Origin of the sequence: Kitasatospora sp. NPDC051853 (genome assembly GCF_044452665.1) — a bacterium.
Lineage (GTDB): Bacteria > Actinomycetota > Actinomycetes > Streptomycetales > Streptomycetaceae > Kitasatospora.
Genome location: NZ_JBITBY010000005.1, coordinates 407,263 through 510,898, shown reverse-complemented (window position 1 = coordinate 510,898; position 103,636 = coordinate 407,263). Strand labels below are relative to the sequence as shown.

Below are 103,636 nucleotides of genomic sequence, written 5' to 3'. Positions count from 1 at the left end.
TGGCTATAACCGGGCCAACCGGGCACCCCGCGGGGCCGGGGGGGGGCGGCGGCCACGGCTCCGGGACCCCCGGCCCGCCTCCCCCCCCCGCCCGGGGGGGGGGGGGCGGGGCCGGCCCGGCCCCCCACCCCACCCCTCCCGACCCCTCCCGAACCTTCCGGCGCCCCAGCTCCGAAGGCCCAGCTCCGACGCCCCAGTTCCGACGGCCCAGCGAGGACCACCATGGCACCCACTCCCGCCGCCCCCGACAGCCCGGCCGAAACCTCCGTCCCGGCAGACCCCGCCGCCACCGCGGACCCCACCGCGGACCCGGCCCGGCCCGCCGCGTTCACCCGCGCCCGGCACTCGCTGCGCCGCTGGCGCCGCACCCGCCCGTTCTGGGCCGCGGTGTGGACCGCGCTCGGCGGCTTCGTGATCCTCTACCTGCCGCTCGCGCCGATCAGCCAGATCCTGCACGTCGGCGTCGGCGGCATCACCGGCATGGCGGGCGGCGCCATCCTGATGGCGCTCGCCGGGCTGATGCTGCTGATCCCGAGCCAGCGGCACACCGCGGGCGTGGTGGCGGTGATCGTCGGCGTCGCCTCCTTCCCGCTGAGCAACCTGGGCGGGTTCTTCGTCGGCATGTTCCTCTCCGTGCTGGGCGGTTCGATGGCGGTCGGCTGGCTCCCGGAGAAGCCGGCCCGCCGCCCCGGCCGCCTCGGCTTCGGCCGCCGCTCCCGCCAAGGGCTCGCCCCGGCCGGGCCCGAGACCGCGGAGGCCTGAGATGAAGCTCCACCTCTCCCACCTGAACCCGCGTCAGTACACCCGCCGCCTGCGCGCGTCGGCCGCCGACTGGAACCGGACGATGCGCGCCGAGGCCGCCGACGGCACCGCGCGCGGCACCCGCTGGGCCCGCTCCACCGCCGTCCTGCTGCCGGCCACCCTGACCGTCGGCGCCCTCGGCGCCGCACTCGCCCACGGTGCGCTGGCGGCGGGCTTCAACGTCACCAACACCCCGTTCACCCTCACCTCCAACGGCGTGTCCGGCACCGGCTTCGGCGCGATCCTCAACACCCCGACCATCGAGAACGCCAACGGCTCCACCTCCACCAACACCGCGATGGCCCGGGTCGGCTTCGCCAGCGCCGGGCTGGCCGGGCTCTGCGGTATCGTCCACCAGTCGATCGCCGGCGTGCCGTACTCGCTGCTGCTGACGGCCGGTCAGACGGTGACCGCGACGCCGCCGGCCACCGTCACCACCGACATCAACGCCTCCAACCTCTACATCGAGGCGCCGACCCTCACCGCCTCCGGCAACACCACGCTGCAGAACGCGGTGCTCGGCATGTCCGCCGACCAGGTGATGGTCGCCGGGCAGCCGCTGACGGGGGCCCAGCCCGGCGGCTTCGGCCTGGGCTCGGCCGGGTCCGGGCCGAACGGCTCGACCGTCAACCTGGCCGGGCTCAACGCCAACGCCTACACCGCCGAGATCGCCGGCTCGCTCACCCTCCCCGCCCTGAACATCCGGGTCGTCGCCGGATCGGCGAACACGTGCTGACCCGGACGCGCTCCGCCGCCGGGGCCGGGTGGCGCTGGTTCACCGCCTTCCGCCGGACCAGACCGTTCTGGGGCGGGCTCTGGCTGGTCGTCGGCGGCTGGACGGTGCTCAAGTTCTCGCTCGGCGCGATCCAACTGGTCACCGCGGTCGGCTTCAACGCGGTGGCCGGGTACCTGGTCGGCGGCGGGATGATGCTGTGCGGGCTGATCCCGATCGCCGCGCCGCGCCAGCGGGTCACCTTCGGGCTGATCGGCACCGTGCTGGCGGTGGTGTCGCTGGTGGTCTCCAACCTCGGCGGGTTCCTGCTCGGCATGGTGTTCGGGGTGCTCGGCGGGGCGATGACGGCGGGCTGGGGGCCGAGGCGCAGCCGGGCAGCGGCGGTCAGCGGGAGCGCCGAGTGACCCGTGTGCGGCGGGCCGCCGCCGTCACCGCCGCCTTCGCGGCCCTGGTCGGCGTGGCCCTCGTCCCCGACCGGTCGGCCGGCGCCGCCGCCGCTCCGCCCCGGCTCGTGGCGCCCGCCGCCGTGCTGCCGGGCGAGCCGGAGCCGCTCGGGATGCCGTTCCTGCCCACGCCCACGCCGATGCGCGTCACCATCGACAGCATGGTCGCGGTCGGCCTGACGGTGAAGAACAACGTCACCATCCGGCTCTCCGACGGCACCACCCGGGTCACCACCCAGTACACCTTCACCAAGCTCCAGATCCGCGACAACATGCAGGTCCGGCACACCGCGCCCGACGGCACCGCGATCTCCATCTCGGTGCCCGACACCGGCTCGCTCGGCGGCATCGACAAGGCCGGACAGCCGGAGACCACCGTCATGTGGGGCGACATCAAGCAGATCTGCGTCCCGATCCTGCTGATCCCGATCTGCGGCATCCAGGGCCTGCTGAACTTCTTCGGCTCCTTCATCCAACTCACCGCCGGGGCAACCAACTTCGACGCCGACGTGTACGGCATCCGGACCATCGACGACCACTCCGACCTGAGCAACACCAACAACCCGGTGCACCTGCCCGGCACGATCTCGGTGACCAGCCCGTGAACGGCGAGACGGGGCACACCCGTTGGCGGCGCAGCGCGCTCATCGCACTCCCGGCCCTGGTGGCGGCGGGCTCGCTCGGCGGCGCGATGGCGGACGGCGCGCTGGCCGGCGGGCTCCGGATCCAGTCCGGCACCGTCCAGTTGACCACCAGCAGCCTCTACGGCACCCGGTACGCGGCGGCCGTCGTCGACCAGACCACGGTCAAGCCGGACGGCAGCACCACGACCGTCCACCCACTGCGGATGGGCTTCGCCAAGGGCGTGATCAACGGTCTCTGCCTGGCCCAGCAGCAGCAGATCATGGGCGCCACCTACACGTTGATGTTCTCGCTCGGCGACAACAACCCCGCGACCTGGGAGATCGTCACCGAGAACACCGTCCTGGACCTGCGCAGCGCGACCGGCGAACTCGACATGGACGGCCTGGTGGACCTCAACATCAACGGCCCCGACACCGTGATCGCCCCGGAGGGCAGCCCACCGGTCCCCAACCCGCTCGGCAGCCCCGAGCACCGCTTCGGCATCCAGGCCGGCTACGCCAAGTTCGACCGCGTCACCGCCACCGTCCACGACCTCCAGCTCCCTGGCCTGCTCTCCACCCCGGGCCTGCGCATCACCGTCCGCCCCGGCACGGTCAACTGCCCCGCCCCCGCCGCCCCGACGGGCACCCCGGGCACCCGCTGACGGGGATCCGGTGCTACGCCCGGGGCACCGGGTGGAGCACCGGATCGAGGTCGGTCAGCAGTTCGTGGAGTGCACGGGCTCCCCGGACGAGCCGGTCGTCGTCCTTCCTCGACAGTTCCTCGCACCGCCGCAGAGCGGCGTCACGCTCCACGGCGAAGATGCCGAAGACATCGTGGACGGCGGTGCCGATCCAGTCGCCGTGGCCGTCGTCCGCGACCGCCAGCGCGGACGCGACGACCGCGAGGCCGGCCCGGTCGTGCCGGCGGAGCAGCGCCTCCGTGGTGGTCCGGGTGACGAAGGTGTCCTCCGCGTCGAGCACGAGGTCCAGCAACACCGCGCCGGCCCGGGGCAGTTCGGCGAAGGCCGCCAGGGCCTGGCCGGCCGCCGCCCGGTCACGGCTGTCCGGGCTCCGCCCCAGCCCGACGAGCGCCACGACGGCCGCCCGCCGCAGGTCACCGTCCATCGGTCCGTCCCTCCCTCGAAGTCGGGCCACCGTAGCACCGGAAATCCCGGGTGGGCGCGGACATTCGACGGGAGAAGGCCCCTGGCCCACGGGGCCGGGGGCCGTCACCGGGTCAGCTGCAGAGGGCCCCGTTCAGGCGGAACTGTGCCGGGGGCTGGTTGGGGCCGGAGGTGGTCGCCTGGAAGCCGAAGGAGACCGAATTGCCTGGTGCCACGGTGGAGTTCCAGCCCAGGTCCTTGGCGGTGACGGTGGTGCCGGACTGGGTGGCGGCGGCGTTCCAGGCGTTGGTGAGGCGCTGGGTGCCGGGGAAGGACCAGGTGAGGGTCCAGCCGTTGATCGGGGTGGTGCCGGTGTTCTTCAGGGTGACGTCGGCGGTGAAGCCGGTGCCCCAGTCGCCGGCCACCCGGTAGGCGACGGCGCAGGAGGCGGTGGGCGGCGGGGTGGTGGTGTCCGCCTCGGTGGCGGTGAGGGCGGCGGACTCCAGGCCCGGGCCGGAGAGGGCGAAGACGGCGCTGCCGTTGGTGGTGTCGGCGTCCGGGGCGGCGGTGAAGGTGAGGTTCTGCGCGATGGACCAGTTGGCGGGCGTGAAGAGCAACGAGCCTGCCGCGCCCAGGTCCTGGTCACCGGAGGTGCGGGTGGTGGTCACCGTGACGTTCTGCGCGGGGGCGGCCGAGAGCCGTACGCCGACCGTGGCCGAACCGCCCTCGGGCACGGTCACGGTGGGGGAGACGAGGACCTTCGGGGCGGTGGGCGTGCCGGTCGGGCGGTCGGCGGCGAAGGAGACCAGCCAGGCCAGCGCGGCGTTCCAGTTGATCGCCACCTCGTTGGTGGAGTACGAGCCGATGTCGTCGACGTAGCACTTGGCCGGCGCGCACCCGGCCAGCTTCTCCTGCGCCACCGGGTCCTGGAGCCCGGAGTTCGGGCCGCCCGCGAAGGAGCCGGCCGGCGGGTGCGGCAGCGAGGCGTCGTACTGGTGGGCCCAGAAGCGGTGGTGCTGGTTCTCCACCGCCCGCTCGCCGTAGCCGGTGACGTACGAGAGGTCGAGTGCGTTGCGGCCCAGCAGGTAGTCGAGCGACTCCAACGCGCCCGCGCGGTAGCGCTGTTGACCGGTCAGCTCGTACGCGACGGCCATCAGGGCGCCGTTTCCCGCCACCGCGCTGTTGGAGCCCCAGACGTAACCGTCCGGCGCGAGCGGCACCGCGTAGCCCTGGCCGTTCTGGGTGGTCAGCTGGGCGTCGGCCACGGTGATCAACGAGGCCCGCACCTTGGCCAGTTCGGCGGCGGGCAGGGAGACCCCGGGCACCGTGGCCAGGGTGATGCGGCCGAGCGTCCCGGTGTCGCCCCACCAGAACGGGGTGGCCGGGGCCGCCTGGACGGGCGAGGTGACCACCGCGTCGCGGTACTGGGACTCCCCGGTGGTGGCGAGGAGTTCGGCGGCGGCCCAGTAGAACTCGTCGGACAGCGAGGTGTCGTCGTAGGCGCCGCCGCCGGTGGAGTCGGTGGCCGGGGCATGGACCGCCGGGTTGGCCCGGGCGGCCGACCAGGCCCGCTCGGCGGCGGTCAGGGCGCGGGCCGCGAAGGCGGCGTCGTACGGGGCGTAGACCCGGGCGGCCTGCGCGGCGGTGGCGGCCAGGTTGAGCGTGGCGGCGGTCGAGGGGCGGTGCAACTCGCGCTGCTCGGAGTCGAGTTCGGGCCGGGTGGGCAGGGCGGTCCACTGTGCGTCGTGCACCTTGTGGAAGGCCATCCCGGCCTGTGGCCGGCCCTCCGGCACCTGCATCCGGAGCAGGAAGTCCAGCTCCCAGCGCGCCTCGTCGAGCACGTCCGGCACGCCGTTGCCCCGCTCGGGGACCTTCAGGGTGGAGTCGCCGAGGGCGGCCTCGGTGCCCGAACGGCGGGCTCGTTCGAAGGAGTTGACCAGCTGCCAGGTGGCGATGCCGCCGTTGACCACGTACTTGCCCTGGTCGCCGGCGTCGTACCAGCCGCCGCGTACGTCCTGCCGGTAGTCGCAGACCCCGGCCTGGCAGGGCACCGAGACGTCGCCCTTGTTCGGCGCCACCCCGAGGTGCCCGGCCGGGCGGGCGTACGCGGAGCCGACCAGGGCGGCGTCGATGGCGATGCCGCTGCGCTGGTGGTGGAAGAAGGCCAGGCTGTCCGAACGCAGGCCGTCGTAGAGGGCGGGGGAGAGGTCGAAGGGGTGGCCGGACCGGCCGTCCACCACCAGGGTGTAACCGGTGCCCGTACCGGTGTAGGCGGAGAAGTCGGCCGTGTGCAGCGACTCGCCGGAGGCGCGGTCGGCGCCGCGCACGGTGGTGGTGCCGGTGGCCACGGTGCGGCCGGCCGCGTCGCGCAGCTGCCAGGGGAGCGGGGCGGTGGCGGCGCTGACCACGGTGGCGCGCTTGGGGCCGTCGGGCAGGTAACCGAGCTGGTTGACGCGGACGGCGGCGGCGGGTTCGGCGGCGTGCGCCGCGAGCGTCGCGGTGCCGGGGGCGAGCAGCGCGAGGCCGGCCAGCAGGGCGGCGGCGCGCAGTGGGGGACGGGAGGAAGACATGGGGGTGGGGCCCTTCTGTCCGGGTGGGGGAGGACGGGGCATGGGAGCGCTCCCAGAGGATATGAAGCCAGCCCTCCGCCCACCGGTCAAGAGCGTCTCACGGACGAGGTCGGATTCCCGCCCCTGACGTCAGGTCGCGACGCCTGAGGCCGCGATGCCTGAGGCCGCGGCACCTGAGGCTGCGTCAACTCCCGTGCCGCACCGGGTAGACGAAGCCGCCCTCCGGTGCCGCGTAGTCCGCCAGCCAGCGGCCGAGCACCATCGCGGAGGGCAGGAACATCGGCTCCGGCAGTTCCCCGACCGGCACCCGCTCCCAGCCCGCGCAGGAGTGCGGCTCCAGCACCACGGCGGGCGCGTCGCTCGGCGGGGCCAGCACGGCGGCGGTCAGCCGGGGGCGGCCCAGGTCGTGGTCGAGCAGCACCGCGAGCACCCGCATCGCCCCGGCGGGCAGCACGATGCCGGTCTCCTCCGCCAGCTCCCGGGCGGCGGTCTGCTCGAAGGACTCGCCCGGGTCGACCTTGCCGCCGGGCAGGCTCCAGGTCGGCGGCTCGCCGGCCGTGGTGCGGCGGCCGATCAGCACCGTGCCGTCCGGGCCCGGCACGATCACACCGGCGCCCAGCATCGGAGCGTGCGTCGTCGGAGCGTGCGTCAAGGTCAACTCCCCTTCAGCGGAGGCGGATCACCACGGGGACGGGGCGTAGTCCTTGAGGAAGCAGCCGTACAGGTCCTCGCCGGCCTCGCCGCGGACGATCGGGTCGTAGACCCGGGCCGCGCCGTCCACCAGGTCGAGCGGGGCGTGGAAGCCCTCCTCGGCCAGGCGCATCTTGTCCGGGTGCGGGCGCTCGTCGGTGATCCAGCCGGTGTCCACCGCGGTCATCAGGATGCCGTCCGTCTCCAGCATCTCCTTGGCGCTGGTGCGGGTGAGCATGTTGAGCGCGGCCTTGGCCATGTTGGTGTGCGGGTGGCCGGCACCCTTGTAGCCGCGGCTGAACTGGCCCTCCATCGCGGAGACGTTGACCACGTACTTGCGCCGTGCCGTGGAGGCGGCCATCGCCGGGCGGAGCTTGCTGACCAGGATGAACGGCGCGGTGGAGTTGCAGAGCTGGACCTCCAGCAGCTCGATCGGGTCCACCTCGCTCACCGTCTGCACCCAGCTGTTGGTGTGGTGCAGGTCCGGCACCAGGCCGCCCGCGTCGATCGCGGTCCCGGCCGCGATCCGGTCCGGGGTGGCCGAACCGGAGACCAGGGCCAGCGCGGTGACGTCCTCGGCGCTGATCAGCTCGCGGGTCTGGCCGGGCAGTGCCGGGCGGTCCACGCTGCCGCTGCCGAAGGTGCCGATCACGGTGGCGGCGGGCAGTTCGCCGGCGGGCAGCGGCGCGTTCTCCGCCAGCACCAGCTCGCGGTAGGCGGCGGGGGAGCGGCGCACGGTCTGCGCGGCGTTGTTGATCAGGATGTCCAGCGGGCCCTCGGCCGCGACCTCCTCGGCCAGCGCGACGACCTGGCCCGGGTCGCGCAGGTCGATGCCGACGATCTTCAGGCGGTGGATCCACTCGTCGCTGTCCGGCATCGCCTTGAAGCGGCGGATCGCGTCGTTCGGGAAGCGGGTGGTGATGGTGGTGTGCGCGCCGTCGCGCAGCAGGCGCAGCGCGATGTACATCCCGATCTTCGCCCGGCCGCCGGTGAGCAGCGCCCGACGGCCCGTCAGGTCGGTGCGGGCGTCCCGGCGGGAGTGGCTGTCCTTGGCGCAGGACTGGCAGAGCTGGTGGTAGAACGCGTCCACCTCGACGTAGCGCTGCTTGCAGATGTAGCAGGAGCGCGGGCGCTCCAGTATCCCGGCGATCTCGGTGGTGGTGGTCGTGGTGAGCCCGAACGCCCCGGCCGTCTCGTCGTCGATCCGGGTCGGCGCACCGGTCGCGGTGGCGGCCGTCACGGCGCGGTCGTTGGCGGTCTTGCGGGCCCGGGTCTCCTGGCGGCGGCGCTGCTTGAGCGTGCGGAAGATCCCGCCGACGGCCTGCCGGACGGTGATCGCGTCCGGGTGGTCCACGTGGATCTTGTCCAGCTCGGCCAGGACGTCGAGGCAGAGCGCGAGGCGCTCGGGGTCGATGCCCGGGCCGAAGTCGATCTCGTCGTCCTGGATGGTGTCCGGGCCGATGCCCTGGGTGGTGTCGCCCGCCATTGCCCGCACTGCTTCCTTCGCTGCCCTACCTGGATACCCCGTGAACTTTACGGAGTGGCGGGCGGAGGGCCAAACCTCCGATCGGGTGTAAGTGGCGGTTTGCTCTTGCGTCCATTACCGCCGGCGCTCTAGGGTTCGTAACGGTCGAACGCCGTATGTGGGCATTACCGAGGGAGCGGACATGAACACCTGGAACGACTGGCAGCGCAGCTGGGACCGCCAGCAGGAGTGGTACCTGCCCGACCGCGAGGAGCGGTTCCGGGTGATGCTCGACCTGGTCGAGGCCGTGGCCGGCCCGGCCCCCCGCGTCCTCGACCTGGCCTGCGGCACCGGCAGCATCAGCGAGCGGCTGCTCGCCCGCCTCCCGCAGGCCACCAGCGTCGGCGTCGACCTCGATCCGGCCCTGCTCGCCATCGCCGGCGGCCACTTCGCCGACGAGCCCCGCCTCACCCTGGTCACCGCCGACCTGCGTGACCCGGACTGGGCCTCCCGCCTGCCCGCCGGGCCCTTCGACGCCGTGGTGACCGCCACCGCCCTGCACTGGCTGGCCACCGAGGACCTGCTCCGCCTCTACGGCGACCTGGCCAAGCTGCTGCGCCCCGGCGGCGTCTTCCTCAACGCCGACCACACCCCCGAGGAGGACATCCCGCTGCTGCGCGCCGCCGACGCCGCCTTCCAGCAGGGCCGCCAGGCCCGGGAGAAGGCCGAGGGCGTGCTCGACTGGAAGGAGTGGTGGGCCGCCGCCGGCGCCGACCCGCTGCTCGCCGAGCACGTGCTCGCCCGCTCCGAGCTCTACCGCGACCACAAGGACGGCGAGGTCCACCCGGCCGCCTGGCACACCGCGCAGCTGGCCGCCGCCGGCTTCCGCGAGGCCGGCGTCCCCTGGCGCTCCGTCGACGACTCCCTGGTCGCCGCCGTCCTCTGACGGCCCGTCGGACCCCCGGGCGGGCGCCGGACCGGGCCGGTGGGAGACTCGGCGGGCGCGACGCGCGGAGGAGGCGAAGACGTGGCGGAGGCCGTGGAGGCGGAGGACCTGCGGTGGAGTTGGGGGCGGGCGCTCCCGCTGAAGTACCTGCTGGTCCATGAAGAGTGGGACGGCGAGCTGACCGTCTGGGCGCGGTGCGCCGAGGCGGACGGTCTGTTCGTCGACCCCGCCCGGCGCCGGAAGCGGGTCACCGTGGTGGGCTGCGCTCCGACCGGCCGCCTGCTCAAGGCGGTCCGGCGCGCGCTCGACCGGCCCGGCGAGGAGATCGACCTCGGCGAGCTCGGCGTGGTCTCCGACTTCCCGGTGCCCGGGGTCGATCCGGAGACCGATCCGTACGGGGCCTTCCAGGACGACCAGTGGTACTTCGAGCGCCCCGTGCTGGTCGGGTGCCGGCCCTCGGCGCTCGGTGAGTCGCTGGTCGACCTGGTCGTCGAGGCCGAGATCGACGGCCCCGCGTGGCGGGCAGAGCCGGCGGACACCGAGTGGGGCCTCTACAACGGGTGCGGCGGCGGCTGGCTGGGCGAGTGCCACCGGGTGGAGGGCCTGTACGGCGACCCGCGCTCCCAGGTGCCGCCGCCGATGGTGCTGCGCGGGTGCGAGCCGGGTGAGCCGCTGCTCCGCCGTCTGGTGCGCCCGCGGGCCGACGGGGACCGGGTCCGGCTGCTGGCCGTGGACCGGTCCGGCCGGGTCATGCGTCACTACGAACCCATGCCGCTGGAGGTACGGGCCTCGCGGCCGTCGGCGCTCGGCGGGACGCTGGTCGACCTGTGGCTGGCCGAAGGGCCCGCCCTCCGGCCGGTGCCGCAGGCCCGCCCCGTATGGGACGCCTGGTTCGAGGGCCCGCCGGCCGAGCCAGGCGGGTGGGCCGCGTACGACAGCGAGGGCCGGGCCGAGTGGGCCGCCTTCGCGGCCGCCCGCTGGAGGCCAGGTCACTCCTCCGGCCCGGACCCGGTGCGCCGGCTCGACGGCCGGTACGTCACCGACGCTCCGGGGCTGCGGTGCGCGCTCGGCGAGGCGGTCGCGGGCCCCGGTGGCCACTTCGCCCAGTGCTGGCACGTGCTGCGCGGCTGCCCCTGCGGCGGGGACCCGGTGCCCGAGCCGTTCACCCTGGTCTGGCACGACTCGGCCGTGGCCCGGGACGCACTTGCCGGGCACACCGTGGACACGGCGGGCGAGACCCCCTACGTCGACGCCGTCCTCGGCATGCTCACCAGGGCCGGCATCACGGTCGACCTCCGCTGACCACGTCCCTCGGCCGGCTCCGCCGGGCCGGCCGAGGGGGCACGGGGTGAGCCGGTGTCAGGAGCGGCTCTCGCACAGGGCGGTGTCGATCAGGGTGAACAGCTGCTGCTGCGGCGTGTTGGTGGTGAAGTGGGCGTTGGTCATCGCGGAGGCGTGCCGGCCGTCCTCGGTGACCATGGTCTGGCTGTAGTAGCCGGGGACGGCGCCGTTGTGGCCCCAGGCCAGGCCGCCGCAGGAGAGGGGCATCGAGAAGAGCCCGAAGCCGTAGCCGAGGCTGCCGAGCGGCGTGGTCCGCTCCATCTCCGCCGTCATCGCCGGGGAGACCACCCGGCCGCCGATCAGGGCCCGGTAGAAGGTGGTGAGGTCCGCCTCGGTCGAGATGACCGCCCCGGCGGCGCCGAAGATCGAGGGGTCGTAGTCGATGACCGGGCTCCAGAAGAAGAACGGTCCGAACCGCGCGCCGTGGTAGCCGGGCACGGCCGGGGCGGGCAGGGCGCGGTTGCCGGGGGCGGGGAAGACGGTGCGGGTCAGGCCGAGGGGCTGGATGATCCGGCGGGTGACGGCCTCGTGGACGGGCAGGCCCGTCACCCTCTCGACCAGCATGCCGAGGATGAGGTAGTTGGTGTTCGAGTACGTGAAGGTGGCGCCGGGGGCGCCGACCGGCGCCTGCTTCAGGCCCTCCCGGACCAGGGTCGCCGCCTTGTAGGTGCCGTCCGGCTCGACCAGGGCGATGGCGGTCAGCGGCTCGTACGCCGGTATCCCGCTGGTCTGCTGGAGCAGGTGCCGGACGGTGATCCGGGTCCCGTCGTAGCCGTTGCCGGTGACCACGCCCGGCAGGTAGGCCTCCACGCCGGTGTCCAGGGCGACCCTGCCCTCGTCGACCAGGGTCAGGACGGTCGCCGCGGTGAAGGTCTTGGTCTGGCTGCCGGCCCGGAAGTGCTCGTCGGGCTGGACCGGCTTGGTGGTGTTGATCGTGCCGGTCCCGGCCGAGAGCGCCCAGGAGCCGGCGGCGCCGCCGGCGTACACCCCGGCACCGGGGCCGGCGGCGGCCTGGAAGGTCCTCAGCGCCGCGAGCGTGGCGGGGTGCCCGTCGGCCGCGGCGGCAGCCGTGGTGGCGTGGGCCGTGGTGGTGGTCAGCAGGGCGATCGCCGCGGCTGCCGCGCCGACGGTGGCCGCGAGCCGCTTGCGGGTCTGCTTCATGTTCGTGCTCCTCGGTACGGGGTCGGGGTCCTGACGGGCGGTCAGTTCGCCGCGGCGAAGGCGGCTTCGAGGCGCGGGACGTAGTCGGCGAAGGCCGGGGCCCAGCAGCCGTAGTTGTGGCCGCCGTTGCAGCTCGGGGCGAGCGCCGCGCCGTTGCCGTAGTCGACGAAGCGGCTGGGGATGCCCAGCTGGTCCAGCCGGGCCTTGACGGTCATGGACGCCGCCTCGGTGTTGACGTCGATGACGTCGTTGTTGCCGGTGTAGAGCGTGATGCCGGTGCCGGAGAGCCGGGCGAGGTTGACCGGGGCGGCCGGGTCGACCGCCTTCCACACCCGGTCGGCGCCGAAGACCGGGTACGGGGAGCCGAAGATCGCGTCGCTGTCCACGGAGAGGCCGTAGCCGGTGCAGTCCTTGGAGCCGGACGAGCCGGAGGAGCTGCTCGCCGCGCACCAGGCGCCCGTGACGTTGAGCTCGGTGGCCAGGACGGCCGCCCGGACCTGCCACCGGCCGAAGTCGATGCCGCCCGAGAGCACGGCCACGTGGCCGAACAGGTCGGGCCGGGCCTCGGCGTAGTGGAGGGCGCCGAAGCCGCCCATGGACAGCCCGGTCACCGCCCGGTGCGCCCGGTCGGGGCGGGTGCGGAGGTTGGCGTCGATGAACGGGACGACCTGGGTGAGGTGGAAGGTCTCCCAGTTCGCGGCCCCCTCGGCGGTGTTCTGCATCAGCCAGTCGGTGTACCAGCCCTTCAGCCCGCCGTCCGGTACCACGGTGATCATCGAGTCCGAGTGCAGCGCGGGTGCCGCCGCCACGTCGTCCACCCCGCCGCCACCGCCGTGCAGGAAGTAGGTGACCGGCCAGCGCCGGCCGGGGTCGGCGTCGTACCCGGAAGGCAGGAGGACGCGGATCCGGTGCTTCCCGGAGAGCCGGCCGGTGGTGACGGTGAGGGTGAAGTCGGTGGGGCCGTGCACCTCCGTGGCGTCGGGGAGCACGGTCAGGCCCTGGCCGTCCCGGAAGACGGGGACGGCCTGGACGGCCGGGGCGGCCGCGGTGGTGGACGCCGTGGTGGCAGCCGCTCCGGCGTGGGCCGGGGCGGTACCCGCCAGGGCGGCGAACGCGATCGCGGCGCCGAGGGCGGCGAGGCGTGGGGAGGTCATCGGGAACCCTTCGTCGGGGAGGCCCGCGGCACGGTGGGGTGCCGCGGGCCGGACGCCCCGATGCTGCCGTCGCGTTCCCGCCGGTGAACAGGCCTTGCCACCGGCCATCGGTGACCGGTCGTCAGGCGGCGCGGCCGTCGGGGGCGGTGGCCGGTGCGGGGTGCCGGTGCCGCCGGCGGTGGGCGCCGCCCAGGTGGTGCTGCAGCCGGACGTGGCGGAACTGGTGCACGGCGCCGGCCCGGCGCAGCACGCCCCGGTGGTAGGCGTCGTCCAGGAACGCCACCGGGTCCCGGGGGAGCCGGCCGGTCAGCGGGAGCCAGACCCGGGCGAGCAGCAGCCACTGGCCCCACGCGGTGAAGGCGAGCAGGTAGGAGGCCGCGCCGCCCAGGCCGCCGACCGCGCCGATCAACAGGCCGTCCTGCAGCGCCCAGTTGAGTCGGCCCAGGGTGCCCTGGAACAGCCCGACCACCAGGTGGCCGCCGCCGGCGATGGCCAGGGCGAGGGCCGGGGCCAGGACCAGGAACTGGCGGGTCACCGTCGTGCGGTTCGAGGCCAGCAGACCGGCCGGGGTGGCGGCGGCCGTGACGTCCACGGGGGCCTCCAGCGCCGCCGCCAGTCCGAAGACCAGACCCACGGCCAGGCCGAGGACGAGGGCGAGGACCAGCATGTCGATCAGGGTGCCCTCGACCACGCGCCGGTCGGTGAACGGCCTCCCGGTGGCCAGCGTGCGTTCGAGGGCGAAGGCCGTGGCACAGCCGACACCCATCACCGCCCCGCCGTACAGGCCCTGGACGAAGCGGACGGCGAAGGTGCGCAGCGGGTGGCGGCCGAGGCGGGGATGGCGGGCGCGCAGCGTCAGCCGGACACCGGCCGGTTCGACGGCCGCCCCGCCCCGGGAGCGGTCCGCCATCGCGTAGACCGAGCCGAAGGCGGGCCCGGCGGTGAGGCCCAGCAGGCTTCCCTGGAGCAGGAGTTCGGCGAGGCCGAGCGGGGTGAGCAGCAGGCAGACCAGCCAGTCGGCCAGGGCGACGCAGAGGCCGGTGGCCAGCACGACGGCCAGGGTGCGGGTCGAGCGCGGCAGCGAGTCGCCGAGCTGCCACCACGCCAGGTCGTGGCGCTCGCGGTCGCGTCGGGCCAGGTGGTGGGCGAGGTGGCCGAGCCAGCGCCCGGCCCGCGCCGGGTCCGCGTACGGTGCCCTCGGCTGCCGGCCGGCGGCGTCCCGCTCCGGGGCGCGGCGCCGGTAGACGGCGGGCACGAAACCCGCCAGCAGGTGCTCCTCCAGGCTGCGCACCGTGGGGAACCGCGCGGTGTCGAGGAGTTCGGCGGGATCGCGGCCGGGGGTCTCGCTGTAGAGGGTGCGGGCGAGGACGACCATGAGGGGGGTGGCCAGCACGGTGGCGAGGTGGGCGGTGGCGAGGCGGGCGGTGGCGAGGTGGGCGTGCTCCTCGTGGTCGCGCAGCCGTGCGAGCACCGCGTCCCAGGCGGCCCCGGGAGCCCCGCCCGCGGTGTCCGCTCCGGCGGCCCGGGCGGTGCGGGGGAGGTAGTCGGCGAGGTCGTCCGGGGTGAGGTCGGCGAGTTCGACGGCCACGGCCCAGACCAGCGGTGTGTGCGCGGCCCGGACGGCCTCCGCGTACTCCTCCCGCCGGCTGGTGAGCACGAGCGGGGAGGAGGTCGCGTTGAGGGCGTCCAGGGCCTCGTGGCGCAGCCCTTCGGCGATCTCGTCGAACCCGTCCAGGACGGGCAGGACGAGGTCCGCGTCGACCAGCGCGGCGGCCAGGGTGGTCCCCCGGGGGCCGCGGCGGGCCAGGTGGGGGTGGTCGCGCAGCAGTCGGCCGATCAGCCAGTCCCGCAGCGCGGTGGTCGAGGGGTCCCAGGAGCCGATGCCGAAGATGACCGGCACCCGGCCGTGCGTGGCCGGTGCCGCCAGCAGGTCCAGGGTGAACCTGATGGCCAGGACGGACTTGCCCGAGCCGGCCCGGCCGAGGACCGCCAGCCGCCCGGAGGGGATCCGGCGGTAGACCTCCGCCACGCCGCGCAGGTCGCCGTCGAGGTCCACCTCGGCCGGGGACTCGCCCGGCCCCAGGCGCTGCACGTTCTCCGCCCGGTCGGTCAGCGCGGCCGGGGCCGCCCGCCACCGGACGGGGAGCGGGAAGGGGTCGTGCACCCGGCGCTGCGCCTCCTCGCGGCGCCAGCGGCGCCGGACCTCGGTCGCCAACTCGCGGGCGGCGTCGGCCAGTGCGTCCTCGACCGGCGGCGGCGCGGGAGGCGTGGCACCGGGTGCGGCCACCGGCCCGGAGCGGTGGTCCGGGGCAGCGGGCGATCCGGCCAGGGTCGCGGCCAGCCGCCGCCGGTCCTCGTCGCCGAGGTCGAGCGCGTCCGCGAGCAGGTGCAGCGTCCCCACCCGGTGGTTGGTGGACCCGCCGCTCTCCAGCCGGCGGATGGTGCGCACGCTGACCCCGGACCGTTCGGCGACCTGTTCCTGCGTCAGATCCGCCTCACCGCGCAGCCTACGTAACAACGTGCCGAGGTCGTCTGTCACCGAACGTCTCCCTACCCGCCAGTACGAACGGCGGTGAGCCTACCCCTGACGACCGGTCACGGACGGCCGGTTCGGTGGCCTGTGCGGCGAACATGACAGAGGTCACCACCGAGGGCGCTCCCGGGTGCTCCGGTGCCCGGCCCGCAGCGCCTACCGGCGGCGTGAGTGCCGTGCGGCGACGCCGGCCACCGCGCCCAGCAGGAGCAGCCCGACGCTGGTGGCGACGGTCGCCAGCAGGCCGGTCCTCAGCGGGTCGTCGTCGTTCAGGAGCGAGCCCTTCACCGCGGACAGGGGGATGGTGCCGCCCTCCGAGTCCGCGGACCGGTAGCGGGAGTCGGCGGAGTCGAACCGGTGGTCGCCCAGGACGAACAGGCGGCCCTCGGGCACGTCGACGCTGAACGCGCCGGGCGACCCCGCCACCGGGTCGCCGTCCAGGACGTACGGCTCCTCCAGCGGCTTCCCGTTCAGGGTCAGGGTCCGGTCCCCGGGGGAGTAGGCGATGCGGTCGCCGCCGACCGCGACCACGCGCTCCACGATCAGGCGCTGTTCGCCCCAGGCCGCGCCGTCGAAGAGCACCACGTCGCCGCGGTCCGCCTCGGTGGCCAGCAGGTTGAAGGTCATCGAGCTGCCGACCGGAAGGGACGGCTCCATGTGACCGGACGACATGCTCTTGGTCGACGTGAGGGCGTAGCCGCCGACGACCCCGGCACAGCTCAGGACACCGCCCGCCGTCAGCAGTGCCACTGCCACCACCTTGAGACGATGTCCCGACCTCCGGCCCTGCGTTCCCACGGTCACGTCCTGCTCTCCTCGCTCCGATGTGCGCCCGAACTCTACGGGCCGGCCCGGCGGGGAACGCGGCCGGGTGCGGGAAGCGGGCCGGACCGGCGGGCGCACGCGGTGCGACGGGCCGTCAGCTCCTGTGCACGCGGCCGACGCCGGAGCCCTCGTGAGCCCGGCGGCCGTCCGGATCCCGGTGCTGCGTAGCATCGGCCCGTGACGAGGACACCGAGGACCGGAGTGCACTGCCCCGTGTGCGGGCTCGATCAGGGCTTCGAGCCCTGGGGCGCCGACGGGCTGACGCCGTCGTTCGTGATCTGCGACTGCTGCTCCGTCGAGTTCGGCTACGAGGACTCCTCCGACGCGGGGGTGGCGGCCGTGCGGGTGGCGTGGGTCGGGGACGGCTGCCCCTGGCGGGGGCCGGTGGACCGGCGGCCGGAGGGATGGGACCCCGGGGAGCAGCTGGCGAACGGCCTGAAGTCGCGCTGAGGGAAGGGCGGTTCAGCGCGGCGGGCGTGGGACGAAGGCGCTGGTGCGGGCGGCGTAGGCGGTCCATTCGGGGCTGCGGGAGGTGGTGCCGCGTTCGGCCATGGGGCGGCCGCTGCCGAAGGCGAGCAGGTAGGTCATCAGGAGGGGGCTGAGCAGGGTGGCCCAGCCGGCGGGGTGGTCGGCGGCCAGGAGGAAGAGGCCCCACCAGACGCAGGCGTCGCCGAAGTAGTTGGGGTGGCGGGTCCAGGACCAGAGGCCGGTGGTGAGGACGCGGCCGCGGTTGGCGGGGTCGGCGCGGAAGCGGGCGAGCTGGTGGTCGCCGACGGTCTCGAAGGTGAGGCCGAGGAGCCAGAGGGCCAGGGCGAGGACGGTGAGGAGGCCGGGCGGGTCAGGGAGGCGCTGGGCGATCTGGACGGGGAGGGAGACGAACCAGAGGATCGCGGCCTGGAGGAGGTAGACCTTGCGCAGGGCGAGCCGGGTGCGGGCGGGCCCGGCCGGGGCGCGGGAGAGCATGGCGGCGTAGCGCGGGTCCTCGTCCTTGCCCCGGGCGTGCCACCAGAGGTGGACGGACAGGCGCAGGCCCCAGACGCCGGTCAGGACGGTGGCCAGCACCCGCCGCCCGAGGTCGCCCTGACCGTCCGACAGCAGGAAACCGGTGAGGGCGACGGCGGTGAAGCCGAGGCCCCAGGCCGTGTCGACGCCGCGGTGGCGTCCGGTGCGGACGCCGACCGCGAAGGCGGCCAGCATGACGGCCAGCGCCGCGCCGAGGGTGGCGAGGAGGGACAGCGGGAGGGACAGGGGGAGGCTCATCGGCCGCCGTCCCGGCCGAGCACGATGTGGCGGACGTCCAGGTAGCCGGTGCGGAACCCGGCCTCGGAGTAGGCGAGGTAGAGCTCCCACATCCGGCGGAAGACCGCGTCGAAGCCGAGCGCCGCGACCTCCTCGGCGCGGTCGGTGAACCGCTCCCGCCACAGCCGCAGGGTCTCGGCGTAGTGCGGGCCGAAGCCCTCGTCGGCGGTGACCCGGAGGGAGGTGTGGCGGGCGGCGGCCTCGGCGAGGCCCTCGCGGGAGGGGATCTGGCCGCCGGGGAAGACGTACTTGAGGATCCAGGTGTACGTCTCCCGGGTGGTGAGCATCCGCCGGTGCGGCATGGTGATGGCCTGGACGGCGACCCGGCCGCCCGGGGCCAGGACCCGGTCGATGGTGGAGAAGTAGGCGGGCCAGTACCGGTGGCCGACCGCCTCGACCATCTCCACGCTGACCACGGCGTCGTAACTGCCCTGCGCGGCACGGTAGTCGAGGAGGCGGGCGGTCACCCGGTCGGCGAGGCCGGCGGCGGCGATCCGCTTTCGGGCGAGGTCGAGCTGCTCGGTGGAGAGGGTGAGGGTCTCGACCCGGGCGCCCCGGGCCGCCGCCCGGAGGGCCAACTCGCCCCAGCCGGTGCCGATTTCGAGGACGGAGCGGCCGGGGCCGACCCCGGCCAGGTCCAACAGGCGGTCGATCTTGCGGTGTTGGGCGGCGGGGAGGGCGGGCCAGGAGGCGTCCGGGGTGCCGTCGGCGGCGGTGGGGAACAGGGCGGCGGAGTAGCTCATGGTCGGGTCGAGGAAGAGGGCGAAGAGCTCGTTGGAGAGGTCGTAGTGGCGCCGGATGTTCTCCCGGCTGTGCTGCTCGCTGGGCCGCTCGGCGGCGGGTGGCCGGGTGGCCCAGAACGGGCGCAGCCAGGAGGTGCCGCGCGGGACCAGCGCGGCCGGGTCGGCGGCCAGGGCGGGGAGCAGGGCGGCCAGGTCGGGGGAGCTCCACTCGCCGGCCTGGTAGGACTCGCCGAAGCCGATCAGCCCGTCGGCGCCGATCCGGTGGAGGAACGGGCCTGGCCGGTGCAGGCGCAGGACGGGGGCGTCCGGCGGTACCGCCAGGCCGGGCAACAGCGGCCGCCCGTCCGGCAGTTCGACCCGCAGGCCGCGTCGGCGGGCCACCCGGCGCAGCACCTGCCCCGCCACGGCGGCGCGCAGCGGTGCGCGCGGCACCCGGGCCACGTCGGGCCAGCGGAGCGGGTCGACCGCGTCGTCGGCGGGAGGGGCGAGGGGGAGGTCGGCCAGGGATGTCACGGTGTCGGTGCCTCTCGTCGACGGGGGCGGCGGGTACGGCGGTCGCGGCGGTCGCGGGGTTGGACGGGCAGGCCGCGCAGCAGCAGCCGGATGCCCTGGTAGCGGATGTGCAGGCTGACGGCGAGGGTGGCGAACGGGTGCCGGAGCGTGGCGAGGAGCAGCTCCCGGGGGCCGGCCGGGCGCCGCAGCCCGCGGACGGTGGCGGTGAACGCCGGTCCGCCTGGCCGGTCCAGACGGATGCTCAGGTCCAGCCGCTCGCCGGGGAGCGGCAGCCGCATCCGGTAGGCGCCGTCGACCGGGAAGAACGGTGAGACGTAGAACTCCTTGGGCACCGTCGCCGGGGTGGCCGGGAGGAGGTAACGGTGGTGCTGCCCGTAGGTGTTGTGCACCTCGGCCACCGTGCAGACCAGCGTGCCCCCGGCGTCGTGGCACCAGTAGAGGGTGAGCGGGTTGAAGACGTGGCCGAACGCCCGGGCCTGGGTGAGCATCAGCACCCGGCCGCCGTCGAGCACGACGCCCCGGTCGGCCAGGTAGGCGTCCAGGTTCTGACGCAGGGTCAGGCCCGGGACGCCCGGGTGGTCGGCGGCCCGGAAGGCGGCCAGCGGCCGCAACGGGCGTGGGACGGGCGGGAGCCGGTCGAGGTCGACCAGCCAGAGGTGGGTCCGGTGGGCGAAGGCGTGCCGGAGCGGGGCGGTGCGGACGTGGGTGATCCGGCACTCGTAGAGGGCGGCGCCCCAGGGGCCGGGCAGGACCGGCCCCGTCACCCGCCCCGTCACCCGCCCCGTCGCCGGACCCGGCGCGGGCTCCGGCACGGGCCGGCGCCCGGTCACGACCGCACCCCCGCCGCCAGCAGCCGCCGGGCGGCGATCACCCCGGAGCGGCAGCCGTCCTCGTGGAAGCCCCAGCCGTGGTACGCCCCGGCGTAGGCGGTGCGGCCCCGGGTCAGCGCGGGCAGCCGGCCCTGGGCGGCGACGGTGGCGGCGGTGTAGACGGGGTGCTCGTAGACGGTGCGGGAGATCACCAGGGCCTCGGGGACGGGGCGGTGGCGGTCGTCGTTGAGGGTGACCAGGAAGTCCTCGGCGGTGTCCAGGCCGAGCAGCCGGTTGAGGTGGTAGCTGACCTGGACCCGGTCCGCGCCGTCCCGGCAGTCGGCCATCGCGTAGTTCCAGGAGCCCCGGGCCCAGGTGGAGCGGGGCAGCCGGGAGACGTCGCGGTGCAGCACGGTGGGGTTGCGGGAGTAGCGGAACGCGCCGAGCACCTCGCGCTCCTCGGGGCTCGGGTCGGCCAGCAGGCGCAGCGCCTGGTCGGCGTGGGTGGCGATCACCACCGCGTCGGCCCGGTGCTGCCGCCCGTCGGCGGTGGTCACGGTGACGCCGTCGGGGTGGCGGTGCACGGCCCGGACCGGGGCGGAGCGGTGCACGGCGGGGATGCGTTCGGCGATCTTCTCGACGTAGGTGCGGGAGCCGCCGACGACGGTCCGCCAGGTCGGCGAGCCGGAGACGGAGAGCAGGCCGTGGTTGTCGAGGAAGGTGAAGAGGTAGCGGGCCGGGTAGTCGCCGGCCAGGTCCGGGGCGCAGGACCAGACGGCGGAGACCAGCGGGGTCATGAAGTGGTGGACGAAGTACGGCGAGAAGCCCGCCCGCTCCAGCCAGCGGCGCAGCGGCGGATCGCCCGCCCGGTCGTCGGCCAGCAGCCGCCTGGCCAGCCGGTGGAAGCGCGGCACCTCGGCCAGCATCCGCAGGTAGTGGCCGCGCAGCGCGAGCCCGGGGCGGGCCAGCAACCCGGCCGGGCCGCGCGCTCCCGCGTACTCCAGGCCGCAGCCCGCGCAGCTGACGGACATGCTCATCTCGCTCTCCCGGGTGCGGACGCCGAGCTCCTCGAAGAGGCGGGTGAGCTCCGGGTAGGTGCGCCGGTTGTGCACCAGGAAGCCGGTGTCCAGCGGGAGCCGCTGCCCGTTGGCGGTGGTGCCGGTCTGGGTGTGGGCGTGGCCGCCGAGCCGGGGCGCGGCCTCGAACAGCTCGACCCGGGCGCCGGCCCGGCCCAGTTCGTGCGCGGCGGTCAGCCCGGCCACCCCGGCGCCGACCACGGCCACCCGGTGGCCGGGCGGCCGGTGGCGGGTGTCGTCGGGAGTGGGGAGGGTGTCGGTCACGGGTGCTCTCCGGTGGGTCCGGCCGCGCTGCGCGGAGCGGCGCGGGGGCGTGCGTTCACCGGTGGTTCGGAGCCGTCCCCCGGCCGGATTGCTCCGATCGGGGGACGGTCCGGTCCGCTCGTCGGACGGACCGGGGGACGAGCCCCCGCGAGGCCAACCGCACGCGGGGGTGGGGGACTTCGGCAGCGGGGGCAGGCTGGGAGCCTGTCCGACGATTCCCGCCGCGGGCGGTCCTCCCCCGGCCTTCGGCGGGGAGGTTCCCCCTGGGCACGCACGCTCGCCGCACGGCCGGGGCGGCACGGCCGGAGCGGCACGTGCGGCTTCGCCGCGGGGCGCGAGTGGCTCCGCGGCGAGGGTGCCCCGGCCGTGCGGCGGAGCCGCCCGCGTCACGGTCGACGCGGATGGTCGGGCGAGTGGCCGGACAGGCTCCGCGACGGGGCAGGCCCCGGCCGAAGGCGTGCGTCAGACGAAGGCCAGCACCATCACCGGGGCGCCGCTCGGGTGGGCCGACCCCCCGGCCGGTTCGACGGTGACGCCGACGCCGCTCGCGCCCTGGATCGCGCCGCTCAGCAGCAGCGCGCCGGAGCCCGAGCCGGGCAGCAGTCCGGCGGGCCGCATGGTGCCCGCGTCGTCGTACCAGAGCTCGTACGTCCGGTCCGGCGGCAGGACCGGCATCCCGGAGGCGATGAACCCGGCCTGCCCCCGGCTGCGGGACCAGACCACGGTGCCGGTCGCCCCGCCGCTGGAGGCGCTGGTGACCTTGGCGTCGGGGGCGGTGAGCAGGGCGGAGAAGGAGGCCTGACGCTCCGCCAGCCGGGCCGTCTCGGTCCGGGCCCGTTCGGCCTGCTGGTGCTGCTGGACGGCGATGCCGCCGAAGAGCGCGGCCAGCGCGACGGAGGCGGCCAGCGCGAGGCGGGGCAGGCGGCGGGGGACGGCGGAGGCGCGGCCGTCGGGTTCGGTGGTGCGGGGCGGCAGCTGACGGACCGTGGGGAGCTGCGCCAGCACCCGGGCCCGGAGTTCGGGCGGCGGGGCGGCGGCCTCGGCGGCGCCCAGGCGGGCCAGGGTGGCGAGGAACTCGTCCACCTCGCGCGCGCAGGCGTGGCAGTCCGTCAGGTGGCGCTCGAAGGCCTCCCGTTCGGGCTCGGCCAGGGCGTGCGCGGCGTACGCGCCGGAGAGCGTGTGCAGCTCGGGTGCGCTGGTCATGCTCCCACCCCCAGGCAGTCGCGCAGGCGGATCAGGCCGTCCCGCATCCGGGTCTTCACGGTGCCGAGCGGCACCGCCAGCAGTTCGGCCACCTGCGGGTAGCTGTACCCCCGGTAGTAGGCCAGGGTGACGGACTCGCGCTGGAGGGCGGTGAGCGCCTGGAGGCAGCGGCGGACCTGCTCGCGCTCCAGCCGCCCCTCCACCTGCTCGGCCACCTCGTCGTAGCCGGTCGCGTGTTCGCGGGCGGCCACCGCCTGCTCCCGCTCGGCCGCGGCCTGCGCGGAGCGCACCCGGTCGACGGCGCGGCGGTGCGCGATGGTCAGCACCCACGGCAGCACCTCGCCGCGCTCCGGCTGGTACCGGGCGGCGAACCGCCACAGCTCCAGCATCACCTCCTGGGTGACCTCCTCCGACTGCGCCGGATCCCGCAGCACCCGGCGGACCAGGCCGAACACCGGTCCGGCGACCGCGTCGTAGAGCCGGCCGAAGGCGTCCTGGTCGCCGAACGCGACCTTGGCGACCAGCTCGCGCAGGTCGGGGCCGCGCCGTTGCGGGCCGCTGAGGTGGACGACGGTGCTCATCCGGTCGCCTCCGTGGCGTGGCGCCGGAACGGGCACCGGATGTGGCACCGGGCGTGGCGCCGGACGTGGCACCGGGCGGGGTGGTGCATGCGGACTGACCTCCTGGGCGGTCGGCGGGTCGGCCCGCCGGCCGGGCGCGGACCTGCTCGACACCCTTCCTTCGGCACGGACGGCGTGCCGGATTGGCCCGGCGGGGGTCCGGTGCGGAAAGTCCGCCGGCGGGGCGAACCGGACGGCCCGCGGCTCCGAACCTGCGGTGTACGTCCCCGCCGTCCGGAGGTCCCCCCGTGTCAGCCGTCGTCCCGCGCCAGCCCCGGTCGTTCCACCCGCTGGACATCCGCCGCATCCACGCCGAACCGGAGGCGCTGGCCTCCGAACGCGGCCGCCAGGTGCTGGCCCGCTTCCCGTCGGCGGAGGTGATCCACGTGCCCTCGCACTGGAACATCCCGCACCTGCACGGCAATGCGGGCAACGTCGAGCGGTGGGCCCGGACCAAACGGGAGGACCTGGTGCTCGGGGTCCGGAAAGCGCTTTCCGCCCGCCCCAACGGCCGCTCCGCCGACTGGATCGCGCCCAGCTCCGCCAACGGCTGCGCGCTCGCCTGCGCCTACTGCTACGTGCCGCGCCGCAAGGGCTACGCCAACCCCGTCACGGTCTTCACCAACATCGACAAGATCATCGGCTACCTCGGCCGCCACGTGACCCGGCAGGGCCCGAAGCCCCATGCCAACCAGTGCGACGCGGCCGCCTGGGTCTACGACATCGGCGAGAACAACGACTGTTCGGTGGACGCCCTGGTCTGCGACAACACCGCCGACCTGATCCGGGCCTTCCGCGACTGGCCCACCGCCAAGGCGAGCTTCGCCACCAAGTGGGTCAACCGCCAACTGCTGGAGCTCGACCCGCGCGGGCGGACCCGGGTGCGGTTCTCCCTGATGCCGCCGGCCGACTCCCGCCTCCTCGACGTCAGCACCACCCCGGTGCCCGAGCGGATCGCGGCGGCCGGGGACTTCCTGGCGGCCGGCTACGAGGTGCACTTCAACCTCTCACCGGTGGTGCTGCGCCCGGGCTGGCAGGCCGACTGGGCCGAACTCCTCCACCGGATGGACGACTTGCTCCCGGCCGCGGTGAAGCGCCAGGCCGCCGCCGAGATCATCATGCTCACCCACAACGAGGCCCTGCACCGGGTCAACCTGGGCTGGCACCCCAAGGCCGAGCAACTGCTCTGGCGCCCCGGCCTCCAGGAGCCCAAGCTCTCGCAGAACGGCAGCTGGAACGTCCGCTACCGGGTGGAGACCAAGACGCTCGCCCTGGCCGAACTGCGCGGTCTGATCGAGCGTCATGCCCCGTGGCTGCGCATCCGGTACGCGTTCTGACCTGCGGGGACGCGGGGTCCGTCACCCGGGAGAGCGAATCGGCCCGGTCGTGACCCATCCGGGGCGCAGGCGGCCCCGAATGCCGGATGTGAGCAGAGAAACGGCAGGACACGACGGCTCCCTCCCGGGGCGGACGGCGGGCGCGGTGCGCCGCGCCGTCCCCGCCGGGGCGGTGGGGCTGGCCGCGGCCTGCGCGGCGGTGGGCGCGGGCGAGCTGGTCGCGGCCTTCACCGGACCCGCCGGTGCCCCGGTGCTGGCGGTCGGCTCGGCGGCGATCGACCTGACGCCGACTCCGCTCAAGGAGTACGCCGTGCGGACCTTCGGCACCAACGACAAGCCGGTGCTGATCGGCGGGATCCTGCTGACGGTGGCCGCCCTGGCGGTCCTGGCGGGCCTGCTCGCCGCGCGCCGCCCGGCCGTGGGCGCCGCGGTCTTCGCGGCCTTCGGCGCGGTCGGCGCCTGGGCGGCGCTGTCCCGGCCGGAGAGCGCCGGGGCGGACGCCCTGCCCGCCCTCGCGGCGGGCGCCGTGGGCGCGGCGGCCGTGTACTGGTTGGGCACACTGCTGCGCGCCCGGCGGGCGGCGGCCGCGGACGGCCGGGCCGCGGAGGCCTTGGTGGTCCCGGTGGCCCGCGAGGTTCCCGAGGTTCCCGAAGGGACTGCGCACGCGGGACTCCTGGGCGCCGGGCCCGGCGAGACCGCCTCGACCACCGAGGTCGTCGAGCTTCCGGAGCCCCCGGAGCTCGGCGAGGTCCCGGGGGAGGTGCGGCCCGGGCGGTCGGCTGCGGATGCCGGCGGCCGGGCCGGGGCGGAGCGGGACGGGGGACCGGCGGCGGACGCCGACGGGCGGACCGTCGGGGAGGGTGTCGATGCGGCTTCTGCCACGGTTGCCGCATCGGCTCCCGCTCCGTCGGCCTCCGGCGGGGCCGGCGGAGCGGGAGGGACGGGCGATCCGTCCCGGGCCGACGGTCCGTCCGGGGTCGGTGCGCCCGCTGACGGTCCGTCCGGGGCCGGTCCGTCCGGGTCCGGCCCGTCCGCTGACGGTCCGTCCGGGGTCGGGGTGGCTCCCCGGCCCGGCGGTCCGTCGCGGCGGGCGGTGCTGCTGGCCACCGCCGGGACGGCACTGCTCGGGCTCGGCGCCGGGTACGGCGGGCGGGTGATCGGCGAGCGGCGCGGCGACGTGTCCGCGCTGAGGGACGCCGTCCGGCTGCCCGCCCCCGCCGTCCGGGCCCGGCCGCTGCCCGCCGGCGTCCACCCCGACGTCCCCGGCCTCTCCCCGTTCCTGACGTCCAACCAGGACTTCTACCGGGTGGACACCGCCCTCACCGTCCCCCGGATCGACCCGCGCCGGTGGAGCCTGCGGCTGCACGGACTGGTCGACCGCCCGCTGGAACTGAGCTACGAGGAGCTGCTCCGGCTGCCCCTGGAGGAGCTCGACCACACCCTCTCCTGCGTCTCCAACGAGGTCGGCGGCCCGTACGTCTCCACCACCCGCTGGCTCGGCGCCTCGCTGCCCGCCCTGCTGCGCCGCGCCGGGGTGCGGCCGGGCGCGGACCAGCTGGTCGGCCGCTCGCGGGAGGGCATGACCATCGGCACCCCGCTCGCCTCGGTGCTCGACGGCCGGCCCGCCCTGCTCGCGGTGGCGATGGACGGCGAGCCCCTGCCGCTCGCGCACGGGTTCCCGTGCCGGACGGTGGTGCCCGGTTTCTACGGCTACACCTCCGCCACCAAGTGGCTGGTGGACCTGGAGGTCACCACCTTCGCCGCCCGCGACCCGTACTGGGTCAGGCGCGGCTGGGACCGCACCGGCGAGGTCCGCACCGCCTCCCGGATCGAGGTCCCGGCCCCGTTCGCCAAGGTCCCGGCCGGGGACGTCACGGTGGCGGGCACCGCCTGGGCCACCCACCGGGGCGTCGCCGCCGTCGAGTTGAGGGTGGACGGCGGGCCGTGGGCCGAGGCCGAGCTCGCGGCCGACGCCGGGCCCGACCTCTGGCGGCAGTGGTCCCACACCTGGCGCGACGCCCGTCCGGGCACCCACCGGCTGGAGGTCCGGGCCACCGACGGCACCGGCACCACTCAGCCGGAGGCCCGCGCCACCCCCTATCCGTCCGGCGCCACCGGCTGGCACAGCACGGTGGTCCGGGTCACCTGAAAACCCTTGCCACACCGGCCACTCGAGCGCCGCTCGGGCCGGCCGGACGGCACCCCCTTGCCGCAACACCCCTTGTCGCACGACACCCCGTCACGATGATCCGAGGAGTCCGATCATGTCGTTCCACCGCACCTCCCGCCGCACCTCCCTCGCCGCCCTGCTGGCCGCCGGCACCCTGGTGTTCGGTCTGACCGCCTGCGGCAGCGACTCCGACTCGGCGGTCAAGTCCTCGACCACGCCGTCCAGTTCGGCCCCCTCCTCCAGCTCCTCCAGCGGCAGCGCGATGGCGGCCGACGCCCCGTTCGGCACCGCCTGCGCGGCCGTCCCGAAGGACGGCGCGGGCAGCTTCACCGGCATGGCCAAGGACCCGGTGGCCACCGCCGCCTCCAACAACCCGCTGCTCTCCACCCTGGTGACGGCGGTCAAGCAGGCCGGGCTGGTGGACACCCTCAACTCGGCGAGCAACATCACCGTGTTCGCGCCCACCAACGACGCCTTCGCCAAGATCCCGAAGGAGACCCTGGACGCGGTGCTGGCCGACAAGGCCAAGCTCACCTCGATCCTGACCTACCACGTCACCCCGGACCGGCTGGCCCCGACCGCGCTGGCCGGGATGCACAAGACCCTCCAGGGCAGCGACCTCACGGTCACCGGCGGCGGCCAGGACTTCACCGTCAACGGCAACGCCAAGGTGCTCTGCGGCAACGTGCAGACCGCCAACGCCACCGTCTACATCATCGACACCGTGCTGATGCCCGCCTCCTGACGGGACCCCCGGCCCCGGCGCGCTCCCGCCGCCCGCTCAGGGCGTGCCAGGAGCGCGCCGTTCGGTCCGCAGCTCCTCCAGCTCCTCGGTGATCCGGGCCAGGAAGCGGGAGACCACGGCCTGCTCCTCGGGCCCGAACTCGGACCGGACCAGCTCGGTGCGCTCCGCCACCGGCCGGAACCAGCTGCCCGCCAGCCTGGCGGCGCCCGGCCGGTGACGGACCCTCACCTGGCGGCCGTCCGCCTCGTCCCGGGTCCGCTCGACGTGCCCGGCACGCTCCAGGCGGTCCAGGCAGGCGCTCACCGCGCCGGAGGTCAGTGCCAGTTCGGTCCGCAGCCGCCCGGGCGTCATCCCGGCGTCCCCCTCGGCGGTGGCGGCCCGGACGACCGCGAGCAGGGCCTGCACATCGGTGGTGTGCAGGCCCTGCTCGGCGGCGAAGTCGTGGCTGAGCAGGTTCATCTCGGCCGCCAGGGCCTGGAGTTGCAGGGCGAAGGCCCGGCTGTCGGGTGCGGGGGCGTGCTCGGACAAGGCGGCCTTCCGTGATCGGGGCTCCCACCTTAGGGCCTGTCCGTCCTGGGGCCGGTCCGCCGGACCGCCGGTGATATCTCTCAATGATTGAGATATCCTCCCGCTGTGCGCTACCGACGACTCCTGGTCCCCGTCCTGCTCCTGGTCTGCTGGCTCGGCCTCGGCGGAGCCTTCGGCTCCTACGCCGGCCGCCTCTCCGAGGTCTCCACCAACGACGGCGCGGCCTTCCTGCCGCGCTCCGCCGAGTCCACCGAGGTGGCCCGGCTGGCCGCCCGCTTCCAGACCGGCACCACGCTCCCCGTGGTGCTGGTCTGGGAGACCCGCTCCGCCGGCCCGGTCGAGGGCTCCGTCCGGGACGCCGCCGCGTCCGCGCTCGCCGCGGCGGCGGCCGTCCCCGGCGCCACCGGCCAGGCCTCGCCCCTGCTGGACTCGGCCGACGGCCGGGCCGTGCAGGGCGTGGTGCAGCTGCGCTCCGACCTCGGCAAGCAGACCAAGGAGAGCGTCGCCCGGATCCGCGCACTCGCCGACGCCGTGCCCGGCACCACGGCGGGCGTGGCCGGTCCTGCCGCGGTGCTGGCCGACCTCTCCGGAGCGTTCGCCGGGATCGACGGGCTGCTGCTCGCGGTGGCCCTCGGCGTGGTGCTGGTGATCCTGCTCGCGGTCTACCGCAGCGTGGTGCTGCCGCTGCTGGTGATCGTCTCGGCGGTGTTCGCCCTGGCGGTGGCCTGCGCCCTGGTCTACCTGCTGGCCGACCACGGCGTGGTCCGGGTGGACGGCCAGGTGCAGGGCCTGCTGTCGATCCTGGTGATCGGCGCCGCCACCGACTACGCGCTGCTGATCGCGGCCCGCTACCGTGAGGAACTCCCGCTCCACGCCGACCGGTTCGCCGCGATGCGGACCGCCTGGCGGCGCTCGCTGGAGCCCGTGCTGGCCTCCGGCGCGACGGTCGCGCTCGGCCTGCTGGTGCTGCTGCTCTCGGACCTGACGAACAACCAGGCGCTCGGCCCCGTCGGCGCGATCGGCATCGTCTGCGCCGTGTTCGCCGCCCTCACCTTCCTGCCCGCCGCCCTGGTGCTGCTCGGCCGTGCCGCCTACTGGCCCGCCCGGCCCACCCGCACCGGCGACGGCGCCCATCCCGTCTGGCACCGGGTGGCCGCCCTGGTCGGCCGCCGCCCCCGGCCGGTCTGGGCCGCCTCGCTGGTGGCGCTCGCGGCCTGCGCCGCGTTCGCCCCGCTGCTGGACGCCGGCGGCGTCCCGCAGACCGAGCTCTTCGTCAAGGAGCAGCCCTCGGTCGCCGCGCAGCGGCTGCTCTCCGCCCACTTCCCCGGCGGCACCGGCAACCCGGCCCAGATCACCACCCGCGCCGACCGGGCGGAGCAGGTCACCGCCGCCGCCCGCACCGTCCCCGGCGTCGCCGCCGTCCGCCCGTACACCGGCGGCGCCCCCGGCGGCCCGGCCCGCGAGGTCGACGGCCTGGTCCGGCTGGACGCCACCCTCGCCGACCCGGCCGACAGCGACGCCGCCGTGCGCACCGTCCGGCAGCTGCGCGAGGCGGTGCACGCCGTGCCGGAAGCCGCGGCGAAGGTCGGCGGCTACACCGCCCAGCAGTACGACACCCGCACCACCGCCGCCCACGACCGCACCGTGATCGTCCCGGCCGTGCTGCTCTGCATCCTGGCCGTCCTGGTCCTGTTGCTGCGCTCGCTGCTCGCGCCGGTGCTGCTGGCCGCCACCGTGCTCCTCTCCTACCTGGCCACGCTCGGCGTCAGCGCCCTGGTCTTCCCGCACGTCTTCGGCTTCCAGGCCACCGACCCCTCCGTCCCCCTCTACGGCTACGTCTTCCTGGTCGCGCTCGGGGTGGACTACAACATCTTCCTGATGACCCGGGTACGGGAGGAGTCGCTGCGGCACGGCACCCGGGAGGGCGTCCTGCGCGGCCTGACCGCGACCGGCGGGGTGATCACCTCGGCCGGGGTGGTGCTGGCCGCCACCTTCGCCGCGCTCGGCGTGATCCCGCTGGCCTTCCTGGCCCAGATCGCCTTCATCGTGGCCTTCGGTGTGCTGCTCGACACCCTGCTGGTCCGCTCGCTGCTGGTGCCGGCGCTGGTCCGCGACCTGGGGGACGCGGTGTGGTGGCCGCTTCACCGCAGGGTGACGAAGTAGGGCCGGGAGAGGCGAAGGTCACGGGGGAAGGGGCCCCTCGGCGCGGGTGACGTCCTTCACAGCCCCCCGCGCCGGGGTGCTGACGGGGCGTCATGCGTGGCCCCTGGGTGGTGAGTTGGCTCCTGCTGTGCCCTGGGTCACGCGGGACGGCGGGGCTTGCCCGGGCGGGTGGGGCTCGCGCAGTCTCGAAGAGCGCCCCGAGGTGCGGCGCCAACTCACCGTCCCCTTCCCGGAGGTACTCCGCCATGTCCGCCAACACCCGGAACCGCCACCGCCGGACCCGAATACGCTACGACCGGCTGCCCAACAAGGTGCTCGGCCTCGGGATCGCCGGCGCGGTCGTCCTGAGCGTCGCGGCCCCGGTGGCCCAGGCGGTGGCCACGCCCGCCGGTGCCACGCAGCTGGTCGCCGCCCCCGCCCCCGCCGCAGGCCCGGCCGAGCAGGCCGCCCCGGCGCAGGACCAGAACCAGCAGGCCCAGAACCAGCAGGGCCAGTCGCAGGAGCAGGCCCAGCAGCAGGCCCCGGCCGAGGCGCAGCAGCAGGCCGCGCCCGCCGCCCCCGCCGCGCCGACCTACGCGAACAACCTGGACGGCTGGATCAAGGAGGCCCGCGACGTGCTGGCCGCCGCCGGCAAGCCGGTGCCCTCGTACCGCGCGATGTACGCCACCGCGATGGCCGAGTCCACCGGCAACCCCAAGGCCGTGAACGGCTGGGACTCCAACGCCGCCGCCGGCACCCCGTCCATCGGCCTGACCCAGATGATCAAGCCGACCTTCCGGGCCTACGCGCTGCCCGGCCACACCGACATCTACAACCCGGTGGACAACCTGATCGCCAGCTCGCGCTACTGCGATGCGGTCTACGGAGGTATGGACCACATGGCCTCCGCCCGCGGCTACGGCAGCAAGTGGCGAGGCTACTGAGCTGCGCGTCTGTAGGTTCCTCCAAGGCGGTGACTACGCTGCCCGGGCGAGCTTGTAAGGATCTTCAACGATTCCGCGTGAACTGGCTTTCGACCTGGGTATCGGTCAGCATTGACGGTTGGGTGCGGGGCGCCCGAGGGCGCCCGGCGGTCTGACCGCAACCGCACCCGAGGTGTACCTCCCCCCAGCCAGAGAGCCCCTTTCATGCGCTTCCTGAACGACCAGTCGCCCGCTTACGACCTCACGTACGACGACGTCTTCATGGTCCCCAGCCGCTCCGCAGTGGGCTCCCGGCAGGGCGTCGACCTCTCCTCCAACGACGGCAGCGGCACCACCATCCCCCTGGTGGTCGCCAACATGACCGCCATCGCCGGCCGCCGGATGGCCGAGACCGTCGCCCGCCGCGGCGGCCTGGTCGCCATCCCGCAGGACATCCCGACCGAGGTCATCTCCGAGGTGATCGGCTGGGTGAAGCAGCGTCACCTGGTGCACGACACCGCGCTGACCCTGAGCCCCGGCGACACCGTCGCCGACGCGCTCTCCCTGCTCCCCAAGCGCGCGCACAACGCGCTCGTGGTGGTCGAGCACGGCAAGCCGGTCGGCGTGGTCACCGACTCCGACTGCCAGGGCGTGGACCGGTTCACCAGCCTCTCCGAGGTGATGAGCCGTGACCTGCTCCTGCTGGAGGAGGGCATCGACCCGCGCGCCGCGTTCGAGAAGCTCAACGAGGCCCACCGCAAGCTGGCCCCCGTGGTCGCCGCCGACGGCACCCTGGTCGGCATCCTGACCCGCAAGAACGCGCTGCGCGCCACCCTCTACACCCCCGCCACCGACGCGGCCGGCAAGCTGCGGATCGCCGCCACCGTCGGCATCAACGGCGACGTGGCCGGCAAGGCCAAGGCCCTGATCGAGGCCGGCGCCGACGTGCTGGTGGTCGACACCGCGCACGGCCACCAGGAGTCGATGATCAGCGCGCTGCGCGCGGTCCGCGGCCTCGACCCGCAGATCCCGATCGTGGCGGGCAACGTGGTCTCCGCCGCCGGTGTCCGCGACCTGGTCGAGGCCGGCGCGGACATCCTCAAGGTCGGTGTCGGCCCGGGCGCCATGTGCACCACCCGGATGATGACCGGCGTGGGCCGCCCGCAGTTCTCCGCCGTGCTGGAGTGCGCCGCCGAGGCGCGCAAGCTCGGCAAGCACGTCTGGGCCGACGGCGGCGTCCGCCACCCGCGCGACGTCGCGATGGCGCTGGCCGCCGGTGCCTCCAACGTCATGATCGGCTCCTGGTTCGCCGGGACCTACGAGTCCCCGGGCGACCTGCACACCGCCGCCGACGGCCGCCAGTACAAGGAGAGCTTCGGCATGGCCTCGGCCCGCGCCGTGCGCAACCGCACCTCCGAGGAGTCGGCCTACGACCGCGCCCGCAAGGCGCTGTTCGAGGAGGGCATCTCCACCTCCCGGATGTTCGTCGACCCGGCCCGCCCCGGCGTCGAGGACCTGATCGACTCGATCGTGGCCGGCGTCCGCAGCTCCTGCACCTACGCGGGCGCGCGCAGCCTGGAGGAGTTCCACGAGAAGGCGATCGTCGGCGTTCAGAGCGCCGCCGGCTACGCCGAGGGCAAGCCGCTGCACTCCAGCTGGGCCTGATCCGCTCGATCCTGACGGCCGGTCACCTCCCCGCCCGGGGACGGTGACCGGCCGTTCCGCACTCCGCCTAGCGGCCGTTGAGCGGGGTCAGCAGGGCGCGGCTGACCATGCCGACCGAGCCGGAGAGGGTGTCGGCGAAGGCGCCGCGGACGAAGGGGATGCCGCGCAGCTCCCAGAGGGCCAGGGTGCTGGCCCAGGCGGCGTCCCGGGCGCGGTCGATGCTCCAGACGCCGATGACGTGCATCAGCGGGTCGGCCAGGTCCAACTCGTCCGGGCCGCCCAGGAGTTCGTCCCGGACCTGGTCCTCAACCTGGGCCAGCAGGGTGTTGACCCGCAGGTAGTCCCGCTCGATCCGCTCCGGCCCGCGGCCGAGTGCCCGGCAGGTGTCCACCACGGAGAGCGGCAGGTCGTTCTCGATGTGCGCGTTCATCCCGGCGAGGGCGAACTGCAGCGGGTGGACCCCACGGTGCCCGCGCAGCTCGAACAGCGGCCGCCAGCACGCCGCCGGCCGCCCCCCGGCCGCCGCCGTCTCCACCGCCGCCAGGTACCGCCCCGCGAACCGGGCGTCCAGCTCCGCCATGAACACCGGGTCGTCGAAGAACCCGGCCGTCAGTCGCTGCCCGATCAGCTCGGTGACGGTCAGGTACATCGCGTTGAACACCGCGACGCCGTCGTCCTCGGGCAGCGCCGCCCGCAACTGCCGCATCCGCTCGATGACCTGGTCGACCGTCAGGGTCGGTTGGCTCGCCATGCCCACCAGCATGCCCGCTCCCGGCCCCGCCGGGGAGGAATTCGGGCCGATGGGGGAGGGCACGGTTCACCCGCCCGCACTCGCAAGATCCTGTTACGAATCCTTGGGGGCGTAGCGCAGCAGAACCACGTCACCCACCGTTTCGGTCCCCAACAGCCTCATCCGGCGTGTGCTGCCACCGGGGAACTCGGCCGGGTGGACGAAGCGCGGTGCGTCGGCCTCGCCCACCAGCAACGGCGCCACGGCCAAGTGGATCTCGTCAGCGAGGCCGAGACTCAGGAACTGGGTGTGGATCTGGCCACCGCCCTCGACCATGAGCCGCTGCACGCCGCGGGCCGCCAGGTCGTCGAGCATCAGACTGAAGTCGACGGTGTCGCCGAGGCTGACCACGTCGGCCAGACCGTCCAGGGTGTCGCGCAGCCTCAGCGCGCCGCTGTCGGTCGTGTAGACGACCTTCTTGTCACCGAAGTGCCAGAACTTGAGGTCGCGGTCCAGGTCGCCGCTGGCCGTGACGGTGACCTTGAGCGGATACTCGGGCTTGCCGGCTGCGACGCGGGCGGCCCGGCGCTCGTCGCTGTTCACCAGGAGCCGCGGGTTGTCGCTCCGCAGGGTGTTGCCTCCGATGAGGATGGCGTCCGACCCGGCCCGCACCTGGTCCACCCGGTCGAAGTCGTCCGAGTTCGACAGCAGCAGCCGCTGCGGCGAGGTGTCGTCGATGTACCCGTCCACCGAGGTGGCGACGCTCAACAGGACGAAGGGGCGCCCGGCCATCATGGCTCCGTTCTCGCAAGGGGCGACCTGTGTGCCGCCAGGATGATCACACTTCATGGAGCATCACGCTGTCGAGGGTTTCGCGGAACTCGGCTACCTCGGACACCGTGGACCACGGCTTCAACTTCCAGTCAAGCGAAGCCAGTTCAGCGAAAATGCGGGCAGATCCGGTGGTGGTGGCGATTGACAGGGCTTCAGAAGCGGTAGTTGCTGCCCGCTCCGGGCCGAGGGCGTGGAGCTGAGCTCCAGCGGACCGGGCCAGGTAGACGCCACGGTCGCGGCGGAAGGAGGCCGGCAGCGCTCGGATCGCCTGGTCGAAGCCGATGACGGCGGCTTCGTACCGGCCCAGCACGGCCAACGACCGGGCGCGCTGGGCTTCGACGTAGGCCGCATCGAGCCAGTGCCCCCGGTTCACTCCGCTCTCGGTCGGTACGCTGACCAGTTCCAGGGCCTCGTCGTACGCCTGCCGACACGCGAGCTCGTCGCCGAGCAGGGCATGGCCGTGTCCCCCGTAGACCGCACCGAGCGCTGTCAGCCGGCTCCTCGGCGGAGCAATCCGCTGGGCGGCTTCGGCCAGGTCAACGGCGTCGACCGATTCCCTCATGTCGCCGGCCAACTGCGCCTTGCGGGCCGTGATGTAGACGGTGAGGTGGTGGTCGCCGGCTGCGTTCGACCAGTCGACGGCCCGATCGGCCCAGTACTGTGCGGCCCGGTGGTCGCCGCTGTCCTGGAACAGCCAGCTGCAGAATTCGGCGTACTCGGCCTGGACCTGCATCAGGTCGAGACGATCGCGGCCGGATGCTTCACGCCGCAACTGCTGGATCAACCGGATGTGCTCCTGAGCACCCACCACGACCTGGCGCGGCCCGAGCACGTTGTCGCATTCGACCAGCGACCTGCGCAGCTGCCGGAGGTTCTCGACCGGGTGCAGGTCGGGCGACAACAGTGACTTGGAGCTGGGCGCAGGTGCGGCCGTTGCTCCTGGGATCAGCGCCCCGCCAGCCAGGCCGGCAGCCGAGCGGAGTATGGCGCGACGCGGCATCGTCACGAAGATGATCTTCCCGTCCGAGGTTCGGCAACCAACCCGGACCTCGCCGTCAGCGAGCGTCATCGCCGAGCCGACGCCAGTGAGATCCGGGACAGCCTTCGGTTGCTTCGGCCCTGGTTCGTCCGAGCCGGCCGGCTCCTGCTTCGGCGCGGCCGACAGCCCAGTTGTCCCTGGAGCCAGGAGATCGCTGAGTCCCGCTGCGGTGATACGGAGCAGCGCGGCCAGACGCGGCATGTGGAACGGCTGAGGATCACCCCGGCCGCGCTCCCAGCGGATCACGGTGGACCGGTCAACGCCGAGGGCGCCGGCAAGACCCTCCTGGGTGAAGCCCATGGCGCGGCGACGCTGGACGAACCCATCCCGTTTCGCCGCCACTCAGGTCCCCCTGTTCATCGCATGCCGACTCACCCTCCCAGCATCCGCCCAGGTCATGTCCACCGATGCCACACGGATGCCACGTTGGTGCGCCAATTCTCCACTGTGCAGGGCCTTCTGACGGCGGTTTCGTAGAGCCCTGCCGGACAGCGCCGCTGATCTGGCGTCCGCTTCCGGTTCGGGAGTGACACCACCAACGAGAGGGGTACAGCTCATGCCCGAGAACCTCACGGCCTCCACCGAACTCGAGGAGGACGGTCTGCTGGTCGCCCGCCGTCAGGTCACCGCGGTGCGGTCCCGCTTCGAGGTGCCGTCCGACGGCGGTTCGACCGGCGTCTCCGACACCAACGACTGACGGCTGACACCATCGTGACCACCGAGACTCTTTCGGTGGCCCAGCGTCTGGGCGGGGACCAGTTCCTCGCCCGGACGTTCGGCCGCAGCTACCACGTTGCGCGCGGCGATGCCGCGTCGGTTGCCGGTCTGGTGAGCTGGGATGACCTCAACGCCATCCTCACGCAGCACCGGCTCGAAGCCCCGCGGTTCCGGCTTGCCCTGGATGGCGAACAGGTGCCGGCCTTCCGCTACTCCCGACCGGTGGTGACCCGCCGCAGCACCACCTGGCAGCGACTCCAGACAGCCTCCCTGCACGAGCAACTGGCCAACGGTGCCACGCTGGTGCTGGACGCGGTGGACGAACTGCACACCGGCGTCGGTCGCCTGGCCAAGCACCTGGAGAACTGGCTCCGTACCGCGGTGCAGGTCAACTTGTACGGCTCTTGGACCGGCACCGAAGGCTTCGGCACCCACTGGGACGACCACGACGTGATCGTTGTCCAGCTCGACGGTGCGAAGCGGTGGAGGCTGTACGGCCCGACCCGTACCGCCCCGATGAACCGAGACGTCGCCACGCCCGAGGAACCGCCGGAGCAGCCGGTTGCCGACCTGGTGCTGGGTCCCGGCGATGTGCTCTACCTGCCCCGTGGCTGGTGGCACGCGGTCGCCGCGTCAGAAGGCCAGCACTCGCTGCACCTGACCTGCGGGCTCCAGACGACCACCGGAGCCGACCTGATCACCTGGCTGTCCGAGACGCTGCGCGGCCACGAGATCGTCCGGACCGACATTCCTCGGTTCGGCACCGAGAGCGAGCAGCGCGAGTTCCTGGACCAGATCGCCAAGCTACTGGTGGACGAGTTGACCAGCTCCGACCTGATAGCCCGGTTCGGGCTGGCCAGTGACGCCACGGAGCCGGGCCGGCTCGCACCCTCGCTGCCTTACGTCCACGGCATCCCGCCGGAGCAGCAGCTGCGGGTCCACCTGGTCGTCGCCCGGCCCCACCTGGCGACCATGCCGGACGGCACCGCCCAGCTGATCGCCGGCGGCGAGGAGTGGACCTTCGCCCCGAAGGCACTCCCGCTGCTCCAATTGCTGCTGAACGGCTCGTCGCACAGCTTGGGCGAACTGGCCGCCGCAGCCGGCCTCTCCGTGGAGCAGGTGGCTGCTCTGGTCAACGAACTCGTCAGTGGCCAGGTCGCTGCGATCGGAGCCGCACCATGACGGCGCAGCTCGGTCTGGGCACGTACCGCTGTACCGATGTCGAACGGGCCGCGGCCATGGCGGCGGCCCACGCGGGTGACTGGATCGACACGGCGCCCAACTACCATCGTGGCCTGGCCGAAGACGCCCTGTGCCAGGTGCTGGGCCACAACCCACAGGTCAAGGTCTCCACCAAGGTCGGATTCGTGCCGCGCCTGCTGTGCGGCTCGGCGGTGAAGGACGGCGTGCTCACCGAGGCCGAGGCCGAGAGCGGCTACAGTTTGGCTCCGGAGTACGTCGCCTGGCAGGTTGAGTGCAGTCGGCGCGGCTTGGGTCGTACACCCGACCTGGTGTTCCTGCACAACCCCGAGCACCACTGCGAGCCCCACCAGATCCGGGAACGTCTCTACACGGCCTTCGCAGCCTTGGAAGAGGCCTGCGCGGGCGGGCACATTCACGGGTACGGCGTGGCCACCTGGAACGGGTTCTCCAGCGGTGCGTTCAACGTGCCACTGCTGCTGGACCTGGCGACCAAGGCCGGCGGTCCGCACCACCACCTGCGCGCCATCCAACTCCCGTTGTCGCTCGTCAAGTTGGGCGCCATTGCGGAAGCTCTCGACGGTGGCGGCGTGCTGGCCGAGGCCCAGGTGGCCGGCTTGGACGTGTTCGCCTCGGCGCCCTTGCACGGTGGTGAAGTGCCGAAACTGGTCACGCCAGAGCTGGCCGAGCTGATCCGCCCCGGCAGTTCACCGGCGCAGGCCGGACTGGCGGTCGTGGCGTCGGCTCCGGGGAGTGCGGTGTGTACTGCTGTCGACCGATCACGCGGGACACTGGACCGACGCTGCCGCCACCGTGGCCCAGCAGCCGCTGTCGGATACCGTGATGCGAAGGGTCGTCGATGTACTCGGTACCTGAACCGGAAGTCGCCGATCGGATGCGCCGGGCTCATGCCCAGGCGGCCAGCCAGCTTCAGGCCCAGCCAGTTGGCGCCGGCGAGTCCTGGGGCTGGCACGGCCGAACCCTGGGACGTTTGGTGGCAACGCCGGTCGGCGACGGCTGGCTCCGGCTGGCCTGCGCGCCGCTCGAGAAGGCCGAGGGCAAGCTCTGGGAAGGCCCGATGGCCGCCGAGCTGTCGATGCTCCCGGACGTGCCGCGGCCCCGCCTGCGCCGTCGGCTGACCTGGGCCGACGGCGACCACGGCTACCTGGCCGAGCTCTACGAGCCGGTGCTGAACCGGACGGTCACGGTGGACGGCCCCGTGCTCCGCAACGAGCCCGCCCTCGATGAGGCCTGGTGGCAGGCACTGGTAGGGGCGCTCGACAGCGTGGCCAGCGTCTGGACCAGCCGGGTGGCCGTCCGGCAGGAGTACCTGGACCGAGCGATGCCCGAATTCCTCGGCGTACCCGTCGACACGAAGGTGCCGGCCTGGAGCACCGCCCACGGCGACCTGCACTGGGCCAACCTGACGGCCCCCATCTTGTCGGTCCTCGACTGGGAAGGCTGGGGCGTCGCACCGGCCGGCTTCGACGCCGCGATGCTGCACACCTACTCGCTGCTGGTGCCCAAGGTCGCTGCCCAGGTGCGCCGACACCTCGGTCACGTGCTGGACACTCCAGTCGGCCGCTTCTCCGAACTGGCCGTCATCACCATGCTGCTCCAGACCGTCCAGCGCGGGGACAACCTCGACCTGGAGAAGCCGCTGCGTGAACGGGCCTCCTACTTGCTCGACGCCGCGGTCTGACGCGCGCTGCCGCCGTTCTAGTCGGCGCGCCCGTCGCCGACGCGGTTGCACTCGGCGAGGGTGTCGTGCTTGCGCGGGGACACCGGTGCGACCAGGGTCCGCTGGGGGCGGAGCTTGCACCGGTGGTCACCCTCGTGGGTGACTATGGGCATCGTGACCCACTCGACGAGCGCGTGCGGCAGGCCCAGTGCGGCAGGACAGGTGACCAACGAGGCTCCCTGGCTAGCTGCTTGAGACGTGAGACATCTCGCTCAGCCGCCCAGGAGCCTCGTTCGTTCTGCCCTCATGCCGGCCGCTTGGCGATCACCCGATCGGTGCTCGCCCTGAAAGGTTCACTGGCATTCAGCCGACGAGGCCCAACTGCCCTTGCAAACCACCATCCGAACGTTTGCCCGCGCGGTTCGGGCGGAGCCGTCATGATGATCGGCATGACGATGATCGATGGGGCCGAGCCAAGGGCGCACCACTACGGGTACGCGCACCGGGTGCTGGCGGGGCTGGCACGAGACCTCGGAGTGAAGATGCTGGACCGCGAGCCGGCACCCGGATTCACAGGCGGACTCACGGCGATCTGGCAAGGGTACGGCGAGCAGCTCCCGGAATCGGAACGACTGTCCGCCGACGGGTTGTCGGCCGACCTCGTCCAGCGCGATGGTTACCGGGCCCTGCTCGTCATCCTGCCACCCGCGGTGGCACCGTCCGAAGCGCACCTTGTCGCAGTGGTGCAATCCGCCGAAGCCGAGCAGTGCCGGTATCTGACGCTCGAACACGGCGTCAGCCCGATCGACCGCCAGACGTACACGGTCCTCGGCGAATGGACCGCCGACGGTCAGCACATCAACCTTGGCCCGGGGCCTGCTGCAGAACCCGACGCTTTCCTCGCAGCTGTCGAGCGGGTCCTGGAACAGTCCGTCCCAGCCCACGCGGCCGCCCGGACCGGCACGCCGGAGATCGGGAAGCCCAGAGCGCGGGGATTGCGTGGGCTGTTCGGGCGGTGAACCACAGGCGGATGAGCCTGGTGATCCACACGACAAGCGCATGTGGCGGGTCCAGTGCGGCAGGACAGGCAGCCAACGAGACTTTCCGGCAGAAGAGTTGAGACACTAGACATCTCCCTCAACTACCTGGGGCCTTGTCCGTTCTCCGCCAACTCGCAACCGTCCGACCGTCACCCGATCGGTGGCCACTCTGAAAAGGCTCAGTGACAACACCGGGTCGGGTTCGAGCATGGGCAGCGCGGTCCGAGGTCTGCCGGAAGGAGCGCGGGTCAGGATCAGGGTCAGACATCAGCCGGGGAGAGGACCGTCGTGAACACTGCCGAGAAGCTCATCTCCCGAGCCCGTGGTGGGCGATTCGATGAGTTCCTGCCGGACTTGATGAGGCTGGCGACGCAGCTGGGCGGTGACCGCTCGGAGGTGTGGGAAGCGACTGCTGCCGCGGTCCAGGTGCTCTTCTGGCACGACCGCTTCGCCGAGGCGGCGGACCTGGCCGAACAGATCATCGCCAAGGACGGCCCGCTCGGTGGCGAGCTGTGCGACCAGGACGTTCCTTTCACCACGGTCTTCCTGGCCGCCGAGCTGCACGCGGGGCAGCCGGCCGGGCCCCGGCTCCTGGCAGCGGTCGACCACCTTCCCGAGGGCTCCGTCCTCGCGGACGAGCTGTCGTGGCTGGCGGGCGAGTTGACGGAGCGTCCGGTGGAGGAACTGCTGCCGAGCCACTTCGCATGGGGCGGTCCGTCCACCCCGCTGGACGAGGCCGCCGAGCAGTTGGCCGCGCGCGACCACGGCTCGCTGGACGACCGTGGCACGTACGCCCTCTGGCAGGCGCTGACCAAGGCCAATGACTTCGAGCGGGCCCACCGGATCATCGAGGCCACCGGTGAGGCGCCGGATCGCTATGCGCCGTGCCTGTGGATGGCGGGCTGGTACGCCACCAAAGGCGATCTCGTCAGCGGTGAGGGGATGCTCCTGGCGGCCCGTGACCGTTGGTGGCCCTACATGAAGTGGGACGCCATCCCCGACGATCCGGTCCTCCAGCCGGTCCTCCGACTGGCCGTCACGGACCGGGTACGAGAGCAGTACCTGACCAGGCCGATCGGTCCCGAAGCAGTGGAGAAGAAGGCATGACGCGGAGCTCGCTCGAACAGTTGGCGGGCCGGGCACGGGGTCGATGGGGCTGGGTGAGCGACTGATCCCGCGTCAGTTCTTCGTCATGGGCGGCACGTACGCGTTCGACAACCTGTCGGTCGAGGACGCCGCCCTCGCGATGCGGATCCGCGGCCCGGTCGCGCAGCAGGTCCACGGCGCTCCGGACGGCACGACGGTCCGCCTCGGCGGGGAGTGACCCGCGGCACCGGCGGACGGGCCGGTGCCCCGGGGCCGGGGTGTGGGGGCGTCAGCCGTGCATGACGCCGAGGTCGCGGGCCAGGCTCTCCAGGCCGTAGCGGCTGACGTGGTCGGCGTTGGCGAGGTCGATGGTGCGGACGCCCTCGGAGGCGAGGCGTTCGTTGACCTCTTCGAGGTGCTGCTGGACGACCTGCTTCTCGGCGTCGGTGGTGCGGCCCTTGTGGGGGCGGCCGGCGTGTTCGAGGCTGGCGTAGTTGACCCGTTCCTTGGCGGAGAGGGCCGTGGCGGTGGTGGTCTGGCCGGGGACGGTCCGGGTGGGGACGCGCTTGGCGCCGCGCAGCACCTCGGCCATCGGGGTGGCGACGGCCAGCCGGTCGAAGATCCCGGCCTCCATGACGACGGTCTCGGGCTCGTCGTGGCCCGGCCGGTACAGCTCGACCGTCACCAGGTCCAGCGCCAGCTCCTCCACCGAGGTCAGCTCTTCCGCCAGCGCCTCGATCTCGACCGGGCCGTCCGCCAGGTCGGGGTGCTCGCGCACCACGATCCGCACCAGGGCGCCGTCGTCCTCGGCGTGCTTGCCGGTCAGGTCCGAGAACCTGATGATCTTCTGGCCCATGTCTGCTGTCTGCCCCTCGTATGACGGATGATCAGCCGAGAGCCTACGCCGGTCCGGGACCGCCCCGTCACCGCTCCTGGGCGGGCCAGGCCGCCGCCAGTTCGTGGTGGTCGGCGAAGCGGGGCCCGGGGACCTCCTCGTGCACCGGCTCGCCGTTCAGCCAGCAGATCTGCTGGGTGGCCCGCTCGGTGTCGAGCAGGCAGCACGCCCCGCCGGCGGCGGCGGTCAGGCCGGTGAAGACCTCTCGGATGACCGCGGACCGTTCGAAGGCCAGGCTCATTTCGGTCGCGGCCGCGGTGAAGTCCAGCAACGCGTAGCCGGGGTGCCACCTCGGCTCGAACCAGACGGTCAGGTAGATGTACCCGATCGCCAGCCGCCCTTGCTCGTCGCGTTCCCAGTCGTGGGTCCCGGCGAGCTCGCGCATCGCGTCGTCGTCGACGCCGAACATGATCGTGGTGTCCAGGTTCAGCCGGCCCCCGGCCGAGCAGTCGACCGGATCGCTCTTGAAGTTCGAGGTGAACGGGAGGACCACCTGATCGCCCCCGGGGAGGGTGACCGTGGTCGGCGGCAGCCGACGCGTCCTCGGCGCCAGCTCGGCGAGTTCGGTCAGTGCGAGGGCCACGTTCCTGGCCGGAACGAAGACCTCGTAGCTGTAGTCGATCCCCATGCACTCCACCCTCCGTCGACCGAGTCGGAATCCTGTCACGGTGCCCTCTCCGGGGCTCAGGGTTTTGGCGGCGGGAACGACGCCGGGCAGGAGCACGGGTCCGCCTTCCCGATGACCTAGGGTCGGGACGGGCCGGGAAACGGATTCCGGGCCCGTCGAAGAACGGAGCCGGTGATGGCCGTCCGCCCCCATGTCCTGCTGAGTGTCGCCACCTCGATCGACGGGTGCATCGACGACACCTCGCCGCAGCGGTTGATGCTGTCGAACGCGGCGGACTTCGACCGGGTGGACCAGGTCAGGGCGGAGTCGGACGCGATCCTGATCGGGGGGAACACGATCCGCACCGACAATCCCCGACTGCTCGTCAACAGTGCGGAGCGGCGGGCCGCGCGGGTGGCGGCGGGGAAGCCGGAGTACCCGTTGAAGGTGACGGTCACGGCGAGCGGGGAGCTGGACCGGGAGCTGAAGTTCTGGCACTTCGGGGGCGGGAAGGTCGTCTACACGACCGATGCCGGGGCTGCGCGGCTGCGGGGCACGCTGGACGGGCTGGCGGAGGTGGTCGGGCTCGGGGGGACGGTGGACTTCGGGCGGATGCTCGACGACCTGGGGGCCCGTGGGGTGCGGCGGCTGATGGTGGAGGGCGGGGGGCGGATCCACACGCAGTTCCTGGCGGAGGGGCTGGCCGACGAGGTGCAGTGGGCGGTGGCGCCGTTGCTGGTGGGGGAGGCGGAGGCGCCGCGGTTCGTGTACCCGGCGCGGTTCCCCGGCGGGAGCACCCGGCGGATGCGGCTGCTCGGCGCGAGCACGGTCGGGGACGTGGTGCTGCTGCGGTACGCGCCGAAGGAGTCGGAGGGGCTGGAGGGACCGGAGGAGGGGTGACGGGGAAGGGCGGTGGGGGCGTGGGCCAGAATCGGGGTGCGGCGGGCAGCGCGGCCCGCGGCTCACGATCGGAACGTTAGGACGCCGCAGATGACTCCGCTTCCCCTGCCCGGACCGCTGGTCGACGTGCACTGGCTGGCCCGGCACCTGGACCACCCCGACCTGGTGGTGCTGGACGTGCCGGTCGGCGAGCGGGCGGACGGGGTCGAGCCGGTCCGCGGGGCCGGGGTGTTCGACCTGGAGGGGGCGTTCTCGGACCACAGGAGCGCGCTGCCGCACACCATGCCCTCGGTGGAGCGGTTCACGGCGGCGGTACGGGAGTTGGGGGTCGGCGACCGCTCCACGGTGGTGGTCTACGACGGTGTCGGGATCTACTCCAGCGCCCGGGCCTGGTGGATGTTCCGGGCGATGGGATTCGACCGGGTGGCGGTGCTGGACGGCGGCCTGCCGGCCTGGGAGGCGGCCGGGCTGCCCCGCGGCGGGAGGGCCGGGGACGTCGTGCCCGGGAACTTCACCGCCGTGCCCCGCCCCGGGCTGATCGTGGACCGCGAGGTGGTCCGGACGGCCCTGGCCGATCCGGCGCGGGCGGTGCTGGACGCCCGGACGGCCGGGCGGTTCGCCGGGACGGCGCCGGAGCCGAGGGAGGGGCTGCGGGGCGGTCACATGCCCGGTGCCTTCAACCTGCCGTTCGGGAGCCTCCAGCAGGACGGCCGGATGCTTCCGGTCGCCGAACTGCGGGAGCGCTTCGGTGAGTTGGTGGGGGAGCGGGAGGACCTGGTGTTCAGCTGCGGCTCCGGGGTGACGGCGTGCGTGCTGGCGCTGGGCGCCGACCTGGCCGGGTACGACCGGCTGGCGGTGTACGACGGCTCGTGGAGCGAGTGGGGGCTGCGGCCCGAACTCCCGGTGGTGACGGGGGAGTGAGGGCGGCCGACGGGTGTGCGGCCGGGGTCCTGCTCCCGAGGCCCTGCTCCCGGGGGAGTAGGCCCAAGGACCGGCAGGGCTGAGTCCGGTGGCCGATCCGGGGGAGGGGCGGTCGGGGTCACAGTGGGGGCATGGACAACACCACTGCTCGCACCACCTCCGCCGCCCCGTCCCCCTCCCGCGTCGCCGTCGTCACCGGAGCCTCCAGGGGCTTCGGCCTGGAGCTCGCCAGGGCGCTCGCCGCGGACGGCTGGCAGCTGGTCATCACCGCCCGGGGTGAGGCGGAACTGGCAGCGGCCGAGCGGGAGTTGGCGAGAAGCACCGAGGTCGTGGCGCTGGCCGGCTCGGTGGTGGACGACGGTCACCGGGAGCGGCTCGCAGAGGCCGCCGCCGCGCTCGGCGGCGCCGAGCTGCTGGTCAACAACGCCTCCACACTGGCCGGTTACCCGCTGGACGGGGAGCCGCTGCCGAAGCTCGCCGAGTTCCCGCTGCCCGGGCTGCTGGAGACCTTCGAGGTCAACGTGCTCGGGCCGATCGCCCTCACCCAGCTGCTGCTGCCCCAACTCCGCTCCCACCACGGCTCGGTGCTCAACCTCTCCTCCGACGCCGCGGTCGAGGCCTACGCCGGCTGGGGCGGCTACGGCGCCAGCAAGGCCGCGCTCGACCACGCCTCCGCCGTGCTCGCGGAGGAGGAGCCCGAGCTCCGGGTCTGGGCGGTGGACCCCGGCGACATGCGCACCGTGATGCACCAGGAGGCCTTCCCCGGCGAGGACATCTCCGACCGACCGCTGCCGGTCACCGTGGTCCCCGCCTTCCTCGCCCTGCTGGCCGGGCGTCCCGACTCCGGCCGTTACCGTGCCGCCGACTTCCGGCCCGTGCTCGGGGGCGCACTCGGCGAACCGCCGGTCGGCGTCGGCGCCGTGGCCGACGCCGAGGCCGGTGGCGTGGCCGTCGAATCCGTACCGACGACGGGAGGACACTGATGGCCACCGCCCTGGAACCCGGACTCGACTTCACCGTCCCGGCCGAACTCTCCGCCCGCGCACCGGCGGAGGCCCGCGGCCTGAGCCGCGACGGCGTCCGGATGCTGGTCGGCCGCCGGGCCGGACCCACCACCGAGCACCGGGTGTTCGGCGATCTGCCCGAGGTGCTGGAGCCCGGCGACCTGCTGGTGGTCAACAACTCCGCCACGCTGCCCGCCGCCCTGCCCGGCCGCCTCCCCGACGGGACGCCCGTCACCCTCCACCTCTCCTCGGCCCGGCCGGACGCCCGCGGTGCCCACCTGGTCGAACTGCGACGACCGACCGCCGGCGCGGCGGAGTACTTCCCGCCGGAACTCTCGCCCGCCCGACCGGGGTTGACCGTCACCCTGCCCGGCGGCGGCAGCGCCGAACTGACCGCCCCGCACACACCGAGGCTCTGGTACGCCCGGCTCGCCCTGCCCGCGCCGCTCACCGGCTACCTGGCGACCCACGGCCGGGCCGTCCGGTACGGCTACGTGGACCGGGACTGGCCGCTGAGCGCCTACCAGACGGTCTTCGCCAGCGAGCCCGGCAGCAGTGAAATGCCGAGCGCGGCACGGCCGTTCACCGCCGAGACGGTCGCCCGGCTGGCCGCGCGGGGCGTGCTGACGGCGCCGGTCACCCTGCACACCGGGGTGGCCTCGCCCGAGGCCCACGAGCGGCCGTACCCCGAGTGGTACCGCGTCCCGGCCGTGACCGCCCGGCTGGTCGGCCACGTCCGGGAGCACGGCGGCCGGGTGATCGCGGTCGGCACCACCGCCGTCCGGGCACTGGAGACCGCCGCGGCCGAGGACGGCACCGTCCGGGCGGCGGAGGGCTGGACCGAGGTGGTGGTCACGCCCGAGCGGGGCGTCCGGGCGGTGGACGGCCTGCTCACCGGCTGGCACGAGCCGCGCGCCTCGCACCTCGACCTGCTGGCCGCGGTGGCCGGTCGGCCGCTGCTCGAACGGTGCTACGCCGAGGCGCTCGAAGGCCGGTACCTGTGGCACGAGTTCGGGGACGTCAACCTGTTGCTGCCGTGAGCGGCGGTGGTCCGGTGGCCGAACGGGGCGGGCACGGGCCGGGCCCGGGGCGGTGGCGGTGAGCACGCCGTTCCGGGCCCGGCGGTCGTCTGCTGTCGGTAGGGTGGTGGTATGACGCCGGGTCAACAGGCCCAGCCACCCGACGAGGACCGGGCCCGTGACCCACCCGTACACTCTGCGCATCGCCAAGACCGTCGCCGCCGTGGTCGGCGACCTCCCCGGGCCGGCCCGCCAGGAGCTGCACCAGGCCCTGCTGCGCGCCCAGGCCCACCCCTACGGCTGGCCCCCGGCCGACCGGTACGACCTCGACGACACCGTCCGGGTCGTCACCACGCCGCACGCCATCGTGCACTACGCGGTCGTCCCCGCCTCGCCGCACCTGTGGGTCTTCGCGGTCACCGTGCTGTAGACCGCCGCGAGCACCAAGGGGACGAGGAGAGGGTGGCTAGGGTATCGGCGTGGAGACGAGCGAGCTGGTGATCGACGTGCGGGGCTTCCGGATCGAGTCCGCGGCGGAGTTCGCGGACGCGCTCAGGGCGGTGGAGCCCGAAGCGCTGCCCGGGTGGCGGGGGCGGTCGCTGGACGCCCTCTGGGACTACATCGAGCACCGGGGCTGGTCGGAGCGGATCGACCGCTACCAGGTCCTGGTGGTCCGCGCCGTCCGTGCAGGGCTGTTCGCGGACGGGAACCGGGCGGGCCACGACATCGCCGAGGTCTTCGGCGAGGCCACCCGGGCCCGGCTGGAGCTCTCCGACTGAGCGCCAGGGACACGCGGGAACCGTCTTGCAGTCAGCTGCCTTGCTCATTAAGGTCGTTCGTGTGACTACCGGGTCGGCCTTGGGCCATTCACGAGTGGGTTACCCGGCCTCGGCGTGAGCCCGAGGCGGGTGAGAGCCCCGCCGCTGTTCCGTTCTCCTTGCTTCCGGCGCCCTCGATCGGCGCACCTTCCAACGGATCCCGAGAGCGGAGACCACACCACTGATGACGCACGTCCAGCTCAACCACACGGCCGTCTACGCGAGCGACCGGCAGCGGTCGGCCGAATTCCTCGCCGGAGTCCTGGGGTTGGAGGTCGGCAACCCGTTCGGGCCCTTCCTCCCCGTGGACCTCGGCAACGGCGTGACCCTCGACTACTACGAGAAGCGCGACGAACCTGTGCAGGGCCAGCACTACGCCTTCCTCGTCCCCGACGAGGAGTTCGACGGCATGGTCGACCGCCTGCGGGCGGCCGGGGTCACCTACTACGCCAACCCGGACCACACCGACCCCGGTCGGGAGAACGACTGGTTCGGCGGCCGCGGCGTCTACTTCGCCGACCCCGACGGGCACAACATGGAGCTCATGACCCGGCCCTACGTCCGCCCGTAGGCCGGTAGGTCCGTAGGAGCCCACGTCCGTAGGAGCCCACGAGGGGCGGGCCGCCGGTCCTCCGGTGGCCCGCCCCCTCCGTGTCCTGACGGTGGGTCAGGAGCTGATCACCTCCAGGACGGGGTGGAAGGCGGCGTGGCCGCGGGCGTCGAGGTTGACCGCGAGGCCGACGGCGGCGAGGGGCTGCCAGACGGCCAGGGTGAGGGCGGACCGGCCCGCGGTGACGGCGGCGGTCACGTCCAGTGGGACCCAGTCGGGGGTGGTGGACATCCGTCCGGTGCCCAGGGCCTGGGCGAGGGCGGGGGCGTTGGCCCAGGTGACGGCGGTCTCGGTCCAGGGGGTGGTGGCGGTGGCGAAGGCCTGGAGGGTGGTGAGGGTGCCGCCGGAGTCGGCGACCGCTCCGTGGACCCAGAGGACGGCGCGCCGGACGGTGCCGGGGACGGCGGTGGTGTCGAAGCCGAACAGGGCGCGGCGGCCGTAGCCGCTGTCGGTGGTGTTGGTGTTCTTGACCGTCAGGGTGGTCGCGGTGCCGTAGTTGGTGGTGGCGTAGGAGCCGTCGCGGACGTAGCTGTCCTGGGTGGGGGTCAGCAGGGTCGCGGTGGCGGTGGCCGGGGTGCCGCCGGTGGTGGCGAGGGTGACGGTGCGTCCGGCGCCCTGGGTGCCGCCGAGCTCCACCAGGAGGGTGACGGTGCCTTCGGTGGAGAGCACGGTGACGCCGGGGTCGGTGGTGGTGGGGCGGCCGGTGCCGGGCAGGGTGACCGTGACGGTGGCGGACTGGCGGGACGGGTCGGCCACGGTGACGGTGCGGGTGGCGCCCGCGCCGGTGCCGGTGTCGCGGACCAGGACCGAGCAGGGGGCGGAGGCGGTGATCGGCCCGGCCGTCCCGGCGGCGAAGAAGTTGGCGGCGGTGACGCCCGAGGCGGAGTCCGATATCGCCTGCACGGTACGGGAGTTGGCGAGGGTGGTGACGGTCGGGGCGGCCGCCCTGGCGGCGGTGGCGGAGGGGGTGGCACCGGGGAGCAGTTGGTACTCGTACGAGGCGTCGGTGGGGTCGGTGCCGTGGTCGAACCAGAGGGTGAGGTAGCGGCGGGTGAGCTGCTCGGTGGTGCCGTTGGTGTTGATGTCGTGCCAACTGCCGTTACGGGCCTCGCGCTTGACCTGGAGGGAGGTGCCGGCCGGGAGCACGTACCCGCCGAAGCCGGAGACGGTGACGGCGCGGGCGCCGTCGAAGCGCTGGGACCAGCCGAGGGTGGTGGGCTGGGCGGTGCCGTCCACGGTGAGGGCGTGGGTGCCGGTGGGGCCGAGGTTGCGGTTGTCGACGACGGTCTCCACCGGGGTGCCGTCGGCGCAGCCGATGCCCGCGCCCAGGCAGACGACCGAATCGTCCAGCAGGAACCAGGACTTGCGGCCGGTGAGGGTGGAGGAGAGGCCGCGCAGGTCCTGGCCGACGGCGGCGTAGGTGCCGTCGGTGGCGCCGCCGGCCCAGGTGGAGTCCGGGCGGGGCGCGCCCCAGGCGCCGCCCGCGGCGTCGGCGAGCGGCTTGGCGGAGACGGTGGTGCCGGGCAGGCGGTAGGGGTCGACGGTGGGCCAGAAGGCGTCCGAGTACTGGCCGTTGCCGAAGCCGGCGCCCCACCAGGAGAGCATGCCGTTGTTGCTGTGCCAGCCGCGCAGGTGCTCGCCGTTGCCGGTCTCGTAGAAGGTGGTGCGGGCGGAGCAGAGGCTGAGCGAGGCGGCCCAGCCGGAGCGGCGGACCACGGCGCGGTCCATCGCGAACACGCGGGCGCCGAGCGGTTCGGGGGCGGTGGGGGTGGCGGACTCGGTGGTGGCCAGCAGGGCCTGGGCGCGGGCGAGTTCGGGGACGTCCAGGTAGCCGTTGGAGAGGTAGGGGAGGTAGTACTCGCGGGTGAGCCAGCCCTTCACGGCGGAGCGCCAGGTGGCGGACAGGTCGGCCGGGGCGGCGCCGGAGTCGGCGAGCCGGAGGATGTGGCCGATCAGGGTGTGGCCCCGGGTGTGGTCGTCCTGCTGGAGCTGGAACTGGTCGGTGCTCTGGCGGCCGCGGCTGACGGCCCGTCCGCTGACGGAGTCCATCACCAGGCCGTTGTAGAGGAAGGGCGCGTAGGCGTTGGTGACGGAGTCGAAGACGGTCTGGCGGGAGGGGTCGGAGACCTGCCAGGCGGAACCGGCCAGCAGGGCGAACAGCTTGCTGAGCCCGCCGAGCATCACCTCGCCGTAGGAGCCGGTGTACGGGACCCAGGTGTGCTGGACGAAGGAGCCGTCGGCGTAGAGGCCGTCGCCGGCCAGCACGTACGGGAAGACGGGGGAGAGGGCGGTGGTGGCGGTGGTGAGCTTGGCGGAGGAACGGCCGAGGACGCCGCGCAGGGACAGGACGCGGCAGAGGTCCACCCGGTTGGCTCCGGTGCTGGTGCCGGTGTAGCTCGCCACCCGGGAGTCGGGGACCTGGCGGTCCACGGCGGAGAGCAGGGCGGTGAGCTGGGTGGGCGTCAGACGGTCGCGGACCAGGACGCAGACGTCGAGCAGGGCCTGCGGGGTGCCGATCTGCCAGTCCCACCAGTTGCCGTAGGCGGTGGCGGTGGGGGTGTAGCCGCCGGGGGTGGTGTTGAGGTGGTCCAGGCCGGTGGTGATCGCGGTGGCCAGGGCCTGGTCGCCGGTGAGGCCGGTGCCGGGCTGGGACCAGGCCAGGGCCATGGTGCGCAGGCGGGTGTGCGAGACGGTGACGTTCGCCGAGTTGCTGCCGAGCGGGAGGTCCGGCCAGAGGGCGGTCGCGGTGGGGGCCATGCTCTGGAACTGGGCGCGGGCCCGGTCGCCGAGGGCGGCGAGGGTGGCGGCGTAGGGGGTGGCGGCGGGGTCGAAGCCGGTGCCGGTGAGCAGGTCGCGCCAGCGGAGGCGGAGGGTGTCGTAGGCGTCGGCCGCCGCGGAGGCGGGGGTGGGGGCGGCGGTGAGGAGGAGGGTGGAGGAGGCGCCGAGGGCGGCGAGTTGGAGCAGGCGGCGGCGGGAGAGCAGGGCGGGGCGGGGGGTGGTGGGCTCTGCGGGCATGGGGGGACGTCCTCCGGGGCGGTGGGGGCCGGGGCGGGACGAAGGTAAGCGCTTTCCTGAACGGCCGTCAATGGTGTGGACGGGATGGGGTGAGGCCCTGGTGGGTGGGGTGGTAAGCGCTTTCCCGGTGTGGCCGGGGCGCTCCGTGCCCGTACCTCGGGCCGGAGTGCTCGGAGTGGGGCGGCGCGGGACCTGGCGTGGCGCGGCCGGCTCGGGTCAGCGGCGGGGCGCGCCCGTGGTGGAGCGCAGCACCACCTGTACGGGCGCGTCGAAGCTGCCGACCGTGTCCGCCGGGGAGCGGAGCGCCAGCCGGACCGCCTCGGCGCCCATCAGCGTGAGCGGTATCCGGACGGTGCTCAGGGGAAGGCTCAGGTCCTCCGCGAGCGGTATGTCGTCGAACCCGGCCAGCGAGATGTCCTCGGGCACCCGGACCCCGCGTTCCCGGAGGGCGGCCAGCGCGCCCACCGCGCAGACGTCCGCGAGCGCCAGGACCGCGGTGGGGACCGTGCCGCGCTCGTCACCCCGGAGGAGGTCGGCCATCGCGCGCCGGCCACCCTCGCGGGTGAACTCGGACCGCAGGACCGCGGATTCGGGCAGCGCCACCCCGGCCTCGGACAGCGCGTCCCTGACCCCGGCCAGCCGCTCGCCCGGCACCCGGAGCCGGCTCGGTCCGGTGATCACGGCGAAGTCCCGGTGTCCGAGGGCGAGCAGAGCCCGCGTCAGCTCGGCGGCACCGGTCCGGTTGGCCGGGCGGACGGTGTGGTACTCCGGCCCGTGGTCCGTGACGGCGGCCACCGAACCGCCGCCGGCCCGGTACTCCGCGAGCGCCGCGTCCAGCCGTGCGGCGGCCTCGGGGTCGGTGTAGCCGGACCCGGCCAGGACGATCGCCTGCACCCGTTGGGCGTGCAGCATCCGGATTCCGCGCAGTTCGGCGGCGGGGTCGCCGTCGGTGTTGACCACCAGGGGCATCAGGCCCGCCGCGACCACGGCGTCGCAGGCGCCGCGGGCCAGGGCGGCGAAGTAGGGGTCGGAGACGTCGTGCAGCAGGATGCCCACGGTGGCGGTGCTCGCGCGGGCCAGGGCCTGGGCGGGGGCGTTGGGCAGGTAGCCGAGCGCGGCGGCGGTGTCCCGCACCCGTCCGGCCAGACCGGTGCTGACCTTGCGGGTGGACCCGTTGAGCACCCGGGAGGCGGTGGCCAGGGAGACCCCGGCCTCCCGTGCCACATCGCCCAGCGTCACACCCATGTCCACGGCTCCCGTTCGGCAGGTTTCGGGCAGTCAGGGTACCGGTTGGGCGGGCGGGGCCGGAGGGGGTACGGGTGGTGGCGGGTGGTCGGCCCGTCGGGCGGCGATGCGGTGGGGCGATGCGGTGCGGGGGAGGCCCACGCGAGCCGCCCACCCCCGTGGTCGCTCGCGTGGGCCGTCCGGGACGCGGGAGGCGGTGGCCGACCCGCTTGAGGACCGGGGCGGTGCGGCCTCCCTGGTCCCGGCCGCACCACCCATCCAAGCGCTCGCGCCACCGTGGGGAGCACTGGACGTCCGCACGGGACGACGAGCCGTCGGCCGGGTGATCCCACAGCGGCCCGGCACGTGCGGGGTGGGTCAACCGGCGGTGCCCAGGCGGACGGTGACCAGTCCGGCGGTGACCAGGGCCAGTCCGGCGACCTGGGTGACGGTGAGCTGTTCGCCTCCGAGCAGGGCCCCCGTCAGGACGGCGCCGACGGTGCCGATCCCGGTGAAGACGGCATAGGCGGGCCCGGCCGGGAGGTCGCGGACGGCGAGCCCGAGCAGGTAGACGGCGGCGAGCATGAGGGCGAGGCAGAGCACGGTCTGCGGGAGGCGGGTGAAGCCCTCGGTCGGTTTGATGCTGCGGGACCAGGCGACCTCGACGGCCCCGGCCAGCAGCAGCCAGATCCACGGCACGGTCAACCCTCCTTCGGGGGCGTGTGCCCGGCGAGCTCCGCGCCGAGTTCGGCGGCCCGGGCCAGGGCGGTGGCGGTGGAGTCGAGGTGCTGCGGGAGGCGGTCGGCGAGGGCGGGGTCGCTGAGGGAGTTGACCAGTTCGGCGCTGATCACCTCGGCGTCCTCGATCCCGTAGTGGCCCCGGAAGAAGTCGAGCAGGTAGCGGCCCTGGTGGTCGTAGGGCTCGCGCGGGGTGCCCGGCCCGTACGCGCCGCCGCGCGCGGAGAGGACCACGAAGCGGCGGGGGGCGAGGTCCATCTTCGGGAAGGTCACCTGGTCGATCCAGGCCTTGAGGGCCGCCGGGACGCCGAAGTTGTACATCGGAGCGCCGATCAACACCACGTCGGCGGCGAGCAGTTCGGCGAGCAGGGGCTCGGTGACGGCCCAGGCGCGACGTTCGGCCCCGGTCCGGACGGCCTCGGCGTAGCGGTCGGTCGCGGTGATGCCCTCGCGCAGGAGGGTTTCGCAGATGCCGGTCCAGCCCTCGGTGATCGGCGGGGGCGGGGCGAGGGTCAGGTCGCGGTGCACCACCTGGCCGCCGCCGTTCTGCCCCCAGGCCCGGGTGAAGGCGGCGCCGAGGCGGCGGGTGAAGGAGTCGGTGCGGGCGCTGCTGTCGAGGTGCAGGAGTCGAGGCACGGCGGAGGAACCCCCCAAGGCTCACGGGAAGTGGACGCTCTGTCCGCTTCCGGGTCGGTCTCACCGTACGAGCAAGTGGACGCTCTGTCCACTTGCTCGTTAGGCTGCTCCCGTGACCGAACTGCCGCCGCTGCCGCTCGCCGCCGACCCGCCGCCGAGGGAACGGGCCGACGCCGCCCGCAACCGCGCCCTGGTGCTCGCCGCCGCCGAACGGCTCTTCGCGGACGGCGACCCGTCGGCCGTCACCATGGACGACATCGCCAAGGCCGCCGGCATCGGCCGCGGCACGCTCTACCGGCGCTACCCCGACCGGGCCGCCATCGCCCGGGCGCTCCTCGATGAACACGAACGAGCGCTCCAGGAACGGATGTTGACCGGCCCGGCGCCGCTCGGCCCGGGCGCCTTCGGTGAGCCCGCCCCCACTCCGGCGGCCCGGCTCACGGCCTTCTACGCCGCGATGACGGAGCTGTTGGAGGCCCACGTCCACCTCGCCCTCGGCGCGGAGACCGGCCCGGCCCGCTACACCACCGGCGTCTACGGCTTCTGGCGGCTGCACGTCGCCCACCTCGCCCGCGAGGCCGGACTCGACGACCCCGAGACCGCCGCCGACCACCTCCTCGCCCCGCTGGCCCCCGAACTCTTCCGCCACCAACGCGACCGCGGCATCCCCCTCGACCGCATCACCGCCACCCTGGCCGACCTCGCGCACCGCATCCTGGGACGGGGCTGACGGGGCGTGGGGAACGACGAGCGCGGGAAGGCGCACCGGACGGCACGGGACCAGCGCGTGGCGGAGGCTCCGGTGGTTTCGCCGCCGGAGCCGTGGCGGCGGGTCCTGTTGGCGGCGGTCGGCGGGCTGGTGGCGGTCGGGTTCGCGTCCACGCCGGACGACGGTCGGGACTTGGTGATGGTGGTCTCCCACAACGGACTCGGCCTCTACGACGCCGTGTCCGGCGAGCGGTTGGCCCGGGAGTACGAGCCGGACGACGAGCAGCCGGGGGACGACCTCCGCTGTGACGGGATCGGGCCGTTGGAGGGTGTGCGGGTGCCGACCGCCGGGCTGTTCGGGGGAGGCCTGGACCTCGTGGCCCACGGCGGTTGGAGCCTGACGGTCGATCGGTCCGGGGCGGAGGGCGGGCAGGTGGTGCTCTCGGCCGACGGGGCGGGGCGCCGCGGAGCCCAGGGGACTGCCCGGTGGCGCCTGTTCGACGACCGGGCGGTGGAGCTGCGGGCGGCCGGGTTCTCGCCCTCGGGGCGCACGCTCGCCGTCGCCACCACGGCGGACCTGACGCTGTGGAGCCGGGCCTGAACGGGGCGGTGTGACGATCCGTCAGGGGTGACCCTGAGGCTCCTCGGCGCGTCCACCGCCCTCGTCCTCCGGGGGTCGCCCGCCGACAGGGCCGAGCGCCGCCGTGGTCGGTGTCCCGGTGCCGTGCGGACGGCGGGAGCACGGAGACGGTGGGTCAGAAGCCGCCGATGGTGGCCGCGGCGTGGCTGACGGGGACGGTGTGGGTGGTCCAGGCGGGGCGGTCGCCGGTGCGCAGGTGGAGGAGGAAGGAGGTCGGTTCGGGGAGGTAGTGGGGGACCTCGCCGCGTAGGGCGAGGCCGCTCTGGAGGTGGGTGCTGGGGGCGGTGGCGAGGAGGGTGCCGGCGAAGGTGGTGGTGGCGGGGCGGTGGACGTGGCCGGCGAGGACGCGGGCGACGTGGGGGTGGCGGGAGAGGAGGGCGGCGAGGGCGTCGCCGTCGGTCAGTCGCATGGCGTCGAGGAAGGGGATGCCGAGGTCGGCGGGCGGGTGGTGCAGGCAGACGACGGCGGGGAGCCGGGAACGGCGGGCGAGTTCGGTGTCCAGCCAGGCGGACTGCTCGGGGCCCAGGAGGCCGGCGGGGGAGCCGGGGAGGGAGGAGTCCAGGGCGAGGAGGGTGAAGGAGGCGTGGTCCACCGCGTAGTGCGTCCGGTCCGAGCCGCCGAGGAAGCGGGTGCCGCCGAACTCGGCGAGCAGCGCCTCGGGGTCGTCGTGGTTGCCGGCCAGCAGGTGGAGCGGTAGCGGGTAGCGGTCGACGAGTTCGCGCAGGACGCGGTAGGCCCGCCGGTCGCCGCGGTCGACCAGGTCACCGGTGATGACCACGCAGTCCGGCAGGGGGTCGAGGGTGAGGACGCGGGCCAGGGCCCGGTGCAGGCTCTCGGCGGGGGCGGCGGCGAGGGGGCCGCTGGTGAGGTGCGGGTCGCTGAGGTGGGCGACGGCGGCGGTGATGGTGGTCGTGGATGTGGTCACGTCCGAAGACTCCGGCGGGAGGAGCGGACAGGGCAACCGGTCATGCTCAGGGCGGAAGGGGCGGGTGGTCCTGGCGGGTCCGGGCGGGTCCGGCGGGGGTCGGTTGTGGGGATTTCGTGTCGGAAGTCCGGTGGGCGGACCTAGAGTTGGTGGTCCGGAATTCCGCTCGGTGGTGGGCGGTGCGGGGCGGCGTGGTGCGGCGTGGTGCGGTGCGGTTGGGGGTCGGGACGGGGTGCGGCATCGGATGAAGTCCGGGGCGGAGCGGGGCAACGAGGTCACGGCGAGCGGTTCGGAGGCCGTGGCCGTCGGGGGAGACGCCGAGAACGTGGTGATCGGTGACCACTCGACGTTGATCGTGCACCAGGCCCGCCCGAGGGTGCGGCGGAGCGCGGTGCTGGCGGGGGTGGCCGCGCTGGTGGTGGTCGGGGCCGGGGTGGGGTGGCTGGTGCTCGGGGACCGGAAGCCGGCCGAGGTGCCGATCGCCGCGGTGTGGCCGGCCCGGTTGACGGCGTGTGACCAGACGAGCAGGGCGGCGATGCCCCGAGGCGGGGCGGACATCGGCGCGTTGGACCTGGGGTTCGACAACGATCCGCGGAACTCGGCCGCTTCGCTCGGCGCGGCTTCGTGGAAGGCGGGGCTGCTGACGGTGTCGGTGAGTGCGGTGGACGAGCCGGTGACCGTCACCCGGCTGCGCCCCGTGATCCGGAGGGTCGACACGCCCCCGTACGCCTGGACCCTGTCGCACCCCAGCGGTTGCGGCGGGAACAACCCGCCGGTCTTCCCGGAGCTGGACCTGGACACGGGAAAGCTCAAGGTGAAGAAGCCGGACGGCAGTTGGGTGGAGGTCGGGACGGCGGTGGACGGCATCACCGGAACGTTGGTGGAGAAGGGCGGGACGCAGCTCGTGTTCCTCAAGGTGCTCTCCTGCGAGGCGAGTTACGAGTGGAGCCTGGAGGTCGGCTACGTGGTCGGCGGGGTCGACCGCACCACCAGCCTGGGGCCGTTCCGCTCCGCGGGGAAGCTCGACGGGGTGCCCGCCTACCAGCTCGGACCGCGGAGCGACGGGCCCGGACGCGTGCTCGTCCCCCTGGACCCGGGCAAGGACAGCGTGGACCCGTGCGCGGTGACCGCATGAGGGGGCGCGCTCGGTGGATCGTGCTGGTGGCCGGGGTGTTGGCGCTGGCGGCGGGCGGACTGCTGCTGGCGCGGCTGCCGGGGAGCGAGGGGCGGTCCGGTGGCCGGTTGCCGGAGGCGTGGACGCTCTGGCCGGTGGCCGCGCTCGGTCCGGAGCTCGCGGGCGGCCGGTTCAGCGCGGACCACCTCGCGGCGGGGCCCGAGGTGGTGGTGGCGGTGGGGCGGGGCGAGGGAGGAAGGCCGGGCGCCTGGTACTCGACGGACGGAGTCACCTGGCGGCCGGGCGATCTGGCGGGCCTGGCGGGTGGTCCCCGCTGGGGCGCAGAGATCAGCGGGCTGGTCCGGTACGGGGGCGGGTTCCTGGCGGCCGGGGTGACCACGGTCGGCGAGATGACCCCGGTGTTCGGTGAGACCATCGCCTGGCGGTCGGCGGACGGACGCAGCTGGACCCGGGTGGACGGCCCGCCCGTCCCCGATGGGTCCGGGGCCGGACGCCCGTGGCTGCACATCGACGGGGACCGGGCGGCGGTGGTGGTCTCGGAGCGGGAGATCGCCGTGCTCGGGCCGCAGGACACCACCTGGCAGCGGGTCGAACTCGAGCTCGGCGACTGCCGGTTGAACCGACGCGTGGACCTGGGCGGGACGCCGTCGTTGGCCGGTGCGGACTGCCCGGGTGGTGGTGCGGACAAGGGACGGGCGATGGTGCGGCTCGACGGTTCGTCAGGGAGCAGGCCGGTGCTGCGCGTTCCGGCCGGCGAGACCGGGGCCACGGTGGCCGTCGGTGACGGGAGTGCCGTCGCACTGGTGCGGTACGTGGTGTCGGAACCCGGGGCCGGCAGGACCGAGGGAACCGGTGGGGCCAGTACGGCGAGCGGTACGGCGAGCGGGGCGGCGACGCTTGAGCCGATGGACGGTGGCGGTGGCGACGACGGCGGTGAAGGCGGGGGCGAAGGCGGTGAAGGGGCGGCCGGGGGCCGGACGGAGGTGCGGATCTCGCGCAGCGGCGACGGCGGTGCGCACTGGACGGACGCCGCCCCGCCGCCGTTGCCGGAGGGAGCCGAGACGGGCAGTGGTGCGCCGGTGTACGTGCAGTGGACCGGCCACGGCTACGTCGCCACCGGCTGGGCGCAGGACCGATTGGGGAGCGTGCCGCTGGTCTGGGCCTCCGCCGACGGCGTGAAGTGGAGCGTGCAACGGATCGCCCGGTTCGCCGACGAGGGGAGTCTGGGTGCGCCGGTGGCGTTCCGGGGGATGCACCTGGTGCCCGCCGTCTACACGGGCGGGACGGCGGGGCTGCTGATCTCCGGCGGTCCGCCCCTGCGGGCGGAGGTGACGGGGAGTCAGACGGCTGTGGGCCCGACGGCCGCGGGCCCGTCGACCGGAGCTCCGGTGGCCGGGACTCCTGCGACCGGGACTCCGGCGACCAGGACGCCGACGGCTGGACCGCCGACGATCCAGCGGCCGTCGGTCGGTCCCCCGGAGACCGGGAGCCCGGCGCCGGACAGTACGGGGCCGAGCCTCACCCAGCGGATGGCCGGCACCTGGGGAGGGACGGTGGCCGGCGGGTCCTCGGCCACCGGCGGGACGGTCCGGCTGGGGATGCGGGCGGTGGAGACCGCGAGCGGGCCGCGCCTGTTGGTCGGCAAGCTGACCATGGACAACTGCTCGGCCGACGTCGTGCAGCAGCAGCGCCCGGCAGACGGGACGGTGCCGCTCACCGTCGAGAACGCGAAGGCGGAGGTGGCCGGGACGGTCTTCGGCTCGGCGTCCTGCCCGAGCCGGATCGAGCTGCGCCTCACCGCCGACGGCCGGCTCTCCTGGGTGGACGACCTCACCCGGCAGGGCGTGCTGGAGTCGATGCCGCCCGACTGACCGTCAGCCTGCCGTTCACCCCGCGGGCCAGGTGGGACGGGCCCTGCTCGTCACCGGGATCGGCGTTGCCGCAGCCTGCGGTGTCACGCCGGTGTCCGGGTGCCCACGGCCTGGATGAACCAGTCGAACGCCGGCGCCCGACTCTCCGGCGCCGACCAGCCGTTGATGACTGCGAGCAGCTGGAGGTACCGCTCCCTGCGCGGGTCGTTGGCGGTCTCCAGCCGGGTCAACAACCGCCGCCGAAGGTCGACGTCGTCGGGGCGGCCCAAGACGTCCGCGTACTGGGCCATGACCGCCGCGACGACCCGGTCGGCCCGGGGTGAGCTCGGGTCGATGCCGGCCGCCAGGGCCGGACCGACCTGGTCGAGGACCGCGGCGGTGGGGTCGCGGCGCAGGTGTGTGGCGCCGCCCCGGGCGCGATCGGCCACGTAGTGCTCGGCCATCCGCCGCGTGCAGGCGCGGAAGTCCGGGTCCTGGGACAGCTCGGCGAGCTCGATCCAGGCCTCGACCTGCTCGGCCTCGGGGTTGTCGGGAAGTTCGGGAGTCATCGAGCGCGTGATCCCCGCGAATTCGGGGGTGGCGTCCAGGAGGCCGCCGAAGGCGGTGTCGAGGAAGTCGTCGATCAGCCGTCGGCGTTCGTCCTCGGAGAGCTTGGCCAGCTTGTGCATGAGATCCATCTCCTCGGGGGTGGACCCGCGCTCGGCCACCGCCGTGAGCACCGCGCGCCGCAGGCGCAGCGTCCGGATCTGCACCGCCAGTGCTTCGGCGTGTGCCGCGGCGACCTCGGGAAGGGAGACCTCGCGGTCCACGACCTTCCGGACCGTGGGGAGGTCCAGTCCCAGGTCGCGCAGCGTCCGTACGAGATCCAGACGTGCGACGGCGTCGATGTCGTACAGGCGGTAGCCGGCCGGGCTACGGTCAGTCGGCGGCACGATCCCGCAGTCGGAGTAGAACCGAATGGCCTTGACCGTCAGACCCGTCCGCCGGGCCAGGTCACCGATCGAGTAGAGCGCGCCGTCCATGCCCGTACCCTCGCACCTCCCCCTACCGGAGACTCAAGCCCGTCCGCCTGCCGACGGCGAACCGTCCCTCGTCCACGAGTCCTGACCGTTCCTCCCGGCCGGGCCGGCGTCAGGGCCTGCGGGTGCCGGCGGTCTCGGCGCGGCCCGCCCGGGCGACCGGGAGGAGCAGCAGTCCGCACGCGGCCACCAGCAGCCACCCGGGCCGGGCTGCCGACGCCAGGTCGGCCGGGGCGGCGCCCGTGACCAGCACGCCCGCCAGTGCGATGCCCAGCGCGGAGCCGAACTGCCGTGCCGTGGAGGTGATCGCGCCCGCCACGCCGGCGCGGGCCGGGGGCAGGCCGCTCACGGCCGTGTTGGTGATCGGGGCGTTGGCGAAGCCGAAGCCGATCCCGACGAGCAGGTAGCCGAGCAGCAGCACCGGCAGGGGCGGGCTGCCGCCCCCGTCCAGGGAGAAGAGCCCGAACAGGCAGCCGCCGCCCGCCGTCAGGAAGCCACCGGCCAGCAGGAGCGGCCGGCGCGGGCCGACCCGTGCCGTGAGGCGGCCGGACCAGGGGGCGCAGACGGTCGCGCCGAGGGCCATCGGCAGGGTGGCCGTCCCGGCGGCCAGGGCGGTCCAGCCCCGGGCCTGCTGGAGGTAGAGCGTGGAGAGCAGCAGGGTCAGGCCGAGCGCGACGAAGACCGCCACCGCCCCGAGCACCGCACCGGTGAAGGCCGGGCGGCGGAACAGCCGCAGGTCCATCAGCGGCTCCGCACGCCGGCGTTCCACCAGGACGAAGGCGACGGTCGCGGCCGCGGCCACCGCGTAGGCGGCCAGCGCGGCGGGGGAGGCCCAGCCGATCCGCGGGCCCTCGATCAGCACCCCGATCGACACCCCGACCAGCCCGGCCAGCAGCACCTGTCCGGGCAGGTCGAGCCGCCGGGCCTGCGGTGCGCGCGACTCCGGTACGTAACGGACCGTCAGGACCAGGGCCACCAGCACCACCGGGACGTTGACCCAGAACAGCGAGCGCCACCCGAGGCCGTCCACCAGCGCGCCGCCGGTCACCGGCCCGGCCGCCATGCTCAGACCGAAGACCGCCGCCCAGATCCCGATCGCCCGGGCCCGTTCCCTGGGGTCGGGCATCGCGTTGACCACGATGGCCAGCGCCACCGGGCTGAGCATCGAGGCCCCGATCCCCTGCACGGTGCGGGCCGCCACCAGCCAGCCCAGGGAGGGCGCGAGCGCGCAGAGCAGCGAGGCGGCGCCGAACACCACCAGCCCGAGGCGGAAGACCCGGCGCCGGCCGAAGCGGTCGGCCAGGGCGCCGGAGGTGATCAGGAGCGCGGTGAGCACCACGGTGTAGGCGTCGACGGTCCACGCCAGGGCGTGCACCGAGACGTCCAGGCCGGTGCCGATGGCGGGCAGGCCGATGTTGACGATGGTGGTGTCCAGGCCGACCAGGAACAGGCTGAGGCAGCAGACCGCCAGCACCGTCCAGCGGCGGCGGGCGTCGAGCTCGGGCGGTGGCGGCGGTGCGGACGAGGTAGCGGCGGGGGCACTGGTCGTCATGGTGGCCTCTCACGGTGTGTCAGGACGTTGCCGGCGCCCAGCCTGGGGCCGCGGGCCCCGTCGTGCCCAGGTGCTTTGCCGTTCCTGCAAGGATGACCCCGTGGACGCGGAACTCGAAGAGGTACTGGACGCCATCGGCCCCCGGCTGCGCACCCTGCGCCGCGACCGGGGCCTCACCCTGGAGGCGCTCGCCGAGACCACCGGCATCTCGGTCAGCACACTCTCCCGCCTGGAGTCCGGCAAGCGACGCCCCTCCCTCGAACTCCTCATCCCGCTGGCCCGGGCCCACCGGGTGGCCCTGGACCAGCTGGTCGCCGCCCCCGCCAGCGGCGATCCGCGGGTCCACCTCCAACCGGTCCACCGCCACGACGGCAGCGTGGTCGTCCCGCTCACCCAGTACCCGGGCCGGGTGCGGGTGTTCAAGCAGGTGCTGGCCCCGCGCGAGCCCAAGCTGGTCACCCACGGCGGCTACGAGTGGCTCTACGTCCTGGCCGGCACCGTCCGCCTCATCCTGGGCGAGGGCGAACTGACGCTCCGTCCGGGCGAGGTGGCCGAGTTCGACACCAGCGAGCCGCACTGGTTCGGCCCGGCCGACGACCACCCCGTCGAGGTCCTCCACCTCTTCGGCCCCCAGGGCGACCAGGCCGTGCTGCGCACCTGACCGGCCCGGCCGCCCGCTGCTGCGCTCACTCCGTCCAGGCGGCGGTGGCGGCGACCCGGTCGCGCCACTGCCGCGAGGCGGGGCCGCCGGGGGCCCAGCGTTCGCAGAAGCGCTCCAGCTCGGCGCAGCGCGTGAGCATGGCGGCGCGCCGCTCCGCCCAGGCCGGGACTGGCACCGGTCCGTCGTAGGCGGCGAAGAAGTCCCGGAGGGCGGGGCGGTGTCCGGGATGGTGCATCCGCACGATCCACTCGCACCAGGCCAGGTCCTCGACGGGCGCGCCCGGGTGGGCGAACTCCCAGTCGAGGACGGCGGTGACCTGACGGGTCGCCGGGTCCAGCAGGACGTTGTTGGGCCCGAAGTCGCCGTGCACCAGCACCTGGCCGGGGCCGAGGGCGGGAGTGGCGGGCCGCAGCCGGTGGATCCGTCCCAGCAGGGTGCCGCAGGCGGCCAGTACTTCGGCGGCGTGGCCCTCGTCCAGCAGGTCCTGGCCGGGGCGGCCGGGGAGCAGGGCGAGGGTGAGGGAGCCCTCGTCCGCCGCGAGGACGGGCGGGACGGGCAGCTCCCCGGCCAGGCAGGCCAGCAGCTCGCGTTCCCGGGCCAGTCGTGGCCCGGCGTCCGGCCCTTCGTAGGTCTTGCGGACGTGCGAGCCGTCGCCGACGGTGTGGTTGGTGTAGCCGTGTCTCATCCGTTGCACCGGCCGATGATGGGGCGTCAGCCACCGCCGGTGCCAACGAGTTCCGGTCCCGGAGCTGCCCCGGGGGTCAATTATCGTCAGAATGACGTTAATGGGGTAGGCTCCCCGTCACCGACGACCGAAGGGGCCGGACATGGACGTGCGCATGATCCTTGACCGCGACAGCGTGCACGCGGGTGACGACGTGTCATCGCACGAGCTGGACCACCGGGTGCCGGGTGACCGGACCCTTCGCGAGTTCGCCGGGCGGCTCCCGCAGCCGGGGTTCGTCCCGACCCGCGGCACCTGGGCGGTGTACCAGGTACTCGGTGCCGAGCATCCGTTCGAGGGGTTTCCGCCCCGCAGCGATGCGATAACGACCGTGCCCCTCGCGGTCATCGCCCGGAAGTCGGGTGCGCTGCGCTACCACCTGGACCCGGAGACCCCGCTGTCGGCCCTGGCCGGTGAGGGCGGCCGGGTGTCGGTCTTCTGCCGCTCGTGCCGGAACCAGGACGCCGACGAGGCGTTCGCGGTGATGGCGGAGGGCGGGGCGCCGGGCCCCGTCCACGGCGAGCTCCACCAGGCCATGGCCACGCTTTTCTGGGCCGCGGACGACGCTGCCCGGCTTCCGGGGCGTCAGGACCGGGACCAGGCGAAGGTCTTGGGGAAGCGGGTCGACGCCATGTTCAAGGGCGGGCCACGGGCCCGGGCCGGGTTCCGGGCCTACCTGCGGCGCGAGGTGCGGGGGGCGGTGGTGCTGCCGGGGGTCTACCTCGACCGGCCGGTGAGCAGGGAAGGCCTGGACGGGATCCTGCGCGACCTGATCGCCTGGGAGGAGGACGGCCGTGTGGACGTCTTCTCGGTGGCCTACCACGCGGCCTTGACCCTGCGTGAACAGGGCCGCTACCAGGTGGCGTTCAGGCTGGAGGGCCTCACCGCGGCGGCGCTCCGGGGCGGCAGCCAGGAGTGGACGGCGTTCGCGGAGCACCTGGACGCGCTGCGCAGCCGGGAGGCGGGCCCGGCCCTGTCGGTGCTCCTCGCCGAGCTCGCCGTCCTGGCCGCGCGCACCACCCCGCCCGGGCCGCCGTCCTCCTGAGGGCCGCCCCGGTCGGGCTCGGGTGTGCCCGACCGACGGGCAGCCGGGGCGCGCTGCCCCGGCGGTCCGGGAGGTGGGGGCCTGCCCTACGCTGCATGCCGTGATCGCGAACCCTGCCCCCACCTGCTCGTGCTGCGGTACCCCGGTGCCCGACCAGGAGCAGATCGATGTCCGCTTCGGGCTGCCCGACGCCGCGCTGGAGGTCCCGGAGGAGGCCCGGCACAAGGCCGGGGTCGCCGCCCTGCTGCGGGTCGACGGCGTGGGGAGCTTCATCCGCTGTCTGCTGCCGGTCCGGCTCACCGGCGGGACCGAGCTGGTGGTCGGCACCTGGCTGCGGATCGGTGACGAGGACCTGGACCACGCCCGCCGGAGCTGGGGAAGGCCGGCCTACCGGGAACTCGCCCTCCGGGGCACCATGGCCAACGCGATCGAGCCCTGGGGCGCGGACCTCCACGGAGCCCCGGCCACCGTCGTGGTGCGCGACCCCGACGAGATCCCGTACGTCGACGCCAGCGACGACGCGGTGCTGCACCGCGTCCTCACCACCACCTGGGACCGCGACGACGTCCTCTCCCGGGTGGGCGATCCCCTGCCGGTGCCCGTCCGCACCCCGTTGAACGAGCGCTGGTCCGTCGAACGCACCGGTGGTCTCTCCGCCGCTGTCGTGGACAACACGCACCGCTTCACCGGACCCGGCCGCACCGTGCACGCCGACGTGTTCGCCGACCGGCTGCGCCGCGGCCCCGAGGAGTTCCTCGCCGCGTTGCTGAACGGCGCACCCGCCGTACCGCCGGAGCAGCGGATCACCGAGGACGTCCCGGACGGGATCCGGCACGCCTTCTGGACCGCCGCCACGCACAACGGCCGTACCCAGTACGAGCTGTACGGCTTCACGGTGCACCGCAGCGGCACCGCGGTCGGGGTCGTCTGCCTGTGGGACGAGCCGGACGACCTCGCCTGGGCGCAGCACGTCTGGCGGTCGGTCCGCAGCGAGGATGCGGCGACCGGTTAGCGGTTCGGCTCCGCCGGAGCTGTCCGGCCGGTCATGTGACCGGCTCGGTTGTGGCTCGTCGGTCTGGGGACGGGGCGGGATCGGCGGGGGATGTGTCGGATGCCGAGTGGGGACGGTTGCGGCCGTGCCTGCCGGTGAGCAACGGCCGTTGTGGCCGGTGGCGGGACCATCGTCGGCACGATCACCGCTGCCGCACTCGTCATCCGGCTCCACACCTGAGGCCGTTTCACAGCGCGAACGGCTCATAGGCCAGAGCCCGGTCAAGCACCTCCGCAGCGGTTGCCGCCTGCCCGTCCTCGGGCCAGAAGATCAGACCGGACACGTAGCCGGCCGGGCAGGCGAGAGCCCTGTCCAGCCGGTCCAGCACCCGCGTCATCTCGTCCTCGTCGCACTCAACGTCCATGACCTTCTGCACCAGCGTGATCGCTGTCTCACGAGTCATCGGCAACTGCACCACCCTTCATGAGCAGCAGCACCCTACTCACGCATGATCAGCCGCCCAGTCCGGTGGCCACCCACCCGCGGCGGCACGGTGGGTGTCCGGCTGCCTCGGTTCTGGAGGTGTGATCATGGGCCGATGGAGCATTCCAACCCGTTCAACGTCCTTTCCCTTCGCCATGTCCCCGCGGATCCGGGGTCATGGCGGCCGTCGGCGCGGATCCGTTTGATGATCGACGGGGTGGACGTAGTGGAGACGATCTACCCCGACAGCGATTCGAGCCTCTTTCACGAGATGCTGATCGGCCCGCCCGAAACGTGGCCGCTGAGGGCGGGCGGTGAACCGCGGCGGGTCGAGCTTTCGAACAACTACTGCGATACCGGCTGCTGCGGGGGTGTCTTCGTGACCATGGAGCGGTGTGGTGGTCTGGTGGTGTGGACGTGGGAGAACACCGACGACATCCGGGTGCGGTTGCCACCGGACTCCCACTTCGACGCAGAACTGTACGACGCCGAGCTGGACCGCTTCGCCGCCGACCACAGTTGGGAGGAACCGGTCGACACCGCCGCACGCCTCCTTGCCCGGGAGCTGGCCGTCCTCGACTGGTACCGGCGTTGGAACTGCCCGCCCCCGCCCCCGGGCCTCGGCGTTTCTGTCGGCGGCCGTGGCGAGAAGGCCCACATCGCGATGCGGTTCCGCGTCGAGGACTCGTTCCCCTCGACGGCCTGGCGCCACTACACCATGGCCGTCACCGGGAACGAACCCGTCGAGGACCAGGTCCGCCGGTTCGCCGAACGTATCGCCGGCTCCGACCCGCGTACGTCCGCACAGCCCGGCGCATGACGGGCCGGACAGCTCCTGGCGGTTCGGCTCCGCCGTCGCCGAGGCCCGAGTCGCGTCAGGCGTCGGAGGCGGCGGCCTGCGCCGCAGCTTCCGCGGCCGCCTGGGCCTCGGCGATGGCCTCGGCGCGCAGTTGTTCCTCGGAGGAGCCGAGGCGCCAGTAGCCGGTGAACTCCACCGACTTGCGGTCGAAGCCGCGTTCGCCGACCAGGTGGCGGCGGATCGAGCGGACGGCGGCGGCCTCGCCGGCCACCCAGGCGTACGGGGTGCCCGCCGGGAGTTCGGCGGTGCGGAGGGCGTCCAGGGCCGGGCCGGGGCGGGTGCCGTTGCGGACCAGCCAGTGGATCTCGGCCTCGGCGGCGGTGGTGAGGTCCAGGCGGTCGTCCTCGGTGGGGACTTCGAGGTAGGCGAGGGCCCGGGTCCCGGCGGGGAGCCACTCCAGGATGGCGGCCGCGGCGGGGAGGGCCGTCTCGTCGGCGGTGAGCAGGATCCAGTCGGCCCCGGCCGGGGGGCGGAAGCCGACGCTGGTGTTGTCCTCGACGGCCGGGCCGAGCAGCAGCGCCCGGTCGCCGGCGGTGGCCCGGCCGGCCCAGGCGGAGGCCGGGCCGGTGTCGCCGTGCAGGACGAAGTCCACGTCCACTTCCGGGAGTTCGGGGCGGGCGGCGCGCACGGTGTAGGAGCGCATCACCGCCCGCTGCTCCTCCGGCAGTGCCCGCCAGGCCCGGAACCAGCCCTCGCCCTCCTCCACCGGGACCACCGGCTCCGGCTGGCCGGGGTGCGGCAGGAAGAGCGAGAAGCTCTGGTCCCGTCCGCCGGAGGCGAAGCCGGCCAGCGCCGCCCCGCCGAAGGTGACCCGGAGCAGCGAGCTGCTCAGCCGGGTGGTGCGGACGACCTCGGCGGGGAAGAAGGCGAAGGGCTGGTCGGACATCGTGGTGTACCTCCGGAAGGTGCGAGCGGGCGTCAGGAGAGCTTCTTGGCGCTCTCGATGGCCTTGGCCAGGTCCTCCAGCAGCGGGGCGGCACCCGCGTAGGAGAAGCGCGGGACGGCGTCCCACGGGGTGATCTGGTTGGCCTTGACGGCCGGGAGCTGGGCCCAACCCGGCTTGCCGGCGAGGTCCTTGGGCTGGAGGGCGGTGGAGCGCTTGTCGAGCAGCAGCAGGTCGGCCGGGTACTTGCCGGCGTTCTCCCAGCTGAGCGACTCGAAGTAGCCGCCCTGGTCCAGCTTGTCCGGGACGACGATGTCGACGCCGAGCTCCTTGAAGTACATGAGGTCGGTGCTCATGGCCGGGGCGGAGGCGTAGAAGATGTCGGCGGCGCCCGAACAGGCCAGCACCTTCAGGCCGTTGGCGGCCTTGGCGGCCTGGCGCAGCTTCTCGGCGGCGGCCTCGAAACGGGCCTTGGCGTCGGTGACCTCCTTGGCCTTCAGGTCGGCGCCGAGCGAGGCGGCCAGCTCCGCGTAGCGGCGGATCGGCTCGGGCAGCGGCACCCGGCCGGTGGTGATGGCGACCTGCGGGGCGAGCGGCAGGATCTTGTCCTTGCTCTCCTCGGGGACGTACCAGAGCTGGTCGGCGTCGTACATGTGGGTGACCAGCAGGTCGGGGCGCAGGGCCGCGTACTTCTCGATGCTGAACTCGCCCCAGGCGTTGCCGATGATCTCGATCCTGCCCAGGTCGAGGTTGCCGGCCTGCGGGTCGGGCTTGCCGTCGGTGCCCTTGGTCTCGCCGAAGACGCCGACGATCTGGTCCCGGACGCCGAAGTCGTGCAGCGCGGCGGCGGTGCCGGTGAAGGCGACGATCCGCTTCGGGGCCGACTTGGCGGTGACCTCCTTCTTGCGGTCGTCGGTGAACGACCACGGACCGGAGGCGGCGCCCGCGCCGGAACCGGAACCCGCGGCGGAGGAGGAGTCCTTGGAGCCGGAGCTGCCGCAGGCGGCGAGCACCGCGCCGAGGCCGACGGCGCCGGAGGCGGCGAGCAGACCGCGGCGGGTGAGGTGGGCGGGACCGGCGTGCGTCATGGCGGTGACTTCTCTCGTACGGGCGCGGTGGAGCGGGGAGACGGGGAGGGCCGCGGAGGGCACGCCCGCATTCGGGGGCATGCGGGCGTGCCGCAGCGGGCGGGCCGGGGGTACCGGGAGGACCCGGAGCACCGGCCGCCGATCGTTAGGTTAGCCTAACCATTGTTACTGTCCATCAGGGCGGGGTACCCCCCTGAACTGCACCGGAGTCCGCACGTGTCCTTGACCAAGTCGCCACCGCTGGCCGCGGCGGGCGCCCCACGGCCGCCGGGGCGTCAGGCCCGGCGCGCCGCCGGGCTGTTCGCGGCCCTGCTCCTGCTGCTCCTCGTCCTGGTGCTGAGCCTGGCGGTCGGGGCGAGGCAGTTGGGCCCCGGCGAGGTCTGGCGGGGGCTCACCGAACAGGGCTCGCCCGGCTGGACGGTGGTGCACGAGATGCGCCTGCCGCGCACCCTGCTCGGCCTGCTGGTCGGCTGCGCGCTCGGCCTGGCCGGCGGCGTGATGCAGGCGCTGACCCGCAACCCGCTGGCCGACCCCGGGCTGCTCGGCATCAACGCCGGCGCCTCGGCCGCGGTCGCCTCCGCCATCACCTTCCTCGGCGTCAACTCCTTCGGCGGGTACGTCTGGTTCGCCCTCGGCGGCGCCGCCGTGGTCTCCGCGGCGGTCTACGCCGTCGGCGGCGGCCGCACCGCCACCCCCGCCCGGCTGGCCCTGGCCGGCTCCGCGCTGAACGCCGCGCTCTACTCCTACGTGATGGCCGTGATGCTGCTGAACGCGGCCTCGCTGCAGCAGATGCGGTTCTGGACGGTCGGCTCGCTGGCCTCCGCGCAGACCTCCACCGTGCTGAAGGTGCTGCCCTTCGTCGCGGTCGGCACGCTCCTCGCCCTGGCCCTGGCCCAGCCGCTCAACGCCCTTGCCCTGGGCGAGGATTCGGCCCTCGCGCTCGGCGCCCGGCCCGGCCGGGTGCGGGCCGGCGCGATCCTCGCCGTCGGCCTGCTCTGCGGCGCGGCCACCGCCGCCTGCGGCCCGATCGTCTTCGTCGGCCTGCTGGTCCCGCACCTGGTGCGCGCGGTCACCGGCCCGGACCTGCGCTGGCTGCTGCCCTACTGCGCGGTGCTGGCCCCGGTGCTGCTGCTCGGCTCGGACGTGCTCGGGCGGGTGCTCGGGCGCCCCGGCGAGCTCCAGGTCGGCATCGTCACGGCCGTGCTCGGCGGCCCGCTCTTCCTGCACTTCGTCAGGCGGCCGAAGGCGGTGCGGGCATGAGCACCCCTCAGAAGGCCGGCCGGCTGCGGACCCTGCGCGTCGCCGAGCTGTCCGTGCGCCTGCGCCCGCGCGCGCTGGTGGCGTTCGCCCTGGTGCTGGCCGCGGTGCTGGTCCTCGCCGTCCTGGCGATCGGCACCGGCGACTACCCGATCGCCCCCGCCGAGGTGGTCCGCACCCTGCTCGGCGACGGCGCCCCCGCCCAGGACTTCATCGTCCACGAGCTGCGGCTGCCCAGGGTGGCCACCGCGCTGCTGGTCGGCGCCGCGCTGGCGCTCTCCGGCGCGCTCTTCCAGTCCCTGGTGCGCAACCCGCTCGGCAGCCCCGACATGCTCGGCTTCACCCAGGGCGCCTCCACCGGCGCACTGGTGGCGATCGTGCTGCTCGGCGGCGGCACCTTCGCGCTCTCGGCCGGCGCCGTGCTGGGCGGCGTGCTCACCGGAGTGCTGATCCACCTGCTCGCCTGGCGCGGCGGCGTGCACGGCACCCGGCTGGTGCTGATCGGCATCGGCGTGATGGCCGTCCTCACCGGCGTCAACGGCTACCTGCTCACCCGGGCCGAACTGGTCGACGCCTCCCGGGCGATGCTCTGGCTCACCGGCAGCCTGGACGGCCGCGGCTGGGACCAGGCCGGACCGCTCGCCCTGGTGCTCGCCGTCCTGCTGCCGGCCGTGCTGGTCGGCGCCGGGCGGGCGCTGCGGCTGCTGGAGATGGGCGACGAGGCCGCGTCCGCGCTGGGCGTGCGGGTGCAGGGCGTACGGCTGCTGCTGCTCACCGCCGCCGTCCTGGTCGCCGCCTTCGCGGCGGCCGCCGCCGGGCCGGTCTCCTTCGTCGCCCTGACCGCCCCCCAGCTCGCCCGCCGCCTCTCCCGCGCCCCCGGCCCGAACCTCGGCGGCGCGATGGCCGTCGGCGCGGCCCTCACGGTCGGCGCCGACCTGCTCGGACAGCACCTGGTCGACGGCCGCCAACTGCCGGTGGGCGTGGTGACGGGCGTGCTCGGCGGCGGCTACCTGGTGTGGCTGATGGCCACCGAACGCAAGGCAGGACGGATATGACGGCCCGACAGGAAGAGACCACCAAGGTGACCACCGCTCTCACCACCGCCCCCTCCACCGCCCCCTCCTCCCGGCTCGCGGGGCAGGGACTGACCCTCGCCTACGAGCAGCGCACCATCGCCGAGGGCCTGGAGGTGGCGATCCCGGACAACTCCTTCACCGTGATCGTCGGCCCCAACGCCTGCGGCAAGTCCACCCTGCTGCGCGCCCTGGCCCGGGTGCTCAGGCCCAAGGCCGGCCGGGTGCTGCTGGACGGTGCCGACATCGCCTCGCTGCCGCCGCGCACCGTGGCCCGCACCCTCGGCCTGCTGCCGCAGACCTCCATCGCCCCGGACGGCATCACCGTCGCCGAGCTGGTCTCCCGCGGCCGCCACCCGCACCAGGGCCTGCTGCGGCAGTGGTCCCGCGAGGACGAGCGGATCACCGACGAGTCGATGGCCGCCACGGGCGTCCTGGAACTGGCCGACCGTCAGGTGGACGAGCTCTCCGGCGGCCAGCGCCAGCGGGTCTGGATCGCCATGGCACTGGCCCAGCAGACCCCGCTGCTCCTGCTGGACGAGCCGACCACCTACCTGGACATCGCCCACCAGATTGAGGTGCTCGACCTCTGCGCCCGCCTGCACGAGGAGCAGGGCCGCACCCTGGTCGCCGTCCTGCACGACCTCAACCACGCGGCCCGGTACGCCACCCACCTGATCGCCATGCGCGACGGCCGGGTGCTCGCCGAGGGCGACCCGGCCGAGATCGTCACCGCGGCTCTGGTGGAGGAGGTGTTCCGGCTGCCCTGCCGGGTCATCGAGGACCCGGAGACCGGCAAGCCCCTGGTCATCCCGGCGGCGCGGGCCCGGACCTGACACGGTCTCCACTCTTTGGTGTAGACCAAATGGTTGAGTCCAATCCGGCGTGCTACCGCACAGGGTTGACCCGGTGGTGCCCGAAGTAGCCCGCTCGTTCGATGACGCGGCCATGGCCAACTGGAAGTCTCTGGTCCCGCAAGCACCGCTCATCGGAACACCGGAAACGGGAAGGCACCTCCATGAAGCTCCGTGCACTGGGCCTGGCCACCACGCTGGCCGCCTCCGCGTTCATCACCGTCGCGACCGGCACCGCCGCCCACGCCATCGGCTGCGGCTCCACGCCGGCCGCGGTCAGCCCCAAGACCGCCACCGTCGACGGCCCGTACAACTCCTACAACCTCTACAACGGCCCGGCCACCAACTGTGGCACCCACGGCTCCCCGGTGCCGGACCGCTCCGGTGCCACGGCCCTCTGCTCGGCCAACATCACCGGCACCACCTGGTACTACATGGACACGGTGAGCGGCAAGGGCTGGATCTCCTCGGCCAACGTCAAGCTCTACAGCGGCTACCCGGGCGTGTGCAAGTGAGGTCCGTCTGACACCCCGTCGGACCTCCCGACCTCGGGACCACGAACGGCCCGCCGGTGCACCGGCGGGCCGTTCGTCGTCCCCGGCAGCTACTCCAGGGCCTCGGCGATCCGGCGGAGCGTGGTGCGGTGCACGGCCGGGTCGTGGGCGCCGGTGGTGACCAGTACCTCCTCGGCGCCGGTCAGGTCGACCAGGTGGTCGAGTTCGGCCCGGACCTCCGCCGCCGTCCCGGCCACCTGACCGGCCACCGTGCGGTCGAAGAGGTCCTGCTCACGGGCCGTCAGGGCGGCCGCGCGGACCCGTTCGGGGGAGGGCAGCGCGGGGAAGGCGCCGTCGGAGCGGGAGCGGACGATCGCCCAGGCCTCGGGCGCCAGCAGGTCGCGGGCTTCGGCGGCGGTGTCCGCCACCGCGACGGGAGCGGCGAGCAGCACGCGCGGCTCCGCGCACCAGGGGGAGGGGCGGAAGGCCTCCCGGTACTCGGTCACCATGCCGAGCAGACGGTCCCGGTCGTGCAGCCCGCCGACCACCACCGGCAGCCCGGCCCCGGCCGCGATCCGGCCGCCCTCGCCCATCGCCAGCACGTACGGCGGCACCCGCTCGACGTCGTCCGGCCGGACCCGCACCCGGGGGTGGCGGTCCGTCGTCCCCGCGCCCAACCAGTCGAGCAGTTCGGCGAGTTGGGCGGGGAAGGCGTCCGCCGCCTCCCGCCCGTGGCCGAGCGCCTCCTGGATCGCCTTGGTGAACCCGACCGAGCGGCCCACCCCGAGGTCGATCCGGCCGGGGAAGAGGGCCGACAGCACGCGGAATTGCTCGGCCACCACCAGCGGCCGGTGGTTGGGCAGCATCACGCCACCGGTGCCGATCCTGATCCGCCCGGTCCGCGCGGCGACCGCCGCCGCCAGCACCGTCGGCGCCGACCCGGCGATGCCGGGCACCCCGTGGTGCTCCGAGAGCCAGAACCGGTGGTACCCGGCCTCCTCGGCCGTCACCGCCGTCCGCACCGTCTCGCGCAGCGCCTCCGCGGCCCCGCGCCCCTCCTGGACGTGGGAGCGGTCCAGCACCGAGAACCTGTACCTGGTACCCATGCCGCGAGTCTACGAGGGGCGGACGTCCGGTCGGTGCGTGGACGGTGCTCCAGGGGGCGGCGGGCTGGGCCGGGAGGGGGACGGTGGCGGTCCGGGCCCGCGTGTCCGCTGCTGCCGGGCGGGCGGCTGGCCTTGGATGGTGGCCGGGTGCGCCGCCCCGGCGAACGCCGTGCCGGACGCCTGCCGCAGGAGGAGGAGCGATGTCGGCGACCGAGGGACCCCGGCTCCTGATGGCCCGTCACGGGCTCACCGAGTGGGCCCGGACCGGACAGCACACCGGCCGCACCGACCTGCCGCTGCTCCCGCTCGGGGAGCGGCGGGCCCGGCTGCTCGGGGAGCGGCTGCGCGCCGCCCCCTGGGACGGCCTCCCCGGTGCCGAGGTCCGCACCAGCCCGCTCGCGCGGGCCCGCCGGACCTGCGAACTGGCCGGCTTCGCCGACCGGGCCACCGTCTGGGAGGCACTGGCCGAGGTCGACTACGGCGCGTACGAGGGCCTGACCACCGCGCAGATCCGACAGCGGCGCCCCGACTGGCAGTTGTGGCGCGACGGCACCCCGGGCGGAGAGGACCCGGAGGCGATCGGCGCCCGCGCCGACGCCGTGGTGGCCTGGGCCAGGGAGGGCAGCGGCGACCGGCTGGTCTTCGCGCACGGCCACGTGTTGTGCGCCGTCGCGGCCCGCTGGCTCGGGCAGCCCGTGGGGTTCGCCGCCCGCCTGCGCCTGGGCCCCGCCTCGCTGTCCGTCCTCGGGGTGCAGCACGGCGTCCCCGCACTGCTGCGCTGGAACGACGACGCCCACGTCCAGGCGGACGAGGACGGCCGCGACTGAGCCCGGGCCGCGACTGAGCCCGGGCCACGAGTGAGCCCGGGCCGCGCCGCGGCCGTCACCGGGCCGGCCGGCGCACGAACTACGCGGGCCCGTGATGCACACACCCCGCCCCCTGCACCCCCGCGGCCGGGGTGACCAGGCCGGATTCGTAGGCGAGGACGACGGCTTGGGCGCGGTCGCGGAGGCCCAGCTTGGCGAAGATGCGGGCGACGTGCGTCTTGACGGTGGCTTCGCTGAGGGTGAGGTGGCGGGCGAGTTCGGCGTTGGAGAGGCCGCCGCCGAGGAGGGTGAGGACCTCGCGCTCGCGGGTGGTGAGGGGGGTGAGGTCGGGGTGCGGGGCGGGTGGGGAGAGGGGGTTGGCGAAGCGTTCGACCAGGCGGCGGGTGATGGAGGGGGCGAGCAGGGCGTCCCCGGTGGTGACCAGGCGGACGGCGTTGGCCAGGTGTTCGGCGGTGACGTCCTTGAGGAGGAAGCCGCTGGCCCCGAAGGAGAGCGCGCCGTAGACGTAGTGGTCCAGGTCGAAGGTGGTCAGCATGACCACCTTGGTGGCGGGCGCCTCGGCCAGGATCTGCCGGGCGGCGGCCAGGCCGTCCAGGACGGGCATCCGGATGTCGAGCAGGACGACGTCGGGCCGGGTGCGGCGGACGGCGGCCACGGCCTCGGCGCCGTCGGCGGCCTCGGCCACCACGTCGATCCCACGGGCCGTCAGGATCAGCCGGAAGCCGGTGCGGATGAGCTCCTGGTCGTCGGCGATCACGACCCGGGGAGCGGGAGGAGGGGTGGTCACGGGCGGTCCAGGGGGATGCGGGCGCGGACCCGGTAGCCGCCGCCGAGGCGGCGGCGGGCGTCGAGGTCGCCGCCGTGGACGGCGACCCGCTCGCGGAGGGCGGTCAGGCCGTGGCCGGTGCCGTCCACGGCGGGGGTCGGGCGGGGGCGGGGCGCGGAGCCGGTGAGCACGCTGGGTCCGCCGTTGAGGACCTCCACCCGCAGGGCGTGGTCGGTGTAACGGATCGTCACGTCGGCCCGGCTGCCGTCGCCGTACCTGAGCGCGTTGGTCAGGGCCTCCTGGACGATCCGGTAGGCCGTGACGTCGATGCCGGCCGGCAGCGGGCGCGGCTCGCCGGAGATCCGGACCTCGACCGGCAGACCGGCGAAGGCGATCCGGTCCACCAGGGAGCCGAGCCGGTCCAGCCCGGGCTGCGGGGTGAGGGGCGCGGCGGGGTCCTCCGGTTCGGACCCGTCCTGGGGCGGGGCCAACAGGCCGAGCAACTGGCGCAGTTCGGTCATGGTGCCGCGCCCGGCCGCCTCGACGGCGGCCATCGCGGCGGCGGCCTCCTCGGGAAGGGTGGCCAGCACCTCGCGGGCGGCGCCGGCCTGCACCACCATCAGGCTCACGTTGTGGCTCACCACGTCGTGCAACTCGGCCGCGATCCGGGCCCGTTCGGCCCGGACGGCGCCCTCGGCCGCGGCCGCCCGTTCACGCTCCAGCAGCCAGCCGCGCTCCTCCAGCACGGTGCGGTGCAGCCGCCGCGCACGGCGCAGCGCGAGCGCCAGGGCGGCGGCCGCGAGCACCGGCACGGCGACCGCCACGGTCACTCCCAGCCCCCACATGACCGCCATCCTCGCAGGCCCGGCGGTGACCGTCATCGGCCCGGGGAGGGGGCGTCCGTACATCTCCGGGATGACGGCCGCCGTCGGATGCACCGGGGGAGGGACGCGGGCCGTCCCCCGGTGCTCCTAGGTTTCTCGGCATGACGAACGATCAGGAGGGTGTCCGGCCGCCGGTGGTGCGGTTGGACGGGGTGCGCAAGGCGTACGGGGAGACGGACGCGCTGGCCGGGGTCTCGCTGGAGATCCGGGCGGGCGAGGCGGTCGCGGTGATGGGGCCCTCGGGCTGCGGCAAGTCCACGCTGCTGAACATGGTGGCCGGACTGGACCGCCCGACCTCCGGCACGGTGACGGTGAACGGGCAGGACCTGGGGGAGCTGAACGAGACCGGGCTGGCGCTCTACCGGCGGCGGCAGGTCGGGATGGTGTTCCAGTTCTTCAACCTGCTGGACGACCTGCCGGCCCTGGACAACGTGGCGCTGGCCGCGCAGCTCACCGGAATCCCGGCCCGGCAGGCCCGGCGGCGGGCGTTGGAGCTGATGGACGAGCTCGGCATCGCCGACCGGCGCAACGCCTACCCGGCGGTGCTCAGCGGGGGAGAGCGCCAACGGGTGGCGGTGGCACGGGCGTTGATGAACCGACCGGCCCTGCTGCTGGCGGACGAGCCGACCGGGGCGCTGGACAGCCGCTCCGGCGAACAGGTGATGGACCTCCTGATCGACCTCAACCAGATCGGGCAGACGCTGCTGATGGTCACCCACGACCCGCTGCTGGCCTCGCGCTGCGCGAGCCGGCTGGTGGAGTTCGCGGACGGCCGGGTGGTGCGGGAGAGCGCAGTGACGGACGGTGCCGAGGGCGGCGGTGCCGCGGCGGAGGGCGCCGTGAACGTGCGGACGGCGGCGGACCGGTGAGCGCGGTCTGGCGGGCGGCCCGGGCCGGAGTGCGGCGGCGCAGGCTGCAGATGACGCTGATCGGGCTGGTGGTGTTCGCCGCCACGACCACGGTGGTGCTGGCGGTTGGTCTGCTGGTGGCGCTCTCCGCCCCCTTCGACCGGGCCTTCGAGAAGCAGCGCGGCGCCCACGTCACGGCGGTCTACGACGCCTCGGCGGTGACGGCCGGTCAGCTCGCCGAGCACGCGCGGCGTCCGGGCGTCGAGGCGGTGGCCGGACCGTTCGACACCGTGCCGGTGGCGCTCGCCGTACCACTGGCCGGGGTTCCGGAGGGCGCCTTCGACCTGGTCGGGCGGTCGGCCCCCGGTGACGGTGACGGTGACGGTGACACGGTGGACCGGGTCGAGCTGGTGGCCGGGCGGTGGGCCGGTGCCCCGGAGGAGGTGGTGCTCAACCAGGAGGGCGGGATGCACCGGCCCGAGCTGGTCGGCAGCCGGTTGTCCCTGCGGGACGGCCCCGCGCTGACGGTGGTGGGCGTGGCGGTCTCGATGAGCCGCACCGCCGACGGCTGGGCCCTCCCGGAGCAGGTCGCCGCGCTGCACCCCACGGGGCGTCAGATGCTCTACCGCTTCACGGACTCCGGCACCGAGCGACAGCTGCGCGCGGCCGTGGCCGCCGTCGGCGAAGGCCTGCCCGAGGGCGCACTGACGGCCGTCCGCAGCCATCTGGAGCTGCGGGCCGCGTTCTCCGCGGCGGCCGAGGCGTACCTGCCGGTGATGTCACTGTTCGGCGTGCTCGGCCTGCTGGTCGCGGTGCTGATCGTGGCGAACGTGGTGAGCGGCGCGGTGGTCTCCGGGCTGCGCCACATCGGGGTGCTCAAGGCGATCGGCTTCACCCCGAACCAGGTGCTGGGCGTCTACCTGCTGATGGTCACCGTCCCGGCGGTGGCGGGGGCGGTGCCGGGCACCGCGCTGGGGGCGGCACTCGGCGGGCCGGTGCTCAAGTCCGCGTTCCAGGGCGTGCTGCGGGGCAGCGCGGAGATCGGCGTCGACGCCTGGGTGTACGCGGTCGCGCTGCTCGGCATGCCCCTGGTGGTGGCACTGGCCGCGTTGCTGCCCGCCCTGCGCGCGCACCGGCTCCCGGCCGCCCGGGCGATCGGCGCGGGCAGTGCGCCGAGCACCGGACGGGGGCTGCGGGTCCAGCGGTGGCTGGCCGGCACCCGGCTGCCGCGCGCCGTCGGTCTCGGGCTCGGCCAGCCGTTCACCCGGCCCGCCCGTACGGCGCTGACCCTGGCGGCGGTGCTGCTCGGCGTCACCACCGTGACCCTCACCACCGGCCTGACCGGCACGCTGGTCGGCCTGGGCGAGGTGGGCCGGAGCGACGGCGGGGAGAGGGTCTCGGTCTGGCTCGGGCGGGCCCAATTCGGGGAGACCGCACCGAAGTTGACCGAAGAGGAGGTGGAGCGGCTGCTGCGCTCGACGCCGGGGGCGGTGGGCGTGACGGCGGAGGCGATCACGGAGGTGGGCCTGGCCGGGACCACCGAGCAGCTCGCGGCCTTCTTCCAGCGCGGTGACCCCGACCCGGGTAAGGCCGAACGGCTGGTCGCGGGACGGGCGTTGGGTGAGGCGCCGGGCGAGGTGGTGGTCTCCCCGGGCTACCTGCGGCAGCACGGCGCACGGGTCGGCGACCGGATGGTCCTGGAGCTGGACGGGCGGCGGGCCGAGGCCGTCATCGTCGGGGAGGAGCTGGACGGCGATCCCCGCTTCGTGGAGGTGAGTTGGGCCACCCTGGCGGAGCTGGCCCCGCAGGCCCGGGCGGTCCACTACCAGGTCCGGCTGGCCCCGGGCGCCGACGCCCGGGCCTACCGGGAGACGGTGGCCGCCGCCGACCCCGGGCTGCGCCCCGCGCTCGCCGACGCCGGCACCACCGCGACCACCACCCTGGTGGCCTTCTCGGCGGCCTTCACCCTGCTGCTCACGGCGGTGGCCGCGCTGGGGGTCTTCAACACCGTGCTGCTGAACGGCCGGGAGCGGCGCCGGGACCTCGGGACGCTGAAGTCGATCGGGATGACCCCGCGTCAGGTCACGGTGATGTTCGTGACCTCGATGACCGCGGTCGGCGTGGTGGGCGGGGCACTGGGCATCCCGCTCGGCATGGTGGCGCACCGGCTGCTGGTGGACCACATCGGGGTGGTGGTCTTCCCGGACTCCCTCAAGGAGGTCTGGCACCTGCCGCAGTTGGCCGTGGTCGGGACCTCCGGCGTGCTGATCGCGGTGCTCGGCGCCTACCTGCCCGCCCGGTCGGCGGGGCGGCGGACCAGCGCGGAGGGGCTGCGCGCCGAGTGACGGCCCGTACGGGCCGTACGGACGCGGACGGTGTCGCGGACGACCGACACGCTCCGGGCCCGGATGCGCCGTACCGTCACGGCCTTCGTGGTAAACGAGTGGTGGAAGGGCGCGCTCTTCGGACTGACGCCGGGCGAGGCCTTCCGGCCGGCGCGGCCCTCCGGCGGCACCGGCCTCGTCAACGGGCAACCCAGGAAGGCGGGTTCACAGCTCATGGCACTTCCCGACATGGACACCTCGGTCGGCCACTCCTTCGGCCTGGAGTGCGACGGCGTCGTCATCAAGCAGATCGGCGAGGTCTCCGGCCTCACGGCGGAGCAGGACGTCATCGAGCTCAAGCAGAACACAGCCGACGGCACGTACGTCACCAAGAAGCTGCCCGGCCGCCCCAAGGCGGGCGAGGTGACGCTGACCCGGAGCCTGACCGCCGACAACAGCTTCGAGAAGTGGGTCAAGGACAGCCGCTTCGGCAAGGTGAACCCGGCCCGCAAGGGCTGCGCGATCATCGTCTTCGACCACGAGGGCAATCCGGTCAAGCGCTACGTCCTGGTCAACGCCTGGCCCAAGAGCCTGGAGACCGTCCCGCTCGAGGCCGGTGACGCCGGTGACGCCGGTGTGCTCACCGAGAAGATCGTCATCACCTACGAGCAGATGGACGCGGACTGAGCCGAACGGTGCGCCGACGGCTCGCCGAAGGCGCGTACAGCGGGAAGGGCGGCGAGAGCGTCGGGGCGGCGACGACGATCTCCTCAACCGGGAGAAGGGCAAGCAGCGCGGTCGCCTGTTCGGCGACCGCACTGCCGTTGTCCGGGGCGGGCACCCGCCTGCGGGACTCGTCGATCAGCTGTCGGAACCGCGTCGGACTGCCGCCTGAAGGATGATCAGACGGTCCCTCAGCCCCAGTTCTGCAGCTGCTGGAGCAGGTCGGCGTCGCCCTCGATCCGCAGCGAGTCGCCCGGGATGCGCATGTACATGAGCAGGGCCATCTCACTCGCCGTGCCGTGGATGGCGGCGGTGGGCTTGCTCTCGGCGGCCTCCGCCGCGGTGAGGCGGGTGAAGCGGGAACCGGCGGCGTCCACCGTCTGGCGCCAGGAGCCGGCCTCGGCCACGTGGTAGTCCATGGTGGAGGGCTCGCCCGGCCACGGGACCGTGCCGGTGCAGACGGTGGCGAGGAACTCCTCGACGGCGTCGACCGCCTCGGTCGTCGGCAGCTCCTGCGGGGCGCCGGCGGCCAGTTGGGCGTCGTAGGTGTGGATCAGCGACTCCGGGACGCGGCGGCGGGCCACGGCGGCCACCGTGTGCGGCGAGGCCAGCGGCTCCCACCAGGCCCAGCAGCCCCGCTCCGGGCCGACCTCGCGCAGCGCGGTGAGCAGCTGCTCCGTCGAGTCGGCCAGCCAGGTCGTGAGGGCCTCGCGCTCCCTGGGGGCCGCCAGCCCGTCCTTGCTCGGCCGCTCGTCGCCCGGCGCGGTGTTCCGCACGATGTGGGCCCAGAAGCGGTCCCCCTCGCTGAGGTGGTTCGCCAGGTCGTACAGCGTCCAGCCCGGGCAGGACGGGACGTCGGCGTCGAGGCTGGGGGCCGTGGCGACGGCGTCGCGGAACGCGGCGGACCGCTCGTCGATCCTGCGCAGCAGGGTGGGGAAGTGAAGATGTTCAGTCACGGAGAGCTTGTATCACCCGGACCGGAACTCCCGCACTCGATTTAGGTCCCGGGCGAGATGTCTCCTCAGAGTGCCGGGCCGGCCACGGTTTCGATGTGGGGCGGGGGTTCGAGGGGGAGGGGGCGGGTCAACTCGTAGAGGTCGTCCGGGGGTTCGGCGCCGTCGCGGACGGCGGTGAGGTAGGCGCGGGCCTGGGGGAGGGTCAGGCGGGGGGCGGCCTTGCGGAGGTGGGCGAGGGCGGGCACGGTGCCCTCGGTGGCGTGGAGGGTGCGGACGGCGGCGGCGAGCGGGTCGGGGGAGCGGTGGCCGCGGACGTGCACGAGGTAGTCGTCCACCCAGCAGTCGTCGCTCCACCAGACGGCGTTGACGTAGTGGAGGCTGCCGTCCTCGCCGTCGACCACCAGGTGGCCGCCGTTCCAGCCGACGGCGCGGGGCTCCTCGCGGAGGGCGAGGTCGCGGTCGGTCCGGTCGTAGTGGATCAGCCAGCCGGCGTACGGGATCTCCTTCACCCGCTGGATGACGATCGCGGGCGGGGTCTCGTCGTAGGGCCAGCTCTCCTTCAGGGCGAGGTGGGCTTCCAGGATGGCGACGGCGCGTTCGCTGCTGATCACGTTGCCATCCTGGCCCTCCTGCGGCGCGGGTCAAGCGGGTTTCCGCGGTGGCGTCGCGCGGTGGGGGTTGCACGGTGTCTTGCTTCGCCTGCTATCTTGCATCGCATGGTACCTGGCAACACACAGACGGGCGGGGGCGGTGCCGACCCGTCCGACGGCGCGATCGCCACCCAGCTGCGCAAGGGCGTGCTGGAGTACTGCGTCCTGGCGCTGCTGCGCGACGCCCCGCGCTACGGGGTCGAGCTGCTCCAGGAGCTCGACCGCTTCCCGACGCTGGCGACCAGTCAGGGGACGATCTACCCCCTGCTCTCCCGCCTGCGCCGGGCCGGGCTCGCCGACACCTTCCTGCGGGACTCCGCCAGCGGGCCGTCCCGCCGCTACTACACGCTCACCGAGGCCGGCCGCGCCGCGCTGGACGAGTTCAGCACGCTGTGGCCCGCCTTCCGCGAAGCCGTCGACCACGTCCTCACCCCGGGAGAGAACCCGTGAACAACCCGACCGACCACCCCCTGGTCCGCGAACACCTCGACGCCGTCGCCCGGTTGACCGCCACCCTGCCGGGCGAGCGCCGGGCCGAACTCCTCGCCGACCTGCGCGAGCACGTCGAGGTGGCCCTCGCCGAGGCCGTGGAGGGTGACGAGGCAGCCGTCCGGCAGGTGTTGGAAGGCCTCGGCAGCCCCCGGCGGACCGCCGACGCCGCCCTGGCCGAGGAGGGCCGGGCCCGGCCCGTCGCCGAGGACCGCCGGCGCACCACCCTGACCCTGCTGACCGCCGCCCTGGTCTTCCCGCTGCTCCTGGTCCCCGCCGTCGGACCGGGCCTGGCGCTGGTCGCCGCGGTCGTCGCGGCCGCCCGGGTCGGCCGCTCCCCGCAGTGGACCGCGCCGGAGAAGCGCCGCGCCGCCCTGCTGCTGCTCAGCCCCGTGCTGGTCGCGCCGCTGGCCGTCGCCGTGATCGCCGTGACCACCGCGTACGGCCTGACCCCGACCGCCGTCCTCGCCGCCTGCGTGGTGGGCTTCGCCCCGACCGTGCTCGCCGTGGTCCTGCTGGCCCGCTCCGCCGCCCGGGTCCGGGCCGCTGCCGCCGTGGCCTGAATCCCCCCGGGGGAACTTGACCCTGACACCGTGTGAGGCCGTCGACTGGACCCCGTCGGCCCCACAGGGAGCCACAGGAACGCACGGAAAGAGGACCCCCGCATGTCCGGCTACACCGGTTCAGGCCCGTACTGCTACACCAACTCCCTCGCGATGCTGCTCGGCCCCGCCGCCCCCTCGACCACCGTGCTGGAGACTCTGACCGGCTCGGCGTTCGGCGCCCAGCTCGTCGCCGGGGAGCTCCCGTTCTTCGACCCGTACGGCTGGGACCCGGAGCTCGGCCTGGACGCGGCGGTCGAGCTGCTCGGATGGCGCTGCGACCGCACCGCCGGCGGCACTGCCGAGGAGGCCGTCGAGCGGCTCCGGCGCGCCTGCGCCGAGGACGGGCCGGTGCTCGTCGGACCGGTCGACATGGGCCTGCTCCTCTACCAGCCCGGCACGCCGAACGCGGAGGGCGGCGACCACTACGTGGTGGTGCTGGAGGTCGGGGACGGCACCGTGCTGCTCCACGACCCGCACGGGCACCCGTACGCGACCATGCCGCTCGACGCCTTCACCGCCGCCTGGGAGGCGAAGTCGGTCGCGTACATCGCCGAGCCCTACGTGCTGCGCGGCGGGTTCGTCCGGGAGCGGGAGGTCGGCGCCGAGGAGGCGCTGCGGGCCTCGCTGCCCGGCGCCGTGCGGTGGCTGGCGGGCCGTCAGGACCTGCCCGTGCCGCCCGGATCGCTGGGCGGGGCGGCGGCGGTGGAGGCCCTGGCCGGGCAGGTGGAGGCCGGGCTCGCGCCGGGCGTGCGCGGGCTGCTCCAGTACTTCGGCATCCGGGTCGGCGTCCGACGGCTGGTCGACGCGGCCTCCTGCCTGACCCTGCTCGGGCTGGACGCGGCGGCCGCCGAGGCGGACGCCCAGGCCCGTGCCCTGGGGAGCCTCCAGCACCCGGTGGTCACGGGGGACGACGTGGCCCTGGCCGCCGGGCTGCGCCGCCTGGCCCCGGGCTACGAGCGCCTGCGGCTGGCCCTGGAGGCCGCCCTCGCCGACGGGGCCTCGTCCTGACGGACGCTCAGGCCGGCGGGGCCCGTCCGATCGGGACGGGTCACGCCGCGCGGCGGCGGGTGCGGCGCTGGTACGACCAGGCGGCGGCGCCGAGGGCGAGGCCGTAGGGGCCCATGCCGGAGTAGGCGATGTAGAAGGCGGCGTTCGAGAACCCGTCGGTCTCGAAGGTGAACAGGCCGAAGGCCGAGAGCACCACGCCGATCACGGCGCCGACGCCGAAGACCGGGCCGAGGATGCCGGCGGTGATCCAGGCCGGCGTCAGCGGCAGCCACCGGGGCACGGGCCTGCGGGCCACGAACGGCACCCAGCGCGGGAAGATCCGCCCCCACGGGCTCACCAGCCCCAGCAGTAGGAAGATCCCCGCCCCGGCCATGGCCACCGTGATGTCCACCCCGTGCTCGTACAGCCACATCGACACGGCGTTGAAGGGGTCCAGCTGCCTGCCCTGCGTGTTGTGCTCCAGCTTCGCCAGCAGGCTCGGGTACCCGGCCGGGATGCCCCAGGTGCCGCCGAAGGACCAGTACTGCTTCATCGCCGCGTACGGGAGCAGTGCGATCGCGCCCGCGTAGGCGATCCGGCGGACGCGGGGCGGGGCCGGTTCCACGGTGGTGCTGCTTGTCGTCTCCATGGTGTTCATCCTGTTCCGCAGTCCGGACCGCCGAATCCGCCTGGAGGCCTTACCCCGTCCCCCGCCAGGGGGATCCCCCGTCACCTGGCAAGAGTGCTGATACGACGGGTAGTTGCTCATGGCCGGCGTTCCTCGCCGGGCCGGTGCCGGGCTGGTGCGGGGTGTGGCTGTCGCGGTGTTTCGTTATTTGGATTTCGTGATTGCCGGGCTGTGGCGTAGTGTCGTGTTCACCGACGCGGGGTGGAGCAGCTCGGTAGCTCGCTGGGCTCATAACCCAGAGGTCGCAGGTTCAAATCCTGTCCCCGCTACCAAGGGGAGCCCGGATTCGGCGCGCAAGGCGTGCCGGGTCCGGGCTTCTTCGTTTTCCGGTCGGACGGTGGGTGGGTGGCTGTCGCGTTATTTGGATTTCGTGATTGCCGGGTCGTGGCGTAGTGTCGTGTTCACCGACGCGGGGTGGAGCAGCTCGGTAGCTCGCTGGGCTCATAACCCAGAGGTCGCAGGTTCAAATCCTGTCCCCGCTACGAAGAGGAGCCCGGATTCGGCGCGCAAAGCGTGCCGGGTCCGGGCTCCTTCCGTTGGGTCAGCGGCGCGGGGCGTGGACGCCGGCGGCGCGGAGCCGGCGCTCGGTGAGCGCGGTCAGCCGGGCCGCGACCGGCGCCTGGTCGTCGCGGTGACGGTTGATCAGCTCGTACTGGGCCGAGGCTCGGGACCAGGCCCGCATGCTGGTGCCGTCGCCCAACAGACCGGGGTTGGCGAGGTAGCGGTCGGCCATGGCGGTCGCGAGTTCCTCGATCCTGGGGTCGTCCGGGGACCAGCTCTCGGCCTCCTGGCAGCGTCTGGCCAGGTCGACGAACTCGGGGTCGTCGAGGCCGTGTTCGAGCTGGGCGAGGAAGCCGTCGAACCCGTCCGGCACCATGGCCCGGGCCAGGACCAGGGCCTCGCGCTGCGCGGCCACGTAGTCCGGGCCGAAGCCGAGGCCGGGCATGCGCTCAAGGAGGGCGCAGGCGCGGTCGGGGAGCAGGGCCCGGTCTCCGTCGGCGAGGCGGTGCAGGGTGGCCCGGCGGGCGGTCAACTCGGCTATGCGGTCGGTGAGTTGGCGCTCGGCCTCGGCGAGTGCGGTGGTGAAGGACTCGGGGTCGGCGTCGAGCATCGGGCCGATGTCGGCCAGCGGAACGCCGGCGGCGGCCAGTGTCCGCACCTGGACGAGTTGGAGCAACTCGCCCGAGCCGTACCGCCGGTAGCCGGAGCCGTCGCGCTCCGGCTCGGGGACCAGGCCGAGCTTGTGGTAGTGCCGCACCGTCTTGACGGTGATGCCGACGAATGCCGCCGCCCGGCCGATCGTGACTCCTGCGCTCATCGGTCCAGCTTGCCGCAGAACACCTCGTCGAGGAAGCGCTGCTGGGCGCGCTGGAAGGCGGGGGCGATCGACAGTTCGGCGTCGTCCACCCAGGTCAGCCCGGCGGTCAGGGTCGTGCTGCCGTCGGCGTTGCTGTACATCAGCGCGGCCGAGCCCATGACGGCGCCGTTGTGGTGGAAGACGGTGCCGCCCTCCGTCTCCTGCGCGAACAGCCCCAGGCCGTAGCCGGCCGTGGCCTCCGGGGTGCGCATCTCGGCCAGCAGGCCGGGCGGCAGGAGCCTGCCGCCGTTCAGTGCGGAGAAGTAGGTGTGCAGGTCGCGGGTGGTCGAGATCATGTCGCCGCCGGCGCCGACCCAGGTCGGGTTCTGCCGGGTGACGTCGACGGTCCGCTGCCGCCCGCCGTCCTCGTAGCGGTAGTGGCCGTGGTTGTGGGGCGCGGGGAGCTCCGGCGAGGTGCCCGGTGCCACGGTGCCGGTCAGTCCCAGCGGGCCCGTGACCAGCCGCCGCAGCTCCTCGGCCAAGGTGCGGCCGGTGACCCGCTCGACCAGCAGCCGGGCCAGCACGTAGTTGGTGTTCGCGTAGCTCCAGCCGGTGCCCGGTGCGAACCGCGGCGGGTGGGAGAGCGACAGGCGCACCAACTCCTCGGGCGGGTAGGTGTGGAGGCGGTTGTCCACCCACTCCTTGCCGCGCCAGGGGATGCCCGGTACGACCGTCCCGTCCGGGGCGAGTTCGCCGGTGTGGTTGAAGATCCCGCTGGTGTGCTGCAGCAGCATCCGCACCGTGATCCGCCGGTCGAGCCCGAACTCGGGGAGGTGGTCGGCGACCGGGGCGTCCAGGCCGAGCCCGCCCTCGGCCACCAGCAGGAGCACCGTGGTGGCGACGAAGCTCTTGGTGCTGCTGCCGATCCGGAAGTGACCGTCCGTCAGCGCCGCGTCGTCGTGGCCCAGTTCGCGCAGACCGGCGGCGCCGGCCCACTCGCCCCGTCCGTCGTTCACCCGGAGCTGGACCGAGAGGAAACCGGACCGGGCCAACTCCTCGATCGCGCGCCGCAGTTCCGGACGGTCCTGGTCCTGGCGGGAGGGGGCGGGGGTGGTGAGGTCGGTGGACATGGTGCTCCTTCGCGTCGGTGGTGCCCGGTGCGGCGTCCTGCCGCTGCGACGAGCATCGACCCTGACCCGGGGTCAACCTCAACTGTGATCCGGCCCACAGGCACGGTCGGGAGACGGAAGGGGAGGAAGCGGGGCGCGGGCCCGGGGCCTGATCGGGCCCCGGGTCGGCCGGGCGGGACGGAGCGGACGTGCTCAGGGGCGGTAGAGCTCGTCGATCTTGTCGATCTTGCCGGAGCCCTTCTCGATCGTGACGGCGAACTGGCTGCCGTAGCAGCCGTACGGGAGGCGGACCGAGTTGCGGTCGGTCAGGCAGGTGTCGACGTGCTTCATGAAGTCGTTCAGCGGCAGCTGCTCGGCCTTCAGCTCGCGGAGCACGGAGCTCTTCACCTCGTTGGTCAGCTGGAAGACCTTCACCGGGCCGGTGGCCTCGAAGTAGCCCTCGCCCGGGACGTCGGGGCCACAGCGGAAGACGGTCTCCTTGGCCTTGATCCAGACCGAGGTGGAGTACCCGACCTCGACCGCCTGGATCACCCGGCCGACCCGGGCGGCGTCGGCGGTGCAGTCCGAGGACGGCGTGGCGGTGGGCTTGGCGCTGCTCTTCGCGGCGCCCGGCTTGGCGGAGGCGCCGGTGGAGGCACCCGCGGAGGCACCGGCGGAGGCGCCGGCGGAGGTGTGCGCCACGGGGCTGGCGCCCGCGGTGGGAGTGGCGGTCGGGGTGGTGGTGACCGTGACGGCCGGGGCCGGTGCGGCCCCGGCGCCGCCGCCCTGCGGGCCGCAGGCGGTCAGGGCCAGGCCGGTGGCGGCGAGCAGCAGGGCGGTGGTGGCGGTGGTGGAGAGCTGACGGACTCGCATGGTGCGTCCCCCGAACGGTGAGTGGGTGTTGGTCACCCCTCCACACGGGTGCCGTCCCGGGGCCGGTCGCACCGTCTGACGTGCTGTGACAGGACGCGGACATTGTCACGGGGGCGCGCGGGCGGCGGCGCGTGCTCCCTTGTCGGCCCCCGGGGCCGGTGGTCTGATGAAGTGACCGGTCGCTGCGCCAGGCGGGGGAGACGCCCGTGGCCCGGGCGGCGGTTCGGTCTGACGGTCCACCAGACGGGGTACGGGGCGGCTCGACGGGGTGACGGCGGAGGCGACAAGCGGACGGCAATTAGTCGTCAAGTCGTGGGGGCCATGCTCGTTCCGGCAAGCGCACGACGAGGAGGACGGCATGACGGGTGGGAAGAGCGGCGGGCACGCGGTCGTCGCAGGGGCTGGGATCGGCGGGCTGCTCGCGGCCCGGGTGCTGTCGGAGACGTACGAACGGGTGACCGTGGTGGACCGGGACGCGCTCCCGGAGACGGCGGCCGCCCGGCGCGGGGTGCCGCAGAGCGGGCACGCGCACGGGATGCTCGCCAAGGGCTTCCAGGTGCTGGAGGACCTCTTCCCCGGCCTCGGGGAGGACCTGGTCGGGCAGGGGGCGCTGGTCCGGGACGCGCAGGCGGACGTGCGCTGGTTCAACGACGGGTACGAGATGAAGCAGGCGCACTCCGGCCTGCCCTGTCTGCTGGTCAGCCGGCCGGCCCTGGAGCGCTACCTGCGCTCCCGGGTCGCCGCGCTGCCCGGGGTGGAGGTGCGGGACCGCTGCGAGGTGCTGGAGCCGGTCGCCGACCCGACCCGGAGCCGGATCACCGGCGTGCGGGTGCTGGAGGTCAACGCCGAGCCGGAGCAGCTGGCGGCCGACCTGTTCGTCGACTCCACCGGCCGCAGCAACCGGGGCGAGGCCTGGCTGCGCTCGCTCGGCTACCTCCCGGCCCCGGAGGAGCGGATCGACTCCAAGGTGGTCTACGTCTCCCGCGAGTACGTCCGCCGGGCCGGCGAGGCCGACGCCGACGCGTACGTGATCGGCGCCACGGGCGCGATCCCGCGCGGCGGGGTGGCGCTCAGCGCGGAGGGGGACCGCTGGCTGGTCACCATGTTCGGCATGAACGGCGACCACCCGCCGGTGGACCCGGAGGGCTACCTGGGCTTCGCCGCCCGGCTGGCCGTGCCCGAGCTGCACCGGCTGATGGAGCGTCTGGAGCCGGTCACCGAGCCGAAGCTGATGCGCATCCCGGTCTCCATCCGGCGCCGCTACGAGAAGGTCGAGCGGATGCCGGAGGGCTACCTGGTCTTCGGCGACGCGATCTGCCAGTTCAACCCGACCTACGGCCAGGGCATGACGGCGGCGGCCTGCCAGGCGGAGGCGCTGCGCGAGGTGTACGGCCGGCTGCGCGGGGCGGCCGCCGCCACCGAGTTCTTCCGGCGGGCGGCGCAGGTCACGGACGTGCCGTGGGACATGTCGGTGGGGGCCGACCTGCGGTACCCGTTCGTGGAGGGCAGGCGCACCCTGCGGGTCAAGCTGCTCAACCGCTACGTGGGCCGGCTGCACCGGGCCGCCGCCGAGGACGCCGCCACCGGGCGGGAGTTCCTCTGGGTGGCCAACCTCCAGGCGCCGCCGCAGCGGCTGTTCGCCTGGAAGGTGCTCAGCCAGGTGCTGCGCCCGCGCCCGTCGCGGCCGGCCGCCCGTCCGGCGGTGCGGACCTCGGCGCAGCCGGGGGCCACGGCCACCTGAACGCCGGACCTGCCGGCGGGGACCGGCAGGGACCTGCCGAGGGGGACCGGCGGGGAACTGTCGGTGGGGACCGGCAGGATGGCGGGATGGACGAACACGACGAGGAGCTGTTGCTACGGGGCCGGGTCTACGGTGCCGACCACGGGGCGCCCGACCAGGGGCCGCTGCCCGGCCGGGCCTACCGCGAGCTGGTCGGGGGTCCGCTGGACGGGCTGCTGCTCGACGTCACCGGCATGGCCGAGGACGAACTGGCGGCGGGGGCGGCCCTGGTGACGGAGCTCGGCTCGCACGGCCCCGGCGGCCGAGCGCACTACGAACCGCGCCCGGCCGCCTCGGCCAAGTGGGACTGGGTCGGCGACTCGCTCTGACCCCTGACGGGCCGCGGCCCGACGGACCACTGCGTGACGCCCGGGAGACGGGGGACGGGGGACCCCTGACGACCGGGCGCGGGGCAGCACGGGCGGTGGTGCGGCCCGGTCGGCCCGGAGGGGGCGGGCCTCCCTGGCCCACGGGGGTGGTCAGGGAGGCCCGCCCCGCTGTGCCGTACCCCCGGTCGGTTGGTGGCCGGGGGCGGGTGCCGGGGCCTTCCGGTGGGCGGTCAGACGGTGAAGGCCTCCTGGTAGCCGGGGGTGGCGATCGGCAGGCGGGTGAGCAGCGGCTCGGGGAGGTCGAAGGCGTCCACCAGGGGGAGGGCGTGCCCGGCCAGCCGGGTGAGGGAGCGCTCCCGCAGAGCGGGCAGCTCGGCGGCCTGACGGGGGGTCAGGGCGCCGGTGGCCAGCAGGCCGGTGGCGTGGCGGTCGATCCGCTCCAGGGTGAACAGCCGGTGCAGGTCGGCCAGCAGGCTCCGCGCGGTCGGCTCGGCGGCGGCCTCGGCCCAGGCCAGCAGCGCGGCCCCGGCGTCGTGCTCGGCCCGGGCGGTGACGGCGGCCAGCGCATCGGGCGCGGCGGCGTTCCAGCGGCCGATCGCCTCCCCGCCGGGGGCCTCGCGGAGCAGCAGCCGGGCCCGGCCGAGGTGGTGGCGGCCGGCGGCGGCCAGCAGCGCCTGGCGTCCGGCGGGGTCGCGGAGCGAGTGGTGTGCGGGGCCGGCGGCGTTCGGCACGGGGGGTGCCGAACCGTCGTCGGCAGGGGAGGCCTCCGTGCCCCCGCCGTCCGGGGCGTCGTCGGCGAGCAGCAGCTCGGCGCCGGCCTTGGCCCAGAGGGCGAGGTTGTCGCCCTCGGCGGTGATGGTGCCCTCGATGTCGGCGGCGAGGGCGGTGAGCCCGTTGACCGGGAGCAGGCCCTGGGCGCCGCAGCGCTCCCGGCTCTCCAGGATCAACTCCCTCGCCTGCCAGGTGTTCCAGCCCTTGGTGACGGCCACCTGACGTTCGGCGGCGTCCCGGTCGGCCTGGGCGGCCGGGTCGGCCGGGTCGTGGGCCAGCCAGTCGGCCAGGGTCCGGCGGTGCAGGGCGGTCATCGCGTAGACGGTGGCCAGGCCGTGCAGCAGCGGACCGTGGTGGGTGCGGTGGGCCCAGAGCGGCACCCGCCGGTCCGGCCGGGTGCCGGCGACCCGGCGGTGCTGGGAGTAGCGGACGGCGGTGGCCAGCGCGGCCCGTGCGCCGCCGATCGCTCCGGCGCTCATGCAGAGCTTCCCCGCCGTCACCCGGCCGATCGCGGCCAGGAAGCGCTTGCGCCTGCTGCCGAGGGCGCTGCTGACCGTGCCGTCGTCGGAGAGCCGGCCGTGCGCGCCGGTGAGCAGTGCCTCGAAGGGCAGCACCAGCTGGTCGAAGGAGGTCAGGCAGTGGTCCACCGGACTGCCCGGGCGCTGCGGGAGCGGGTGGACGGTGACGCCGGGCAGCGGATGACCGGTCTCGTCGGTCAGCGGGGTGAGGAAGAGGAAGATCCCCTGGTCGCGCCCGCCGACCCGGAGCCGCGCGGCGACCACGGCGGTCTTGGCGCCGCCGGTGGGGCCGGTGTTGGGCATGAACTTGGCGGCGGCCGGGGTGGGGGTGTGCAGGGTGAAGGTGCGGCCGGTGCGGTCGTAGTCGGCGGTGGTCTCCAGCGCGGCGGCGTCGTTGCCGTGGCCCAGCTCGGTGCAGAGGAAGGTGCCGGTCCGCTCCATCCGCAGGTACGCGTCCAACGGCCGCTTGGGGGAGGCGTCGTGGTCGAGCAGGCTGCCGAGGAAGAGGTTGTAGTGGATGCCGGAGAGCACGGTGAGGGCCCCGTCGGCCGGGCCGGTCCACTCGTGCATGGCGGCCAGCTGCTCGGGGGAGCCGGCCAGGGCGGCGGCGTCGACCGAGGCGTTGACGGCCTGCAACCGCCGGTAGGAGGCGGCGAGTTGCTCGGCGACGGGGTCCTCCGGACGGCGGTGCATCCGGGGGTCGGCCACCAGGTCGCGCCAGGGGCGGTGGACGCGGTCGCGGTCGGGGCCGAAGAGGAGACGGGTCAGCTCGGCGGTGGTGGCGTGCTCCGGGAGGAGCGCGGACCGGCTGTTCGGGATCATGGTCACACATGGGGAATTGATCTACTGTCAGAACGGACACGGCCATGTGAGGGAGATCACGGCGGCGCGCGGGTGGGGCGCGGGTGCCCACCCACCCGCCCCCGGTCCCCTCCCACGCGCCCGGGGCGCCCCGGGCGCGCGGGAGGGGACCGCCCTTCGTCAGCGGGCGGGCTCCGGCTGCCTGCTGACGGCCCGTCGGGCGATCTTGGCCAGGACGGAGGGGTGCATCAGCAGGGAGGACGGGGCGGTCATGTTGGCCACCCGGACGAAGCGGGTCCAGACGTCGGAGTCGTGCCGGGCCAGGGCGAAGACCTGCTGGTTGTACCAGTGCGCGAAGCGGGCGGCGAGCGGCCGGTCGCCCGGGCTCCACATCAGGTCCGAGGTGGTGGAGAGGGACCAGGGCACCTTGATGATCTCGGCCGCCGCGCGCTGGTAGGCCCGGCTCAGACCGGCCGTGCCGGTGCCGGCGGAGCGGTGGCGGCGCAGCAGCGAGCCGAGCGCGTCGGCCTCGATGGCGGCGACGGTCAGCCCCTGGCCGTAGACCGGGTTGAAGACGCAGAGCGCGTCGCCGATCGCGATCAGCCCCTCCGGCCAGCCGGGGTTGCGGTGGTGCAGGCGCCAGGTGCTGCCGGGGTTGGTGTAGCGGCGCAGCTCGTCGTGGCGGCTGCGGCGGGCGATGTGCTCGGCCAGGCGGGGGTTGTCGAGGGTGCGGGCGTACTCCAGGAAGCCGTCCGGGTCGGTGGGCGGGTGCTGCTCGAAGCCGAACAGCGAGCAGACCCAGCGGCCCTTCTCCACCGCGAGCATCGCGCCGCCGCGCCGCACCGAGGGGGCGAAGGTCATCTGGTAGGCGAGGTCGTACTCCTGTGCCTCGGTCGTGCGGTCGAAGACCATGGTGGTGTAGGTGATCTTCGCCTTCACGGTGCTCGTGGCCGACACGGGGAGCCCGGCCCCGGTCAGCCACTCGTCGATGGCGGTGGTGCGGCCGGAGGCGTCCACCACCAGGTCGGCGGTGGCCTCCGACTCCTCGCCCGCCGCGGTCCGGTAGCGGACCGTGTCGATCCGGCCGTCCGGGCCCTTGCCCAGGCCCTGGACGCGGACGCCGCCGAGCAGCCGCACCGGTGCCAGGTCGAGCACCCGGCCGCGGATGCGGCGCTCCAGCTCGTCCCGGGTGAAGCACTGCACCCGCACCCCGGTGGAGGTGCGGGTGGCGTAGCCGGTGGGCAGCAGGAAGCTGATCCGCTCGCCGTAGTCGAAGACCGGGGCGCCCAGCTCCTCCAACTCCCCGCGCAGGCCCGGGAAGAGCTTCTCCAGCACCTCGGCGCCCTTGGCCAGCATCGCGTGCGCGTGGTACCCCTGCGGGGCGCTCGGGTGGGCGCCGGTCTCCCGGCCCACCTCGTCCCGCTCCAGCACCAGGACCTCGGTGAAGTGGTCGGCCAGCGTCCGGGCCGCCAGCAGGCCGGCGTAGCCCCCGCCGATCACCACGGCCCGCTCCCGGCCCGGACCACCCGTGCCCGCATCAGTCATGCCGTTCCCCACTCCTCGGCCTGCCGGAGGCCCGGGCGGGCCGCCGTCCGGGCACCACTTCACCGTGCGGCTCAGAGGGTGATCAAGGGTGAACCGGGGGCGCGCGGAGGCGCACGGCGGGCGCTGACGTGTTGTCAGGGTGCGCTGCGCGTCGAGTCGTCGCGGGCTCAGCGGGACGGCAGCCGGGACTCGATGGCGGCCAGCAGGGCGCGCAGCGCGGCCACGTCGTCCTTGTCGGCCACCTGGTCGCCCGGCCGGAGCCGGACCAGCAGCGTGCCGCCCGGCTCCAGCACCACCAGGGACGCCTCCTCGATCGAGTCGCCGCCCTGGTGGTGCACCGCGACGTCCAGGTCGGCCGGGCGCAGCCCCTGACGGCGGATCATCCGGTGGTCGTACGCCCCGTCCCGGGCCAGCACCGTCTCGGTGCCCTGGAACAGCCGGGAGAACCAGTCCCAGCGGGCGGCCTGGCGCACCAGCACCGCGTCGGTGAAGAGCAGCACGACGGCGCCGAACAGCCCGCCGCTGAGCGAGTTGTCGTCCCCGATCACGGCGTTCTGCACCACGTTGGAGAGCAGCAGCATGACCACCAGGTCGAAGGTGTTCAGCTGGGCCAGACCGCGTTTGCCGACCACCCGGAGCAGCACCAGCAGCGCCAGGTACACCACCACGGTCCGGACCGCCTTCTCGGCGTACGGGACCCCCGCGTCGAACAAGTCCTGCCACACCCGGCCGAGGCTAGGCGTGCCGGGGGCGCCCCACCCCGCGCCGCGCCGGACGGCACCCCCGTGCGGCCCAGCGAGCCCGGTGAGCCCGGCGGCCGATCGAGCTCGGCGAGTGCGGTGGGTGACGGCGTGTCAGCCGCCGCAGGGCGGGGCGTAGGGGAGGTCCTGCGACACGTACCGCTGCCAGACAGCGGGGGTCATGGCAGTGCGGGTGGCGGCGCACAGCACGTCCCGGACCCGGGAGTCCTCGGTCTGCCAGAGCCGCACCGTGCCGTCGTTGCCGCCGGTGACCAGCTGGCCGCGCGAGCTGAACCGCAGGGACCAGACCGAGCCGTGGTGGCCGGTGAGCGGGAGCCCGTGGGCAGTGGCGCGGGCCGGGTCGCCGACGTTCCAGAGCCGGATCTGGCCGAGGTCGTTGCCGCTCGCCAGCAGCGCACCGTCCGGGGTGAAGCCGAGGGTCTGCACGGAGCCGCCGGCGGACAGGGGCTCCCCGAGGACGGTCGGCTTCTCCGGTGCGGAGACGTCCCACAGGCGGATCCGGCTGTCCGTGCTGCCGGTCGCGATCAGCGGCGCCTTCGGGGCCGCGGCCACCGACCAGAGCGGCTGGCCGGTGCCCGAGGTGCCGATCGGGCCGGGCGCCGCCCGGCCCTCCGTCCGCCACACCCGGAGGAAGCCGAGCACGTTCGCGGTGTAGAGGTACCCGCCGCCGGGTGCGGCGGTCATGGCCCGGACCGGCATCCGGTGCGGGTCCAACTCACCGCCGAGCGGGGCGGGTCGGGCCGGGTCGGAGACGCCCCAGGCGTGCAGCCCGCCTGCGAAGGTCCCCTTGCTGAACATGGAGGAGGCGGCCAGTGTCCGTCCGTCCGCGTCGAACGCCAGGGCGTACACCGGTGGCAGGTCCCGGGCGGACGCCGTGCCGAGGCCGACCGGCCGGGCCGGCGCCGACACGTCCCAGAGCCGGACGGCACCGTCGTTCAGGCCGCTGAGCGCGTCGCCACCACCGGTGGCGAGCAGGCCCCGCCCGGAGCTCCCGGGCCGGAAGGCCAGCGCGAGTACGGGGACCTCGAAGCGGGGCAGCGTGGCGAGCGGGGTGAGCCGGCCCGGGTCGGAGACGTCCCACAGGGTGACCAGGTCGCCGGCGGCCGCGGCCAGCAGCCTGCTGTCGTCGCTCACCGCCACCGCCGTCACGGGCTGCCCGCCCTCCGCGACCGCGAGGGTCGGAGGCAGTCTCCAGAGCACCACCCGGCCGTCCGCGCCGCCGCTGGCCAGCGTGCGTCCGGTGGGGTCGAAGGCCAGCGAGCTGACCGCCGAGGAGTGACCGCGCAGCGCGGGGCCGATCACCCGGGCCCGGGCCGGGGAGCCGACGTTCCAGAGGCTGACGTAGCCGGTCTGGTCGGAGGTGGCGAGCAGTCGCGAGTCCGGTCCGAAGGTGACCGCGGAGCCGCCGGAGCCGAGCGGCAGGATGTTGGTGACGTTCGGCCGCCCCGGGTCCGACACGTCCCAGAGCAGTACCCGGCCGTCGGCGCCCGAGCTGGCCATCGAGCGCCCGTCGGGGCTGAACGCCACCTGGGAGACGAGGTCGCCGTGCCCGCCGGGAAGGGCCTTCAGCGCGGTCGGGGCGGCCGGGCGGGAGACGTCCCACAGCTGCAGCAGCGCGTTGCGATCGGCCGTACCCGTGGGAGTGTTGCCGCTGACGGCGAGCACGGCGCCGTTCGGGCTGAAGACGGCGGAGAGCGGCGCCTGTCCGGGGACGGACGGCAGGGTGCTCAGCAGGGCCGGGTGCCTGGGGTCGGCGACGCTCCACAGCTCCACACTGCCGGTCTGGTCACCGGAGAGCTCCTTGACGGCGGTGAGCGCCAGCACCCGGTTGTCGGGGCTGAACCGCAGGCTCGACACCGCGCCCTTCGCGGTCGCGGTCGGGACCGGCACCGACAGTGCGACCGGGTGCCCGCCGTCGGAGACGTCGAAGATCCGCAGCTTGCCGTCCACGCTGCCGCTGGCCAGCAGGGCCCCTTGGGGACTGTAGGCGGCCGACTGCGTGTGGATCTCCTTCTCCTCGCCGACCACGGCCGGGAGCGCGGAGGGCGGGTCGGCCGGGTCGAGCGCGGGCCAGATCCGCAACGTGCCTGCCACGGTGGCGAGTTGGCCGGAAGGGCCGAAGGCGACGCTGTTCACCCGGCCGGGCAGCTCCGGCAGCACGGTGGGCAGCACGGCGCCGGCGTCCGTCATCAGCTGCGTGCGCAGTGCGGGCGTCGGGCGCATCCGGTGGGCGACCAGGTCGAGCTGCGCCGCCAGCGCCCCGTTGCCCGCGCGCTGGCGGTCGGCCTCGGCGCTGACCCGGTCGAAGATCGCGTCGTTGCGCTGTTCGAGGGCGATCCGGCTCTGCTGGAAGGCGAACGCGGCCAGGGCCGAGGCGAGCAGGGCCAGGACGGTGACGGTCGCCACCGCGCCGCGCCGCAACAGCCGGCCACGCCGCCGGTGGCGCCGGGAGGCGGCCAGGAAGGCCGACACCAGCGGCGTGAGGTCCTCGGGGCCCGCGCCCGCCGCCCAGTCACGAGCCAGCTCCAGCTCGGCGCCGCGGTGCAGGGGGGCGGTGTCCTTCCGGCCGCCGCGTTCCCAGGAGAGCGCGGCCTCCTCCAGTCTCTGACGCACCGCCACACCGCTCTGGCCGGCGCCGATCCAGTCGCGGCGCAGCCGCGGCCAGGCCCACATGAGCGCCTCGTGGGTGACCTCGACGGTGACGGCGCCGTTCTCCCGCTCCGCGCCCTGGGTGAGCAGGCGGGCCCGAGTGAACCGTTCGGCGACGGTGGGCACCGCCCGTGGGTCGGCGGCGGCCAGCAGCAGGTCGGCCCGGGTCCGGCGACGGCGGGTCACCTCGCCGTTCTCGCCGATCCTGACCAGGCCGAGGAACAGCAGCCGCGCCGTCCGCTGCTCGGAGGGGTCCAACCTCCCGAACTCCTCCTCGGCGGTGGCCGCCACCGCTCCGTCGATGCCTCCGGTGTCGCGGTAGCTGTCCACCGTCAGGACGTCACCCCGGCGCTCCAGCCAGGTCGCCCGCAGGGCGTGCGCGAGCAGCGGCAGCCGGCCGGCCTCGTACCCGTACCCCTCCCCGTGTCCGCCCTCGCCCTGCCGGGCCGGACCGCGCAGGTCGCGCAGGACGGTGTCGACCAGCCCCGGCCCGACCGTCAGGCCGCCGCGCAGGGCCGGTCGCTCCACGGCGCTGCGCACCTCCGCCTCGGTCATCGGCCCGACGATCACCTGACGGTGTGCCAGGGCGTCGCGCAGGTGCGGGAGACCGGCGCAGGGGCCGTAGAAGTCCGCGCGCAGGCCGTAGAGGGCCAGCGCGGCCGGCTCCCGACCGTCGGTCAGCTCGGTCGGCCCGGTCAGCCCGTCCAACACCGCCGCGAAGCGGTGGCGGGCGGACTCGTCCGGGCAGAGCGTGAACAGCTCCTCCAACTGGTCGACGACGAGCACCGCCCGGCCTCCGGGCGGCAGGCGCAGCCGTTCGCGCACCAAGGCGGAGAGGACCTCGGGCCCGTCCTCCATCGCCCGCCGCACCAGGGCCTCCTCGGCACCGGTGAGGGAGGCGAGACCGGAGGCGAGCACCGCGAGCGGATCGGCGGTGGGGGTGAACAGCAACTGCGGCCAGTGCCGGGAACCGGGCAGTTTTCCCTTGGCCAGGTCCGGCAGCACGCCCGCTCGCAGCAGGGAGGACTTGCCCGTCCCGGAGGGCGCGACGACGGCCAGCGGCCGGTGATCGGCCAGGCAGAGTTCGAGCTGCTCCAGGACGTGGTGGACCAGGGCCTCCCGGCCGAAGAACAGATCGGCCTCCTGTCCGCGGAACGCGCGCAGCCCCGGGTACGGGCACTCCTCGCCGACCGACGACGAGACGGTCCGGACGGACTCCGTGCCACCCGAGTGGTAGTGCTCGTGCACACCGCCATGGACGACGACCATGCTCCCGGCCGACTGGTACACGGTGCCGCGCTCGGCGGCCCAGGCGTTCAGCTCGACGTTCCCGGCCGCTCGCTCGGGGCCTCGGCCGGGTGTCACGGACGTCCGATGGTCGTGGTCACGGTGCCCCCCGCGTTCGACGGTGTGGTCGGCGTTCTCGGCGTGCGGTGCGCTCGGTGTGCGGTGTGGTGCCAGGACCAGTGTGGGTGCCGCCCCCGGCCGTGAACAGGGGCGCGCGGGGCACGTGCCGCGGTGGCCGAAAAGGTGGGAAGCGTGTCATTGCTGACGTGCCGTCGGCCCTGGGAGGGTGGAGGGCATGGAGCAGCGCAGTGTGCTGGTGGTCCTCTTCGAGGACGTGCAGAGCCTGGACGCCACCGGGCCGTTGGAGGTGTTCGCCGGAGCGGGCGGGGTGTCGTCCGGGTACCGGGTGGGCACCGCCGCGCTCGGCGGCGGGCCGGTGCGGGCGGGCAGCGGGCTGCGGCTGCTGCCGGACGCCGACCTGGCCGAGGTGGCCCCGCCGCACACCCTGGTGGTGCCCGGCGGCCACGGCACGCAGCGGCCGGACCCGGCGCTGGTGCGGCGGATCGCCGAACTGGCCGCCGGGGCCGAGCGGGTGGCCTCGGTCTGCACCGGCGCGTTCCTGCTCGGGGAGGCCGGACTGCTGGCCGGCCGCCGGGCCACCACGCACTGGGCGTACTGCGAGTCGCTGGCCCGCCGCTTCCCGGAGACCGAGGTGGACCCGGACCCGATCTACGTCCGGGACGGCCGGATCGCCACCTCGGCCGGGGTGACGGCGGGGATCGACCTGGCGCTGGCCCTGGTGGAGGAGGACCACGGCCGGGAGGCCGCGCTGACCATCGCCCGGCACCTGGTGATGTTCCTGCGCCGCCCCGGCGGCCAGGCGCAGTTCTCCGTCCAGCTCTCCGCCCAACTGGCCGAGCGGCAGCCGCTGCGCGAGCTCCAGCAGTGGATCGCCGAGCACCCGGAGGAGGACCTCTCGGTCCCCGCGCTGGCCGGCCGGGCCGCGCTGTCGCCCCGTCACTTCGCCCGCGCCTTCACGGCCGAGGTCGGCGTCACGCCCGGCCGGTACGTGGACGGCGTCCGGCTGGAGGCCGCCCGGCGGCGGCTGGAGGAGGGGCGGGAGGGGATCGAGGAGGTGGCCCGGGCGTGCGGCTACGGCACGGCGGAGGCGATGCGGCGGGCCTTCGCCCGCACGCTCGCGGTGACGCCGGGGGAGTACCGCCGCAAGTTCGCGGCCGAGCCGGTCTGAGCGTCTCGGCGCTGCTTTCGTCCGCCCGTCCGTCCACCCCCTCTTGATCACGCGGGACACGCGGCCACGCCGCCGCACGGTCATGCGTGCAGTCAGGCATGCGCTCACGCATGCGGTCATCCGTGCGGCACGCACGGGAAAGGAAGGAAGACCTTGAAGATCGCGATCCTGCTCTACGACGGCTTCACCACGCTGGACGCCGTCGGCCCGTACGAGGTGCTCGGCCGGATACCCGGTGCGGAGGTGGTGTTCACGGCCGCGGCGGCCGGTCCGGTCCGGGGCGACCAGGGGAGCCTGGCGCTGGTGGCCGACGCGGCGCTGGCGGAGGTGACCGCGACCGACCTGCTGCTGGTGCCGGGCGGGCCCGGCACGGAGGCGGTCCTGACGGACCGGCAGGTCCTCGACTGGGTGCGGGCGGTCGACGCCACGACCACCTGGACCACCTCGGTCTGCTCCGGTTCGCTGATCCTGGCCGCCGCCGGTCTGCTGACCGGCCGCCGGGCGACCACGCACTGGATCGCGCCCGAGACGCTGGCCGGGTTCGGCGCCCTCCCGACCGAGGAACGGGTGGTCTTCGACGGCAAGTACGCGACCGCCGCCGGGGTCTCGGCCGGGATCGACCTCGGCCTGCACCTGGCCGGGCGGCTCGCGGGGGACGCGGTGGCCCAGGCGATCCAGCTGATCACCGAGTACGACCCCCAACCGCCCTACCGGGCAGGGTCGTTGGCCACGGCTCCGGCGGAGATCGTCGCCGCCGTCCGGGCCGCCGGGATCGAGGTGGACCCGGCGCTGATCGACCCGGCCTCGCCGCTGGGCGCGGTGACCGGGGCCTGAGGCGGGAAGGGGCGTGGGGTGGTGGGGGCGGGGGGGGGGGGGGTGGCCCGCCCCCCCCCCCCCCCCCCCCCCCCGCCCGCGGGGGGGGGGGGCGGGGGGGGGGGGGGGGGGGGGGGGGGGGGGGGGGGGCCGCGGGCCCCCGGGCCCCCCCCCCCCCCACCGCCCCACCGACGCTCCGTCAGGCGGAGGGGTGGGTACAGAGGGTGGTCTGCTGCTCCGGGGTGAACGCCGGGGCAGTGGTGACGCAGACGATGCTCAGCTCGTTGGTGACCACCTTCGGGGTGGAGATCACGGTCGGGCCGGACCGCAGGGCGGTGGCCGAGGAGGCCGTCACCCACGGACTGCCCCAGGCGGCCTGGGTCTTGAGCTCCACCTTGACCAGCACCGGCTCGACGCCGGCCGCGGTGAGCTGGGCGACACCGGCCAGGCCGGCGGGGCTCCGCTCCTGCCAGGCGCAGGGCTGCCCCGCGAACGAGGTCTCGGTGGAGCAGGTGACCGGACCCTTGGTCACGGCGGGTGCGGCGAAGGCCGTGGCGGGTACGGCGAGAAGGGTGGTCATACCGACGACAACGGCTGCGATGCGGGTGCGCATTACGGTGTACTCCCTAGGAATCAAAGGCTTTTGGCCCGACGAGGTGAGTCTTGCACACCGTGCGCGAGTCATCACTGTGTGGAGCGTCACACGCAAGGTAGCCGGGTGAACACCGTGGGCTACCGAGGTGGACGGCCCGCGTCAGTCCGAGGGGTGAGATGAACGGGCGCTGTCCGACGGGTGATCGGACCCGCCGGGCGCCTCGGCGGTGACCACGTGGCCGGCGACCTCGCCACCCTGCCCGCCTCCACCGCGCGGGCGCTGGAGGGGGCGGTCGAGGCCACTCGTGAATGCTCCGGCGCACACCTGACGCTGGCCGTCGGATACGGCGGGCGCCAGGAACTCGTCGACGCTGTGCGTGAGTTGCTGTACGAAGTGGAGGGGAGCGGGCGGCCCGTGCGGGAGGTCGCGGACGGGCTGGCGGCGGAGGACATCGCGCGGCACCTGTACACCGCCGGGCAGCCCGATCCGGACCTGGTGATCCGTACCAGTGGGGAGCAGCGGCTCTCCAACTTCCTTCTGTGGCAGAGTGCTTACGCGGAGTTGTACTTCTGCGAGGCGTACTGGCCGGCCTTCCGGAAGGTCGACTTCCTGCGTGCGGTGCGGGCGTTCGCCGCTCGGCGGCGGCGCTACGGCGCCTGAGGGCGGGCCTGAGGGTTCGTCACTCTGCGTGCTGCGCTGAACCGGTACAGCAAGTCGCGGCGGGTCGGCACGGAGGCGGGGCGGTAGGCCGTACGATGAGCGCGGACCGCCCCACGGCACACGGGACCACCGTCCTGGACGGCCGATGGAATTCGCCATGGCTCCGTCCAGTCGGACGAGTCCCTCACCGTGGTGTGCGCGGCCGTTCCCGACCGGGGCGGCTCGCGTCGGTGGTCCGCCAATCCTCTTCCGAGGTGCCGGGGCGCCGGGTGCGAGCGGCGTTCGGACGGGCGCCTCGCGAGCCCGGAAGCCCTCCACCGTCTCGCGGCGGACCGGGAGCCGGGCTCTTGGCGTTCCCGCGCAGCGGGCTCCGCTCGGGCGGGAAGCCCGCTGCGGCCGCCGACCGCAGCCCGCATTCGGAGCGGATTCCCTGGCCCCCGCTGCCCGCCCCGCGACCGTGGAGAAGGGGAACGCCCTTGCCACGTCAGGGGTTTGGGACTCCGGGAAGGAGTGGCAGCGGGGGCGGACGCGTCGGGGGTCCTCAGGGTGTGGTGCTGAGGGCGCGTGGGGCGGGGGAGGCGGCGGGGGCCGTGACCGGTGCCGCGATCAGCTGGGGGTCGATCACCAGGGCGGTGACGCCGAGTGGTTCGGCCAGGGCGCGCAGTGCCGGTTCGGACAGCCGGGCCGAGGCCTGGCCGGGGCCGAGCAGTGCGGTCAGGCCCTCGGGCCGGGTGAAGGCGACGGCGCAGCGGCCGCCGTCCCGCTGACGGAAGAGTCGCAGTGTGTACGTCCCGCCGCTGCGGCGGACCGGTACGTGGAGGACGGGCTCCTGCGGGGCCGGGGTGGTGATGGTCACGGTGTGCACTCCCTGGGAGGTCGGTGAGGCCGGGTCCGACGCTAGGGCGAACGCCGGCGGGGTCAGCGGTTCCTGACGCTCCGTTGACCGCTGCTGCTCCCGTCCGTACAGGCCCTTGGCGTCCGGAGGGTGACGGCGGGGCGGCCGCCGGAGCCAGTGTCAGGGAAGTGTTGGGATTCGAACAGCCCGCGTCAGGGAAGCGTCAACGGGCGGCTCGGGCGCTGGGGGAGCGGTTTGGCTGGCTGCCACACAGCCGGACGAGCGAGCGAGAGCAGGGGACAGCGGGATGGACGAGCGGGACGGCGGCCCGGGTCGGGGCCTGGACGTGGACCGGGGCGTGGAGCAGGGCGCGGACACGGAGCGGGACGCGCTGCGGCCGCGGCGGATCGTCGTGGGGGTGAGCGGTTCGCTGGGCAGCCTCGCCGCGCTGCACCGGGCGGTCGGGGAGGGGCGGCGGACCGGTGCCGAGGTGCTGGCCGTGCTCGCCTGGCTCCCGCAGGGCGGCGAGATCGGCTACCGCCGCGCTCCCTGCCCGCCGCTGCTGGCGGTCTGGGAGGAGAGTGCCACGGCGCGGCTGGCCGAGGCGCTGGAGGCCGCCTTCGGCGTCGGCGGACCGGTGGGCGTGCGGCTGTCGAGCTGCGTGGTGCGCGGGGAGACGGTACGGGCGCTGACGCTCTTCGCCGACCGGCCGGACGACCTGGTGGTGGTCGGCGCGGGCAGCGGCAGCCGGCTGCGGCGGGGGCTGCGGGCCTCGGTGCCGGCGGAGTGCCTCCGGCGGGTCGTGTGCCCGGTGCTGGTGGTGCCGCGGCCGCCGCTGCAGAGGGAGTGGGAGGGCCGGTCGTGGCGGCACCTGTGGCAACTGCCGGTCGAGGCGGTGCCGGTCACCGGGGCGGGCGGTGTCGTGCGGGAGCGGTGAGGCGGGAGTCGGTCACTCGGTCAACCCTGTTGCGCTGGAGAGGAGTTGGCCAGGTGGGCGGGGTTCCTCGTGCTCGAGGTTGCCGGGATCGGCACGGTGCACAGGTGAACTCTGGTGCGGGAGAGAGGGGTTGGGGTGATCGGGGACGACGAGGGGATGCGGCTGTACCGGGCCCGGCCGGGTGGGCGGACGTTCCGGCCGGCGGTGCGGCGGATGCCGGTGGGGATGTCGCTGGCGCTCGCGCTGAGTGGTGCGGCGGGGCTGGTGCCGACGCTGGCGGTGCTCGGTGAACGGCACGCGACCTGGTTCGCGCTCGGGGCGTTCGCGGTCGGGTGCGCGGTGCTCGGGGCCAACTCCCGGCCGGCCGCCGCGCCGTTGATCGCCGGGGCGGCCTGGCTGTTCTTCAACGGGTTCGTGATCCACCGTCATGCGGTGCTGGGCTGGTCGAGCACGGGTGGCGAGTTCGCCCGGCTGGGGCTGTTCTGCGCGGCCGCGCTGGCCGCGGCGCTCCCGGCGGTCTGGCCCCGGCGGACGGTCCGGGCGGTGTCCGTCGCCCCGCCGGAGGCGGCGGGCGGCGGCCCGCCGGGGTGGACGGCCTGAGCGGACGGGACCCCACCCGTTCCCGACGTCCGCGTCCTGCGTTTCCGGTGGACCGGGTCCGACTGCTCCGAGCTGCCGGGCCCGACCGTCGCGCGTCGGTACCGTCGCGCGTCGGTGAGGCCGTCCGCCCGAGCCGGTGCGGCCCGGGCGGACGGTTCCCGGTGTCCTCAACCACCGTCCGCCCCGGGCTGGTTCACCAGATGGTGCTGAAGCCCAGGCGGACCCGCTCCTGGTCGTTGGCGACGTCGAGCGCCCCGCCCCGCACCGCCGCGGCCTCGGCCGGGCCGAGTGCCCGGCCGAACAGGCGGACGTCGTCGAGCGTGCCCTGGAACAGCCCCGCGACGCCCACCGGCTCGTCGGGGAAGTCCGGCCGGGCGCCGATGTGGATGTTGAACTGGGCGGGCGGGGTGAGGTCACCGGCGGGCCCGGCGGCGGAGGACTCGGGGCCGCCGTCCACCGCGAGGGTGAGCCGTCCGCCGGTCCGCTCGAAGACCACGTGGTGCCAGGCGCCGTCGTTGTAGGCGCCCGGGACGGTGACCGAGCCGGAGCCCTGGTCGGTGGTGGCCGAGGCCCGGAGCAGGCCCTTCTCCGGTTCCGCCCGGAGCCAGAACTGCCGTACCCGGTCGGTGGGTTGGTCGGACATCCCGTAGGCCCAGAGGATGGTCCGGTTCCCGGTGGTGTTGCCGTACCGGAACCAGGCGGTGAGGGTGAGGTCCCCCTCGCCGAAGCGGAGCGAGGGCCCGCAGCCGACCAGCCGCAGGTGGTCGTCCTTGCCGTCGAAGGCCATGGCCTTGCCGCTGCCCCGGGTGCCGAGCTGGGCGCCGCCGTGGATCACGGCGTGGTTGCCGTGGCCGTTCGGCCCGGTGTCGGCGGTGCGGGGGCGCCGCAGTTCGGTCCGCGCCCCGTCCATCGCGTCCTCGGTGAACGCGGTGAAGGCGAGGGTGCCGTGCGGGGTGGTGGTGCCGGTCTCG

General features: G+C 74.3%; 100 protein-coding genes, 2 tRNA genes and 2 pseudogenes (1 of these 104 cut by a window edge). 56 read left to right on the top strand and 48 right to left on the bottom strand.

What is annotated here, in order from left to right; translation table 11 throughout:
* The first annotated feature begins 222 nt into the window (after positions 1 to 222).
* Genes ACIA8O_RS17770 through ACIA8O_RS17750 form a run of 5 tightly spaced genes read left to right on the top strand, consistent with a single transcriptional unit; the run spans position 223 to position 3,265 of the window.
* Positions 223 to 762 carry a DUF6114 domain-containing protein gene (locus tag ACIA8O_RS17770; RefSeq protein WP_396294762.1) on the top strand — a complete coding sequence of 180 codons (540 nt, stop codon included), beginning with the start codon at positions 223 to 225 and terminating at the stop codon, positions 760 to 762.
* 1 nt (position 763) lies between these two features.
* Positions 764 to 1,537, top strand: coding sequence for a DUF6230 family protein (locus ACIA8O_RS17765; RefSeq protein ID WP_396294761.1), 774 nt, complete (start codon positions 764 to 766; stop codon positions 1,535 to 1,537).
* Positions 1,531 to 1,938, top strand: a complete 408-nt coding sequence (locus ACIA8O_RS17760) for a DUF6114 domain-containing protein (RefSeq protein ID WP_396294760.1) — start codon at positions 1,531 to 1,533, stop codon at positions 1,936 to 1,938. The genes ACIA8O_RS17765 and ACIA8O_RS17760 overlap by 7 nt, the downstream gene beginning before the upstream one ends.
* Positions 1,935 to 2,582 (top strand): hypothetical protein, encoded by a 648-nt coding sequence (locus ACIA8O_RS17755; protein WP_396294759.1) that lies wholly within the window; start codon positions 1,935 to 1,937, stop codon positions 2,580 to 2,582. Before ACIA8O_RS17760 ends, ACIA8O_RS17755 begins: the two co-directional genes overlap by 4 nt.
* On the top strand, positions 2,579 to 3,265 hold the full coding sequence (locus ACIA8O_RS17750) for a DUF6230 family protein (RefSeq protein ID WP_396294758.1): 687 nt from the start codon (positions 2,579 to 2,581) through the stop codon (positions 3,263 to 3,265). Before ACIA8O_RS17755 ends, ACIA8O_RS17750 begins: the two co-directional genes overlap by 4 nt.
* A 13-nt stretch (positions 3,266 to 3,278) precedes the next feature.
* Here the strand turns inward: ACIA8O_RS17750 and ACIA8O_RS17745 are convergent, their stop codons facing one another.
* From ACIA8O_RS17745 to ACIA8O_RS17730, 4 genes are all read right to left on the bottom strand, one after another.
* Complete coding sequence (locus tag ACIA8O_RS17745) at positions 3,279 to 3,728, bottom strand: hypothetical protein (protein ID WP_396294757.1); 450 nt, start codon at positions 3,726 to 3,728, stop codon at positions 3,279 to 3,281.
* A 112-nt stretch (positions 3,729 to 3,840) separates the two neighbouring features.
* Positions 3,841 to 6,276 (bottom strand): glycoside hydrolase family 9 protein, encoded by a 2,436-nt coding sequence (locus ACIA8O_RS17740; RefSeq protein ID WP_396294756.1) that lies wholly within the window; start codon positions 6,274 to 6,276, stop codon positions 3,841 to 3,843.
* Positions 6,277 to 6,460: 184 nt separating this feature from the next.
* Positions 6,461 to 6,928 carry an NUDIX hydrolase gene (locus ACIA8O_RS17735; protein WP_396294755.1) on the bottom strand — a complete coding sequence of 156 codons (468 nt, stop codon included), beginning with the start codon at positions 6,926 to 6,928 and terminating at the stop codon, positions 6,461 to 6,463.
* Positions 6,929 to 6,955: 27 nt separating this feature from the next.
* Positions 6,956 to 8,452 (bottom strand): SDR family NAD(P)-dependent oxidoreductase, encoded by a 1,497-nt coding sequence (locus ACIA8O_RS17730; protein ID WP_396294754.1) that lies wholly within the window; start codon positions 8,450 to 8,452, stop codon positions 6,956 to 6,958.
* A gap of 163 nt (positions 8,453 to 8,615) precedes the next feature.
* Here ACIA8O_RS17730 and ACIA8O_RS17725 point away from each other — a divergent pair, with 163 nt between their 5' ends.
* Both ACIA8O_RS17725 and ACIA8O_RS17720 read left to right on the top strand, forming a co-directional pair.
* Positions 8,616 to 9,377 carry a class I SAM-dependent methyltransferase gene (locus ACIA8O_RS17725; protein WP_396294839.1) on the top strand — a complete coding sequence of 254 codons (762 nt, stop codon included), beginning with the start codon at positions 8,616 to 8,618 and terminating at the stop codon, positions 9,375 to 9,377.
* Between the two features lie 81 nt (positions 9,378 to 9,458).
* Entirely contained in the window at positions 9,459 to 10,679 is a 1,221-nt protein-coding gene (locus ACIA8O_RS17720) for a hypothetical protein (protein WP_396294753.1), read from the top strand.
* 57 nt (positions 10,680 to 10,736) lie between these two features.
* Here ACIA8O_RS17720 and ACIA8O_RS17715 read toward each other — a convergent pair whose 3' ends face one another.
* From ACIA8O_RS17715 to lepB, 4 genes are all read right to left on the bottom strand, one after another.
* Positions 10,737 to 11,879: a serine hydrolase domain-containing protein gene (locus ACIA8O_RS17715; RefSeq protein WP_396294752.1), complete on the bottom strand. Its 1,143-nt coding sequence runs from the start codon at positions 11,877 to 11,879 to the stop codon at positions 10,737 to 10,739.
* A gap of 41 nt (positions 11,880 to 11,920) precedes the next feature.
* Positions 11,921 to 13,033 carry an alpha/beta hydrolase gene (locus ACIA8O_RS17710; RefSeq protein ID WP_396294751.1) on the bottom strand — a complete coding sequence of 371 codons (1,113 nt, stop codon included), beginning with the start codon at positions 13,031 to 13,033 and terminating at the stop codon, positions 11,921 to 11,923.
* Positions 13,034 to 13,154: 121 nt separating this feature from the next.
* Positions 13,155 to 15,572, bottom strand: coding sequence for a helix-turn-helix domain-containing protein (locus ACIA8O_RS17705; protein WP_396294750.1), 2,418 nt, complete (start codon positions 15,570 to 15,572; stop codon positions 13,155 to 13,157).
* A gap of 150 nt (positions 15,573 to 15,722) precedes the next feature.
* Positions 15,723 to 16,316 carry a signal peptidase I gene (gene lepB / locus ACIA8O_RS17700; RefSeq protein WP_396294749.1) on the bottom strand — a complete coding sequence of 198 codons (594 nt, stop codon included), beginning with the start codon at positions 16,314 to 16,316 and terminating at the stop codon, positions 15,723 to 15,725.
* A 252-nt stretch (positions 16,317 to 16,568) separates the two neighbouring features.
* Here lepB and ACIA8O_RS17695 point away from each other — a divergent pair, with 252 nt between their 5' ends.
* Complete coding sequence (locus ACIA8O_RS17695; protein ID WP_396294747.1) at positions 16,569 to 16,841, top strand: hypothetical protein; 273 nt, start codon at positions 16,569 to 16,571, stop codon at positions 16,839 to 16,841.
* 12 nt (positions 16,842 to 16,853) lie between these two features.
* Here ACIA8O_RS17695 and ACIA8O_RS17690 read toward each other — a convergent pair whose 3' ends face one another.
* The 6 genes from ACIA8O_RS17690 to sigK form a co-directional block, all read right to left on the bottom strand.
* Positions 16,854 to 17,651: a DUF1295 domain-containing protein gene (locus tag ACIA8O_RS17690; RefSeq protein ID WP_396294745.1), complete on the bottom strand. Its 798-nt coding sequence runs from the start codon at positions 17,649 to 17,651 to the stop codon at positions 16,854 to 16,856.
* A complete protein-coding gene (locus ACIA8O_RS17685) occupies positions 17,648 to 18,946 on the bottom strand; it encodes a class I SAM-dependent methyltransferase (protein ID WP_396294744.1) in 1,299 nt (432 codons plus the stop codon). The genes ACIA8O_RS17690 and ACIA8O_RS17685 overlap by 4 nt, the downstream gene beginning before the upstream one ends.
* Complete coding sequence (locus tag ACIA8O_RS17680; protein ID WP_396294742.1) at positions 18,943 to 19,710, bottom strand: DUF1365 domain-containing protein; 768 nt, start codon at positions 19,708 to 19,710, stop codon at positions 18,943 to 18,945. The genes ACIA8O_RS17685 and ACIA8O_RS17680 overlap by 4 nt, the downstream gene beginning before the upstream one ends.
* Before the next feature lie 62 nt (positions 19,711 to 19,772).
* Positions 19,773 to 21,095, bottom strand: a complete 1,323-nt coding sequence (locus ACIA8O_RS17675; RefSeq protein ID WP_396294741.1) for an NAD(P)/FAD-dependent oxidoreductase — start codon at positions 21,093 to 21,095, stop codon at positions 19,773 to 19,775.
* Positions 21,096 to 21,557: 462 nt separating this feature from the next.
* Positions 21,558 to 22,298 carry an anti-sigma factor domain-containing protein gene (locus tag ACIA8O_RS17670; protein ID WP_396294740.1) on the bottom strand — a complete coding sequence of 247 codons (741 nt, stop codon included), beginning with the start codon at positions 22,296 to 22,298 and terminating at the stop codon, positions 21,558 to 21,560.
* The gene (gene sigK, locus ACIA8O_RS17665) at positions 22,295 to 22,879 is read right to left on the bottom strand and encodes an ECF RNA polymerase sigma factor SigK (RefSeq protein WP_396294739.1); all 585 of its coding nucleotides are present in this window, start codon (positions 22,877 to 22,879) and stop codon (positions 22,295 to 22,297) included. The genes ACIA8O_RS17670 and sigK overlap by 4 nt, the downstream gene beginning before the upstream one ends.
* 251 nt (positions 22,880 to 23,130) lie before the next feature.
* Here sigK and ACIA8O_RS17660 point away from each other — a divergent pair, with 251 nt between their 5' ends.
* The 3 genes from ACIA8O_RS17660 to ACIA8O_RS17650 all read left to right on the top strand — a co-directional run bounded on the left by ACIA8O_RS17660 (position 23,131) and on the right by ACIA8O_RS17650 (position 27,170).
* Positions 23,131 to 24,255, top strand: a complete 1,125-nt coding sequence (locus tag ACIA8O_RS17660) for a spore photoproduct lyase family protein (protein ID WP_396294837.1) — start codon at positions 23,131 to 23,133, stop codon at positions 24,253 to 24,255.
* Positions 24,256 to 24,334: 79 nt separating this feature from the next.
* On the top strand, positions 24,335 to 26,404 hold the full coding sequence (locus ACIA8O_RS17655) for a molybdopterin-dependent oxidoreductase (protein WP_396294738.1): 2,070 nt from the start codon (positions 24,335 to 24,337) through the stop codon (positions 26,402 to 26,404).
* Positions 26,405 to 26,519: 115 nt separating this feature from the next.
* On the top strand, positions 26,520 to 27,170 hold the full coding sequence (locus ACIA8O_RS17650) for a fasciclin domain-containing protein (protein ID WP_396294737.1): 651 nt from the start codon (positions 26,520 to 26,522) through the stop codon (positions 27,168 to 27,170).
* 36 nt (positions 27,171 to 27,206) lie between these two features.
* Here ACIA8O_RS17650 and ACIA8O_RS17645 read toward each other — a convergent pair whose 3' ends face one another.
* Positions 27,207 to 27,698 carry a MarR family winged helix-turn-helix transcriptional regulator gene (locus ACIA8O_RS17645; RefSeq protein ID WP_396294736.1) on the bottom strand — a complete coding sequence of 164 codons (492 nt, stop codon included), beginning with the start codon at positions 27,696 to 27,698 and terminating at the stop codon, positions 27,207 to 27,209.
* 105 nt (positions 27,699 to 27,803) lie between these two features.
* Here ACIA8O_RS17645 and ACIA8O_RS17640 point away from each other — a divergent pair, with 105 nt between their 5' ends.
* The 3 genes from ACIA8O_RS17640 to ACIA8O_RS17630 all read left to right on the top strand — a co-directional run bounded on the left by ACIA8O_RS17640 (position 27,804) and on the right by ACIA8O_RS17630 (position 32,428).
* Positions 27,804 to 29,861: an MMPL family transporter gene (locus ACIA8O_RS17640; protein ID WP_396294735.1), complete on the top strand. Its 2,058-nt coding sequence runs from the start codon at positions 27,804 to 27,806 to the stop codon at positions 29,859 to 29,861.
* A 245-nt stretch (positions 29,862 to 30,106) separates the two neighbouring features.
* Complete coding sequence (locus ACIA8O_RS17635; RefSeq protein WP_396294734.1) at positions 30,107 to 30,784, top strand: transglycosylase SLT domain-containing protein; 678 nt, start codon at positions 30,107 to 30,109, stop codon at positions 30,782 to 30,784.
* 204 nt (positions 30,785 to 30,988) lie between these two features.
* Entirely contained in the window at positions 30,989 to 32,428 is a 1,440-nt protein-coding gene (locus tag ACIA8O_RS17630) for a GuaB1 family IMP dehydrogenase-related protein (protein WP_396294733.1), read from the top strand.
* 67 nt (positions 32,429 to 32,495) lie between these two features.
* Here the strand turns inward: ACIA8O_RS17630 and ACIA8O_RS17625 are convergent, their stop codons facing one another.
* From ACIA8O_RS17625 to ACIA8O_RS17615, 3 genes are all read right to left on the bottom strand, one after another.
* Positions 32,496 to 33,179: a DUF5995 family protein gene (locus tag ACIA8O_RS17625; protein WP_396294732.1), complete on the bottom strand. Its 684-nt coding sequence runs from the start codon at positions 33,177 to 33,179 to the stop codon at positions 32,496 to 32,498.
* Positions 33,180 to 33,272: 93 nt separating this feature from the next.
* Positions 33,273 to 33,950, bottom strand: a complete 678-nt coding sequence (locus tag ACIA8O_RS17620) for a RibD family protein (protein ID WP_396294731.1) — start codon at positions 33,948 to 33,950, stop codon at positions 33,273 to 33,275.
* A 46-nt stretch (positions 33,951 to 33,996) separates the two neighbouring features.
* The gene (locus ACIA8O_RS17615) at positions 33,997 to 35,373 is read right to left on the bottom strand and encodes a helix-turn-helix transcriptional regulator (RefSeq protein WP_396294730.1); all 1,377 of its coding nucleotides are present in this window, start codon (positions 35,371 to 35,373) and stop codon (positions 33,997 to 33,999) included.
* Between the two features lie 214 nt (positions 35,374 to 35,587).
* Between ACIA8O_RS17615 and ACIA8O_RS17610 the strand changes: the two genes are divergently transcribed.
* Genes ACIA8O_RS17610 through ACIA8O_RS17595 form a run of 4 tightly spaced genes read left to right on the top strand, consistent with a single transcriptional unit; the run spans position 35,588 to position 38,650 of the window.
* The gene (locus tag ACIA8O_RS17610; protein WP_396294729.1) at positions 35,588 to 35,728 is read left to right on the top strand and encodes a hypothetical protein; all 141 of its coding nucleotides are present in this window, start codon (positions 35,588 to 35,590) and stop codon (positions 35,726 to 35,728) included.
* Between the two features lie 14 nt (positions 35,729 to 35,742).
* Positions 35,743 to 36,930: a cupin domain-containing protein gene (locus ACIA8O_RS17605; protein WP_396294728.1), complete on the top strand. Its 1,188-nt coding sequence runs from the start codon at positions 35,743 to 35,745 to the stop codon at positions 36,928 to 36,930.
* Entirely contained in the window at positions 36,927 to 38,087 is a 1,161-nt protein-coding gene (locus tag ACIA8O_RS17600) for an aldo/keto reductase (protein ID WP_396294727.1), read from the top strand. Before ACIA8O_RS17605 ends, ACIA8O_RS17600 begins: the two co-directional genes overlap by 4 nt.
* Positions 38,027 to 38,650: a hypothetical protein gene (locus ACIA8O_RS17595; protein WP_396294726.1), complete on the top strand. Its 624-nt coding sequence runs from the start codon at positions 38,027 to 38,029 to the stop codon at positions 38,648 to 38,650. Before ACIA8O_RS17600 ends, ACIA8O_RS17595 begins: the two co-directional genes overlap by 61 nt.
* Before the next feature lie 53 nt (positions 38,651 to 38,703).
* Here the strand turns inward: ACIA8O_RS17595 and ACIA8O_RS17590 are convergent.
* Positions 38,704 to 38,859 (bottom strand): annotated as a pseudogene (locus ACIA8O_RS17590) (IS5/IS1182 family transposase); the annotation flags it as partial.
* A gap of 207 nt (positions 38,860 to 39,066) precedes the next feature.
* On the opposite strand from ACIA8O_RS17590, the gene ACIA8O_RS17585 reads away from it, so the two are divergent.
* The 3 genes from ACIA8O_RS17585 (at position 39,067) to ACIA8O_RS17575 (ending at position 40,993) form a co-directional block, all read left to right on the top strand.
* Positions 39,067 to 39,648, top strand: a complete 582-nt coding sequence (locus ACIA8O_RS17585; RefSeq protein WP_396294725.1) for a hypothetical protein — start codon at positions 39,067 to 39,069, stop codon at positions 39,646 to 39,648.
* A gap of 378 nt (positions 39,649 to 40,026) precedes the next feature.
* Positions 40,027 to 40,776: a hypothetical protein gene (locus tag ACIA8O_RS17580; RefSeq protein ID WP_396294724.1), complete on the top strand. Its 750-nt coding sequence runs from the start codon at positions 40,027 to 40,029 to the stop codon at positions 40,774 to 40,776.
* 43 nt (positions 40,777 to 40,819) lie between these two features.
* Positions 40,820 to 40,993 (top strand): hypothetical protein, encoded by a 174-nt coding sequence (locus ACIA8O_RS17575; RefSeq protein WP_396294723.1) that lies wholly within the window; start codon positions 40,820 to 40,822, stop codon positions 40,991 to 40,993.
* A 51-nt stretch (positions 40,994 to 41,044) separates the two neighbouring features.
* Here ACIA8O_RS17575 and ACIA8O_RS17570 read toward each other — a convergent pair whose 3' ends face one another.
* Positions 41,045 to 41,611: a hypothetical protein gene (locus ACIA8O_RS17570; protein WP_396294722.1), complete on the bottom strand. Its 567-nt coding sequence runs from the start codon at positions 41,609 to 41,611 to the stop codon at positions 41,045 to 41,047.
* A gap of 67 nt (positions 41,612 to 41,678) precedes the next feature.
* Positions 41,679 to 42,278 carry a hypothetical protein gene (locus ACIA8O_RS17565; protein WP_396294721.1) on the bottom strand — a complete coding sequence of 200 codons (600 nt, stop codon included), beginning with the start codon at positions 42,276 to 42,278 and terminating at the stop codon, positions 41,679 to 41,681.
* Positions 42,279 to 42,452: 174 nt separating this feature from the next.
* Here ACIA8O_RS17565 and ACIA8O_RS17560 point away from each other — a divergent pair, with 174 nt between their 5' ends.
* From ACIA8O_RS17560 to ACIA8O_RS17530, 7 genes are all read left to right on the top strand, one after another.
* Positions 42,453 to 43,157 (top strand): RibD family protein, encoded by a 705-nt coding sequence (locus ACIA8O_RS17560; RefSeq protein WP_396294720.1) that lies wholly within the window; start codon positions 42,453 to 42,455, stop codon positions 43,155 to 43,157.
* A gap of 90 nt (positions 43,158 to 43,247) precedes the next feature.
* Positions 43,248 to 44,078 carry a sulfurtransferase gene (locus ACIA8O_RS17555; protein ID WP_396294719.1) on the top strand — a complete coding sequence of 277 codons (831 nt, stop codon included), beginning with the start codon at positions 43,248 to 43,250 and terminating at the stop codon, positions 44,076 to 44,078.
* 131 nt (positions 44,079 to 44,209) lie between these two features.
* Positions 44,210 to 45,061: an SDR family oxidoreductase gene (locus tag ACIA8O_RS17550; protein ID WP_396294718.1), complete on the top strand. Its 852-nt coding sequence runs from the start codon at positions 44,210 to 44,212 to the stop codon at positions 45,059 to 45,061.
* Positions 45,061 to 46,122: an S-adenosylmethionine:tRNA ribosyltransferase-isomerase gene (locus ACIA8O_RS17545; RefSeq protein WP_396294717.1), complete on the top strand. Its 1,062-nt coding sequence runs from the start codon at positions 45,061 to 45,063 to the stop codon at positions 46,120 to 46,122. The genes ACIA8O_RS17550 and ACIA8O_RS17545 overlap by 1 nt, the downstream gene beginning before the upstream one ends.
* Before the next feature lie 157 nt (positions 46,123 to 46,279).
* Positions 46,280 to 46,531, top strand: coding sequence for a hypothetical protein (locus ACIA8O_RS17540; RefSeq protein WP_396294716.1), 252 nt, complete (start codon positions 46,280 to 46,282; stop codon positions 46,529 to 46,531).
* Between the two features lie 49 nt (positions 46,532 to 46,580).
* On the top strand, positions 46,581 to 46,880 hold the full coding sequence (locus tag ACIA8O_RS17535) for a barstar family protein (RefSeq protein WP_396294715.1): 300 nt from the start codon (positions 46,581 to 46,583) through the stop codon (positions 46,878 to 46,880).
* 223 nt (positions 46,881 to 47,103) lie between these two features.
* Entirely contained in the window at positions 47,104 to 47,490 is a 387-nt protein-coding gene (locus ACIA8O_RS17530; protein ID WP_396294714.1) for a VOC family protein, read from the top strand.
* A 96-nt stretch (positions 47,491 to 47,586) separates the two neighbouring features.
* On the opposite strand, the gene ACIA8O_RS17525 is transcribed toward ACIA8O_RS17530, so the two are convergent.
* The 4 genes from ACIA8O_RS17525 to ACIA8O_RS17510 form a co-directional block, all read right to left on the bottom strand.
* On the bottom strand, positions 47,587 to 50,544 hold the full coding sequence (locus tag ACIA8O_RS17525) for a polysaccharide lyase family 8 super-sandwich domain-containing protein (RefSeq protein WP_396294712.1): 2,958 nt from the start codon (positions 50,542 to 50,544) through the stop codon (positions 47,587 to 47,589).
* Positions 50,545 to 50,760: 216 nt separating this feature from the next.
* On the bottom strand, positions 50,761 to 51,789 hold the full coding sequence (locus ACIA8O_RS17520; protein ID WP_396294711.1) for a LacI family DNA-binding transcriptional regulator: 1,029 nt from the start codon (positions 51,787 to 51,789) through the stop codon (positions 50,761 to 50,763).
* 357 nt (positions 51,790 to 52,146) lie between these two features.
* Positions 52,147 to 52,467 (bottom strand): DMT family transporter, encoded by a 321-nt coding sequence (locus ACIA8O_RS17515; RefSeq protein WP_396294710.1) that lies wholly within the window; start codon positions 52,465 to 52,467, stop codon positions 52,147 to 52,149.
* 2 nt (positions 52,468 to 52,469) lie between these two features.
* Entirely contained in the window at positions 52,470 to 53,141 is a 672-nt protein-coding gene (locus ACIA8O_RS17510; RefSeq protein WP_396294709.1) for an FMN-dependent NADH-azoreductase, read from the bottom strand.
* Between the two features lie 112 nt (positions 53,142 to 53,253).
* On the opposite strand from ACIA8O_RS17510, the gene ACIA8O_RS17505 reads away from it, so the two are divergent.
* Complete coding sequence (locus ACIA8O_RS17505; protein WP_396294708.1) at positions 53,254 to 53,871, top strand: TetR/AcrR family transcriptional regulator; 618 nt, start codon at positions 53,254 to 53,256, stop codon at positions 53,869 to 53,871.
* A gap of 72 nt (positions 53,872 to 53,943) precedes the next feature.
* Positions 53,944 to 54,450 (top strand): hypothetical protein, encoded by a 507-nt coding sequence (locus tag ACIA8O_RS17500; protein WP_396294707.1) that lies wholly within the window; start codon positions 53,944 to 53,946, stop codon positions 54,448 to 54,450.
* Between the two features lie 154 nt (positions 54,451 to 54,604).
* Here ACIA8O_RS17500 and ACIA8O_RS17495 read toward each other — a convergent pair whose 3' ends face one another.
* Positions 54,605 to 55,414: a phosphodiesterase gene (locus ACIA8O_RS17495; protein ID WP_396294706.1), complete on the bottom strand. Its 810-nt coding sequence runs from the start codon at positions 55,412 to 55,414 to the stop codon at positions 54,605 to 54,607.
* 244 nt (positions 55,415 to 55,658) lie between these two features.
* On the opposite strand from ACIA8O_RS17495, the gene ACIA8O_RS17490 reads away from it, so the two are divergent.
* Together ACIA8O_RS17490 and ACIA8O_RS17485 are read left to right on the top strand one after the other, a co-directional pair.
* On the top strand, positions 55,659 to 56,549 hold the full coding sequence (locus ACIA8O_RS17490; RefSeq protein WP_396294705.1) for a hypothetical protein: 891 nt from the start codon (positions 55,659 to 55,661) through the stop codon (positions 56,547 to 56,549).
* A complete protein-coding gene (locus ACIA8O_RS17485; protein ID WP_396294704.1) occupies positions 56,546 to 58,420 on the top strand; it encodes a hypothetical protein in 1,875 nt (624 codons plus the stop codon). Before ACIA8O_RS17490 ends, ACIA8O_RS17485 begins: the two co-directional genes overlap by 4 nt.
* 83 nt (positions 58,421 to 58,503) lie before the next feature.
* Here the strand turns inward: ACIA8O_RS17485 and ACIA8O_RS17480 are convergent, their stop codons facing one another.
* The gene (locus ACIA8O_RS17480) at positions 58,504 to 59,442 is read right to left on the bottom strand and encodes a MerR family transcriptional regulator (protein WP_396294703.1); all 939 of its coding nucleotides are present in this window, start codon (positions 59,440 to 59,442) and stop codon (positions 58,504 to 58,506) included.
* Positions 59,443 to 59,551: 109 nt separating this feature from the next.
* On the bottom strand, positions 59,552 to 60,991 hold the full coding sequence (locus ACIA8O_RS17475) for an MFS transporter (RefSeq protein ID WP_396294702.1): 1,440 nt from the start codon (positions 60,989 to 60,991) through the stop codon (positions 59,552 to 59,554).
* Positions 60,992 to 61,091: 100 nt separating this feature from the next.
* Between ACIA8O_RS17475 and ACIA8O_RS17470 the strand changes: the two genes are divergently transcribed.
* Positions 61,092 to 61,652 (top strand): helix-turn-helix domain-containing protein, encoded by a 561-nt coding sequence (locus ACIA8O_RS17470; protein WP_396294701.1) that lies wholly within the window; start codon positions 61,092 to 61,094, stop codon positions 61,650 to 61,652.
* A gap of 25 nt (positions 61,653 to 61,677) precedes the next feature.
* On the opposite strand, the gene ACIA8O_RS17465 is transcribed toward ACIA8O_RS17470, so the two are convergent.
* Positions 61,678 to 62,337, bottom strand: coding sequence for a phosphotransferase family protein (locus tag ACIA8O_RS17465; protein ID WP_396294836.1), 660 nt, complete (start codon positions 62,335 to 62,337; stop codon positions 61,678 to 61,680).
* 142 nt (positions 62,338 to 62,479) lie between these two features.
* Between ACIA8O_RS17465 and ACIA8O_RS17460 the strand changes: the two genes are divergently transcribed.
* Together ACIA8O_RS17460 and ACIA8O_RS17455 are read left to right on the top strand one after the other, a co-directional pair.
* Complete coding sequence (locus ACIA8O_RS17460) at positions 62,480 to 63,421, top strand: hypothetical protein (protein WP_396294700.1); 942 nt, start codon at positions 62,480 to 62,482, stop codon at positions 63,419 to 63,421.
* Positions 63,422 to 63,521: 100 nt separating this feature from the next.
* Entirely contained in the window at positions 63,522 to 64,433 is a 912-nt protein-coding gene (locus tag ACIA8O_RS17455; RefSeq protein ID WP_396294699.1) for a DUF2199 domain-containing protein, read from the top strand.
* Positions 64,434 to 64,659: 226 nt separating this feature from the next.
* On the opposite strand, the gene ACIA8O_RS17450 is transcribed toward ACIA8O_RS17455, so the two are convergent.
* Entirely contained in the window at positions 64,660 to 64,887 is a 228-nt protein-coding gene (locus ACIA8O_RS17450) for an e9imm peptide (protein WP_396294698.1), read from the bottom strand.
* 123 nt (positions 64,888 to 65,010) lie between these two features.
* On the opposite strand from ACIA8O_RS17450, the gene ACIA8O_RS17445 reads away from it, so the two are divergent.
* Positions 65,011 to 65,715, top strand: a complete 705-nt coding sequence (locus ACIA8O_RS17445) for a hypothetical protein (protein ID WP_396294697.1) — start codon at positions 65,011 to 65,013, stop codon at positions 65,713 to 65,715.
* Positions 65,716 to 65,770: 55 nt separating this feature from the next.
* On the opposite strand, the gene ACIA8O_RS17440 is transcribed toward ACIA8O_RS17445, so the two are convergent.
* Together ACIA8O_RS17440 and ACIA8O_RS17435 are read right to left on the bottom strand one after the other, a co-directional pair.
* Positions 65,771 to 66,640 carry a siderophore-interacting protein gene (locus ACIA8O_RS17440; RefSeq protein ID WP_396294696.1) on the bottom strand — a complete coding sequence of 290 codons (870 nt, stop codon included), beginning with the start codon at positions 66,638 to 66,640 and terminating at the stop codon, positions 65,771 to 65,773.
* Positions 66,641 to 66,672: 32 nt separating this feature from the next.
* Complete coding sequence (locus tag ACIA8O_RS17435) at positions 66,673 to 67,725, bottom strand: ABC transporter substrate-binding protein (protein ID WP_396294695.1); 1,053 nt, start codon at positions 67,723 to 67,725, stop codon at positions 66,673 to 66,675.
* Between the two features lie 222 nt (positions 67,726 to 67,947).
* On the opposite strand from ACIA8O_RS17435, the gene ACIA8O_RS17430 reads away from it, so the two are divergent.
* From ACIA8O_RS17430 to ACIA8O_RS17415, 4 genes are all read left to right on the top strand, one after another.
* Positions 67,948 to 68,985, top strand: coding sequence for a FecCD family ABC transporter permease (locus ACIA8O_RS17430; protein ID WP_396294835.1), 1,038 nt, complete (start codon positions 67,948 to 67,950; stop codon positions 68,983 to 68,985).
* Entirely contained in the window at positions 68,982 to 70,037 is a 1,056-nt protein-coding gene (locus ACIA8O_RS17425; RefSeq protein ID WP_396294694.1) for a FecCD family ABC transporter permease, read from the top strand. Before ACIA8O_RS17430 ends, ACIA8O_RS17425 begins: the two co-directional genes overlap by 4 nt.
* Positions 70,034 to 70,891, top strand: a complete 858-nt coding sequence (locus tag ACIA8O_RS17420; protein ID WP_396294693.1) for an ABC transporter ATP-binding protein — start codon at positions 70,034 to 70,036, stop codon at positions 70,889 to 70,891. Before ACIA8O_RS17425 ends, ACIA8O_RS17420 begins: the two co-directional genes overlap by 4 nt.
* Positions 70,892 to 71,073: 182 nt before the next feature.
* Complete coding sequence (locus ACIA8O_RS17415) at positions 71,074 to 71,424, top strand: hypothetical protein (RefSeq protein WP_380150450.1); 351 nt, start codon at positions 71,074 to 71,076, stop codon at positions 71,422 to 71,424.
* 89 nt (positions 71,425 to 71,513) lie between these two features.
* Here the strand turns inward: ACIA8O_RS17415 and ACIA8O_RS17410 are convergent, their stop codons facing one another.
* Positions 71,514 to 72,509, bottom strand: coding sequence for an LLM class flavin-dependent oxidoreductase (locus tag ACIA8O_RS17410; protein WP_396294692.1), 996 nt, complete (start codon positions 72,507 to 72,509; stop codon positions 71,514 to 71,516).
* A gap of 200 nt (positions 72,510 to 72,709) precedes the next feature.
* On the opposite strand from ACIA8O_RS17410, the gene ACIA8O_RS17405 reads away from it, so the two are divergent.
* On the top strand, positions 72,710 to 73,336 hold the full coding sequence (locus ACIA8O_RS17405; RefSeq protein WP_396294691.1) for a histidine phosphatase family protein: 627 nt from the start codon (positions 72,710 to 72,712) through the stop codon (positions 73,334 to 73,336).
* Between the two features lie 79 nt (positions 73,337 to 73,415).
* Here ACIA8O_RS17405 and ACIA8O_RS17400 read toward each other — a convergent pair whose 3' ends face one another.
* Positions 73,416 to 74,123, bottom strand: a complete 708-nt coding sequence (locus ACIA8O_RS17400; RefSeq protein ID WP_396294690.1) for a response regulator — start codon at positions 74,121 to 74,123, stop codon at positions 73,416 to 73,418.
* On the bottom strand, positions 74,120 to 74,947 hold the full coding sequence (locus ACIA8O_RS17395) for a sensor histidine kinase (protein ID WP_396294689.1): 828 nt from the start codon (positions 74,945 to 74,947) through the stop codon (positions 74,120 to 74,122). Before ACIA8O_RS17395 ends, ACIA8O_RS17400 begins: the two co-directional genes overlap by 4 nt.
* Positions 74,948 to 75,087: 140 nt before the next feature.
* On the opposite strand from ACIA8O_RS17395, the gene ACIA8O_RS17390 reads away from it, so the two are divergent.
* From ACIA8O_RS17390 to ACIA8O_RS17380, 3 genes are all read left to right on the top strand, one after another.
* A complete protein-coding gene (locus ACIA8O_RS17390; RefSeq protein ID WP_396294688.1) occupies positions 75,088 to 75,855 on the top strand; it encodes an ABC transporter ATP-binding protein in 768 nt (255 codons plus the stop codon).
* On the top strand, positions 75,852 to 78,179 hold the full coding sequence (locus ACIA8O_RS17385) for an FtsX-like permease family protein (protein WP_396294687.1): 2,328 nt from the start codon (positions 75,852 to 75,854) through the stop codon (positions 78,177 to 78,179). Before ACIA8O_RS17390 ends, ACIA8O_RS17385 begins: the two co-directional genes overlap by 4 nt.
* A 213-nt stretch (positions 78,180 to 78,392) precedes the next feature.
* A complete protein-coding gene (locus ACIA8O_RS17380) occupies positions 78,393 to 78,845 on the top strand; it encodes a phage tail protein (protein ID WP_396294834.1) in 453 nt (150 codons plus the stop codon).
* A gap of 227 nt (positions 78,846 to 79,072) precedes the next feature.
* Here the strand turns inward: ACIA8O_RS17380 and ACIA8O_RS17375 are convergent, their stop codons facing one another.
* Positions 79,073 to 79,837 carry a maleylpyruvate isomerase family mycothiol-dependent enzyme gene (locus ACIA8O_RS17375; protein ID WP_396294686.1) on the bottom strand — a complete coding sequence of 255 codons (765 nt, stop codon included), beginning with the start codon at positions 79,835 to 79,837 and terminating at the stop codon, positions 79,073 to 79,075.
* 65 nt (positions 79,838 to 79,902) lie between these two features.
* Positions 79,903 to 80,448: a hypothetical protein gene (locus tag ACIA8O_RS17370; RefSeq protein ID WP_396294685.1), complete on the bottom strand. Its 546-nt coding sequence runs from the start codon at positions 80,446 to 80,448 to the stop codon at positions 79,903 to 79,905.
* Between the two features lie 105 nt (positions 80,449 to 80,553).
* Between ACIA8O_RS17370 and ACIA8O_RS17365 the strand changes: the two genes are divergently transcribed.
* The 3 genes from ACIA8O_RS17365 (at position 80,554) to ACIA8O_RS17355 (ending at position 82,589) form a co-directional block, all read left to right on the top strand.
* On the top strand, positions 80,554 to 80,937 hold the full coding sequence (locus ACIA8O_RS17365) for a PadR family transcriptional regulator (protein WP_396294684.1): 384 nt from the start codon (positions 80,554 to 80,556) through the stop codon (positions 80,935 to 80,937).
* On the top strand, positions 80,934 to 81,539 hold the full coding sequence (locus tag ACIA8O_RS17360; RefSeq protein ID WP_396294683.1) for an HAAS signaling domain-containing protein: 606 nt from the start codon (positions 80,934 to 80,936) through the stop codon (positions 81,537 to 81,539). The genes ACIA8O_RS17365 and ACIA8O_RS17360 overlap by 4 nt, the downstream gene beginning before the upstream one ends.
* 102 nt (positions 81,540 to 81,641) lie before the next feature.
* The gene (locus ACIA8O_RS17355) at positions 81,642 to 82,589 is read left to right on the top strand and encodes a hypothetical protein (RefSeq protein WP_396294682.1); all 948 of its coding nucleotides are present in this window, start codon (positions 81,642 to 81,644) and stop codon (positions 82,587 to 82,589) included.
* A 40-nt stretch (positions 82,590 to 82,629) separates the two neighbouring features.
* Here the strand turns inward: ACIA8O_RS17355 and ACIA8O_RS17350 are convergent, their stop codons facing one another.
* Positions 82,630 to 83,217: a hypothetical protein gene (locus ACIA8O_RS17350; protein ID WP_396294681.1), complete on the bottom strand. Its 588-nt coding sequence runs from the start codon at positions 83,215 to 83,217 to the stop codon at positions 82,630 to 82,632.
* 234 nt (positions 83,218 to 83,451) lie between these two features.
* On the opposite strand from ACIA8O_RS17350, the gene ACIA8O_RS17345 reads away from it, so the two are divergent.
* A tRNA-Met gene (locus ACIA8O_RS17345) sits at positions 83,452 to 83,528 on the top strand.
* A 136-nt stretch (positions 83,529 to 83,664) separates the two neighbouring features.
* Positions 83,665 to 83,738, top strand: a tRNA-Met gene (locus tag ACIA8O_RS17340).
* Positions 83,739 to 83,797: 59 nt separating this feature from the next.
* Here the strand turns inward: ACIA8O_RS17340 and ACIA8O_RS17335 are convergent.
* The 3 genes from ACIA8O_RS17335 to ACIA8O_RS17325 all read right to left on the bottom strand — a co-directional run bounded on the left by ACIA8O_RS17335 (position 83,798) and on the right by ACIA8O_RS17325 (position 86,535).
* On the bottom strand, positions 83,798 to 84,574 hold the full coding sequence (locus ACIA8O_RS17335) for a MerR family transcriptional regulator (protein WP_396294680.1): 777 nt from the start codon (positions 84,572 to 84,574) through the stop codon (positions 83,798 to 83,800).
* Positions 84,571 to 85,683 carry a serine hydrolase domain-containing protein gene (locus ACIA8O_RS17330; RefSeq protein WP_396294679.1) on the bottom strand — a complete coding sequence of 371 codons (1,113 nt, stop codon included), beginning with the start codon at positions 85,681 to 85,683 and terminating at the stop codon, positions 84,571 to 84,573. Before ACIA8O_RS17330 ends, ACIA8O_RS17335 begins: the two co-directional genes overlap by 4 nt.
* A 192-nt stretch (positions 85,684 to 85,875) precedes the next feature.
* Complete coding sequence (locus ACIA8O_RS17325; RefSeq protein ID WP_396294678.1) at positions 85,876 to 86,535, bottom strand: hypothetical protein; 660 nt, start codon at positions 86,533 to 86,535, stop codon at positions 85,876 to 85,878.
* Positions 86,536 to 86,893: 358 nt separating this feature from the next.
* Here ACIA8O_RS17325 and ACIA8O_RS17320 point away from each other — a divergent pair, with 358 nt between their 5' ends.
* Positions 86,894 to 88,276 carry an NAD(P)/FAD-dependent oxidoreductase gene (locus ACIA8O_RS17320; protein WP_396294677.1) on the top strand — a complete coding sequence of 461 codons (1,383 nt, stop codon included), beginning with the start codon at positions 86,894 to 86,896 and terminating at the stop codon, positions 88,274 to 88,276.
* Positions 88,277 to 88,362: 86 nt separating this feature from the next.
* Complete coding sequence (locus ACIA8O_RS17315) at positions 88,363 to 88,644, top strand: hypothetical protein (protein ID WP_396294676.1); 282 nt, start codon at positions 88,363 to 88,365, stop codon at positions 88,642 to 88,644.
* Between the two features lie 230 nt (positions 88,645 to 88,874).
* Here ACIA8O_RS17315 and ACIA8O_RS17310 read toward each other — a convergent pair whose 3' ends face one another.
* The 4 genes from ACIA8O_RS17310 to ACIA8O_RS17295 form a co-directional block, all read right to left on the bottom strand.
* The gene (locus tag ACIA8O_RS17310) at positions 88,875 to 90,755 is read right to left on the bottom strand and encodes an acyl-CoA dehydrogenase (RefSeq protein WP_396294675.1); all 1,881 of its coding nucleotides are present in this window, start codon (positions 90,753 to 90,755) and stop codon (positions 88,875 to 88,877) included.
* 159 nt (positions 90,756 to 90,914) lie between these two features.
* Complete coding sequence (locus tag ACIA8O_RS17305) at positions 90,915 to 92,279, bottom strand: FAD-dependent oxidoreductase (protein ID WP_396294674.1); 1,365 nt, start codon at positions 92,277 to 92,279, stop codon at positions 90,915 to 90,917.
* 167 nt (positions 92,280 to 92,446) lie between these two features.
* Positions 92,447 to 93,004 carry a DUF421 domain-containing protein gene (locus ACIA8O_RS17300; protein WP_396294673.1) on the bottom strand — a complete coding sequence of 186 codons (558 nt, stop codon included), beginning with the start codon at positions 93,002 to 93,004 and terminating at the stop codon, positions 92,447 to 92,449.
* Positions 93,005 to 93,133: 129 nt separating this feature from the next.
* Positions 93,134 to 97,054: a hypothetical protein gene (locus ACIA8O_RS17295; protein ID WP_396294672.1), complete on the bottom strand. Its 3,921-nt coding sequence runs from the start codon at positions 97,052 to 97,054 to the stop codon at positions 93,134 to 93,136.
* 217 nt (positions 97,055 to 97,271) lie between these two features.
* Between ACIA8O_RS17295 and ACIA8O_RS17290 the strand changes: the two genes are divergently transcribed.
* On the top strand, positions 97,272 to 98,225 hold the full coding sequence (locus tag ACIA8O_RS17290; protein WP_396294671.1) for a GlxA family transcriptional regulator: 954 nt from the start codon (positions 97,272 to 97,274) through the stop codon (positions 98,223 to 98,225).
* Positions 98,226 to 98,378: 153 nt separating this feature from the next.
* On the top strand, positions 98,379 to 99,059 hold the full coding sequence (locus tag ACIA8O_RS17285) for a DJ-1/PfpI family protein (RefSeq protein WP_396294670.1): 681 nt from the start codon (positions 98,379 to 98,381) through the stop codon (positions 99,057 to 99,059).
* Positions 99,060 to 99,237: 178 nt separating this feature from the next.
* Here the strand turns inward: ACIA8O_RS17285 and ACIA8O_RS17280 are convergent, their stop codons facing one another.
* Positions 99,238 to 99,618, bottom strand: coding sequence for a hypothetical protein (locus ACIA8O_RS17280; RefSeq protein ID WP_396294669.1), 381 nt, complete (start codon positions 99,616 to 99,618; stop codon positions 99,238 to 99,240).
* Positions 99,619 to 99,864: 246 nt separating this feature from the next.
* Here ACIA8O_RS17280 and uppS point away from each other — a divergent pair.
* A pseudogene (gene uppS, locus ACIA8O_RS17275) lies at positions 99,865 to 100,293 on the top strand (polyprenyl diphosphate synthase); the annotation flags it as partial.
* A gap of 541 nt (positions 100,294 to 100,834) precedes the next feature.
* On the opposite strand, the gene ACIA8O_RS17270 reads toward uppS, so the two are convergent.
* Positions 100,835 to 101,149 (bottom strand): SAV_915 family protein, encoded by a 315-nt coding sequence (locus ACIA8O_RS17270; protein WP_396294668.1) that lies wholly within the window; start codon positions 101,147 to 101,149, stop codon positions 100,835 to 100,837.
* Positions 101,150 to 101,435: 286 nt separating this feature from the next.
* On the opposite strand from ACIA8O_RS17270, the gene ACIA8O_RS17265 reads away from it, so the two are divergent.
* Together ACIA8O_RS17265 and ACIA8O_RS17260 are read left to right on the top strand one after the other, a co-directional pair.
* Positions 101,436 to 102,065: a universal stress protein gene (locus tag ACIA8O_RS17265; RefSeq protein WP_396294667.1), complete on the top strand. Its 630-nt coding sequence runs from the start codon at positions 101,436 to 101,438 to the stop codon at positions 102,063 to 102,065.
* 135 nt (positions 102,066 to 102,200) lie between these two features.
* Positions 102,201 to 102,665 (top strand): hypothetical protein, encoded by a 465-nt coding sequence (locus tag ACIA8O_RS17260; RefSeq protein WP_396294666.1) that lies wholly within the window; start codon positions 102,201 to 102,203, stop codon positions 102,663 to 102,665.
* Positions 102,666 to 102,858: 193 nt separating this feature from the next.
* Here the strand turns inward: ACIA8O_RS17260 and ACIA8O_RS17255 are convergent, their stop codons facing one another.
* Positions 102,859 to 103,636 carry the final stretch of an exo-alpha-sialidase gene (locus ACIA8O_RS17255; RefSeq protein WP_396294665.1) on the bottom strand. The gene runs 1,154 nt beyond the window's last position, so the window shows 778 of its 1,932 coding nt (coding positions 1,155–1,932); the start codon falls outside the window, past its right edge — the gene reads right to left on this strand; the stop codon is at positions 102,859 to 102,861.

Excerpts from the sequence above, each read along its gene's own strand:
- ACIA8O_RS17710 (WP_396294751.1), bottom strand. The coding sequence starts at position 13,033 with ATGACCTCCCCACGCCTCGCCGCCCTCGGCGCCGCGATCGCGTTCGCC.
- ACIA8O_RS17650 (WP_396294737.1), top strand. The coding sequence starts at position 26,520 with ATGTCGTTCCACCGCACCTCCCGCCGCACCTCCCTCGCCGCCCTGCTG.
- ACIA8O_RS17490 (WP_396294705.1), top strand. The coding sequence starts at position 55,659 with ATGAAGTCCGGGGCGGAGCGGGGCAACGAGGTCACGGCGAGCGGTTCG.
- ACIA8O_RS17305 (WP_396294674.1), bottom strand. The coding sequence starts at position 92,279 with ATGACTGATGCGGGCACGGGTGGTCCGGGCCGGGAGCGGGCCGTGGTG.
- ACIA8O_RS17655 (WP_396294738.1), top strand. The coding sequence starts at position 24,335 with ATGCCGGATGTGAGCAGAGAAACGGCAGGACACGACGGCTCCCTCCCG.
- ACIA8O_RS17475 (WP_396294702.1), bottom strand. The coding sequence starts at position 60,991 with ATGACGACCAGTGCCCCCGCCGCTACCTCGTCCGCACCGCCGCCACCG.
- ACIA8O_RS17315 (WP_396294676.1), top strand. The coding sequence starts at position 88,363 with ATGGACGAACACGACGAGGAGCTGTTGCTACGGGGCCGGGTCTACGGT.
- ACIA8O_RS17630 (WP_396294733.1), top strand. The coding sequence starts at position 30,989 with ATGCGCTTCCTGAACGACCAGTCGCCCGCTTACGACCTCACGTACGAC.
- ACIA8O_RS17410 (WP_396294692.1), bottom strand. The coding sequence starts at position 72,509 with ATGGGTACCAGGTACAGGTTCTCGGTGCTGGACCGCTCCCACGTCCAG.
- ACIA8O_RS17635 (WP_396294734.1), top strand. The coding sequence starts at position 30,107 with ATGTCCGCCAACACCCGGAACCGCCACCGCCGGACCCGAATACGCTAC.
- ACIA8O_RS17310 (WP_396294675.1), bottom strand. The coding sequence starts at position 90,755 with ATGATCCCGAACAGCCGGTCCGCGCTCCTCCCGGAGCACGCCACCACC.
- ACIA8O_RS17415 (WP_380150450.1), top strand. The coding sequence starts at position 71,074 with ATGAAGCTCCGTGCACTGGGCCTGGCCACCACGCTGGCCGCCTCCGCG.
- ACIA8O_RS17765 (WP_396294761.1), top strand. The coding sequence starts at position 764 with ATGAAGCTCCACCTCTCCCACCTGAACCCGCGTCAGTACACCCGCCGC.
- ACIA8O_RS17610 (WP_396294729.1), top strand. The coding sequence starts at position 35,588 with ATGCCCGAGAACCTCACGGCCTCCACCGAACTCGAGGAGGACGGTCTG.
- ACIA8O_RS17585 (WP_396294725.1), top strand. The coding sequence starts at position 39,067 with ATGATGATCGGCATGACGATGATCGATGGGGCCGAGCCAAGGGCGCAC.
- ACIA8O_RS17770 (WP_396294762.1), top strand. The coding sequence starts at position 223 with ATGGCACCCACTCCCGCCGCCCCCGACAGCCCGGCCGAAACCTCCGTC.
- ACIA8O_RS17425 (WP_396294694.1), top strand. The coding sequence starts at position 68,982 with ATGAGCACCCCTCAGAAGGCCGGCCGGCTGCGGACCCTGCGCGTCGCC.
- ACIA8O_RS17690 (WP_396294745.1), bottom strand. The coding sequence starts at position 17,651 with ATGAGCCTCCCCCTGTCCCTCCCGCTGTCCCTCCTCGCCACCCTCGGC.
- ACIA8O_RS17570 (WP_396294722.1), bottom strand. The coding sequence starts at position 41,611 with ATGGGCCAGAAGATCATCAGGTTCTCGGACCTGACCGGCAAGCACGCC.
- sigK (WP_396294739.1), bottom strand. The coding sequence starts at position 22,879 with ATGAGCACCGTCGTCCACCTCAGCGGCCCGCAACGGCGCGGCCCCGAC.
- ACIA8O_RS17625 (WP_396294732.1), bottom strand. The coding sequence starts at position 33,179 with ATGGCGAGCCAACCGACCCTGACGGTCGACCAGGTCATCGAGCGGATG.
- ACIA8O_RS17600 (WP_396294727.1), top strand. The coding sequence starts at position 36,927 with ATGACGGCGCAGCTCGGTCTGGGCACGTACCGCTGTACCGATGTCGAA.
- ACIA8O_RS17350 (WP_396294681.1), bottom strand. The coding sequence starts at position 83,217 with ATGGAGACGACAAGCAGCACCACCGTGGAACCGGCCCCGCCCCGCGTC.
- ACIA8O_RS17560 (WP_396294720.1), top strand. The coding sequence starts at position 42,453 with ATGGCCGTCCGCCCCCATGTCCTGCTGAGTGTCGCCACCTCGATCGAC.
- ACIA8O_RS17460 (WP_396294700.1), top strand. The coding sequence starts at position 62,480 with ATGGACGTGCGCATGATCCTTGACCGCGACAGCGTGCACGCGGGTGAC.
- ACIA8O_RS17390 (WP_396294688.1), top strand. The coding sequence starts at position 75,088 with ATGACGAACGATCAGGAGGGTGTCCGGCCGCCGGTGGTGCGGTTGGAC.
- ACIA8O_RS17575 (WP_396294723.1), top strand. The coding sequence starts at position 40,820 with ATGGGGCTGGGTGAGCGACTGATCCCGCGTCAGTTCTTCGTCATGGGC.
- ACIA8O_RS17715 (WP_396294752.1), bottom strand. The coding sequence starts at position 11,879 with ATGAAGCAGACCCGCAAGCGGCTCGCGGCCACCGTCGGCGCGGCAGCC.
- ACIA8O_RS17290 (WP_396294671.1), top strand. The coding sequence starts at position 97,272 with ATGGAGCAGCGCAGTGTGCTGGTGGTCCTCTTCGAGGACGTGCAGAGC.
- ACIA8O_RS17440 (WP_396294696.1), bottom strand. The coding sequence starts at position 66,640 with ATGTCCGACCAGCCCTTCGCCTTCTTCCCCGCCGAGGTCGTCCGCACC.
- ACIA8O_RS17550 (WP_396294718.1), top strand. The coding sequence starts at position 44,210 with ATGGACAACACCACTGCTCGCACCACCTCCGCCGCCCCGTCCCCCTCC.
- ACIA8O_RS17580 (WP_396294724.1), top strand. The coding sequence starts at position 40,027 with ATGAGGCTGGCGACGCAGCTGGGCGGTGACCGCTCGGAGGTGTGGGAA.
- ACIA8O_RS17485 (WP_396294704.1), top strand. The coding sequence starts at position 56,546 with ATGAGGGGGCGCGCTCGGTGGATCGTGCTGGTGGCCGGGGTGTTGGCG.
- ACIA8O_RS17620 (WP_396294731.1), bottom strand. The coding sequence starts at position 33,950 with ATGGCCGGGCGCCCCTTCGTCCTGTTGAGCGTCGCCACCTCGGTGGAC.
- ACIA8O_RS17325 (WP_396294678.1), bottom strand. The coding sequence starts at position 86,535 with ATGCGAGTCCGTCAGCTCTCCACCACCGCCACCACCGCCCTGCTGCTC.
- ACIA8O_RS17745 (WP_396294757.1), bottom strand. The coding sequence starts at position 3,728 with ATGGACGGTGACCTGCGGCGGGCGGCCGTCGTGGCGCTCGTCGGGCTG.
- ACIA8O_RS17480 (WP_396294703.1), bottom strand. The coding sequence starts at position 59,442 with ATGGACGGCGCGCTCTACTCGATCGGTGACCTGGCCCGGCGGACGGGT.
- ACIA8O_RS17595 (WP_396294726.1), top strand. The coding sequence starts at position 38,027 with ATGGCCGCCGAGCTGTCGATGCTCCCGGACGTGCCGCGGCCCCGCCTG.
- ACIA8O_RS17420 (WP_396294693.1), top strand. The coding sequence starts at position 70,034 with ATGACGGCCCGACAGGAAGAGACCACCAAGGTGACCACCGCTCTCACC.
- ACIA8O_RS17730 (WP_396294754.1), bottom strand. The coding sequence starts at position 8,452 with ATGGCGGGCGACACCACCCAGGGCATCGGCCCGGACACCATCCAGGAC.
- ACIA8O_RS17520 (WP_396294711.1), bottom strand. The coding sequence starts at position 51,789 with ATGGGTGTGACGCTGGGCGATGTGGCACGGGAGGCCGGGGTCTCCCTG.
- ACIA8O_RS17365 (WP_396294684.1), top strand. The coding sequence starts at position 80,554 with ATGGTACCTGGCAACACACAGACGGGCGGGGGCGGTGCCGACCCGTCC.
- ACIA8O_RS17355 (WP_396294682.1), top strand. The coding sequence starts at position 81,642 with ATGTCCGGCTACACCGGTTCAGGCCCGTACTGCTACACCAACTCCCTC.
- ACIA8O_RS17330 (WP_396294679.1), bottom strand. The coding sequence starts at position 85,683 with ATGTCCACCGACCTCACCACCCCCGCCCCCTCCCGCCAGGACCAGGAC.
- ACIA8O_RS17530 (WP_396294714.1), top strand. The coding sequence starts at position 47,104 with ATGACGCACGTCCAGCTCAACCACACGGCCGTCTACGCGAGCGACCGG.
- ACIA8O_RS17670 (WP_396294740.1), bottom strand. The coding sequence starts at position 22,298 with ATGACCAGCGCACCCGAGCTGCACACGCTCTCCGGCGCGTACGCCGCG.
- ACIA8O_RS17545 (WP_396294717.1), top strand. The coding sequence starts at position 45,061 with ATGGCCACCGCCCTGGAACCCGGACTCGACTTCACCGTCCCGGCCGAA.
- ACIA8O_RS17435 (WP_396294695.1), bottom strand. The coding sequence starts at position 67,725 with ATGACGCACGCCGGTCCCGCCCACCTCACCCGCCGCGGTCTGCTCGCC.
- ACIA8O_RS17335 (WP_396294680.1), bottom strand. The coding sequence starts at position 84,574 with ATGAGCGCAGGAGTCACGATCGGCCGGGCGGCGGCATTCGTCGGCATC.
- ACIA8O_RS17555 (WP_396294719.1), top strand. The coding sequence starts at position 43,248 with ATGACTCCGCTTCCCCTGCCCGGACCGCTGGTCGACGTGCACTGGCTG.
- ACIA8O_RS17265 (WP_396294667.1), top strand. The coding sequence starts at position 101,436 with ATGGACGAGCGGGACGGCGGCCCGGGTCGGGGCCTGGACGTGGACCGG.
- ACIA8O_RS17565 (WP_396294721.1), bottom strand. The coding sequence starts at position 42,278 with ATGGGGATCGACTACAGCTACGAGGTCTTCGTTCCGGCCAGGAACGTG.
- ACIA8O_RS17405 (WP_396294691.1), top strand. The coding sequence starts at position 72,710 with ATGTCGGCGACCGAGGGACCCCGGCTCCTGATGGCCCGTCACGGGCTC.
- ACIA8O_RS17395 (WP_396294689.1), bottom strand. The coding sequence starts at position 74,947 with ATGTGGGGGCTGGGAGTGACCGTGGCGGTCGCCGTGCCGGTGCTCGCG.
- ACIA8O_RS17740 (WP_396294756.1), bottom strand. The coding sequence starts at position 6,276 with ATGTCTTCCTCCCGTCCCCCACTGCGCGCCGCCGCCCTGCTGGCCGGC.
- ACIA8O_RS17380 (WP_396294834.1), top strand. The coding sequence starts at position 78,393 with ATGGCACTTCCCGACATGGACACCTCGGTCGGCCACTCCTTCGGCCTG.
- ACIA8O_RS17525 (WP_396294712.1), bottom strand. The coding sequence starts at position 50,544 with ATGCCCGCAGAGCCCACCACCCCCCGCCCCGCCCTGCTCTCCCGCCGC.
- ACIA8O_RS17280 (WP_396294669.1), bottom strand. The coding sequence starts at position 99,618 with ATGACCACCCTTCTCGCCGTACCCGCCACGGCCTTCGCCGCACCCGCC.
- ACIA8O_RS17320 (WP_396294677.1), top strand. The coding sequence starts at position 86,894 with ATGACGGGTGGGAAGAGCGGCGGGCACGCGGTCGTCGCAGGGGCTGGG.
- ACIA8O_RS17445 (WP_396294697.1), top strand. The coding sequence starts at position 65,011 with ATGGAGCATTCCAACCCGTTCAACGTCCTTTCCCTTCGCCATGTCCCC.
- ACIA8O_RS17465 (WP_396294836.1), bottom strand. The coding sequence starts at position 62,337 with ATGAGACACGGCTACACCAACCACACCGTCGGCGACGGCTCGCACGTC.